The organism is candidate division KSB1 bacterium, from assembly GCA_024655945.1.
In the GTDB taxonomy this organism is placed as follows: Bacteria; Zhuqueibacterota; Zhuqueibacteria; order JANLFK01; family Oleimicrobiaceae; genus Oleimicrobium.
This window is the reverse complement of record JANLFK010000012.1, coordinates 1-115,343: the sequence shown is the minus strand read 5'-3', so window position 1 is coordinate 115,343 and position 115,343 is coordinate 1. Positions and strand designations below refer to the sequence as shown.

74 protein-coding genes and 1 pseudogene (1 of these 75 running past the window's edge) are annotated in these 115,343 nt (G+C 61.0%); 46 read left to right on the top strand and 29 right to left on the bottom strand.

Annotated features, from left to right (window positions below):
* The 15 genes from NUW13_13470 to phoU all read left to right on the top strand — a co-directional run.
* On the top strand, positions 1-1,566 hold the 3' portion of the coding sequence (locus NUW13_13470) for an alpha-xylosidase (protein ID MCR4440026.1). The gene continues 786 nt to the left of window position 1, outside the view; 1,566 of the gene's 2,352 nt are visible here — the last part of the coding sequence; its start codon lies off the left edge, out of view; it ends in the stop codon at positions 1,564-1,566.
* Positions 1,553-2,548 carry a threonine/serine dehydratase gene (locus tag NUW13_13465; GenBank protein MCR4440025.1) on the top strand — a complete coding sequence of 332 codons (996 nt, stop codon included), beginning with the start codon at positions 1,553-1,555 and terminating at the stop codon, positions 2,546-2,548. Before NUW13_13470 ends, NUW13_13465 begins: the two co-directional genes overlap by 14 nt.
* Positions 2,545-4,380 (top strand): PQQ-binding-like beta-propeller repeat protein, encoded by a 1,836-nt coding sequence (locus tag NUW13_13460; protein MCR4440024.1) that lies wholly within the window; start codon positions 2,545-2,547, stop codon positions 4,378-4,380. The genes NUW13_13465 and NUW13_13460 overlap by 4 nt, the downstream gene beginning before the upstream one ends.
* Positions 4,381-4,479: 99 nt before the next feature.
* Positions 4,480-5,799, top strand: a complete 1,320-nt coding sequence (locus NUW13_13455) for an MFS transporter (protein ID MCR4440023.1) — start codon at positions 4,480-4,482, stop codon at positions 5,797-5,799.
* A gap of 33 nt (positions 5,800-5,832) precedes the next feature.
* The gene (locus NUW13_13450) at positions 5,833-6,207 is read left to right on the top strand and encodes a CoA-binding protein (GenBank protein MCR4440022.1); all 375 of its coding nucleotides are present in this window, start codon (positions 5,833-5,835) and stop codon (positions 6,205-6,207) included.
* Between the two features lie 312 nt (positions 6,208-6,519).
* Positions 6,520-6,888, top strand: a complete 369-nt coding sequence (locus tag NUW13_13445; protein ID MCR4440021.1) for a YccF domain-containing protein — start codon at positions 6,520-6,522, stop codon at positions 6,886-6,888.
* A 13-nt stretch (positions 6,889-6,901) separates the two neighbouring features.
* A complete protein-coding gene (locus NUW13_13440; protein MCR4440020.1) occupies positions 6,902-8,053 on the top strand; it encodes a PHP domain-containing protein in 1,152 nt (383 codons plus the stop codon).
* A gap of 22 nt (positions 8,054-8,075) precedes the next feature.
* Positions 8,076-8,756 carry a response regulator gene (locus tag NUW13_13435; protein ID MCR4440019.1) on the top strand — a complete coding sequence of 227 codons (681 nt, stop codon included), beginning with the start codon at positions 8,076-8,078 and terminating at the stop codon, positions 8,754-8,756.
* 6 nt (positions 8,757-8,762) lie between these two features.
* The gene (locus NUW13_13430; GenBank protein ID MCR4440018.1) at positions 8,763-10,544 is read left to right on the top strand and encodes an ATP-binding protein; all 1,782 of its coding nucleotides are present in this window, start codon (positions 8,763-8,765) and stop codon (positions 10,542-10,544) included.
* A gap of 291 nt (positions 10,545-10,835) precedes the next feature.
* A complete protein-coding gene (locus NUW13_13425; GenBank protein MCR4440017.1) occupies positions 10,836-11,984 on the top strand; it encodes a hypothetical protein in 1,149 nt (382 codons plus the stop codon).
* 28 nt (positions 11,985-12,012) lie between these two features.
* A complete protein-coding gene (locus NUW13_13420; protein ID MCR4440016.1) occupies positions 12,013-12,897 on the top strand; it encodes a PstS family phosphate ABC transporter substrate-binding protein in 885 nt (294 codons plus the stop codon).
* A gap of 224 nt (positions 12,898-13,121) precedes the next feature.
* Complete coding sequence (gene pstC / locus NUW13_13415) at positions 13,122-13,991, top strand: phosphate ABC transporter permease subunit PstC (GenBank protein ID MCR4440015.1); 870 nt, start codon at positions 13,122-13,124, stop codon at positions 13,989-13,991.
* On the top strand, positions 13,988-14,860 hold the full coding sequence (pstA, locus tag NUW13_13410; protein ID MCR4440014.1) for a phosphate ABC transporter permease PstA: 873 nt from the start codon (positions 13,988-13,990) through the stop codon (positions 14,858-14,860). The genes pstC and pstA overlap by 4 nt, the downstream gene beginning before the upstream one ends.
* Before the next feature lie 24 nt (positions 14,861-14,884).
* Positions 14,885-15,643: a phosphate ABC transporter ATP-binding protein PstB gene (gene pstB / locus NUW13_13405; protein MCR4440013.1), complete on the top strand. Its 759-nt coding sequence runs from the start codon at positions 14,885-14,887 to the stop codon at positions 15,641-15,643.
* A gap of 32 nt (positions 15,644-15,675) precedes the next feature.
* Positions 15,676-16,359, top strand: a complete 684-nt coding sequence (phoU, locus tag NUW13_13400) for a phosphate signaling complex protein PhoU (GenBank protein ID MCR4440012.1) — start codon at positions 15,676-15,678, stop codon at positions 16,357-16,359.
* 13 nt (positions 16,360-16,372) lie between these two features.
* Here the strand turns inward: phoU and NUW13_13395 are convergent, their stop codons facing one another.
* Positions 16,373-17,443, bottom strand: a complete 1,071-nt coding sequence (locus NUW13_13395; GenBank protein ID MCR4440011.1) for a 4Fe-4S binding protein — start codon at positions 17,441-17,443, stop codon at positions 16,373-16,375.
* Positions 17,444-18,369: 926 nt separating this feature from the next.
* Here NUW13_13395 and NUW13_13390 point away from each other — a divergent pair.
* Positions 18,370-18,978 carry an outer membrane beta-barrel protein gene (locus NUW13_13390; protein ID MCR4440010.1) on the top strand — a complete coding sequence of 203 codons (609 nt, stop codon included), beginning with the start codon at positions 18,370-18,372 and terminating at the stop codon, positions 18,976-18,978.
* Between the two features lie 77 nt (positions 18,979-19,055).
* Here NUW13_13390 and NUW13_13385 read toward each other — a convergent pair whose 3' ends face one another.
* The 6 genes from NUW13_13385 to lexA all read right to left on the bottom strand — a co-directional run bounded on the left by NUW13_13385 (position 19,056) and on the right by lexA (position 28,456).
* Complete coding sequence (locus NUW13_13385) at positions 19,056-19,964, bottom strand: DUF72 domain-containing protein (protein ID MCR4440009.1); 909 nt, start codon at positions 19,962-19,964, stop codon at positions 19,056-19,058.
* A gap of 40 nt (positions 19,965-20,004) precedes the next feature.
* Entirely contained in the window at positions 20,005-22,278 is a 2,274-nt protein-coding gene (locus tag NUW13_13380) for a DEAD/DEAH box helicase (protein MCR4440008.1), read from the bottom strand.
* Complete coding sequence (locus tag NUW13_13375) at positions 22,275-23,522, bottom strand: ribonuclease H-like domain-containing protein (GenBank protein ID MCR4440007.1); 1,248 nt, start codon at positions 23,520-23,522, stop codon at positions 22,275-22,277. Before NUW13_13375 ends, NUW13_13380 begins: the two co-directional genes overlap by 4 nt.
* A 102-nt stretch (positions 23,523-23,624) precedes the next feature.
* Complete coding sequence (locus NUW13_13370; protein ID MCR4440006.1) at positions 23,625-26,594, bottom strand: DNA polymerase III subunit alpha; 2,970 nt, start codon at positions 26,592-26,594, stop codon at positions 23,625-23,627.
* Positions 26,591-27,754, bottom strand: a complete 1,164-nt coding sequence (locus NUW13_13365) for a hypothetical protein (protein MCR4440005.1) — start codon at positions 27,752-27,754, stop codon at positions 26,591-26,593. Before NUW13_13365 ends, NUW13_13370 begins: the two co-directional genes overlap by 4 nt.
* Positions 27,755-27,844: 90 nt before the next feature.
* Positions 27,845-28,456, bottom strand: a complete 612-nt coding sequence (gene lexA, locus NUW13_13360; protein ID MCR4440004.1) for a transcriptional repressor LexA — start codon at positions 28,454-28,456, stop codon at positions 27,845-27,847.
* Positions 28,457-28,930: 474 nt separating this feature from the next.
* Between lexA and NUW13_13355 the strand changes: the two genes are divergently transcribed.
* The 3 genes from NUW13_13355 to NUW13_13345 all read left to right on the top strand — a co-directional run bounded on the left by NUW13_13355 (position 28,931) and on the right by NUW13_13345 (position 33,108).
* A complete protein-coding gene (locus NUW13_13355) occupies positions 28,931-29,503 on the top strand; it encodes a hypothetical protein (GenBank protein ID MCR4440003.1) in 573 nt (190 codons plus the stop codon).
* Positions 29,504-29,566: 63 nt separating this feature from the next.
* Positions 29,567-31,828, top strand: a complete 2,262-nt coding sequence (locus tag NUW13_13350; GenBank protein MCR4440002.1) for a TonB-dependent receptor — start codon at positions 29,567-29,569, stop codon at positions 31,826-31,828.
* A gap of 86 nt (positions 31,829-31,914) precedes the next feature.
* On the top strand, positions 31,915-33,108 hold the full coding sequence (locus tag NUW13_13345) for a glycerol-3-phosphate acyltransferase (protein ID MCR4440001.1): 1,194 nt from the start codon (positions 31,915-31,917) through the stop codon (positions 33,106-33,108).
* Between the two features lie 126 nt (positions 33,109-33,234).
* On the opposite strand, the gene NUW13_13340 is transcribed toward NUW13_13345, so the two are convergent.
* Positions 33,235-33,480: a hypothetical protein gene (locus NUW13_13340; GenBank protein MCR4440000.1), complete on the bottom strand. Its 246-nt coding sequence runs from the start codon at positions 33,478-33,480 to the stop codon at positions 33,235-33,237.
* Between the two features lie 103 nt (positions 33,481-33,583).
* Between NUW13_13340 and NUW13_13335 the strand changes: the two genes are divergently transcribed.
* On the top strand, positions 33,584-33,880 hold the full coding sequence (locus NUW13_13335; protein ID MCR4439999.1) for a hypothetical protein: 297 nt from the start codon (positions 33,584-33,586) through the stop codon (positions 33,878-33,880).
* Between the two features lie 603 nt (positions 33,881-34,483).
* On the opposite strand, the gene NUW13_13330 is transcribed toward NUW13_13335, so the two are convergent.
* The 9 genes from NUW13_13330 to NUW13_13290 form a co-directional block, all read right to left on the bottom strand.
* Entirely contained in the window at positions 34,484-35,902 is a 1,419-nt protein-coding gene (locus NUW13_13330) for an alpha-L-fucosidase (GenBank protein MCR4439998.1), read from the bottom strand.
* A gap of 39 nt (positions 35,903-35,941) precedes the next feature.
* Entirely contained in the window at positions 35,942-36,757 is an 816-nt protein-coding gene (locus NUW13_13325) for a hypothetical protein (protein ID MCR4439997.1), read from the bottom strand.
* A 161-nt stretch (positions 36,758-36,918) separates the two neighbouring features.
* Positions 36,919-38,568, bottom strand: coding sequence for a DUF6055 domain-containing protein (locus NUW13_13320; protein ID MCR4439996.1), 1,650 nt, complete (start codon positions 38,566-38,568; stop codon positions 36,919-36,921).
* A gap of 1,116 nt (positions 38,569-39,684) precedes the next feature.
* Positions 39,685-40,218: a hypothetical protein gene (locus NUW13_13315; protein ID MCR4439995.1), complete on the bottom strand. Its 534-nt coding sequence runs from the start codon at positions 40,216-40,218 to the stop codon at positions 39,685-39,687.
* 45 nt (positions 40,219-40,263) lie between these two features.
* The gene (locus NUW13_13310) at positions 40,264-40,647 is read right to left on the bottom strand and encodes a nuclear transport factor 2 family protein (GenBank protein ID MCR4439994.1); all 384 of its coding nucleotides are present in this window, start codon (positions 40,645-40,647) and stop codon (positions 40,264-40,266) included.
* Positions 40,648-40,720: 73 nt separating this feature from the next.
* On the bottom strand, positions 40,721-42,631 hold the full coding sequence (locus NUW13_13305) for a T9SS type A sorting domain-containing protein (GenBank protein MCR4439993.1): 1,911 nt from the start codon (positions 42,629-42,631) through the stop codon (positions 40,721-40,723).
* Between the two features lie 108 nt (positions 42,632-42,739).
* Entirely contained in the window at positions 42,740-46,135 is a 3,396-nt protein-coding gene (locus tag NUW13_13300; GenBank protein ID MCR4439992.1) for a cohesin domain-containing protein, read from the bottom strand.
* A 129-nt stretch (positions 46,136-46,264) separates the two neighbouring features.
* Positions 46,265-46,942: a hypothetical protein gene (locus NUW13_13295; protein MCR4439991.1), complete on the bottom strand. Its 678-nt coding sequence runs from the start codon at positions 46,940-46,942 to the stop codon at positions 46,265-46,267.
* A gap of 131 nt (positions 46,943-47,073) precedes the next feature.
* Positions 47,074-48,096, bottom strand: coding sequence for a phosphoribosylaminoimidazolesuccinocarboxamide synthase (locus tag NUW13_13290; GenBank protein MCR4439990.1), 1,023 nt, complete (start codon positions 48,094-48,096; stop codon positions 47,074-47,076).
* A gap of 288 nt (positions 48,097-48,384) precedes the next feature.
* Here NUW13_13290 and NUW13_13285 point away from each other — a divergent pair, with 288 nt between their 5' ends.
* The 6 genes from NUW13_13285 to NUW13_13260 all read left to right on the top strand — a co-directional run bounded on the left by NUW13_13285 (position 48,385) and on the right by NUW13_13260 (position 52,378).
* On the top strand, positions 48,385-49,632 hold the full coding sequence (locus tag NUW13_13285) for a spore maturation protein (GenBank protein ID MCR4439989.1): 1,248 nt from the start codon (positions 48,385-48,387) through the stop codon (positions 49,630-49,632).
* A 170-nt stretch (positions 49,633-49,802) separates the two neighbouring features.
* Positions 49,803-50,171 (top strand): hypothetical protein, encoded by a 369-nt coding sequence (locus tag NUW13_13280; GenBank protein ID MCR4439988.1) that lies wholly within the window; start codon positions 49,803-49,805, stop codon positions 50,169-50,171.
* The gene (locus NUW13_13275) at positions 50,168-50,419 is read left to right on the top strand and encodes a DUF4258 domain-containing protein (GenBank protein ID MCR4439987.1); all 252 of its coding nucleotides are present in this window, start codon (positions 50,168-50,170) and stop codon (positions 50,417-50,419) included. The genes NUW13_13280 and NUW13_13275 overlap by 4 nt, the downstream gene beginning before the upstream one ends.
* Positions 50,416-50,628, top strand: a complete 213-nt coding sequence (locus tag NUW13_13270) for a DUF2283 domain-containing protein (protein MCR4439986.1) — start codon at positions 50,416-50,418, stop codon at positions 50,626-50,628. The genes NUW13_13275 and NUW13_13270 overlap by 4 nt, the downstream gene beginning before the upstream one ends.
* Positions 50,629-50,667: 39 nt before the next feature.
* Positions 50,668-51,189, top strand: a complete 522-nt coding sequence (locus tag NUW13_13265; GenBank protein MCR4439985.1) for a hypothetical protein — start codon at positions 50,668-50,670, stop codon at positions 51,187-51,189.
* A 103-nt stretch (positions 51,190-51,292) separates the two neighbouring features.
* The gene (locus NUW13_13260; GenBank protein ID MCR4439984.1) at positions 51,293-52,378 is read left to right on the top strand and encodes an alcohol dehydrogenase catalytic domain-containing protein; all 1,086 of its coding nucleotides are present in this window, start codon (positions 51,293-51,295) and stop codon (positions 52,376-52,378) included.
* 5 nt (positions 52,379-52,383) lie between these two features.
* Here the strand turns inward: NUW13_13260 and NUW13_13255 are convergent, their stop codons facing one another.
* Complete coding sequence (locus NUW13_13255; protein ID MCR4439983.1) at positions 52,384-54,375, bottom strand: alpha-amylase family glycosyl hydrolase; 1,992 nt, start codon at positions 54,373-54,375, stop codon at positions 52,384-52,386.
* 155 nt (positions 54,376-54,530) lie between these two features.
* Between NUW13_13255 and NUW13_13250 the strand changes: the two genes are divergently transcribed.
* The 3 genes from NUW13_13250 to NUW13_13240 are packed head-to-tail and all read left to right on the top strand — an operon-like array spanning position 54,531 to position 58,627.
* On the top strand, positions 54,531-55,502 hold the full coding sequence (locus NUW13_13250) for an aldo/keto reductase (protein ID MCR4439982.1): 972 nt from the start codon (positions 54,531-54,533) through the stop codon (positions 55,500-55,502).
* Positions 55,503-55,533: 31 nt separating this feature from the next.
* The gene (locus NUW13_13245; protein ID MCR4439981.1) at positions 55,534-56,505 is read left to right on the top strand and encodes a pyridoxal-phosphate dependent enzyme; all 972 of its coding nucleotides are present in this window, start codon (positions 55,534-55,536) and stop codon (positions 56,503-56,505) included.
* 52 nt (positions 56,506-56,557) lie between these two features.
* A complete protein-coding gene (locus tag NUW13_13240; protein ID MCR4439980.1) occupies positions 56,558-58,627 on the top strand; it encodes a serine hydrolase in 2,070 nt (689 codons plus the stop codon).
* Positions 58,628-59,201: 574 nt separating this feature from the next.
* On the opposite strand, the gene NUW13_13235 is transcribed toward NUW13_13240, so the two are convergent.
* The 9 genes from NUW13_13235 to NUW13_13195 form a co-directional block, all read right to left on the bottom strand.
* Entirely contained in the window at positions 59,202-61,001 is a 1,800-nt protein-coding gene (locus NUW13_13235) for a BamA/TamA family outer membrane protein (protein ID MCR4439979.1), read from the bottom strand.
* Positions 60,998-65,083: a translocation/assembly module TamB domain-containing protein gene (locus NUW13_13230; GenBank protein MCR4439978.1), complete on the bottom strand. Its 4,086-nt coding sequence runs from the start codon at positions 65,081-65,083 to the stop codon at positions 60,998-61,000. The genes NUW13_13235 and NUW13_13230 overlap by 4 nt, the downstream gene beginning before the upstream one ends.
* Before the next feature lie 1,699 nt (positions 65,084-66,782).
* Positions 66,783-68,879 carry an MBL fold metallo-hydrolase gene (locus NUW13_13225; protein ID MCR4439977.1) on the bottom strand — a complete coding sequence of 699 codons (2,097 nt, stop codon included), beginning with the start codon at positions 68,877-68,879 and terminating at the stop codon, positions 66,783-66,785.
* A 169-nt stretch (positions 68,880-69,048) separates the two neighbouring features.
* Complete coding sequence (locus NUW13_13220) at positions 69,049-69,786, bottom strand: AraC family transcriptional regulator (GenBank protein ID MCR4439976.1); 738 nt, start codon at positions 69,784-69,786, stop codon at positions 69,049-69,051.
* A gap of 78 nt (positions 69,787-69,864) precedes the next feature.
* Positions 69,865-70,230 (bottom strand): hypothetical protein, encoded by a 366-nt coding sequence (locus NUW13_13215; GenBank protein ID MCR4439975.1) that lies wholly within the window; start codon positions 70,228-70,230, stop codon positions 69,865-69,867.
* A gap of 620 nt (positions 70,231-70,850) precedes the next feature.
* The gene (locus NUW13_13210) at positions 70,851-71,249 is read right to left on the bottom strand and encodes a T9SS type A sorting domain-containing protein (GenBank protein ID MCR4439974.1); all 399 of its coding nucleotides are present in this window, start codon (positions 71,247-71,249) and stop codon (positions 70,851-70,853) included.
* Positions 71,246-73,150, bottom strand: a complete 1,905-nt coding sequence (locus tag NUW13_13205; protein MCR4439973.1) for an Ig-like domain-containing protein — start codon at positions 73,148-73,150, stop codon at positions 71,246-71,248. Before NUW13_13205 ends, NUW13_13210 begins: the two co-directional genes overlap by 4 nt.
* Positions 73,151-73,616: 466 nt before the next feature.
* The gene (locus tag NUW13_13200) at positions 73,617-75,227 is read right to left on the bottom strand and encodes a glycoside hydrolase family 43 protein (GenBank protein ID MCR4439972.1); all 1,611 of its coding nucleotides are present in this window, start codon (positions 75,225-75,227) and stop codon (positions 73,617-73,619) included.
* A gap of 336 nt (positions 75,228-75,563) precedes the next feature.
* Complete coding sequence (locus NUW13_13195; protein MCR4439971.1) at positions 75,564-76,595, bottom strand: LacI family transcriptional regulator; 1,032 nt, start codon at positions 76,593-76,595, stop codon at positions 75,564-75,566.
* Positions 76,596-76,904: 309 nt separating this feature from the next.
* Between NUW13_13195 and NUW13_13190 the strand changes: the two genes are divergently transcribed.
* The 14 genes from NUW13_13190 to NUW13_13125 all read left to right on the top strand — a co-directional run bounded on the left by NUW13_13190 (position 76,905) and on the right by NUW13_13125 (position 105,229).
* On the top strand, positions 76,905-78,206 hold the full coding sequence (locus NUW13_13190) for a glycosyl hydrolase family 8 (protein MCR4439970.1): 1,302 nt from the start codon (positions 76,905-76,907) through the stop codon (positions 78,204-78,206).
* 312 nt (positions 78,207-78,518) lie between these two features.
* Entirely contained in the window at positions 78,519-81,212 is a 2,694-nt protein-coding gene (locus NUW13_13185; GenBank protein MCR4439969.1) for a glycosyl hydrolase 115 family protein, read from the top strand.
* Between the two features lie 143 nt (positions 81,213-81,355).
* Positions 81,356-82,387 carry a uroporphyrinogen decarboxylase gene (locus NUW13_13180; GenBank protein MCR4439968.1) on the top strand — a complete coding sequence of 344 codons (1,032 nt, stop codon included), beginning with the start codon at positions 81,356-81,358 and terminating at the stop codon, positions 82,385-82,387.
* Positions 82,388-82,712: 325 nt separating this feature from the next.
* Positions 82,713-85,049, top strand: a complete 2,337-nt coding sequence (locus tag NUW13_13175) for a glycoside hydrolase family 3 C-terminal domain-containing protein (protein MCR4439967.1) — start codon at positions 82,713-82,715, stop codon at positions 85,047-85,049.
* Between the two features lie 50 nt (positions 85,050-85,099).
* Positions 85,100-86,497 (top strand): glycoside-pentoside-hexuronide (GPH):cation symporter, encoded by a 1,398-nt coding sequence (locus NUW13_13170; GenBank protein ID MCR4439966.1) that lies wholly within the window; start codon positions 85,100-85,102, stop codon positions 86,495-86,497.
* Between the two features lie 490 nt (positions 86,498-86,987).
* Entirely contained in the window at positions 86,988-90,119 is a 3,132-nt protein-coding gene (locus tag NUW13_13165; GenBank protein ID MCR4439965.1) for a carboxypeptidase-like regulatory domain-containing protein, read from the top strand.
* Between the two features lie 99 nt (positions 90,120-90,218).
* Positions 90,219-92,033: a T9SS type A sorting domain-containing protein gene (locus NUW13_13160; protein ID MCR4439964.1), complete on the top strand. Its 1,815-nt coding sequence runs from the start codon at positions 90,219-90,221 to the stop codon at positions 92,031-92,033.
* Between the two features lie 156 nt (positions 92,034-92,189).
* The gene (locus NUW13_13155) at positions 92,190-95,624 is read left to right on the top strand and encodes a T9SS type A sorting domain-containing protein (GenBank protein MCR4439963.1); all 3,435 of its coding nucleotides are present in this window, start codon (positions 92,190-92,192) and stop codon (positions 95,622-95,624) included.
* 112 nt (positions 95,625-95,736) lie between these two features.
* Complete coding sequence (locus NUW13_13150; GenBank protein ID MCR4439962.1) at positions 95,737-97,461, top strand: endo-1,4-beta-xylanase; 1,725 nt, start codon at positions 95,737-95,739, stop codon at positions 97,459-97,461.
* A gap of 544 nt (positions 97,462-98,005) precedes the next feature.
* Complete coding sequence (locus tag NUW13_13145) at positions 98,006-99,883, top strand: right-handed parallel beta-helix repeat-containing protein (GenBank protein MCR4439961.1); 1,878 nt, start codon at positions 98,006-98,008, stop codon at positions 99,881-99,883.
* Positions 99,884-99,954: 71 nt separating this feature from the next.
* On the top strand, positions 99,955-100,602 hold the full coding sequence (locus NUW13_13140) for a hypothetical protein (GenBank protein MCR4439960.1): 648 nt from the start codon (positions 99,955-99,957) through the stop codon (positions 100,600-100,602).
* 133 nt (positions 100,603-100,735) lie between these two features.
* Positions 100,736-102,334, top strand: coding sequence for an endo-1,4-beta-xylanase (locus NUW13_13135; protein MCR4439959.1), 1,599 nt, complete (start codon positions 100,736-100,738; stop codon positions 102,332-102,334).
* Between the two features lie 113 nt (positions 102,335-102,447).
* Positions 102,448-103,383 carry an alpha/beta hydrolase gene (locus NUW13_13130; protein ID MCR4439958.1) on the top strand — a complete coding sequence of 312 codons (936 nt, stop codon included), beginning with the start codon at positions 102,448-102,450 and terminating at the stop codon, positions 103,381-103,383.
* 214 nt (positions 103,384-103,597) lie between these two features.
* Positions 103,598-105,229 carry a DUF5597 domain-containing protein gene (locus tag NUW13_13125; protein ID MCR4439957.1) on the top strand — a complete coding sequence of 544 codons (1,632 nt, stop codon included), beginning with the start codon at positions 103,598-103,600 and terminating at the stop codon, positions 105,227-105,229.
* Between the two features lie 568 nt (positions 105,230-105,797).
* On the opposite strand, the gene NUW13_13120 is transcribed toward NUW13_13125, so the two are convergent.
* Together NUW13_13120 and NUW13_13115 are read right to left on the bottom strand one after the other, a co-directional pair.
* Positions 105,798-107,345 carry an alpha-N-arabinofuranosidase gene (locus NUW13_13120; protein ID MCR4439956.1) on the bottom strand — a complete coding sequence of 516 codons (1,548 nt, stop codon included), beginning with the start codon at positions 107,343-107,345 and terminating at the stop codon, positions 105,798-105,800.
* A gap of 665 nt (positions 107,346-108,010) precedes the next feature.
* Positions 108,011-110,383, bottom strand: coding sequence for a glycosyltransferase family 4 protein (locus NUW13_13115; GenBank protein MCR4439955.1), 2,373 nt, complete (start codon positions 110,381-110,383; stop codon positions 108,011-108,013).
* Positions 110,384-110,587: 204 nt separating this feature from the next.
* Between NUW13_13115 and NUW13_13110 the strand changes: the two genes are divergently transcribed.
* From NUW13_13110 to NUW13_13100, 3 genes and pseudogenes are all read left to right on the top strand, one after another.
* Positions 110,588-113,284, top strand: coding sequence for a glycoside hydrolase family 78 protein (locus tag NUW13_13110; protein MCR4439954.1), 2,697 nt, complete (start codon positions 110,588-110,590; stop codon positions 113,282-113,284).
* A gap of 389 nt (positions 113,285-113,673) precedes the next feature.
* Positions 113,674-113,841 (top strand): annotated as a pseudogene (locus NUW13_13105) (GHMP kinase).
* Between the two features lie 507 nt (positions 113,842-114,348).
* On the top strand, positions 114,349-115,260 hold the full coding sequence (locus NUW13_13100) for a UTP--glucose-1-phosphate uridylyltransferase (GenBank protein MCR4439953.1): 912 nt from the start codon (positions 114,349-114,351) through the stop codon (positions 115,258-115,260).
* The last annotated feature ends 83 nt before the right edge of the window (positions 115,261-115,343 follow it).

The following is a 115,343-nucleotide window of genomic DNA, read 5'->3' as shown; positions in this document are numbered from 1 at the left end:
ATCGGCACGATGGAGGCTTTCACCTTAGGCTTCGGTGTGGAGGAGGAATGGCTGGACTATTTTGTGATTCACGGCCCGGCTCCGGCAGAGATTTTGCGCCGCTATTGCGAGCTGACGGGCTTTGCGCCTACCCCGCCGGTGTGGAGCTTTGGTTTGTGGATGAGCCGCAACAGCTACATTTCCTGGCATGTGGTACACGAGGTGGCCCAGGGCATGCGCCAGCGGCATATCCCGGCCGACGTGCTCCATTTGGATTCGTACTGGTTCGAGGAGGATTTTAACTGCGACCTGCGCTTTTCGCCTACCCGTTTTCCGGAGCCGGCCAAGCACATGGCGGAGCTCCGCAAGCAAGGCTATCGCCTCAGCCTTTGGCAGTACAACTTTGTGCCGCCCCGTGCCAACAACCCGAACTACTTGGAAGGAGTGAAACGCGGCTACTTTGCCAAGGACCGCAAGGGGGATGTGTTCCGGCACCCTGCGCGCTTGGAGGGGATGTGGCTCGACGACGCGATAATCGATTTTTCCAACCCGAAGGCGGCGGCCTGGTACACCGAGCAGATCAAGGGGCTGTTGCGCATGGGGGCGGCCACCATCAAGGTGGACTTTGGCGAAGGGATTCCTGAGGAGGCGGTCTATGCGCGCATCGCCGGTCATCGTTTTCACAACCTCTATTCGCTGGTGTATGCGGCTGCCATTGCCAATGCCGTGCACGAGGTGACCGGCGAATGGATCATCTGGGCACGGAGCGGCACAGCCGGCAGCCAACGCTATCCTGTCCACTGGGGAGGCGACAGCCAGTGCAGCTTCTTTGGGCTTGCGGGCACCGTGCGGGCAGCGCTGAGCATGGGTTTGTCGGGCTTTCCGTTCTTTTCGCACGACATCGGCGGCTTCATCGGGCGGCCAAGTCCGGAGCTGTACGTGCGCTGGGCGCAGTTCGGCCTCTTCTCCAGCCACGCGCGCTGCCATGGGGCAGGCAACGATAACCCGCGCGAACCGTGGACCTTCGGCCAAGAAGCTGAGGAGATATTCCGCCGGTACGCGCGGCTCCGCTACCGTCTGCTGCCGTACATTTACGACCAGGCGCGCAAGTGTGCTGCCACCGGCAAGCCGATGGTGCGGGCCCTTCTTATTGAGTACCCGGGAGATTGCAACGTCTGGCACATCGAGGACCAGTACCTGTTCGGCGATGCATTTCTCATCGCGCCCATCCTGCAGCCGCTTGCCGAGTGCAGCACGCGCACGCTCTATTTGCCCGCCGGCCTCTGGTGGGATTATTGGACCAAGAAGCGGATACGCTCTCGGGGTGAGTGGGTCACCCGGCCTGTGGACCTGCGCACCATGCCCATCTACGTCAAAGGCGGCAGCATCGTCCCCTATGGCGAGGAGCGCGAGTGCACGGACAACAGGGTGGGGCCAGTGGTGGAGGTGGAAGTCTACGGTGGCGCGGACGGCCGACTGGACTATGACGACGGCGAGAAGCAGGGAACGATACGATTCAGCCAGGGGCGCGTGCAGCTGAGCGGTCTCCGCCCCAGGCCGCGGGTGGTTATCTATGGCCAAAAGTGACTACCAGGATGAGCACGTGCCTCTGCGAGTCGCGGTCGCGGAGGCAAGCCAGCGGATCCGCCCTTTAGTCCGGGTGACGCCTTTGGAATATTCGGCGGCCCTCAGCGAACAGGTAGGCTGTCGTGTCTTCCTCAAGATGGAAAACGTGCAGGTGACCGCCTCATTCAAGGCGCGCGGGGCGGTGAACAAGCTGCTTTGCCTGCGGCAGGAGGAGAGGGAGGCCGGCATAATCACTGCCTCAACGGGCAATCATGCGCTGGCGGTGGCTTACGCCGCCGAGAAGCTTAGGCTGCACGGGACGCTTTTCCTGACGGAGAATGCCTCCCCGCAAAAAGTGGCCGCGCTGCGGCGCTCAAGCTTGAAGTTGCGTTTCTTTGGCCACGATTGCGCAGTCACCGAGCAGGAGGCGCGGCGCACGGCAAGGCGGACCGGTGCGGTCTACATCTCGCCCTACAACGACCTGGACGTGGTGGTCGGGCAGGGCACTATTGCGGTTGAGCTCGAAGGAGAGCTTGGGCGCATCGACTACCTGTTTGCGGCAGTGGGAGGCGGAGGCCTCATTGCCGGCTGCGCAGGCTACCTGAAAGGGGGTGGCCAAGAGACGCGGACGGTGGGCTGTTTGCCCGCCAATTCTCCCACCATGTACGAATCCATCAAGGCGGGGCGGATCGTCGAGGCCACGGTGCGGCCGACCCTGTCGGACGGCACTGCCGGGGGAATTGAACCCGGTGCCATCACTTTCCCGTTGTGCCAGAAGCTGGTGGACGACTGGGTGCTGGTAACCGAGGAGGAGATTCGAGCCGCCTTGCGGCAGGTTTTCGAGGAGCACAGGCTGGTCATCGAAGGGGCCGCGGGTGTCGCGGTTGCAGGCGCGTGCAAGTTTCTGCGCCAGACGCGGCCGGACAGGCACGCCAATGCCGCAGTCATCCTTTGCGGCGGCAACATTGCCATCGACCGCTTCAAGGAGGTGGTGTGTCCATGAGCTGGCGCAAAGTGCTGATGGCAGCCTTGCTTCTGGGCTCCTGCCAGTGGGTCGCCAGTCAGGACTCTTTTCAGTTCGCCTGGTTGAGCGACCTGCACGTGGGCGGGGGTACGGGTGCCGAGGACCTGAGGGCCGTGGTGCAGGATGTGAACCGCCGCGGCACTTGCCGCTTTGTAGTCATCTCCGGCGACATCACCGAAATGGGCGCCACCGCAGAGCTCGTGCAGGCCAAGCAGATTCTGGACAGCCTGCAAGTTGACTACTACATCATCCCTGGCAACCATGACACCAAGTGGTCGGAGTCGGGGTGCACGGCCTTCCCCTTGCTCTGGGGGAAGGAGAATTTTTGCTTTGCCTACGGCGGCTATCAGTTTGTCGGCCTGCACCAGGGGCCGATCATGCGCATGGGGGATGGCCACTTGAGCCCGGAGACGCGGCGCTGGCTGGATTCCGTACTGGTGGCGTTGCCGCCGCGTAGGCCGCTCATCGTGGTCACCCACTATCCCCTGGATGACTCCGTCGACAACTGGTTTGAGCTCCTCGACCGGCTCAAGAGGCATAACCCCCAAGTCATTCTCTGCGGCCACGGCCATGGCAACCAGGCTCTGGACTTTGAAGGTATTCCTGGTGTCATGGGGCGCGCGACGCTGCGCGGCAAAGACGGTGCTGGCTGCACGGTCGTCACTGTGGGGCCGGATGGTCTGCGCTTCGCCGAGGCAGTGGTGGGCAAAGATGAGCTGTCGCAGTGGCACGCAGTCCCCGTCACGGGGCGGGTGCGTCCGCACAGGCAGGAGACCCATGCGCGTCCGGACTTTAGTGTCAACGCCGCCTCCCAGGTGCGCACTTCCTGGCATTGGGAGGCTGGGTGGACCATCGCCGCACCGCCGGTTGTGGGTGAGGAGGTCGTGGTGGTCGGCGACGGCAGCGGGCGCATCAACTGCCTGGAACTGGAAAGCGGCCAGGTGCGCTGGCAATACCAGACCGCAGGGCCCGTCTACGGCCGGGCGGACATCGCCGAGGGGCTGGTGGTCTGCGGCTCCGCGGATAGCAATGTGTACTGCCTTGGCGTGGAGGACGGCCGCTTGCGCTGGAAGCTGCACGTGGGGGCACCGGTGGTGGCGGCGGTTCGCGCCGCAGGCGGCACAGCCTATGTCGGTGACGGGCATGGGGTGATGCACGCAATTGAGCTGCACTCTGGCGCCCTGCGCTGGCAGCACCGGGAGGCACAGGGCTTCATCGAGACGCTTCCCCTGCTCTATCGCGGCATGGTCATCTTCGGGGCGTGGGACGGCCATCTCTTTGCAGTGCGAGGCGAAGAGGGCGCCGAGGCCTGGCGATGGCGCGGTGGCCGGGAGGGCCGCCTCTACTCGCCAGCCGCCTGTTGGCCTGTAGCTGCCAAAGGGAAGGTGTTCATCGTCGCGCCGGATCGCCACATGACCGCCTTGGATGTGTGCACCGGACAAGTGGTCTGGCGAACGGCAAGATACCAGGTGCGCGAAGCAATCGGCTTGTCCGAGGACAGCTCCCGGGTGTACGTGCGCTGCATGACCGACACCTTGGTGGCCATGACCAGCGCCGCGCAGTCCCCGCAGGCAGTCTGGAGCTGTGCCTGCGGTTACGGGTACGACATCGACCCCTCCATGCCGGTGGAAAAAGAGGGGTTGGTCTTTTTTGGCACCAAGAACGGGTATGTGTACGCGGTGGAGGCCTCCGGGCAGGTGCGCTGGAGGTATCGGTTCGGCGTGGCGCTGGTCAATACCGTGGCGCCGGCTGGCGGAGGTCGCTTGGTGGTCAGCGATGCGGACGGCAAGGTGGGCATGCTCACCTGGTAGGTGGCGCTGTGGAGCACAATCGGGCAAGGTCGCAGAGCGAGAATTGGAGACTATCCCGAAGAAGCTGGTAGCTGTGGAACAGGACGAGGGTACGGTGCGATGACGAATGCGGCAAAGACGGTAGGCATCTTTCACCCTTCGCGGGCACTCTATCGGTTCACGATTTTGGTGTTTGTGGCCTCGCTGTCATTTGGCAGCTACTTTGCCTATGACATCGTTGGGGCCATTGCCCCTTCGCTGGTGGAAGACCTGGGTGCAGCACGAGGAACAGTCGGCACCATGTACACGATGTACAGCATTGCCGCGGTGCTGGCCGTGCTCGTCGGTGGTATGCTGGTGGATCGGCTGGGGACGCGCAGGGCGAGCATCATGTTCTCCACGTTGGTCTTTCTCGGCGCGGCTATCGTGTGGCAGGCGCGCAGTCTGCCCCTTGTCTTTCTGGGGCGCTTCGTGTTCGGCGCCGGCTCCGAGCCGCTCATCGTGGCTCAGAGTGCCATTTTGGCACGCTGGTTCAAGAACAAAGAGCTCGCCCTGTCCTTCGGCATCACGCTCACGGTGAGCCGATTGGGCACCCTGTTTGCTTTCAACACCGGCGAGCTGATCACCGGCTACTTTGGCAGCTACCGCTATGCCTTGCTGGTGGCGGTCATCGCCTGTGGCGTGTCGCTGCTGGGCAACCTCTTCTACGTGGTCATGGACAAGAGGGGCGAGCGCATCTTGCGGCTGAAGGACGAAGGCGCGGGCGAGCGCATTGTGCTCAGCGACATCAAGGAGTTTGGGCCTTCCTTCTGGTACGTGACGCTCCTCTGCGTCACCTTCTACTCGGCCATCTTCCCGTTCACGGCCCTCTCCACGGATTTTTTCGTGGATAAATGGGGGATTGCGCGCTATGCCGAAGCCGGCGGTGGTTTTCTCCACCAGGTCTTCAACAACTTTCTGCACATGTTCAGCACCGCCGGTGGCATTTCCTCCATCATCATCTTCGCCTCCATGGTTCTTGCGCCCTTTGCCGGGCAGTTGGTGGACAAGGTGGGCAGACGAGCCACTCTGATGATCATCGGCTCGCTGCTCATGATCCCTGCCCATCTCCTTATGGGCCTGACGCATATCTATCCTGCCTACCCCATGATTGCCCTGGGCGCGGCGTTTGTCCTTGTGCCGGCGGCCATGTGGCCATCGGTGCCGCTCATTGTGCGCCAGGAGCGCGTCGGCACGGCCTTTGGTCTGATGACGGCCATCCAGAACATTGGCCTTGCGCTCTTTCCGCTGCTCAACGGCCTGCTCCGCGACCTGACCAAGACCTACACCGCCAGCCTTCTCATGTTCGCAAGCTTAGGTGGTGTCGGATTGCTCTTTGCCATCCTGCTCAAAAAGGCGGATGCCCGCGAAGGGGCTGGCTTGGAGCGCTCGCGACGGTGAGCACGCAAGGTCCTTGCGAGCTGGATCAGGCAAATGAGTGAGGCAACAAAGACAGTGGTTGTCGTGGGGGCAAGCCCAAAGCGCGAGCGCTACTCGAATCGTGCGGTGCGCCTGCTGCTCGAGCATGGCTATCGCGTTGTTCCGGTCCATCCGGTGCAGCGCGAGATCGAAGGGCTGCGCGCGGTAGCCGACCTTACGCAGGTCGAGCCGCCAGTGCACACGGTGACCATGTACGTGGCATGCGAAAAGAGTCGCCAGTCGGGCCCGGCCATCATCGCCCTGCAGCCGGCGCGGGTCATCTTCAACCCTGGTGCCGAATGCCCAGAGCTGGAGCAGGAGTTAGCCGACCACGGCATTTTGTGTGTCCGCGCCTGCACTCTGCTGTTGTTGCGCTGCGGGGAGTTTTGAGCGAAGACGGGGGAGTGCCCTCGGGCACCGCGAATCGAGCGAACGCGGAATTGAGCCCTCCAACGCATTTGGTCGTGTCTCCGGCCGAGGGTACCACGGGTTCTTGGTAAGTGAAGGCGGGCGACAAGCTGTGCGTCGCTCGGCAAAAAGTTCCCCTCTTTTCTCCCGGCAGGACGAAGAGTCCGAGCACGCAGAAGAAATTGCTGGACATTCGTCCTGGAAGTGCGTATATTGCCGCAAAATGGCGGCGACAAACTCCCTGGGCTCTGCTGAGGAAGTTGCTGCGGTGGCAACCGGGTGACGGAGGTACCCATGAGCGTGCTCGGCAACATCCTGTGGATCGTGCTCGGTGGTTTCTTGTTGTTCCTCTGGTATCTGCTTGGGGGAATAGTCCTCTGCCTGACCATCATCGGTATTCCCTTTGGGGTTCAATGTTTCAAATTATCGCCCCTGGCGCTGTTGCCTTTTGGCAGGCGGGTGGTGAGCACTGAGCGGTCCACCGGCTGCCTGGCCACCATCATGAACGTCATCTGGCTGCTTGTGGCAGGGCTGGAAATAGCCCTTCTGCACTTGCTCCTGGCAGCCCTTTTTGCCATCACCATAGTCGGCCTGCCATTTGCAAAACAGCACCTGAAATTAGTGAACCTTGCGCTGGTGCCTTTTGGGAGACGCATCGAGTAGGAGGGAGAGGACAATGCGACACCATCCTTGGTCAAGACGACACCGGATTCTTGTTGCGTTCCTTGCTTTGCTGGCAGTGCCTGCACTGGGTGACGGGCGCAAGCCGCTGCGCTTTCCAGACCTTCCTGGCTATGTGACCCTGGTGTGCGATTTTCACCTGCACACGGTGTTCTCCGATGGCACGGTGTGGCCGACGGCGCGGGTGGAAGAGGCGTGGCGGCAGGGGTTGGACGCCATCGCCCTCACCGAGCACCTCGAAGGTCGCCATCACCGGGCGGAGGTCACGGGCAGCAGCAACACTTCCTTCGACAAGGCCAAGGCGCGGGCACAGGAGCTGGGACTGATCTTGATCAGAGGAGGGGAGATCAGCCGCTCAATGCCTCCTGGCCATTTCAATGCTATTTTTCTCAGCGACGCGGATGCGCTGGCGGTGGACGACTGGCGTCAGGCGATCAAGGCGGCAATTGACCAGGGCGCCTTTGTCTTCTGGAATCACCCCGGATGGCGGCAGCCGGGCACCATCCCTGTCTGGTACGACGAGCACACCGAGCTCTTGCAGAAGGGATGGCTGCATGGCATCGAAGTGGTCAATTCGCACGAGTACTATCCGGACGTGCAGACCTGGTGCGCCGAGAAGAACCTCACCCTGTTGGGCAACTCGGACGCCCACGACCCCGTGGCGATGGAATACGACCTCGCCGCCGGTGAACACCGGCCGCTGACCTTGGTCTTCGCCCGGCAACGAAGTGCCGAGGCCATCAAGGAGGCGCTGCGCGCCCGGCGCACGGTCGTCTACTGGGAAAGCCTCCTCATCGGCGAGGGCAAGTTCTTGCAGGCCCTCTTTGAACAAGGCGTGTCAGCGGTGAACCAGGGTCTGGAGGTGGTCGCTGGCCGGTCGGCGGAACTGCAGGTGCACAACAGCCTGCCCGTGGCTCTTGAACTGACTGCCGAGGGCGAGGGCGACTACCTGATGCCGCCGGAGAAGGTCACACTGCCTGCAGAGAGGATTAGTCTGGTGCGCTTGCGTGCTGCCCAGACCGCACGCAAGGGAAGCGGAAGGGTTCTTCTGCACTTCCGCGTTGAGAACATGCGCGAGGGGCCTGGGCAGGGACTCCGCGTTTCGCTGCCTGTCAAGGTGAACGTGCCTGAGGCTGGGCAACCCTGAGGCAACTGGGCGCAGAGGGTGTATGGAGGCAACCGTCTACATCCTTGAGGACGATCCTGACATCGCCGAAATCCTGCGGCACAATCTTGCGCAGGAGTGGTTTGATGTCGAGGTGTTTGCCAACGGCGATGACGGCCTGGCGGCCATCGAGGAGCGGCCGCCCGACCTGGTTTTGCTGGACCTGATGCTACCCGGCCGCAGCGGCTGGGAGATTGCGCGCTACCTGCGCCGCGGTGAAGAGACCGCGACGCTGCCGATCATCATGATCACCGCGCGCTCGGAAGAGGCGGACATCCTGCAGGGCCTTGAGCAGGGCGCCGATGACTACATCACCAAGCCGTTTCGGCCGCGCGAGGTGGTGGCGCGCGTTAAGGCGGTGTTGCGCCGCCATCGCCAGGGCGAAGATGAGCTATTCATGTGGCAGGGCCTCGAGGTGAACTTCTCCCGCCACCGCGTTACTGGTGCAGGCAAGGAGATCGTGCTCACGGCAAAGGAGTTCCTCCTGCTCCGGGCGCTGATCGCGGCAAAAGGTCGGGTGCTGTCGCGACAGCAGCTGTTGGATCAGGTTTGGGGGTACGACTACTACGGCGGCCAGCGCACTGTGGACGTGCACATCAGGCGCTTGCGCGAAAAGCTCGGCCCCTGGGCCAAGCTCGTGGTCACCGTCAAGGGATTCGGCTATCGAGCCGACATAGAGGAGTAGCAGGCCATGTTCAGGTCGCTGCGTGGCAAGTTTACCTTGACCATCGCGCTGGTTGCCCTGTGCGGGTTTGTGGTCTTCGATCTCGTCCTCTACCGCACTATCCGCAACTACTGGCACGAGCAGACGATAGGCGACCTGGACAGGAGTGCGCAACTGGCACTCGCCCTGCTCGAGCAAGCCAGCGCAGCGGGCATGGACCAAAGCGACGACCTCTGGGCGCTGACCTATCGCCTCCGCGACGCAGTGGGAGCACGAATCACGCTCATCGATGCCAGCGGTGCTGTGCTCACCGACTCGGACGTGGGGCCTGCCGGTGTGGGGCACATGGACAACCATCTGCAGCGCCCCGAGGTACAACAGGCGGCCCAAAGCGGCTTTGGGCGCAGCCACCGGCGCAGCCCCACCATGGGGCGGACCATCTACTACTCTGCAGCTAAGGTGGATGTACCCTCTGCGCCGGTCCGCTTCGTGCGTTTAGCTCATTATGCCGAGCACGTGGACGCAGCCCTGCACGACATCGTTCTCCTCATGGTCGGGGCGAATTGTGTCGGCCTGCTTGTCATCATTGGTTTGGCAACACTTCTCAGCGCCGTGGTCACCCGCCCAGTGCGGGAGATGGTTTCGGCCTGCCACAGACTGGCCATCGGGGCGGAAGTCCGTTTTCCCATCCACCGCCAGGATGAGGTGGGCGAATTGGCCCTGGTGCTCCATCATCTAACAGGCCAGTTGCACCAGCGCGCCAAGCAGGCAGAGGAGGCACAGGCAGAGCTCCAGCACCTCCTCGACCTCCTGGACTGCGGTATTCTCGTCGTGGATGCCCACCGCCACGTTCTGCAGGCAAATCGCGCGGTATTCCGCATTTTTGGCGGGGAGCCTCTGGCAGCAAGGGGACAGGACCTCGTGGAACTGGTACGCTCGTCAGAGCTGGTGGCGGCGGTTGATCGCGTCCTGGCAACAGGGGTGCGGGAAAGCGGCGAGTTGGAGGCCTTTACGCAGGAACGTAAGCTCTCGATCGGCTACAGCATTGCCGCGCTTGGCTTCGAACAGGGATCTCCCCTTGGTGCCTTGGTCCAATTGTACGACATTTCTGAGCGGAAGCGGCTGGAGACCATTAGGCGCGATTTTGTCGCCAACGCCTCCCATGAGCTCAAGACCCCACTGACCGCCATCGTCGGCTACACGGAGACCCTGCTGGCCGATGGGGGAAAGATGCCGGCAGAGCAGTGGTTGCGTTATCTGCGGCGCATCCGCGAACAGGCGCAGCGGCTCGAATTCCTCACCTCCGACCTCCTGACGCTGGCCGAGAGCGAAGAAAAGGGGGCGCTCAAGCTCGTGCCCCAACCGGTGCAGAAGCTCCTCCGGACCGTGGCCAAAGAGTTCGCGGGCAGGGCAACCGAGAAAGGGGTTACGCTGACGGTGAAGGCCGCCCCAGGACTGAAGGCGTTGGTCGACCCAGATGCCATGCACATCGTCCTCGCCAACCTGGTGGATAACGCTCTCAAGTACACTGGGGCGGGTGGGTCAGTGACCCTGCGCGGCCACAGCGATGCGTCGGGCCAACTAGTCGTAGAGGTGTCTGATACCGGCATGGGCATCGACCCCAAGTACCACGAGCGCATTTTTGAGCGCTTCTACCGGGTAGACAAGACGCGTTCCCGCGCCATGGGGGGCACAGGTTTGGGGCTGGCCATTGTCAAACACCTCGTCGAAAAGCACGGCAGTACCATCCACGTGGAGAGCGAGCTCGGTAAGGGCAGTCGCTTCTGGTTCACCCTTCCCGCCGCCTGAAAGCCCTTTTCCCACCTGCTCCAGGCCTTCCCCAGAAAACCCCCTCTCCGTGTCGATTTAACACCATCTCAATGTGCGCGTAATCTCCGCGTAACATGCCGTTTCTAAATTTGCCCTCGAAAAATGAGTGGTGGAGCCCTTGGCGTCGGCAGCTCGGCAGCACCAGACGCAGGGAGCAACGAGAAGCAAAGGAGGAAGCGGCCATGAAAAACTGTTGAACATCGTCCCAAGGACAAAAGTACTCGTACCCACCGTGTGGGCAACCGAACTGAACAGTGAGGAGGAAAAGCAATGAGGTTCAAGGCAATGGCGGTAGTAGTAGCGTTGGGGCTGTGCGTGGCTGGCATAGCGCATGCCCAAACCACCTCAAAGGTCGACGGGGTCATTTTCGGCGACTACTACTACAACCTGTCCAACCATTCTCCGGCTGAGCAAGACCGCAACGCATTTACCTTCCGGCGCATCTACTTCACCTTCGAGAATAACATCACCGAGGCGATCAAAGTGCGCTTCCGGCTAGAGTCAGAGAGCGAGAAATACGGCGAGAGCAAGGAGATCAACCCCTTCGTCAAACACGCTTTCCTGCAGTGGTCAGGCCTTCTGCCTCGCCAGGACTTTTACGTGGGCATGATCGAAACCAATGCCTTCAAGAACAGCGAGGAGCTTTGGGGCTACCGCTCCATCGAGAAGACGATCATGGACCTGAACAAGATCTCTTCCTCGGCGGACATGGGTATGGCCATCAAGGGCGATCTCTTGGGGAGCACTGTCCACCATTGGCTGGCGGTGTTCAACGGCACCGGTTACGGCTCCTCGGAGATTGACCGTTTCAAGAAGGTGGGATATGCCTTGTGGCTGACGCCGCTGCGTGGGCTCGTTATCGAGGGGTATGCCGACTTTGAGAATCTGGCCAAACGTGAGCCGCAGACGGTCGCGGAGCTGAGTTCCGCAAAGGACTATCGGTTGGCCAGCAGCTACCATACCCTTAAGGCATTCGTGGGGTATGACCACCGCAGGTTCTCCCTTGGGGCGGAGGTCTTTCACCGGACCAACAAGGAATCAGGCATCAGCGACGTCATCATCGAGGCGAACGCGGTGAAAACCTTTGCGCCGGCAGATGTGCAGCGATTCGGGTATTCGGTGTTCGCCTCCGTCATCACCCCGGTCCCGAAACTCAAGGCCTTTGCGCGCTACGACTTTTTCGACCCCAACACCAAGGCTGACGTGTTTACTTCTTTCAAGAACGGGGTTCTCATCGGCGGAGAGAAAAACGAGGAAAAGACCATCTTTGCCGGTCTGGATTACATCCCCGTGGCCGGTATTCACGTCATGCCGAATGTGATTGTCAAGAAGTACGCGGCGCCAAAGGTCGACAGCGATGTCACTGCTCGATTGACCGTATCGTACAACTACAGCTCCGGCAAGATAGTTGTCGAGTAGCTCCAACCAACCGAAGGGAGGTTTCGAGATGAGAAGAATCATGGCAATCGTGCTCGCAGGGGTGTTTGTCCCCACCTTGCTCTTTTCGCAAGAGCTGTTGCAGATTAGGGGCTCCGACACCATGGTCAACCTGGTGCAGCGGTTGGCCGAGGTGTACATGGAAAAGAACCCGCAGGTGGCGTGTGCGGTGTCCGGGGGTGGATCGGGTGTGGGCATCGCTGCACTCATTGCCAATCGCGTGCACATCGCCAACGCGTCGCGGGAGATGAAGGAGAAGGAATACGCTGCTGCTAAGGAAAACGGGGTCATCCCGGTGGAGATTGCCATCGCCATCGATGCCCTTTCGATCGCGGTCAACAGCAGCAACCCCATCACCAAGCTCACCAAGGAGCAGATTGGCGCCATCTTCCGCGGCGAGATTACCAACTGGAGCGAGGTAGGCGGGCCGAATCTGCCGATCTCCCTGTACGGGCGCCAGCCGAACTCGGGCACCTACGTCTTCTTCCAGGAGTTCGTCTTGGGCAACAAGAACTACTCGCCCAGGATGAAGCAGATGAACGGCAACGCGCAGATCGTCGAAGCCCTGCGCACCGACAGGGGCGGCATTGGCTATGTAGGTGTCGGCTACGTGCGTGATGAACATGGGCAAGTCATACCGGGCCTGAAAGTGGTCGATGTCGCCAAGGAGGCAAAGTCGCCAGGGGTGTCGCCGCTGGTCACCGAGAACATCACCAGTGGGCGTTATCCCATAGCGCGAGCCCTCTACCAGTACAGCAAGGGTACCCCAAAGGGCGCGGTCAGGAGTTTCATCGCCTTCGAGCTCGGACCGGAGGGGCAGAAGATTGTGGAAGAGATGGGCTTCTACCCGGTTTCCGGAAAGTACCTGGAGGCGAACAAGAAGCTCGGTTTCTAACGGCTGGGCCAGAGGCCCTGGGCAGGCTCCTCCAGGAGAAGGCGCCTCCGGAAAGAAATTCTGCCGGAGGCGCCTTTTCTGTAACATGGATGTAATATGGGCACGCTATATTTGCCCGGTTGCAAAGAGCAAGAACCGGACTTGGGCAGGACTTGGTTTGAGGAGGGCATTTGTCAAGACAGCCAAGGAATAACCTACGCAGGCGTTTTTCTTCGTGGCGCGACCTGAAGGAGAACGCGCTGCGGTTCTTCTTCGCCGCAAACGGGGTGTTGGCCATCGTCATCCTCCTTGGCATCTTCTCCCTTCTGTTCACCGAAAGCTTGCCGGCACTCAAGGAGCTTGGGGTGGGTGAGTTTCTCTTCCACTTGTGCTGGGATCCCACCTCGCCGGAACGGGCTTCCTATGGGATACTGGCCATGGTGCTCAGCACGTTCATGGTGAGCTTCGGGGCTTTGGCCATCGCCGTGCCGGTGGGGGTGGCCTGTGCCGCCTTCCTTGCCGATGTGGCACCGCCGCAGGTGCGGGAGTTTCTCAAGCCCGTCGTGGAAATCCTTGCCAGCATCCCGTCGGTGGTAGTTGGCTTCCTCGGCGTGGTGCTTGTCGGTCCTTTCATAGCGCGGCTCTTTCACATGCCCAGCGGCCTGTGTGCTTTGAACGGCGCCCTCTTGTTGGCGGTCATGGCCCTGCCGACCATCGTCAGCATCTGCGAAGACGCCATCGTCTCAGTACCCCAGGAGTTCAAGAGCGCCTCCTTGGCGCTTGGCGCCACCAAGTGGCAGACGCTGGTGCACGTGACGCTTCCCTCTGCCTCCTCTGGCATCATTGCGGCGGTGATGCTGGGCATGGGACGAGCCATTGGCGAGACCATGACCGTGCTCATGGCCACGGGCAACGCGGCAGCCGTGCCCAGAAGCTTTCTCGACCCGGTGCGCACGATGACGGCAACCATTGCCATCGAGATGGGTGAAACGGTGCAGGGGAGCCTGCACTATCAGTCGCTGTTTGTCATCGGGCTGCTGCTCTTCTGCATGACCTTTGCCGTCAACGTGGTTTCGGACCTCGTTTTGGAACGCTTCCAGCGGGTGCGGCGATGAGAAAGTGGTGGAGGAAGCTCAGCGAAGCCTTAGGTTTTGCGCTCCTTGGGTTGGCTGCGCTGCTTGTCGTGGCGGTGCTGGTCCTCATCATGTACGACATCGTGGCCAAGGGCGGCAAGGCGGTCACCTGGGAGTTCATCACCCAGAAGCCGACGAAAGGGATGACCGCCGGAGGCATCTGGCCGGCCATTGTCGGCACGTTCTGGGTGAGTTTGGTCACCGTGACCGTCTCCGTGCCCCTGGGCATGTGCGCAGCCATCTATCTGAACGAGTACGCCCGGCAAGGGCGGCTTGTCCGACTCATCCGGGTGGCCATTCGCAATCTTTCCGGCGTGCCGTCGATCGTGTATGGACTTTTCGGCCTCGGTTTGTTCGTACTTACGCTCAATCTTGGGCTGTCGGTCCTTGCGGCAGGATTCACCCTGGGGCTGCTCACCTTGCCCTGGACTATCACCGCCAGCGAAGAGGCACTCAAGACCGTGGCCTTCTCCTACCGCGAGGGGGCCCTTGCCCTGGGTGCCACCAAATGGCAGACCATCCGCACCAACGTCCTGCCTTACGCAGTGCCGGGGATGCTCACCGGTACCATTCTGGGACTGGCGCGGGCAGCTGGCGAGACGGCCCCCATCCTTTTCACCGGAGCGGCATTCTTCTGGCCCTTTCTCGCACCCTTCCCCAAGGTCTTGACCACGCAGTTCATGGCCCTGCCCTACCACTTGTTCATCATGTCCACCCAGCACCACGAGATTGGCAAAGTGCGGCCCCTGGCCTACGGCACGGCCCTGGTGCTGGTCATGCTCATCTTCCTCCTGAATCTCGGGGCGGTGCTCATTCGCTACCGGTTCCGCAGGAAATTCCGCCGCGCATAGAAAGGTCAAGGACAAGGCGCAGAGATGGAAAATACGAAGATCCAAACTAAGAAGTTTAGCTTCTACTATGGGAGCGTGAGGGCCCTGTGCGACGTCACCATGGACATCGCGGCGAACAAGGTCACTGCCCTTATCGGCCCGTCCGGATGCGGCAAATCCACCTTCTTGCGCTCCCTGAACCGCATGAATGACATCATTCCTGGGACGCGCGTGGAGGGCACCATTCTCCTTGACGGCGTCGACATCTATGACCGGGGCGTGGATGTGGTGGAACTACGGCGTAAGGTGGGGATGGTGTTTCAAAAGTCCAACCCTTTTCCCAAGTCGATTTTCGACAATGTGGCCTATGGGTTGCGCATTCACGGCGTGCGCGACCCGGCAGTGTTAGCGCAGCGGGTGGAGGAAAGCCTCCGGGACGCTGCCTTGTGGGACGAGGTGAAGGACCGTCTGAACAAATCGGCTATGGACCTTTCCGGTGGGCAACAGCAACGGCTGTGCATCGCGCGGGCCTTGGCCGTGCGGCCGGAAGTGATTTTGATGGACGAACCGGCCTCGGCGCTCGACCCCATCGCCACGCAGAAGATCGAGGAGCTCATCTTTCAGCTCAAGCAACACTACACCATCGTCATCGTCACGCACAACATGCAGCAGGCGGCGCGGGTGTCGGACTACACCGGTTTCTTCTACCTTGGTGAGTTGGTCGAGTTCGGCGAGACGGATCAGATCTTCACGCGGCCACGCCAGAAGAGGACCGAGGACTATGTGACCGGGCGCTTCGGATGATCCCGCCCGTTCACCAGCAGAGGAAAAATCCCATGGAACGACACTTTCATGAGCAGCTCCAAGAGCTCAAGGCCACCTTGACGCACATGGCCGCGTTGGTGGAGGGCGCCATCAACAAGGCGGTGGCGTCGCTGGTGGACCGCGACAAGTCTCTCGCCGAGCAAGTAATCGCCGGCGACGACGCCATCAACAGCTTGGAGATCGCCATCGACGAGCAGTGCCTCAAGCTTCTGGCGTTGCATCAGCCGATGGCCGGCGACCTGCGCTTTGTCACCTCGGCCATCAAGATCAACAACGACCTGGAGCGCATGGGCGACCACGCCGTCAACATTGCCGAGCGGGCGATTGTGCTGTGCGAGCAGGAGCAACTTAAGCCGCTCATCGACATCCCCCGCATGGCCGTGCTGGCGCAGGAGATGGTCAAGGACAGCATCCAGAGCTTTGTCACCGGCGACGTGCAGCGGGCCAAGGACATTTGCGTGCGCGATGACCAGGTGGATAACCTCGACGACCAGGTATTTCGCGAGCTCCTCACCTACATGGTGGAGGACCCCCGCACCATCTCACGGGCCCTCCACTTGATCATCATCAGCAAGAATTTGGAGCGTATCGCCGACCTTTCCACCAACATCGCCGAGGAGGTGATCTTCATCTATCAGGCGCACACCATCAAGCACCACTTCGAGGAGAAACAAGGCGACGTGCGCGGGCGATAGGGGTAAGGTCCCTTCACGGCGCGCTCTCCTTCCGCGCAGCTGAGCGGGCGCTCCGCCACTCTTCCTCTGTGCGCGGTGGCGGCTGGTGTTCTGCCGTTGCGCGAAGTTCCAGGCGAATGGCGCCGGTGGGGCAGGTGCTCACACACAAGCCACAACCCACACAGCGGTGGACCTCCACGGTGCAGGAGTCACCGTCGAGCGACAACGCGCTGAATTGGCAGCGCTCGATGCAGGTCCCGCAGGCGCTGCACAAGGTCGAATCCACAGACGCCTGATAGGACGAGGGAGCGACGGCACCGAGCGCGCCCAGCTCCGCAATGCCGCGCAGCACGCCGCAGGAACAGATGCAGCAGTTGCAGATGTAGCTCACCCCTTCCTGCACGTTCGAAGTGGAGTGGACAAACCCTTCCTGTTCGGCAGCAGCCAGCACCGCCAAAGCTTCTTCCTTGCTCAGCGCCCGGATGGCAGTGGCATGGTCAAATGCACCAGGGCGCGGCGAAAGCACGAGGCAGTTCTCGACTGAGTGTCGGCACCCTTGCCCGATGAGGCGCTTTTGCACGCGGCAGATGCAGTTCAGCACACCCCATGCGCGCGCCTGCTCGATGTAGTGGCTGGCACGCTCGTAAGGCAGCACTTCAACCTGCCAGGGGATGGCCCGCTCCACGGGAATCACCCGGTGCACGGACGGCCGCGCAGTCATGACGCGATGAAAGGCCTGGTGGTAGTACTCCTCGAAAAGGCGGGCGAACTCTTCGTCGATCTGCGCGTTCTGGTGCTCGTAGATGCCCACCACGAACGGGAGCAGCTTGTAGGCGAATCCACCTTTGCCCGGCTCCGCGTCGATCAGCCCCTTCTTCAGCATCTCTTTGAGCATCTGGCGGAGTTGATGGCGGTCGCGGTGCAAGCGCAAGGCGAGCTCCTCTGCCGTCTCATCAGGCTGGAGCGTTAACTCCGCTGCCAATGCGGCCTCTTCGGGGGTGAAGAGCTTGGCCAAGAGGCGGAGCTCCACGCCGCTCTCGGTGCGCGGGAAGCCGTTCGGGATCTGGTCTAAACGCTGCGCCAGCTTCTTGTACGGATCTTCCATACGTGGCTCACAAGATGAGGTTGTTCTTGCCGGAGCTTACCGGCGGCGGGCCGAGGTTCTGGCCTCGCGCCCGGCCTCGAGTCCTCATGCGGGGAATTCCCCTTCGGTTGTCCCTATCCCAGAGATGTGGTTCTACAAGCGAACTGCGCTGCCCCAACTGCCATGCGGGCCCGTGGCGCTTTGAGATGGGCGAACGCTCCTCTCTTGCTGGCATCGTAGAGAGCCGTGCAGCGAGTCAGGCCGGCGGCCGACTGCCGCATGACGTCTGCTTTCCGCCTGGTCTCTTCAATCCTTGGCACAGGCGTTCTGTTCTTGCGACGGCTGCCGAATTTGCTTGTCCCGTGACGCCTATTCGAAGCAGATTTATGCAGACGCGCCCGCCGTCCGCAAACCAACAGGGGCTCGACTTGTGCCGCCATTATACGAATTGTCCGCGACGAAGGCAAGGGAATTGTGCGGCAGAAGCGACGGGACAAAGGCTCGCTGTTGGCCATTCCAGGCGATGTTCTGTCCGCGCCGCGCGTCATGCAAAGGGCCAAAAACACATTGACTTTTTCTCGGGGTGAATGTATATTATGTATGATGTCCCTTCCGGGGAGGGCCCTAACTTTCCTGGAAGAGTTGACTGGCGAGATTGTTCTCCGGAGTAGGAGGGGCTGGGGGAGTGCAATGCCTTTATGCATTGCGGGGTGGGGCCCACCCGCCCCCCTACGCGGCCTTTGGCCGCGTTGCATCGCATAAAGGCGATGCACTCCGGGACCCCGCTCGAAGCAAAGGAGAAGGCTTGGCGTCCGGCGGAGTGGCAGTTCCGCCGCCTCTTACGCGGCCTGCGGCGGCGTGGCGCCGCATAAAGGCGGCGCATGCCGGGCCCCCCGGGAAGCAAGCGGGTGAGGGGGTGGCGCGTACGAATACGAAGGGAAGAGCCAATGAGAAACGTTCTGCTTATCATCCTGGCCATCTGTTTTGCACTGGCCGGCAGGGCTGGGGCGCAGTTCGCAGTCGGGCCGCGCGTGGTGGTTTCCGTGCCCACCGGCTCAATGGCCGACGAGCTGAAAAGCGGCGAGGGGATCGGAGTAAAGGCCTTCTACACGCTGCCACAGGCGCAGGTGCTGGCCCTGCGCGGCGACTTTGACTACCTTTCCTACAGCTCGCGGCCGGTGGGGGACTTTTACTACTACGCGGGCTCAGCACGCCAGGAGGCCTTCCGCCTCACCCTCGGGCCGCAACTCGCGGTGGACATCGCCCGGTTCCGTATCTACGGCGCAGCGCTGGGCGGGCTCTACGTCTTTCAGGACCTGTACGCCGTCACGGATGTCTGGGGTTTTGGGTACTCGGAAACCAAGACGAAGACCAAGTGGGAGTGGAACGCCGGCGGCGGCGCCATGGTCGACATCGGCCTCGGCCCGTGGGTGGACGTCGAGGTCCGCTACCACAGCGTCACCGATATGGTCAGCATGCGCCAGGACAACGTGACGACCGAGTCCGATGGTCAGGACATCAGCGTGCACGTGGGGGTGGTCTTCTTCTTGCGATGAAACGGGCGTCCCGCCACCCGTGCGGGGAAAGCGAGAGCGCGGATGATCGAGGCTCGCTCCCCAGCGAGGCCGTCCATCTACGAGAGCAGATTCTGCCGCAGGAGTTGGTCTAACTCGGTGATGGTAAGCGGCGCCGAGCCCTCTGCCCGGTTATTGATGAGAATGTAGGCCGGTACCTTCCGCTCCATGGCCATTGCCGCCAGGCGCAGCACATCCTGGCGCATGCGCGGCTGCCTGTCCACAATCTTGCCGTACGGTTGAAAGCGCTTGACCGCCTCCTCGTAGCGCATGCCCAAGGGCGTGAGCACCCGGCACACGATAAAATCCGCAGTCACGGCGTCGTAGCGAAGCTGCTCGCTGATCGGCGGCATGAAGCTCCAGTGGTTGAATACGTGCGCCACCCCGTGCTTGCGCAGCACGGCAAAATAGGCCGGAGCGAGAAAGTGGCGATTGCGAATCTCGACGCTGTATTGAAAGTCCTTTGGTACCTGCGCAAAGAAGCCGTCCAGTCGCTCGGCGAAGGCGTGTACGGAGGGCATATCCTCCCGCGACAGGTAGCCGAACTCAAAGATGAACGGCCCGGCAAAGTTGGCAAAGGCCTTGCGATAGGGTTCCAGGACCTTGGTGACGAACTGCTCGACGCTGAGGAAGTTGGGATTCTCCTTGCCCTTGTTGTCGCCGTAGCGGGGATGGTTGGGGTAGCGCTTCACGGTGATCTCTTCCCACACCTTGGAGCACGCCTTGAAGCCTGGAGGCAGTTGCCGGGCATAGGCGGCCAATTCGAAAGGCGAGGGCGGTCGGTAGAAGAACAGGTCCATGCCCACCGTCGAGAACCTGCCGTCGCGCGCGTATTCGGCCAGGCACTCTTTCTTGAAACGCTCGGGGCGGTAGTCCTTGTGGTAGACGATCCCCTTCCAGCCCTCGTAGGTCCAGGTACTGGTGCCCCAGTGGACGTAGGTCTTGTAATCAATCTCAGAGAATGGCATAGGACGCTCCTTGCGCACAAAGGCGCAGCGGTTGGCCCGCTCACTGGCCGATCCCCAGGTCCAGCAAGCGCAGTGCCTCGGTCTTTCCTCCTTGCCCAACTTCCAACGGCGGTCCTACGCACGATGGGCAGCCGCTGGTGCAGGGACATCGGGCGATGAGGTCCCTGGCAGCCGCTAACAGGTCGGCGTGCAGGTGAAAGAGGCGCCTGCTCAGGCCCACACCGCCGGGATGGCTTTCGTAAATGTACACGGTGGGGAGCTCCGAAAATGGCGAGCGCACCATGGGCACGGCGTGGATGTCGCGCGGGTCGCAAAGCGCAAACACTGGTGCCACGTTGGCCAGCACATTGGCCACCGCCTTGAGCGCATCCGCCAAGGTGGCTTGGTTGAGCGCTAGCGGCGCCAACTGCTCCCGAGTGATCTCCCACCAGTAGGCGGTGGTGTGGAGCTCCAGTTCCGGCAAGCTGATCTTGCCCCAGCCGACGTTTTCGTGCGTGCCGAACTTGATCTTCTTGTAGATGGTCGGGATGGTCGTGACGCTCACCTCGCCCAGCGCCTTAGTTCCCCCAGGCACCGCCTCTTGTGCCTCAACGTCGAGCACGCGGATATGGCTCTTTTCCTCCGCGTCGGTGTAATGGTCAACGGCCACTTCATGCACGTAGGCCTTGCGGCGCTGCCAGTCCAAGGTGTCCACGTGGTATTGCTTGCTCTCGTGCATGTAGATGGCCCCCTCGTGCACGAGCATCGGCGCGCTGAATTGGTCTACCTCGCCGATGACCCGCTCCTTGCCCTTTGCGGTGGTGTCGATGATGACGAAATTGCCAGTCGAAGCACTGCGCAGGCTCACCTCTTCGGCCGGATAGATGTCGCTGGCCCAGTGGTACTTGCCCTCGCTGCGGTGCAGCACTTGGTTCTGCTCCAGGTAGTCGAGGATTTTGCCAGTGGTCTCCACGCCAAATCGCTCGCCCTCGTCGAAGGGAAGCTCGAACGCCGCGCATTTGATATGGCTCATGAGGACCAGGAGGTTATTGGGGTCGATGATACCCGCTTCTGGCGGCTGTCCGAAGAAGTACTCGGGATGGTTGACGATGTACTGGTCGAGCGGCGCGCTGGAGGCAACCAGGATCGCCACGGAGGCATCCAGGCGGCGCCCTGCCCGACCGGCCTGTTGCCAGGTGCTGGCGATGGTCCCCGGGTAGCCAGCCATGATGCAGGCATCCAGCTGTCCGATGTCGATGCCCAATTCTAAGGCATTGGTGCTGACCACGCCCAGTATCTCGCCGCTGCGCAGCCCTCTTTCGATCTCGCGCCGCTCGTTGGGTAGGTAGCCGCCACGATAGCCGCGCACGCGGTCTTCGGGCTTGTGCAACTGGCGCATGGTCTCCTTGAGGTAGCTGAGCAGGATTTCTACGCGCAGACGGCTGCGCGCAAAGAGGATGGTTTGCACGTCGCCGGCTAAGAAGTAGCGGGCAATCTTCTGCGCCTCCCGCACCGATGAGCGGCGAATGCCCAGCTCTCTGTTCACCACCGGCGGATTGTACAGGATGAAGTGCTTCTCGCCGCGCGGTGCCCCGTTGTTGTCTATGAGCTCCACGTGCTCTTCCACCAGCCGCTCGGCAAGCTCTTTGGGATTAGCCACGGTGGCAGAGCAGCAGATGAACTGCGGGTTGGAGCCGTAGAAGCGGCAGACGCGCTTCAGGCGGCGCACGACGTTGGCCAAATGGCTGCCAAAGACGCCCCGGTAGTTGTGAATTTCGTCAATGACCACGTAGCGCAGATTTTCGAACAGGCGCAGCCACTTGGTGTGGTGGGGCAGGATGCCCTGGTGAAGCATGTCGGGATTGGTGACGACGATGTGTCCCGAGGTGCGGATGGCCTGCCGCGCCGAAGAGGGGGTGTCGCCGTCAAAGGTGAAGGTCTTGATGTCCTGTCCCAGCAGAGTGACGAGGTCGTGCAGCTCGGCCACTTGGTCCTGGGAAAGGGCCTTGGTGGGGAAGAGGTACAAGGCGCGCGCCTCCGGCTCGCCGAGGATTGTGTTCAACACCGGCAGGTTGTAGCACAGGGTCTTGCCCGAGGCAGTGGGCGTGACCACCACCACATGTCGGCCAGCGGCCAAAGCGTGCAGGGCCGCCCCTTGGTGGCTGTAAAGTTGGCGGATGCCCATTTCCTTGACCGCCGCCACCAGCCGTTGGTTCAAATGCGCCGGAAAGTCCACGTACTGTGCAGGCCGCGCCGGCAGAAGCTGCCAGTGGGTGACGTTGTCCCGAAACTCCGGGGTCTGCTGCAGCCTGTCCAAGATCTGAGCGACGGTCATCGGCGGCTGTCCTCGAGGGGGGAGTTTTGTCCAATTGATGCGTTCCTCATCTTGGCAAGCAGGCGCCGGCGCCGGTGCAGAAGCTGGGCGCGCTGCTCTTCCGCGTGCCACCTGGCGCCGCAGGACTCCTCCACCTCTAAAGCGTGCAGGGCACGATCGACCAGTTCCATGGCCCGCTGGTACTGGCGGGCGCGGTGCTCGTAGTATTTGGCCAGCTCCACGTAGGGGAACACGCCAGCGGCTCCTTGTGCGGCCATCTCCTCCCAGAGGGCAATGGCTCGGTCCCAATGGCCGAGGCGTTTGTAACAAAGGCTGAGGCGCAGCAAAGCCGGGGTGGAGGCTCGTGCGTCCAGGCCCTTGGCGCGGGCAAGTTCGTAGAGCGCAGCGCTGCGTTGGAACAGGCGCAAGTCCTCGTACACGCGGCCCAGGGCGAATAGGTCGTCGCCTTGCCTGGCGAAGGCGTCCGGCTGCGCATGCAGCTGGAGCAGTCTTGCAGCAAGGTGCATGAGGGAGAGGATATCCTGGCGATTGTGCTCGAAGACCAACGGCATCTGCGCGGCGTCCCGGGAGCGGAGATAGGCGAAGTAGAGGCTGGGGATGAGATGGCCTGGGATGTCCTGCGCCCGCCTGATGCCCAGGAGTTGCGTTTCCATAGCGTTCAGCGTCATCGCCTCGATGCGGTCGCGCCACAGGCGGCGGGCCGCGTGCAGCAAGTCGAGGTGCAGCAAGGGCTGTGGCGCGGGCATGCGCCGCAGGGCAAAACGCGTGAGCAGGAGGGGGTAGTCGTAGGCCTTGCCGTTGTAAGTCACCAGGCCTTGGCAGCCACTGAGCTCCTCGCGCACGGCATGAAGCAGGGCAGGCTCCTCGCTGAAGTTGCGCAGGAAGAACTGTTTTATGACCACGTCGCCCTGCACGAGGGTGCCGATGCCAACCAGGAAGCAGTAGGTGCCGGAACCGCCGGCCAGCCCGGTGGTCTCGCAGTCCACAAAGGCCGCACAACGCAGGTCGAGGGTCTGCAAGGACTCGTCTTTGCCAACCAGATGGAGCAGTCCGGATGAGCGGGCCAGGACATCGGCCACCGCGAGCTGTTGTCGGAAGGTGGTAGTGAAGCAGCTCCCCACCGGCGTGTGCTGGAGCTGTCCGGGAAAATGAGCCTCAATGTCCCTGCCACCGAGCTTCGTCTGGGTTGGTGGCGTGGAGAGGCTTATGGAGTCGATCCAGCGTAGTTTGTCGACAATGTCCATGGCGCGCCGCGTCGTTGTCTGCCAGCTTGGGGCCCTGGGCTTCCCTCCCAGAGCTGGGCTATGACAAGATGCAAAATTCCTGGCAATTAATCAACAGGAATCTCACAGAAAGCGGACGTCGAACACGTTGAGGGTCACTGCCCCGTATTCCTCCTGGACGCGCCCGCGCAGCACGTACGGCCGCGTGTCGCTGATCATCCGCGCGAACTTGGCGTAGGCCTGGGGGAAAAAGACCGTCTCATAGAGCGCGGTAATGTCCTCAAAACTCATAAACTCCATCGGTTCGTCGCGCTTGGTGGAGACCACCTTGCCGGTCACCCACCAGCCGATAGTCGTCACCGTGCGCCCGGCGTAACGGGGGAGCTTTTTGGCCGGCACATAGTCCAGCCCTTTGAGGCGTTCCTGGTACAGGGTCAGTGGGTGGCGACTGATGAGGAACCCCAATATCTCCATTTCGTGACGCAGGACGGTGCGCTCGTCATAGTCCGGGATGTCGGGGAAGTCAAGGGGTTCGTCCGGGAACAGAGAGAGCACCGGTGCGGCACTGCGGTGCCTTTTGGCAGCCCAGTACTGCAGGTGCCACATGAGCTCGGGGCGCGAGGCGTGCGGCTCCACGCAGTCGAATGCTCCGGCTTTAATGAGCAGGCGCACCTGCGCCGGGTCGATGCGCACGCGCTGCAGAAAGTCGTCGAACGAGCGGAATGGCCCGTGGGCGCGCGCTGCCAAAATGGCCGCGATGCTTGCCTCGGACAGGCCTTTAATCTGCAGCAGGCCGACGCGCAACTCTCGCCCCCTGCCGGTGTAGTGGCGTTCGCTGCGGTTGACGTCCGGCAGCAGCACCTTCAGCCCCATGCGCCGCGCTTCCGAAAGATAGGCGAAGGTGGAGTAGTAGCCTCCCTGGTTGGAAATGACCGCGGCCATAAACTCCGCCGGGTAGTGCGCGCGCAGGTAGGCCGATTTGAACGACACCAGCGCGTAGCTGGCACTGTGGGGCTTGCAGAAGGAGTAGCCCTCGAAGCTCATAATCATCTGCCAGATTGCATCGATGGTCTGCCGTGCGACACCCTTGGCCAAAGCACCGCGGTAGAACTTGGCCTTCAGGTCCGCCAGGCGCTTGTGGCGATGCTTCTTGGACAAAATCTTGCGCAACTCGTCTGCCTCGGCCGGGTCAAAGTCGGCCAGAGCCATGGCGGTCTTGGCAACGTCTTCCTGGTAGACCATGATGCCGTAGGTCTCCTTGAGGATGTCGGCCAGCAAAGGATGGAGGGGCGTGTAGGGGGCCCCTTTGAGACGCGCCAAATAGGCCTGGATAAAGAGATTGGCTGCCGGCCGGATGATGCTGGAATGAATCACCAGGTGTTCAAAGTCGCCGGTCTGTGCCTTTTTCTGCAGCTGGCGCATGGCAGGCGATTCCACGTAAAAGACGCCCACGGTGTCGCCGTTTCTGATCAACTCCTGCGTCTTGGGGTCGTCGATGGGGTTCCAGTCCTGGTAAGTGATTTCCACGCCATGGTTGGTGCGGATCGCCTGCAAGGCATCGCGGATGACTGCTAAGGAGCGGTTGCCGAGAAGGTCGATTTTGACCAGGCCCGCCTCTTCGGTCTGATCCTTCTCCCACTGGATGATGGTGACCCCTTTGGCGGCACGTTGGCGTGGCACATAGTTGTCGATGCAATCCGGGACGATGACCACCCCACCGCAGTGCACGGAGAGCTGCTTAGGCACGCCATGCAGTCGCTTGGCCAGCGCGATAATCTCTGGCCACGGTGGGGGGAGCTCCTGGCCGCGAAAGAGCGGATGGGAGCCCATGAGCTCGACAAAATCGCCGGCGAACCAGAGGCGGGAGAACCTCTTGGTGACCCTGGTGATTTCCTCCTCGGTGAGGCCGTAGACCTTGGCGATTTCGTGCAGGGCAGCCCGTGCTTTGAAGCAGACGTGGTTGGCCACCATGGCGGCGCGCGCCTCGCCATAGGTGCGCAACACATAGTCCAGCACCTCGTCGCGCTCGTCCCAGGCAAAATCCACGTCGATGTCCGGCGGGTCTTTTCGCCCGGCGTTGAGAAAGCGCTCAAAAAACAGATTGTGCCGCAGGGGGTCCACGTGGGTAATGCCCAGACAGTAGGCCACCAAGCTGGCCGCTGCAGAGCCTCGCCCGCAGGTGCGCGGCGACTGGCGGACGATATCGTACACGACGAGAAAATAGTCCGCAAACCCCTTCTGCTGGATGATCGCCAACTCGTGCTCCAGGCGCTCCCGCACCGGCGGGGTGATTGCCCCATAACGCCACAGAGCGCCCTGATAGCTCAACTCCCGCAGGCGTTGGTAGCCGGCTGCGCCATTGGGATTGGGGAAGATGCAGCCAGTATGCTCCGGCACGAAGGTGCACTGCTCGGCGATGCGCCAGGTGTTGGCAAGGGCCTCTGGACAATGGGGGAAAAGCGCCGCCATCTGCGCAGGGCTCTTGAACCAACTCTGCGGATGAGCGCACACCACCGGCGGCAGACGGGAGAGCGTGGTGTTGAGGTCGATGGCCCGCAGCAGCCGATGAATGCCGTACCCCTGGGGTTCCACAAAATGAACGTCGTTGGTGGCCACCGGTGGCAGGCGATGGCGCGCGGCACACGCGAGCAGCGGGGCCTGCACAGAACCGGGCGCTAACTCCACGTAGACGTCGGCGGCACCACTCTGGCGCACCACTGCCTCCAGCAGGGGGAGCGCGTGGCTGATGACGACAAGCCCCTGGCGGTCCTGAATCAGCTCCTCGGCTAAGGAAAAGTCCTCGCGCAAATGGCGAGCCGAGAGGATGTGGCAGAGCCGGCGGTAGCCTTGGGCACTTTTCACCAGCAGCACGGCCCGCGCCTGGTCCGTAACGACCTCCGCGCCCACGATGGGTTGCACTCCGCACTCCTGCGCCTCCCGCACAAACCAGATCAAGCCGTACAGGCCATTGGTGTCGGTGAGCGCTAGCGCAGGCATCTCATGCCGGGCAGCAGCGGCACACAGGGCCTCGATGCTGTCTGCGCCCTCCAGAAAGGAGTAGTGCGAGTGGGTGTGTAGATGGACAAAGTTCATGGGCAGACCATGCTCCGGGCAAAGCGAATGGCCTCCTCGCCGAAACGGGTGCGGATACGATCGATCGCCTGGGTCAGCGCTGCGCTCTTGGTCGTGGAACTTTCCGCAAAAAGAGGCAGCTGGCGTGGCTGCGATTTTAGGTCAAACAGCACAAGCGAGAGGGCCCGCACACGCGTGCGGCGGGCGAGAATTGTTTCCAAAAGGGCCGCCACTGCCGGATAGAGCTCGATCTCCATGTTGGAAGGCACCGGCAGGCGACATTGGCCCGCCGCCTCGCGATAGTCGGCATAAAAGATGTGGATACGGGCCGCGTGGGCGAAGAGGCGGCTGGTGCGCAAGCTGCGCGCTGCCTTTTCCAACAGGACAAACAACGCCGCACGCAGCACCTCCAGGTCGTTGCTCTCCTCCGGGAGCGTGCGACTGACGCAAACTCGCGGCGCCTGATCCGGCGGCTGCACCGGACGAGGGTCAACACCGCGCGCGTTCTGATACAGAGCTACCGCATCCTGGCCAAAGGCGACCGCCAGTTGCGGCAGGGAGAGTTGCTGCAGGTGCCGCACGAGCCGAATGTTCAAGTCCAACAGGTGCTCCTGGATGGGCTTGGTCACCGCCGGCAGCAGGCCCACGAGGAAGGGAGCGATAAACTTGCCCTCCTCCCCTTGCGGGACCCGGCGCAGGCCGCTCGGCTTGATGACCGCAGCCGCAAACTTGCTGACCATTTTGTTGCTGGCCAGTCCCACCGCTACCTCCAACTGCAGGCGGCTCTTGAGCTCTTTTTGGGCGCGCCAGGCGGTGTCGGTTGCCCCGCCGAAGAGGCGCTGCGTGCTGGTGATGTCCAGGTAGGTGTGGCCGTAGCGCTCGGGCTCGAACACGGGCGACAGGGAGCTGAGGACCTTGTTCATCGCCTGCGTGGCCCGGGCGTAGATGCGCTCGTCCGGGGGCAGCACGACCACATCCCGGCACTGCTTCAGCGCATCCTTCAGGCGCATCCCTTTGCGCAGGCCGGCCTGGCGGGCTTCGAACGACAGCGCCAGCACCTGCGCCCGTGCCCCAGGCGGCGCGATGACTACCGGATAGCCCCGGAGCCGCGGGTGGCGCAAGCGCTCCACCTGCACCGGAAAGGCGGTGGCGTCGGCGTATATGATGGCACGCGGTTGCATATGGTGTACATTAGTTCACCTTATCGGGCAAAAAAAGAGACGCCCTGCATAACTTTCAGCAGGTCACCAGAACCTCTCTTCTTGCGGCTCTTAGCCAAAATGGCGGATGAGCCCCACTACTTTTCCCTGAATGCTCCATGCTTCCTCAGGATAGATGTCACTAAACGCCGGGTTCTCCGCCTTCAGGTAGCGCTTTGCGCCCTTGATGACCAGCCGCTTGATGGTCACTTCCTCGCCGATGAGGGCGGCCACGACGTCGCCGTTATCCGCCTCTTTTGTGGATTTGACGATGACGATGTCGCCGTCCAGGATCCCGGCGTCCTTCATGCTATCGCCGCGCACGCGCAGCGCAAAATGCGCCCCTTTGGAGCGCAGAAACGTGCCTGGCAGGTGGAGATAATCTTCGACGTTTTGCTGTGCCAGTACCGGGCGGCCTGCGGTAATGGTCCCCAACAGGGGCACGCGCACCTCGCGGTCGCGGGTCTGCTCGGCGCGCGACCTGAGCAGCCTGATGCCCCGGGCCAGACTGGAGCGGGAGATGTAGCCCTTCTTGACCAACGCATCCAGGTGCTTGGTGACCGCGGTCTTGGAAGTCACGCCCAGCTCGTCGGCCAGCTCCTGCAGCGTCGGAGGGGCGCCCTCGTTGACCCGCCGGGTGATAAGGCTCAGCACCAGAGCTTGTTTCGGCGTCAATTCGTCCATGCCTTTCCCCTGAAATCCTCTCGTGGTGTACATTTGTGCACCATAAATATACAGTCCTCCTGGCGAAAAGTCAAGAGGAATTTTTGTTTGCAGGAAAATTTTTTCGCGCCACACCGCCGAGCTCGACGCGCCCAAGGAGGCAACCCCGGCTCTCCTCACCTGCCGCAGCGACACTTCAGCAGTCCACCGTCTTCCCAGCACGATGCCGGGGGTAATTTGCGGCGAGGGGCCTTCCAGAGAAACTCCTCCGCGCCGTCGAGGCGGGCCACAGCACGCTGCCACCTCTTTACGGTAGGACTGTCGCCCCTGGCCCTTGAGGCAAGAAATAGCTTGACAAAATCAGCCGAGTTCGTTATACTTTAAGGTGAAAGAGTGTGCGTGGCCCGCTCTCCCCGTATGGCAAGCGGGCCGCGGAGCGATAAGGGGTCGGAGTGGATGACGGGCGGGGCAACATCAACCAAGTGGAGGAGAGCTATGCGCAAAGCTACGCCTGTTGTCGTGTTCTTTGGGGTGGTTGCACTCTGTGCCGGGCTTTACGTCGCCTGCGACAAGGGTGAACCCACCAAGCCTGAGCCCAAGTTGGAGTTTCCGGTCAAGATGCTCGGCGGGGACCCCGTGGGCCAGTGGCGAGCGGACTCGGCAACTATCCATCTGGTGGACTCCTCGCTCCTGGCCTTGATGCACAGCTTTGGCGTGTACGCCTTTACCCATGAGGAGAAGCTGCGCGGTAGGCTCACCATTGGCCAGGACAACAGCTACAGCGCCGCCTGCACCTTGGGTGTGCAGGCCACGGTCTGGTTTGGCACCAAGCCCGATTCGCTTACGCCGATGCTCTACACCGGCGGCGACACTTTGGTGAAGAACGGCGTGGTGGGCAGGCAACTCCCCAATGCTCTCATCTTTGACTTTGGCCATACCAACTTCCGCCTGGATACCCTGGGCTACACGGCCACGGCCAACCAACTCAAGTTGGTGACGTTGCCCTCGGCGCTGCCTTTCATGGGCACCAGCATTGCCATCTACTTCATGCTCTACTTCTCGAAATGAGCCAGAGTTGCTAGCAGCGTGCGGCGTGCATCCGGGCAGTGTAAGTGTCTTGGAGGCCTTGCCATGATACTACGTGTCACTGCACTGGCCCTGCTCTTCGCCTCGGTGGCCACACCGCTCTTTGGGATGGCGGGCGATGCGGGCAGCGTGCGCGGCAGTGTGGTGGAGGCGGGCTCGGGCCGGCCCATTGAGGGGGCTAATGTTATCGTCACGGGCACCATCCTGGGGGCCGCCACCGACGCGAAGGGGCGGTTCATCATTCCCAAGATTGCCCCGGGATGGTACACGGTGGTCATTTCCTGCATGGGCTACAGGGAGGTGACCTTGGAAGTGCGGGTGTTGCCGGGAATGCCCACGGAGGTCAACGTCTCCTTAGAACAGACGGTGATCGAGTTAGGAGGCCTGGTGGTCACCGCCAGCAGGTACCAGCAGGCGCTGCGCGATGTGCCTGCGTCCATGGCAGTGCTCCAGGCCGAGGATATTGCCCGGCGCAGCCCGATGGAGGTGAATCAGGCGCTCAAGTACGTGCCCGGCGTGACCACCATGGGCAGCAACATCAACATTCGCGGCGCCAGCGGCTACTCCTCGGGCATCGGCACCAGGGTGCTTGTGCTTCTGGATGGGGTGCCCTTCATCCGTGGCGACGATAGCGACGTGGACTGGGACGCGGTCGTGCCCACGCAGGTGCAGCAGGTGGAGGTGATGAAGGGAGCGGGTTCGGCCCTGTACGGCTCTTCGGCACTGGGTGGTGTGGTCAACGTGGTGCTCAAGGAGCCAGAGGGAGGCTCGCGCTTCTTTGCCCGCACCTACACGGGATTCTACGACCGGCCGAACCGCGAGTCTTGGATCTGGACAAACGAGCGGCGCCACTTTGAGGGCACTACCCTGAGCTACACCACCAACTTCCAGGGCATCGGCGCGTGGCTTTCCTCGTCCTGGCGGAACAACACGGGGTTCCGGGAAAACGACGATAACAAGACGTACAACTTCATGGGCAAGTTCATTGCGCGGCCAAAGCCTGACATGAGAGTTGAAGTGCTGGCCGGCTACTCGAAGAAGCGCACCGGCGCGTTCCTGTTTTGGAAGAGCTACTACTACGCCACCCGCAACGGTGGCGATCCAGACGGCACTGCCACTCGCTCGCAGATGAGGGAGACTTATCTCTACCCCTCGCTGCGGCACACGCTGGGGCGCAAGGTCGCCTATGCGGTGAAGGGCCGCTTTTTGTCCACTTCCAGCCAGGACAACTTGGAAGTCTACAAGCCGAACCTACCGTACCAGGCTGGGGTGTATCGGCGCTCGTCGGCGACGAGCATGGGGGGCGAAGTGCAGGTCAACTACCAGTACAGCCCGCAGACCATTCTGGTGGCGGGCATCGACGGCCAGCGCGATGTGGTGGACGCCATCCAATACGGGACTCCTTCGGCTTTAAAGTACGCCGCCTATTTGCAGAACGAATACCGGCCCTGGCAGAAACTGCTGGCCACGATCGGCGCGCGCTACGATGCTCAGGTCTACAACGATTCTACCCGCGTTGGCGAGCTCAATCCCAAGGTGGGCCTGACCTATACCGTCTCGCCGCTGACCGTGATTCGCACTTCCGTGGCCAAAGGGTTCCGCGCCCCTTCGACCGCAGAAAGATACGTCTCCACCTTTGCCAACCAGGTGAAGGTCTCGCCAAACCCGGACTTGCTCCCGGAGCGCAGCTTGAGCGCCGAGCTGGGACTGAACCACACGATGCTGGGCTGCATCAACCTGGACGTGGTGGCGTACCACTCGGACTTCTGGAACTTGATCGAGGCGCGGCCGCAGCCAGGACTGGTGAAGTACAACGGGATGTTTCTGCCCGAGGTGAAGTTCGTCAACGTGACGCGGGCGCGGATCCGCGGCCTGGAGAGCGCCCTCAAGCTGGAACTCATCAGGGATGCGCTGACGACCAACCTCGGCTATTGCTACGTGCACAGCGCGGACCTCTCCAAGAACCCCGACGGCTCGCCAACTGCGGACTATGGCAAGGTCCTCAAGTACCGGCCCCGCCACATGCTCACGCTCAGCTCGGACCTTCACTACGGGAGGGCTTCGGCAGGAGCGGATTTTCGCTATGTGAGCCGTATCGAGCGGGTGGACAAGCTGCAGCAGCTCGCCATCAAGGACCTGGATGTGACGCCTGCCACGTACGTGACCGACCTGCGCTTCGGGATCAAGGTGGGCAGTTTCAAGGTGAGCTTTTTCATCAACAACGTCTTCCAGTACTACTACATCGAGCGGCCGGCGGCCCTTGGCCCGTTCCGCGACTATGCTCTGCAGATCGACTTTGCCTCGTGAGGTTCGCCTCCTCCGCACGTGAGGTCATCTGCGCTGCGGCAGGGGTTCGAGTTAGCAGAGAATAAACAAGCGGAGGTGCTAAGGCCATGTGGCTAACCGCAATGTGCGGCGTGGGCGGCTATCTCCTGGGTTCCGTGTCGCCCAGCTACTTCTTGGGCCGTTTGCTGCGCGGCATAGACATCCGAGAGCACGGCGACGGCAACGCAGGAACGGTGAACACCTTCGCCGTGCTTGGCCCCTTGCCCAGCGCGGTCACTGCGCTGTTCGACACGGGTAAAGGCTTGGCGGCGATGTGGCTGACCCTTGCGCTGGGCGGTGCCCCGGCGCAGGCGTATTTGGCCGGCTACGCTGCGGTGATAGGGCACGTGTTTCCGTTCTACTTAGGATTCCGCGGTGGACAGGGGGTGGCGACTGCCGTGGGGCTCATGCTCTTCCTGCTGGGGACGGCCATAGTGCGCGGCTGGTTGGCGTGGTGGCACATGGCTGTGCTGGCCGGCTGGGTGGCGGTGTTTGCCTTCATCTCCCGGCGCGGCGAAATGGTGGGGGTGGTGGTCCTGCCGCTCCTCCTGCTGATGGTCGATACCCACGCCTCGTGGTGCTGGGAGCTGGCCTTCTTCAACCTGGTGGTGGCCCACGTCCTTTTCGTCAATGTCTACAACATCGTGGTTAAGAAGGTGGTGCGGCTGCGACCTGAGCTCAGGGAGAGGGTCGAGTGGTGGCGGGTGTTGTTGCGTCCTGGGGCGCTCGCCTTTCCGCTGGTGAATCTCAGCTTTGGGCAGCAGAGCGCGCTGCTCTTGACCGGTGCGGTCTTGGCGATTTCGGTGGTGGCGGACCTGCTCCGCGCGCACCGCGAGGCGCCCGCGGCGTCGACGCACCGCAATTCCTACCTGGTGCACCCGGCGTTTCTTGGGGGATACCACCTGTCGCGCATCACCGCCTTCTTGGCGGCCTGCTTTCTTTCCATCTTGCTCTTTGCGCCCCCGGTAGCCCTGGCCGCGATCGTTTTTGTCGTGTTCGGTGATGTGTTCGCCAAACTGTTTGGCCTGCAATGGGGGAGAACCCCGCTGCTGGGCAAGACGGTGGAGGGGACGCTGGCCTGTCTGGCGGTATGCCTGGTGGCGGGCCTGTTCATGGCCGAGGTGCTCCCTCTTAGCCCTTGGCTTTTGCTGGCCGGGGCGCTTGTGGCCACCGCCGGCGAGCTGGTGCCTTTGGGGCTCAACGACAATCTGGTGGTGCCGCTCTGCAGCGGGCTGGTGATGCAGTTGCTGAGGCGGGGGTGAGAAGGGAGCGAGAGCCTTCCCACGCATGGCCCCCTGAGGCCCATCGGCGACGCGCTTGAGAGACGCGCCTCGGCACCAGAGAAGTGACAGGGAAGAGCTCGGTGAGTGCCGGCAACGCAGTGGCGCCTAGCCGGCAGTGAAGGCAAGATGGATGAGATAGCGGCGCAACCTTGGAGCCTCGCACCCGCCGAGCTGCAAGAAATCCGCGCTGGCTTGCAGGAGCCGAAAGGAGAGCAGAGCGTGGAAGCGGGAGAGGGGGTCGACGAGGATTAGGCATGCCTGTTCCACCGGTGAAGCCGATTCGTCTGTCCGGGCACGCGCGCCAGCAGATGCAGCGTTGGGGGCCACCGGGGAGGAAATCGTGCAGGCCATCCGCTCTGCCTCGTGGCTTCCGGCTACACTCGGCAAGCATGAGTGCCAGATGACTTTTCCTTTCGGCGCCTCATAGCACGGCAGAATGTACGCCAGGAGGCAGGTGCAACCAGCCTTTGTGGGAGAGGAGAGCGACACCGTCCCGGTCACGTTGCACACCTACTACGCTGGTGAGGAGGTGGCCCTGCGGGTTGGCAATGACCCAGAAGTGGGCGCGTCGTGTATCCAGTGTCTGGAAGCTGTTGTCTCCACAGGGCACCTGGCTGAGGGCATTGCCTCAGAGTACGACCAGGAAACCCGCCCGGCTGGCACCGATATTATGGATGCAGCCAAGCGATTCGGCGCCCCAAACATTCTCCGAAGGATCGCATTGGAAGATATCGACCTCGTGCGTGCGTAGAGAGGCATCTGGGGAGCGGAGCAATTTGCCCGTCTCCCCTCTGGACCGTTCCCTGTCTTTCGTGACTGCGAAGGCCCACCCCCACACTGGCGCCAGCCATTGTCCTTGCGAAGCTCCATTAGATCAGCCGAAGCCTGTGCCTATCCCGCTTGCCGGCCGCAAGCGATGAACCTCCTTGCAGAGGGCCCGTTCGCGACGAGCGAGAACGGGGAAGCAACTGTTCGGTGTCGTTCCCTGGAGTTCGCGCCTGTTCGGCCCCTCTCCAAAACACCCGACCGACGGGTAAATCTGCACCGCTGCAGCATCCTCATGTTCGGGCGACGTTCGAAGAATAGTGCTGCTCGCCTTGGCTCACTGGCCAGGGCTGAATGCACTCAAGGGGCTGCCAGACGTGGGAGCACTGTTCGTCCTCCGCTGGCGGCCGCGTCGGGGCTGGTCTTGGCCTGTTACCCAGGCGGTGAACCGAGGTCGGGGACGGAGGCCCCCTCCTCCATACTCGTAGAGGAGTTCGTCGGCCTGGACCCGGCGTATGTTTCCGGCTCCACCTCGCACCAGGGCGCGCCGTCCGTCGTGAAGGATTATCGCCCCACAACTACCCAGTCCCTAAGGCCTCCCCGCGCGATAGAGTGCAAAGGTGGCAATGGTCGGGCAGGCCCTGGCCTTGGTGATGCACAGACGAAGCCGGCGAGCACGCACCTCAGGCAGGCGCAAAATCCGCTTGTAGCCGATGGTCGTGCCCTCCGCAACCCTCTGCCATTTGCCGTCCACCTCCGCCTCGACGTGCAACTCCTCCACCCTCTGGCCCAAGGCGATGTACTCCTGTAGCACGAGGCGGTTCACCAAGGTCGGCCTGCGCAGGTCCAGCTCCAGCCAGGCCGCAGTGACGGTGTCGTCGGTGGCCCAGTAGGTGGCGTTGTCGCCATCGATGGCCCGCTGCGGCGCAAAGCGGCGATGGTTGCCACGCACCTGAGACGCCGTGGCGTGGGCCCGCCGTGCCACGTCCTCGGGGAACTCTGCCTCCAGCGCGCGCCGGAACTCCAGCAGGCGGAGCGAATCCGCACGCGGGATGAGCCCGTGGCGGTCCACAGGGACGTTGAGAAGCAGCGCTGCATTGCGCCCCACCGAGGCGTAGTAAATCTCCAGGAGCTCGGCAACGGACTTGACCCGTGCGTCTTCGGGGGTATGGTAGAACCAGCCCGGTCGTATGGAAACATCGGCCTCGGCCGGCACCCAATGCGTGCCGTCGGCGTGGCCACTGGTGAGCTCCTGGTAGCGGGGGTAACCCGGCCACACCTCGGCGCGGCGGAGAAGCGACCAATTGGTCACGTCGGCGAATCCGCGCTCGTTTCCCACCCAGCGGACGTCCGGGCCCCCGTCGCTAAAGATGACTGCCTGCGGCTGACATTCCCTCACCACCGCGAAGAAGGCCGGCCAATCGTACACCTGCCGCCTGCCATGGGGACCTTCGCCACATGCCCCGTCGAACCACACCTCAAAGAGCTCGCCGTAGCCGGTGAGCACTTCGCGCAACTGGTTCTTGTAGAATTCATTGTAGCGCGGCGTATCGCCGTAGCTGGGCTCGTGGCGGTCCCACGGCGACAGGTAGATGCCCATCTTCAGGCCATATTGCCGGCAGGCGGTGGCCAATTCGGCCAGCACATCGCCATGACCGTCGCGCCAGGGGCTGTTCTTGACGGAGTGCTCAGTATAGCGCGAGGGCCACAGGCAAAAGCCGTCGTGATGCTTGGCCGTGATGATGATGCCCTTCATCCCTGCCTCTTTGCACACCCGCGCCCATTGGCGGCAGTCCAAGGCATCCGGGTTAAACAGCGACGGGTCCTCCTGGCCGTCGCCCCATTCCCGGTCGGTGAAGGTGTTCATGCCAAAGTGGATGAAGGCATAGTACTCCAACTCGTGCCAGGCCAGCTGGCGCGCACTGGGGATCGGGCCGGAGGGCGCAGGAGGTCGCGGTGCAGAATTGCAGCAGAAGAGCATGGCAGTTACCACGAGTAAGGTCCGCATCTTCCTTTCCTTCGAACCCTGTGCGATGAGAGCGAAGACTCAGAGGTAGAACCGGTACTTCTCGAATGCCTCGCAGATGGCGCGTATCGTGGGCAAAGGGAGCTCGGGCCCGATAGAAGCCTGGAGCAGCAGCCCGCCCTCGGGGAGATAGAGGGCCTCCACCGCCTCGCGCGCGTGTTGCTCGGTGTCGCGCGGCGACCAAAACGGGAAACGCTGCCGGTCCAGGTCAAGGCAAATGGCCACCTTCCCTTTGGCCAAGCGGGCGATGTTGGGCAAGCCATTGGCGCCCACCTGCGGGTTCAATACGTCGATGCCGCAGTCGATGAGGGCGTCGATGATCTCCACGATGTGGCCGTCCGTGTGGAAGTAGACAATGACGCCGGCCTCCCGGCAGCGCCCAAAGATGCGCTGGGAGCAGGGCTTGAGGTAGCGGATCCATTTTTCCGGGTGAATGGGCAGGCGATGCTGGTCGCCGAGGTCGTCGCCGAAGTAATAGATGGCCGGCTTGGTGGCAATGAGGGCTTCCAATTCCTGGAGGTTGTAGGCCAGCACTTTGTCGATGAGCATTTGCAGTTCCGGTGCTTCCTCGGCGAAATCGATCATCAGCTCCTCGTAGCCGCGCAGGTAGTAGAGGCGCATGTACATGAAGCCGTGGGGCAGGCCGGCGCCCGGAGGTGGTGGCTGGAAGGTGCGCACGTCTGCGCGGCGCGGCAACGGGTGGCCCACCACCAGAACCTCCAAGCCTGGAGCGACGTTCTCCCACACGCATCCCCAAGGGTCCACGTGGCGACCGGCATTGTAGGTGCCCTCGTAGGCGTCATATAGTCCACGCCTCCGGGTTGATGCCCACCGCACAGCGCAGGAAACTCTGCTACCAGGTCCTCCAGTGCCTCGCGGTGCCGCGTCCAGGTGGCCGGCAGAAGGTAGACGTCTACCGGAATGGTCCCTGGGTTGGCAAAGCGCACCGCCCGGAAAAAGTTGTCGTCGAGCTCCCAGATGGCAGAATCGCCCTCGCGCTATGGGCGGAGAAAGGTCACCTTCACCGTCTGCACGTGGCTTGGGCAGGAGAAGCGAAAGAAGTGGACGCCTGAGGAAGTCATGGGCCCTTGGTCTGCCGGCCACGTCAACTGAAACATGCCGCTCCGCTGCGCCGGGAAAGCCTGGTGCGCCACTGTGCGGCCCAGGACATCGACCACATCCAGGACCATGGGCAACATCACCCGGCGCTGGATGGTGAACGTGACGCCGTGTGCGGCCGGATTGGGATGGGCGCTGACCACCTCGAACGGCGCCCCATCATGTGCTTGGTCGCCGTCGAGCTTTTGCACCGTGAGGAGGTACTCCTCAGGCTTTTCCTTGAAATAGAGCATGCGCATCTCCACTGAGCGGTCGACGTTGCAGACGAGCAGCATGACCGCCTGCGGAGCAGAGGCAATGTCGAGGGTAATGCTTTGTCCGGGGCCGACTTGATGGATGCGCGCTCCTGCCGGCTCTTCCACCACTGCTGCCAATGTCCAGTGGGAGGGCACGGTTCCCTCCAGAGCGACACGGTAGGTGCCAGATTGGCTGAGCCGGAACGACAGATAGGTCGCCGTCAGCCAGTAGGTCTGCCCGGCTCGCGTCGCATAGACGCCGACGGCGGTGTCCTTTGCGGTGGCCACTTCCGGAAAAGTTGCGGCCTCCCAATAGCCGTACCCCGGCTGATGCCTGCTGCCGGTGAAGTAGTTCCAGAGGGAGAAGCGGGTGAACTCTTCCTCGAAGCTGCTGCCATGGGCGCCGCACACCTGATGGATGGCCTCCAAGGCTGGTTCGTTGACCATCTGCTCCCACACTTGGCGGATCACCTGGCGGCCAAAGCGCTCGGCCAGATAGAAGGCAAACACCGAGGCGCCGTACATGTGGTTGATGATGCGCGGCACAGTCAGCGAGACGGCGTTCAGCGGAATGTCCGGCGCAGAGAAAAAGCTGCCCAGGTAGTGCCGGTAGTCCTCAATGCCTGGAAAGACCTGCTCTTCCATCCAAATGGCGCTGAGTTCGGCAAAGAAGCCATCCACGGTGATGAGGCGGGAGACGTAGCCGAGCTGAATGGCATGAAAGAACTCGTGGGCAGCAGTCGCGCGGAGGGCAGCCTCCGGGGATAGATGCTCCTGGGGGCTCACAAAGTCGTTATCCACCTCGATATGGCTGGCAAGACGATGCTGTACTGGCGCGTTGGGGTCGCGCCCTTTTTCCACGGTGATGCCCCTGGTTGTGCCGAGCTCGCGCATGTAGACTCGGTACGGCTGGCTCCAAGCGGCCATGTTCGGCGGTGGCAGAAAACCGAGCTCTTCGACCTCCACTCTGTAGCTGCGCTCGAACGCGCCCGCGACGGCCTCCACGAAATCCGGCCTGCCGTCCCCATCGACGTCCGTCGGCGAAACCGCAGCGGTGCCTTCTCTGGTGTAGAAAATCAGAAAGTGGCCGTCCTGGGTGAGCAGGCTATCGGTGAACTGGGAGCAAGCCCTTGCGGGGCCCTGCTGGCGTTCGGCAGAAAAAGCAGCCGGTTCTGCGCATGGCTCGCCTGGCGGAGCAATGGCAGGTGTCCCGGTAGCCAGCAACGAAACGGCACTGCCAGCGTGCACCTGGAGGCTTACCAGGCAGAGGGAGGCGACCACAAGGTTGCTCATCGCTGCAGTCCTCTGCGGGGCGGCCAAGGCCCCCCGTGCCTTGGTGGTGGCAGGGCGAGGCCCACTTGATCGAGAAGCCATTTCGCAGAGAGTGTCACCGGGCCCCTCGTGGGAGGAGACGTCAGCACGGGCATAGCCTGCAGAGGACTCGCCTGGCAGAGGTCGGTCGCGTTGCTCCTCAAAGCAAGCCTCCTGGGTCGAAATCCCTCCAGGTTTGGGGACAAGGTCGGGAGGGCAAAGCGCCCCAGGCACTGGGACTCACGCCTTTTCGCCCTCCAGACGAGCGTCAGCCTCTCCGGCAAGAGAAAATACTTCCTTCCCGAACGCGTGTTTGAGAACATAAAGGAGCAAGTCTTGCTCCTTCTGGGCCACTTCGGGAAGTACTTCTGCCACAGTGGCCAGACCACCTTGACGAGGCCCTTGGGCTTCAGCGTACCCGATCTGGCGAGCTCCACGAGGAGGTCGGTGGCTGCCTTGTTGAGATCCTCTGGGGGGTCGGAGTCCTTTTTCGTCGGCTTGAGCTCGGTGAGCGTTCCAAGTGCCGTCCCTTGGAGCTTCTTGCGCGTCTGCTGGATGTCGCGAAGGAGGCGAATGGAGTAGTAGAGAATGCCAAGCAGGTAAGGCATGCAGTGCAGGGGCCCGTTGGCGAGCAGGAGCAGTCCTCCACCGCCGGTCCTTACTCCTCCCGCCCCCGTCTTCTCGCCTCGAAGCTGCTCCTGGTAGGCGGCAATCCATTTGTCCGCGGCTTGGAGAAAGTCTTCAGCGCTCTTGTATTCCATGGTTCCCCTCCCTATGGCGTACAAGGCTGCCTGTTTCCGTTGTCCAGGCTCGGTAGCAATCACACCGCATTCTCGGCACAATGTCGAGCGTGCCCGGCAACGGACCACCCCCAGCTGCCTCAGCAAATACCAGAGGGCCGGACACGCTCCTGGCAGAAGTCCGTGCCAACCTGTCGGCTGCCCCTGGCGATCCGTCGCCTTCAGCCATCCCTTTGGCGGCTAATCGGCCGCGGACCGCCTCTCCGCCTTGTCATCGGGCCGTGTCGTTGCATCCCGGGTTGGCCAAATCCCGCGCGCGGCCGTGCTCTGGCTCACCCGTTACTCGCTGATGGTCGTGTCAGGATGGGTCTATCTCGTCTTCCGAAAAGCCTTTCACGTAGAGGTTCCTCAGCTCGTTCTTTTCGAATTCCTCTGCGTACTTGTCAGCGAGTTCTATCAAGCGGGTAAAGTGCTCTTGAAGTCCTAGCGCCCGCAGGGCCTCCATCCCATATTCCCGCTCGAGGTGTTCCTCTGCCAGCCGTGAGGTCAGCTCCTTCCAGAAGCAATGCTCATCGTAGTCTTCGATCCACCCTTGCCATCTCTCACCCCCTTTCATTCCCATGGTCAACAGGGGTAACTGGGTCGGGTCAAGGTACGCCGCCAGCTCGCGCTCTCCCTCTGGGTTCCCGCAGCTGAACACCTTGTGCAGCAGCTTGGCAGAGCGGTAGACGGCCCTTCCCGGTTCACGGTGGATAGACATGAGCACCCAGTGGGCCAGGGCTAACATGTTTGCCAGAAAGTGGTACTTCCCGTTGGTCACCTCGATCTGCATTGTCTTTGCCTTTCCCTGTTGTGAGTTCGCCTGCAGGCCAAACGGGCTGTTGGCCACCATGCAGGTTCTGCCGCGTTTTTTGTCGATGCCTCCCCGGTGTGCTGGCTACTCTGCCTCCCCCTTCACGTACGAAAGCTGCTCGCGGATGCTGCCGCCTGCCACCGTGAAGATGTCCACACCGCGCACGTAGGAGGCCGTGCCCGAGGTGCCGCTCGGGTGCATTCGCCAGCGCAGCACGGAGCGAGTGCCGAGGCCGGAGACTTCCTCCACCGCAAGCCGGACGTCTGGCCTCTGGTGAAAAAAGCGCTCCCAGAAAGCAACAACCGCCTCTTTTCCGCGAAAGGCACTCCCCTCAGGTGGGGGACCGGCGGTTTCCAGCACGCAGTCCGCATCCAGGAGCTCGGCGATCGACGCAAGGTCATGGCGATTGAAGGCCTCGCTGAACCCCAGGGCGAGGCGTGCCGCTGCTTCCACGCGGGACATGCGCATGAGCGAATCCTCTGGCGGCGAAAAAAACGATGTAGCGCTGCGCTTGCCTGGGTCCCAGCACCGTCCCCCAACCTCAGCGCACCACGGCTATCTTCCTGGTCGTCGCAAAGCCAACAGCTCTGAAGCGGCAGAAGTAAATGCCGTTGGGCACGAGTTCCGCATTGTGGTTCGCGCCGTCCCAGGAGAGGGAATGAAGCCCGGCCGATTGGTACTGGTTGGCCAATGTCCGCACCCGCTGCCCAGCAGCGTTGTAAATTGCCAGCACGACCTGCGCAGGGTGCGGGAGCTCATAGCGGATCAACGTCGTCGTTTGCAAAGGGTTTGGCTGCACAGGATGCAGGAAAAATGAAGTGGGCAGGGGACCTGTGCAGGCCGGGCCCACGCCTGTGGCCACCGGGGCAGAAAACTCGGACGTGTTGCCGTTGGGATCGGTGGCCGTGGCGGTGAGATACGGGCCCACAAATCCCCCAGGCTTGCTCAGTACCCAATTGCCTGCCCCATCTGCTACGGTGGTGCCCTCGAAGACGGCGCCCTGGCCATCGGCATCAGAAAAGACCTCAACCGTCGCCAGAGACACGCACGTGCCCGATGCCTGCGTGGGAGACACAGACGTAATCACCGGCGCCGGGAGTTGCTGATTTCCGCCACTTTGCAATGAGATTCCCTTTACTGCGTTGCCGTGGATGAGGTTACGAGAGATGGTGTTATAGTACGCCTCCCCGTACGAGCCGTCGATGATGATGCCCGTCTGATTGAAGGCGATCAGGTTCTGCTGGCCATCCTCGGGGCCGCCGATGAGATTCCGCTGGGACACGTTGACGATGCGCACGCCGATGGTGTTGCCGAGCGGAGAAAGCCCGGTCGCATCGGTGCCGGTGTAGTTGCCTTGGATCACGTTTTGCCCCGATAGGCCGATTGCCACCGCCCAGGAGTTGCCGGAAATGAGGTTGCGCGCCGCCGGTGAGGCTCCGCCGATGATGTTCATGCTCGCATAAGTGCCGATGGAGACTCCTGCGGTGCGATTGCGCCGCGCCAGGCTGCCTGTGGCGTCCGTGCCGATGAAGTTACCTTCGATGCGATTGCCGCGGGCAGCTTCGCCAAGGAATTCTATGCCGCGGTCAAGTCGCGAGAGGACCAAGCCGCGGACCAGGTTGTTGGCACCGAAAATGAGGATGCCCGAGGTTTCCGAAAGAGCCCCGTCCACTACCACCTTCAGCGACGCGTTGATCGGCTGACCAAAGGGGTTGCTGTTCGGAAAAGCGCCGGGTTGGGTGTAGCCGTCGATGACGGTGCCGCTGTCGGAGAGCTGAAGGCTTTGCCTCAGGTAGATGGTGCAGACGCCAGTGCTATCGCAGCCCGGGTCGGTGGGCGGGATAGCGAAGCGGACCGTGTCCGGTCCCGGATGCGCATTGGCATAGGCAAGGGCGAAGCGAAGCGAGCCGATGCCGGAGTCGGCAGTAGTGGTCACCAGGCATGGCGAGCCGACGATGATGCGGCCGCCAACCACGGTGGCGATGGACAGGACGCGACCGTAGATGTCGGCCAGTTGCACGTTCTCCAGCAGCAACGCCGTCTGTCCTATCGCTTGGGGGGCAAAGACTACGGTAGCGAGGACTCCTGTTCCGTCCGGCCCCTGATTTACCCCAAAGGTGGCAGCCCCAAAGGTCAGTCTTCCAGGCTGGCTGGCATTGTCGATCTGGGGGCCCACGGGGATCACCGTCCTACCGGTGCTGCCGAGAAAGGATCCCACCGTTGCTGAAGTGGCGTGTACCACGTCCGAGGCGTAAAGGAGGTCAAACTGGAACGCGCCGAGGTTCTGCGCGTTATCAACCACAACGTTGAGCGAGCAGGGTTGCCCGGAGAGCGCCGTGAGGCTCTCCGGCACGATCTTAAGCGTGCTCTGTGCCCACGAACTGGCGGCGAGTGCCGCGATGAACACGGCGATCGCCAGCAGTGTGACCAATTTGTTCAAGGGGCCTTTCATGGGTCGTCCTCGCGTTTGTCCGTTCCCTTCCTCCCGGCTTGATGGGCAAGGCAAATGCCGAGGGCGGCGTCCAGATGGTCGGTGGACGCCGCCCTCAGATTGGGGGATTCAGCGCATCAGGATCATTTTCGTCGTCAGCGTGCGCTGGAGAGCGACGAGCTTGCAGAAGTAGAGCCCAGAGGGCAGCGGGCGGCCTGCTTCATCGCATCCGTCCCACGCCACCGTGTGCACCCCTGGGGTGCGCTCTCCGTCGATAAGCGTGCGAATCAATTGTCCTTTCACGTCGTACACCCGCAGCGTCACCGGCTGGCTCCTGCCTTGCTCGCCAGGGAGCTCGAAACGGATGCTCGTCGCCGGATTGAAGGGGTTGGGGTAATTCTGTTGGAGGACCAACTCCCCAGGCATGAGGGGGCTCAGTGCCACGGCATAGGTGATGGCTGACACCGGCACTGGCTGGCCGTGCACATCAACAAGCTGCACGTTCTCCAGCCGCAACGCCTCGTGCCGGTCGAGCCGGATGCGCACCAAGGTGCCCGAACCGGTGGCACCCGAAGATGAGCCGTAACTGAACGCGCCCACCGTCACCCGTCGGCCTTCCTCAGCTACTTGTGGGCCCAGGGGAGTGACGACATTCTTGTCGCTGTCCAGGAACCTGCCGACCTCAAAGGAGCGCAGTTGCAAGGCTTGCGAGGCGACCAGGTCGAACTGGAATCCGGCGAGGTCAGTGGCACCCTCGGCTTCGACCTCGCAGAAATGGCCGGAAGCGTCGTCGCCCTCGCGCACTGTCAGGCGCACGGGCGGAGGCGAGCCCCCCACTTCCGCACGGGCAAGCCCGGCGCCAGGGAGCGGCCTGTTCCACCAAGAGGCCACCAGCTGGATGTCGATGATGTCGATGTCCCCATCGCCCTGGCCCTCGTTGTCCACGTCGTATTGCGGGTCGTAGTTGGGGTCGCCGGCGCGGGTGTTCCAGTGCGCGCACACCAGCTGAATGTCGATGATGTCGATGCGATTGTCGTTATTGACGTCCGCCCAGAAACCTCTTTTCACGGTGATTTCGCCGTCGATCTCGCTCGCCGGGATAACCACGCCGTTGATGTCGCTCACCTGGACGTTTCTGAGGTCCAGGCTGCTGGTTCCCTCGCCTACAGCCGTCCAGCTGATGGTAGCCAAAACGCCGGAGCCGGTCGGTCCGGCCTGGGTGCCAAAGGTGGCGGCGCCGAATACGATCGTACCGGCGGTGGTATCAATTGCCGGGCCGACCGGGATGACAGTACGACCTGTGCTGGCCAGGAATGAGCCGAGCTGCACAGGGGAGCTACCCCGCAACTGCACCACGGCCGGGTCGTAGCCTATTTCGAACTGGAAGCTACCCAGGTTTGTGGCATCGTCGATGACCACATCCGTCGTACCGGTTCGGTTCAGGTAGAGCTGCTTCTTGGCCGGCTCCATCCGTACCGTGACGCCAGGTTCTGTCGCCCCGTTCTGATTGACCGTCACCTGGCAGGGACTGCCGCTTGCCCCGGGTGCAGTGACGGTGATGGTGCCGCTGCGTGGTGTGGTGGATGGGTTCGCGGTGTGAGCCACGGCGATGGTCCCCTTGTTCGTGCCGCTGGCGCCTGAGGTGATGGTCAGCCACGCGGCCCCCTCGGTCACTGTAGCCGTCCAGTTCATTGTGCCGCCGCCGGTGTTGTCTACCTCAAACCCGGTCGTCCCGGCCCTGGCCGGAACGTCGCGTGAAGAAGGCGTTACTACCAGAACCGGCCCCTGCTCTGCAGTAATGGTGAAGGGATGGTCGGTGAGGTCGTAGATATTGTGGGATGTCAGTCGCACCTTTACGATGCAGTTGGTGGACGGCGTGTTGGGGATGGTCCACTGATAGGAACTACAGGGCAACAGCAAATCCACAACACTTTGCCAATGGCTCCCCCCGTCGATGGAATAGTCGATGGCATAGTTGGAGAGTGGGATGAGATAGCCGGTCCAGGAAATGGTCTGCGTGGAGCCCACTGGCCACTCCTCGCCACCGTTTGGGCTGTCCACCCGGAGAAAGCCGAACACATACCTGTACGTGAGTGTATCCAGGTTGGAGTAGGAGGACATGAGCCCGTCCCGCACCGCGGCAACCCGGAAAACATAGGTGTGCCCGACTGCGACATTATCCATCTGATAGGAGATGACATTGGGGCCGAGCAGCGCCAAGGTGTCCCACGGCGCACCGAGACCGTCCTTGTACTCAAGCTGGAACCCAGTTTCGTCGTCCGAGTTGTCCTGCCATGTGATATGGATCTGCGGAACGGTCTGATAAGCCTGAAGGTTTGATGGCGCGCTCAGTGGTTGTGGCCCGCCTCCGCCTAACGGCGTCACTTCGTCGATGTAAATGCCGCCCTCGTAGTACACGCCGCTCATCCTTCCCCAGATGTACACCGCTACCTGTTGGATGGTGTAGTTCGTGGGAAATGTGGGGATGGATGACCAGTCGAACTCCCGGTGATTCCAGACGGCGTTGCCGTCACCATAGACGTCGTGGGTCAGCGCCTGCGCGGTGCCGCTGTAGAACGCTCTTGTCCGCGCCTGGTCGTGGTCGTACACGATGACCCAGAGATTGGCATAGGCCTGGCCGAAGTTGGCCATGCATTCGGCAATCTCCACGGAAAAGCCAGTAGCCTCCTGCCAGGTGGGAGAGCCGGCTAGGTCAGGCGACAGCAGCTTCATGATCCACCAGTTTGCCCCAGGATTGGTGATGCCATGGCCTGCCAACGTGGCCAGTCGTAGCGAACCACGCTGGTCGCCCATCGGGTCGAGCCCTGGTGGGTTCGGGAAGCTCACCGCGTCCTGCCACCCGTCGAAGAAGTTGGAGGAGTAGCGCGTGCTGCCGGTTTCGTCCCATGCGCCATCCAGCGTCCAGCCTTGCACCGTGCCGTCATTGAAGTCGAACTTGCCGTAGGTCGATGCAGCGCCTGAGTGCAGCGCGCCGATGTCTTGGATATCGGCGCTCAATTCGGCCCCGCCACTGCCAGGCGAGAACGGGTTTGGCTGAATGCGGAGGAGGCAGACCTTAGCGCCGGCCGCGATGCCAAAGTCGCTCAAGTCAATGGCCTGGGTGCCCTTGTACTGGCGGAAGGCGGTGAGGTTGTTCGTGGTGCCGTCCCGGCTTACCGCGACCCGGTAGGTCTCGGCCATATCGGCCTCGAACACCACAAAGTCGGCGCCGTCTTCGTTGACGATGACGTTGTCGGTGAAACGGACATCGGCCATGCCGGCACTGCCGCCCGCCACCACCCAGGTGTTGAGGTTGATGTCGGTGAGCGCGGTATTGATGCTGGTGGTGCCATGCGGGAGCAACCCGGCGCCGGGTGGGGGAGAGCCTACTTCAGCAGCTTCGTCTGCAAATGCTGCCCAGGACTGGAAGGTGTAACCGCCAAAGTTTACCTGAGCAAGAAGCAGCGCGGGGAGGAGGAACATCGCCACCGTAACGGTGGCCCGCAACGCATTCGCCCATTTCATGACGCCCTCCTGTTATGATGGTGAGACAGCAGTACCACATCATTCCCACTCCGCACCTCCCCTCGCGACTAATATACCGTTAGCGCATGCAAAAGTCAAGCGGGAAGTGGAGAAAAATTGAGCAGGTTATCAGCCTTCTTGATGCGTGCCTGCGACCTCCTGGTCTCGCAGAATGCCCAGGCGCACATCTAACGGCAATGGGGCCAGGGGCAGGCCCTCGCCTTCCCACACGAAGCGGCGCAGGCATTCAGGATCTTGAGGGAAACGTATGAGCGGGGGGTGATTCTCGTCATGGAGGGGGAGGGGGTCGCCAGGCTCTGCTGCAGCCAAAAGCCGGAGGAAGCTTGGTACTTTGTGCGTCTGGCGCACCTGTCGCTGGAGCGACGAGCGTCGCCGACCAAGGTTCCCGCAAAAGGGTTCCCGCCGGTGGGAGCCAGCCAGCCCTTTCACACCGTGGTTTGCTAAGCCGTTGTTGACTTGCCGGCAGGCGGTACCACTGATGGGTGAGGCGAATACGCCGCTCCCGAAGGCCGCGGCAAAGTTCCTTGTGTCCAAGGTGGCAAGGAAACGGTAGACGCTGTCGGTCATGCCGGTGCTGGCCTCCGACCAGCTGGCCCCATTGTCGGCAGAGCGAAAGATCTCGTCGCTGCTCGTCCCTGCGGAGAGAATGGTGCTGCCTGTGGGCTGGGGAAAGGGGACGGCCGCGGGACTCGGCATAGCCAGCGGCAGGTAGATCGAAACGGGGAATGTCGCTGCGGCTGGTAAGCGACGACCGTTTGGCCCGGCATGGGTACATCGCGGGGACATACTTAGCTCCCTCGCCTTCCGAAGGAAAGGACTCTTTCCCCCCACTGCCTCCGGCCAAAGGCGGCCAGCTTAGGCCTCTCGGTGTTGCAATTTCCCCGATAGAAAAAGCAAATCGCTTCCGCGGAAATTCCCTAGCCAAGCATGCTGCGAATCTCCGCCACGGTCTTCGCCAGCGGCGGGCAGTCGAACCACCGGCGCCCGGTCAACTCGCTGCAGAAGCCCTGGTAGACGAAGGAGATGAGCTCAGCCAAACGTGGAGGAAGTGGCGGAGGGTCCGCGTGGACTGCCGCCTCCCAGCCAATGGGATCGTGCTTCTTTGCCGCATCCACCTCTTCAAACCAGGCGGTTTTCCTGTAGAAGACGCGCGCTACTTCCTTGCTCACCGGCACGCCGTCCATGGTGAAGCGGCATTCGTCAGGGGTGCCGATCACGTCCACCACTATGAGGCGGCGCTGGTCATCAAGACCGAATTCCACCTTGCCATCCTCGTGCACCAGTCCCATGCGTTGTGCTTCGGCAGTGATCATTTCGTCTAGGCGCGAGGCGGCGGTGCGCAGCTCCGCAAGCTCCTGGTCGCTCAGCCCCGCTATTCGTTGTGCCTCGGCCCAGGAGAGGTAGCGGTCGGTTCTTTCCAGCTTGGTGGACACATCGAGAATGGGCGCGTCCAGGACCTGCCCCGGCTGCGGTGGGTGAGTCAAGCCGAGCTCAGCCAGGGTGAGGCTGCCCTGCTGCAGTCGCTTGAAGACGCTCGACCCCGGCGGGAGAGTATTGCGAAAGATGACCTCAAGAGGGAGGAGGATATTGCACAGGTGGGGGCCGTACGCGGAATAGTCGTAGACATTGCCCGTGAGCGTTGGCTGGACGACGTTGAGGAGGGCCACCTCCATGGCCTTCGCGGGAGCGGACAGCTCGGCCAGACGAAACGTGCGCCCATTCTGCACCAGGCCCCGATAGTGGGTGGCCATTCCCATTGCCTCGGCCTTTTCGAAGAAATAGGCACCGATCAGACACAGGGCCTCGCCCTTGTGCGCAATGTGGTCCGGCATCTCCCCCCAGTCGAACACTGAATAGCGGTCGGAAAAGACAAAGATCCCCGTTCCAGGTTGGCGCTCCTTCGGTGGGGCCACAACCTTCAAGTCCTTCACGCTTCCCACGGTGCACCTCCATTCTCTGTTCTGGCACGACAAGTGGATAGAACAGCCTGCAGGGAACTCGGCTTCGGCTGCCCTCCGGTGTCCGAGGTGCCCAAAGATAACACAAAGGGCCGTTTAAGTCAAGTCATAATTGCCTGGGCCGCGCAAAAAAGGCTTGCACTTGTCCGAAAAAAACTTACCTTTTATCCATGTATGAAAGGCGCGGGGTCTCTCACGGCTCTGAACTGGCGGTTCCCTGAGAGCGAGTACGAAGGGCGGTCCTTGGAGCTCGGCAAGAGGAGGACTGGGATGCTCAACTACATCTGGCTGGCGTTAGTGGTCATCGCTCTGGTGGTGGGTGCGGTCACTGGCAAGATCGAGGCCGTCACGCAAAAGGCCTTTGAGATGGCCAACACCGGGGTCGACATCGCTTTGGGCCTGATCGGCATCATGGCGTTGTGGCTCGGCATCATGAAGCTTGCGGAGGAGGCAGGGGTGGTGCGCATGCTCGCCCGGGCCATCCGCCCGATCAGCACGCGCCTTTTTCCGGATGTGCCGCCTGACCATCCCGCCATGGGGGCGATGGTGCTCAACCTTGCTGCCAACTGGCTCGGGCTGAGCAATGCAGCCACGCCCCTGGGCCTCAAGGCCATGGAGCACTTGCAGACGCTCAACCCGAAGAAGGACACCGCCACCAATGCCATGATCATGTTCTTAGCCCTGAACACGGGCAGCATCTCGTTGATTCCCGCCACCATGATTGCCGTGCGGGCCAAGACCGGCGCCGCTAATCCCTGGGACATCATCGGCAGCACGGTCTTTTCCTCCACCTTCGCCTGCATCACTGCCGTCACGGTTACCAAAGTCGTGCAGAGCATGGAAGGAGGCGTGGGGCAGTTCGTCGCCAGCCTCCGGCAGCATGCTAAGGGGATCGCCCTCTTTGCGCTGGTGGTCGTGACCTTGGCCATTCTGGGCGGGCTGGGCCTGCTCAGCGCCGGGCTTGCCCTCCTGCCCCCGGGGTTTTTCAAGAACGCACTGCTCCTTCTTTCCCAGTGGGCAATTCCCGTGCTTCTGTTTATCATTCCGGTGCTCGCCTTCGTGAAAAAGGTCAAGGTCTACGAAACCTTCATTAGCGGTGCCAAGGAGGGCTTTGAGGTCGCCGTCAAGATCATCCCCTACCTGGTGGGCATCCTTGTGGCCATCGGCATGCTGCGGGCGTCGGGGGCGCTGGACGTCTTTGTCCGGCTGCTGGCGCCGGTGACCAACCTCATCGGCATGCCGGCCGAGGTACTTCCGGCAGCTCTCATGCGACCTCTGTCCGGCAGCGGCACATTGGGCATCATCACCGAGCTCATCAACACGCACGGAGTGGACTCTTTCATCGGCAGGTTAGCCTCGACCATCTACGGATGCAGTGAGACGACCTTTTACGTCGTGGCGGTGTACTTTGGGTGTGTGCAAGTGACCAAGACGCGGTATGCGGTGCCAGTGGGGCTGGTGGCGGACGCCGCAGGCGTGATTGCCGCCGTGTTCATCTGCCGGGTAATGTTTCTCTAAAGGGATGGGCATGGCCAAGCGCACGCTCATAGGGTGCAGCTCCGGGGTGTTTGTATTGGCCTCCCATCATGAGTTAGCCTCCAGGAGGAGGCGGAGCTAACATCGGGAGGAGGGGTTTGATGGCAAGAAAGAAGAGTACAGGAGCCAACCAAACCGAGCGCCCGACCTCTCTGCCGGGACGCGAGGAATCGCGGCGCAGGCAGGTTGCGTCCTACGAGCATCGGGACAAGCAGCGTGTCAACAATCCGCCCGTGGGGCTGGTGACGCCGGACACCGACCCCGACGCCGGCCAGCAAAAGAAGACCTACGCCTACGACCCGCACCCTGACCCGCAACTGGTTTGGGCCGGCGAGGACGAAGGCTGGGCAAGACTTGCACGTAATCTTAGGGCCGAGATCGACGAGGAGCGGATCGAGGCCTACCGCAGCACGGTCTCGCTGCCGTTTGAGCCGGGCGAGCACCGGCGCGTCACCGTCAAGATGGTGGACGACCGAGGGATTGAAAGCTTGAAGACTCTCGACTTGAACGGGGCCGGATGATGGACTATGTGCTGACGGAACACGCCCAGGACGTCTTGAGAAAGCGGCAGATTCCGCTCGCCTGGATGGAAAGGGCGTTGGGATCGCCAGAAGCAATCGAGGCTGATCGCGAGGACCCAAACTTGGAACACCGGCTGGCCCGGATTCCTGAGCATGGCAACCGGGTTTTGCGCGTGATCATCAATGGCAAGAGAACACCGCCCCTGGTCGTGACCGTATTCTTTGACCGCAGGAGGACTATCCCATGAAGATTAAGGTGGACCAACAGGCTGATGCGCTCTACTTGAGCCTGAGCGATAGACCTGCGAGCCGCACCGACGAAGTCTCGCCCGGTGTTCTTGTGGATTACGACGAGCAGGACCGCGTGGTCGGCATCGAGATGTTGTACCTGTCCAAACGAGCACCGGACGTTGATCTGCGGCGCTTGCTGTTCGAAACGGTTCCCCAGGCAGAATAGGGCGGCAAAGGTCACTGCTGTGCCTTTGGTGAATCAGGTTTGTCGCAAGTCAAAGCGTGGCGGCAGGCGGTGCGGAAAGAGAACACAGAACTACTTACACGGGTCTTTGACCGCGACTATTCCATTCGCTCAACGGGCGATATGAGGGCCTGGTACACCGGCAAGCCCTGCGCGCGCACGAACAAATCGCACATCAACGTCTGTGCCTATGACAGCACCTGGGAGGCCTCCGACGCCTTTATCCTGGACACCAGCGACGCCGTTGCCGCCTGGGCCAAGAATGACCATCGCGGCCTTGAGATTGCCTATCCCTACCAGGGCGTGAAGCACAAATATCGCCCCGACTTCCTCGTGCGGCTGGCCAATGGCGCAATGCTCATCCTGGAAACCAAAGGCGAAGAGGATGAGAAGGACCGCGTCAAACACCGCTATCTCGACGAGTGGGTGCAGGGGGTCAATGGCCACGGCGGCTTCGGCCGCTGGCGCTGGGCGGTTGCACAACACCCTGGCGAGATTCGGGATGTGCTCCTGAAAGAGGACAAGACGAGGGCGGGAGGCTGACACGCGATTGCAGCGGATGGCGCTATGCGCTGCGGTCGAACCCGGTCGGTCGGCGAACACAGGCTCGTGAACCGCTTCGGCGCAGCTTGGCTGGCGGAGGCCTATGAACGCGCGTGGTAAGAGTTCATCCCCTTTGCCGCTACCAGACGCACCCCACATGCACGCGGTGCTCTTGACGGGGCAGCGCACCGTGGAAGTGGGCAGCGTTCCTCGGCCGTGGCTCCGCGAGCCTGGCCAGGTGCTCTTGCGCATGGCCTACGGCGGCATCTGTGGCTCGGACCTCCACTATTATCGGGATGGCCGAATCGGCGACCAGAAGGTGCATTTCCCGATGATTGTGGGCCGTGAGGGTACGGCGGAGGTGGTGGAGGTGAGCGACGGGGTGCGCAGACTGCGACCCGGACAGAACGTCGTGCTGGACCCCGCCTTGGTCTGCGGTAGTTGCGACCAGTGCCGCGCCGGGCGGGCCAACACCTGTCGGGCGCTGCGCTTTCTGGGAAGTCCGGGAGGCCCTCCCGGCTGCATGGCCGAGTACCTGGTGATGCCGGAGAGCTGCTGTTATCCGCTCCCACCTCAGGTGAACCTGCGCCAGGGCGTGTTGGCAGAGCCCCTTGCCATTGCCCTGCATACCCTCCGCCTGCTGGGTGGCAATCCCCCGCACACGATGGCCATCCTGGGTGCGGGCGCCATTGGCCTTTGTCTCTTGGCCGTGGCCTCGGTCAAAGGCGTGAGAAGCATCTGCGTCACAGACCCCTTGCAGTGGCGGTGCGAGGCTGCCATGCGCCTGGGTGCCGAATGGACGGGAAGCCCAGCCACGGACGTGGTCAGAGAAATTCTGGGAGCGGTGCCGGGAGGCGTGGAAGTGGCGGCCGAATGCTGCGGTGAACAAGCGGCTCTTGACCAGGCCCTTCGGCTGCTGGCGCCGGGCGGCAAGCTGGCCATCGTTGGCATTCCCCGCACCAACAAGGTGAGCTTTGACATCAACCTTCTCCGCCGCAAGGACTTCAGCATCATGAATGTGCGGCGGCAGAACGCTTGCCTGCCCGAAGCGATAGCGTTGCTCGCCGGGCAGCTCCACGACCTCGCCTTGGTCACTCATGAGTACCCCCTTGGCGAAGCGGCCGGCGCCTTCGCCGCCGCTGCCGCCTACGAGCCGGGCATCATCAAGTCGGTTATTTACCTGCAGTAGCGCGCCTACCGCACGACCACCACGGAATTCAGCCCGCCGTAGGGGTCCAGCTCCTGGGACTGGGCAGCCGGATCGTGGATCCACACGGAGCCGTCAATCACGAACTTGTACCGGTAGCGCCCCTCGCGCAAGGGCATGACCAGGCTCCACGCAGTCCGAGAACTGTCCTCGGCTTCCATAGGGTGAGCAACGGGATTCCACCCGTTAAAGTCGCCAGCCACTGCCACGGATCTTGCGGGGCTCGCTGTTCGGCAGGAAAAGCGCACGGCTCGAAAGTCCTTGGTCAAACGTTCGGTGAACGGGCAGTGCGGGAGCAGGTGAACTGGTGCGGCTCTGCCGGCAGGGGCAACAGCGCGAAAGAGGTACGAGCTGCGCGGCGCCATCGTGAGACGGAGGGAGTCGTCGCTCACCGGCCAGCTCCGGCCCGAGAGCTCGTCCACCAACTCCCGGTGTCCGGAAAAAAGAGTGCCTGCTAAAGGAATGGACCTGACTTCTTCGTAGCTCGAGGTGTTCAGCACCACCATTGCCTCCTCCTCGGGGAGGGCGCGCAGGTAGCAGTACACGCCATGGTCCACGTACAGGTCCACGGTCACACCTTGCCGCAGGGCAAGAGAGGCGCGGCGCAACTGCAGTAGCCGGCGGCAGTGCGCCACCAGATCCGCGTCCCTTCCTGTGACTCGTTCCCACGGCATCATCAGACGATTCAAGTAGTCCTGGCTCTCGCCGGTGGAGGGGTTGACCGGCGCCGCCCCTTCCAAGGCCACCTCGGTGCCGTAGTAGAGCATGGGCAGGCCCTCGTGGGTCAGAAGAAAGGTGAGGGCCAGGGAAAGCTTCCGCTTGGCATCGTCCCCTGCCCAATGGCTGAAGCGGGCAACGTCGTGATTATCGATGAGCGGAGAGAGCAGCATCTTCCCGGATCGTGCCTGGTTGGTCCGCACGTGGGAGCTTAGGAGGCCCACAGAGGCGCCCTGAGCAAAGACGCGGTTGAGGGTGTAGTAGAGGGGAATGTCGAACAGGGCGTTGAACCCCAGGTCCGCGTATTCCGCAAGGTAATCGACGCTGCCCTCGAAAACCTCGCCTAAGAGCAAAAAGTCGGGCCCCGCAAAGCGATGGATGTCGTCGCAGTATTTGCGCCAGAAGGCCTTTGGCGCATGCTTCACCGCATCCAGGCGAAAGCCGTCGCAGTCGGTCTGCTCGATCCAGTACTTGGACATGTCCAGGAGAAACTCGTACACGTGGGGATTCTCTTGGGCAAGGTCCGGCATGCCGTGCAACTCGCGCGTCTCCAATTGCGCCTGGTCCTGCCAGTCGTTGATGCTGGTGGAGGCGTCCTTGCCGCTGTGGGGATGGAACCAATGCCGGAAGCCGCGTCGCTGCCAGTTATCCGGATTGGCGACCCAGGGGTGGTCGGGCGCGACGTGATTGCAGACAATGTCCAAGATGACCTTCATCCCTCGGCGGTGTGCCTTGTTGACCAGCTCGCGCAAGAGCTCCAGCGTGCCAAAATGCTCCTCCACGGAAAAGAAGTCGACGGGCTGGTAGCCGTGGTAAGCCCACCAGCCCATGAAAGACGAGTCGCTGTTGTCGTATACGGGTGACAGCCATATGGCGGTCACACCCAGTTGCTGAAGATAGTCGAGCTTGTTGATCACCCCTTGCAGGTCGCCCCCTTGGTAAGTCTTGAGCCAGGCAAGGTGTGTTGGATCGCCATCCCATAGGCGGTGGCTGGCCAGGACGCGACCGCGGTTATTGCTCGTGTCCCCGTCGCAGAAGCGGTCGATGAGCAGAAAGTAAGTCACTTCATCTCTCCAGTCGATGCCTTCGTGCCAGTGGGAGGCACGCTCCGCCTGCACCAGTGGGGCATGCCGTGGACCGTGCTGCGGGCCGCATCCCATGGAGAGCACGAGCAGCACGGCGGCAACGGTGGCCCGCAGGTGCGTCTGAAGATGTCGAGCTGACCTGTGCGCCAATGGCTTGGCTCGGCGCGGAGCGTTCATCGCATCGTCCTCCTGGGTTGTAGGGTCTCGGCACCGCTTGCTCAAGGCAAACTATACATTTTGTGGCAGAGATGCAAGCGTTTTGTTCTTGACTTTTACCCACGAATTTCCTAATCTATGCGCAGACCGGTCAGCGAAACAAGAGGAGGAGGGTTATGGAGTACGTCAAGCTGGGTCGCAGTGGACTGAAGGTCAGCAGGATTTGCCTTGGCACCATGAACTTTGGGCCGTACGCCCACGAGCGCGAGAGCTTTGCCATCATGGACAAGGCTTTTGAGCTGGGGATAAACTTCTTCGACACGGCCAACGTGTACGGGTGGAAACTTGGCGAGGGTGTCACGGAGCAGATGATTGGTTCGTGGTGCGCGCAGCGCCCTGGTCGCCGCGACCAGATAGTGCTCGCCACCAAGGTCTTTGGCAAGATGGGGGAAGGCCCGAACGACGGCCGCCTTTCTGCCTACCACATCTGCCGCGCCTGTGAGGATAGCCTGCGACGGCTGCGCACCGACCGCATTGACCTCTATCAGATGCACCACGTCGACCCGGAGACGCCGTGGGAGGAGATATGGCAGGCCATGGAACAGCTCCTTCAGGCCGGCAAGGTCCTGTACGTGGGGAGCAGCAACTTTGCCGCCTGGCACATCGTGTACGCGAACGCCGTGGCCGCGCAGCGCCATCTGTTCGGCATCGTTTCTGAGCAGAGCAAGTACAACTTGACGGTGCGCGCCATCGAGTTGGAGATGATCCCCATGTGTCGCGCCTTAGGCGTAGGCCTCCTTCCGTGGAGTCCGCTGGCTGGGGGGCTGTTAGCCGGCGTTCTCAACGAATCGGTGGAGGGGCGCCGCGCCAAGGACGATATCAAGAAGGCGCTGGGCAAGTACAGGGTGCGGGTGGAGAGGTACGAGGCCTTTTGCGCTCAGCGTGGGGAACCGCCTGCTGCCGTGGCGTTGGCCTGGTTGCTGCACAACCCGGCCGTGACCTCGCCCATCATCGGGCCGAGAACCGTGGACCAGCTGGCCTCTGCCATGCGTGCCTTGGAGATTGAACTTTCCGCCGCAGACCTCGCCCAGTTAGACGAGATCTGGCCGGGTCCCGGTGGCCCAGCGCCCGAGGCGTACGCGTGGTGAGGCCCTCAACGCACAAGCGCGGAGCGACAAGGTGAGCGAACGACCTTCCCTTGCAGATATCAGAGAGGCGCACGCGCGGATTGCGCCTCACATCCATCGCACCCCGGTGGTCAGGAGCCGCAGCTTAGACAAACTGGTGGGTGCCGAGCTGTTTTTCAAGTGCGAAAACCTGCAGCGCAGTGGCTCGTTCAAGATTCGCGGTGCCACCAACGCGGTGCTGGCCTTGGGGGCCGAGGAGGCTTCTCCTGGCGTGGTGACCCATTCCTCCGGAAATCATGCGGCAGCACTGGCCCTGGCCGCCAGTCTCAGGGGAATCGTCGCGCACATCGTCATGCCGGAGAATGCGCCCACGGTCAAGGTGGCGGCAGTCAAGGCCTACGGTGGCCGCATTACCTTCTGCTCGCCCAGCATGGAGGCGCGCCAGGAGGCTGCAGCCCGCATCATTGCAGAAACAGGTGCAACCCTCATTCATCCCTACAACGACCACCGCATCATCGCCGGTCAGGGGACGGCAGCGCTGGAGCTCCTGGAGGGAGTCGAGCATCTGGACATGGTGCTGGCGCCGGTGAGCGGGGGTGGTTTGCTGAGCGGCACGGCCCTCGCGGCGAGAGGCTTGCGGCGGCAGGTGCAGGTCCTGGGCTGCGAACCGCGCAATGCCGATGATGCCTTCCGATCGCTACGGGAAGGGCGCATCGTCACGAATCAGCATCCTGCCACCATCGCCGACGGCCTGCGTGCGAACCTGGGGGATAAGACCTTTCCCATCATTCGCGAGTTGGTGGACGACATCGTGCTGGTCAGCGAGGAGGAAATTGTGCAGGCCATGCGCTTGCTCTTCGAGAGGATGAAGCTGGTGGTGGAGCCCTCAGGGGCAGTTGCCTTGGCCGCGGCGCTTTCCGGGAGCGCCAAGGTGGCAGGCAAGAGGGTTGGCATTATCCTCTCGGGAGGCAATGTAGACATGAGTGCCTTCTGTGCCTCGCTGCTGCCTCAGGCGGACTCGTAGAGATAGGCCCTTTAGGCTCGCGGTTACTATTGCAGTGAAAGAGGGAGGAAGTATGCGCCGAGCATGGTGCACGCTCCTGGTGATGCTCACGATTGGTGCAGCAGTCGCTGCAAAGGGCCAGGGGCAGTATGAACAGGCCTTACGCGCCTACCGTGAGTTTGTCCAACAGCAGATGGCTGCGGACGGCATCCCGGGTCTCTCGGTAGGTTTCTACAAGGACGACTTCACATGGGCGGACGGCTTTGGTTACGCGGATGTGGAGAACCGCACACCTGCGACGCCGCAGACCTCCTACCGTCTGGCCTCAGTCACCAAGTCCATGACCGCAGTGGCCATCTTGCAACTTGCAGAAAGTGGGCTGGTCGATTTGGATGCTGAGGTTCAGCGCTATGTCCCCTACTTTCCGCGCAAGCCATGGCCGATTACCGTGCGCCAACTCCTGGGCCACCTGGGTGGCATCAGTCACTACAAGAACTACGAGGTGGAAGGAAGAATCAAGGAGCACAAGGATACCCGTGAGGCCATTGAGATCTTCGCACAGTTTGACCTGGTGGCGGAACCGGGCACAAGCTACCACTACAGCAGTTACGGGTACAACCTTCTTGGCGGCGTGATCGAGGGTGCGGCGAAGCAAAGGTATGGTGACTATCTGCGCACGCATCTTTGGCAGCCACTGGGCATGGTCGATACGCGCATGGACGATCCGGAGGAGATAATCCCCAACCGTGCGCGAGGTTATCGCCTCGTCGATGGTCAGCTGCGTAACTCAGAATTCGTGGACGTCAGCAGTCGGTTTGCCGCCGGCGGCACACGCTCCACCATCCTGGACCTTCTCAAGTACGCCCGTGGTCTTGACAGCGGAAAAATGCTCAGTCCGGAGAGCCTCGCAGCCATGTACACCTGCATGGTGACGCGCGGAGGGCGCTATACGGACTATGGCATGGGGTGGGTGGTGCGGCCGTTCAACGGGCACTTTTGCGTGTACCACACCGGGGGGCAACCAGAGACGCGCACGCTGCTGTTCCGTCTGCCGCGGCTGAACTTCGCCTTGGCGCTTGCCTACAACTTTGAGGGCGGTGACCCTTTGGCCTATGCGGAGCGACTGATCCAACTGCTCCTCGACGAGCGGCGTGCCCGCGCCTACCTCGCTTCACCCGTCGAGAGGGCGTTGTACAGCGCTTTGCAGGAGATCTTTGACTACGGCTTGGCTTACTGTGAACGCTACGGATGCCCGGTAACTGCCGACCCTGCCTCTCTGGTGCAGGCATTTGACTACGTGCGTCGCTGGGTCTGTCTCGATTCTTTGCGCCGAAACTACGAAGGGACCAGGCGCAAACTCCAGGAGGGACGGCACCCGGTGGTTGGGGAACCTTTTGTGGTCGTCGGGTCGCACATGGCGCAGGTGCTGGCAACGCGCTGTGGAGACAAGGCACTATCGCGATACCACCGAGAGGGGCCATTGCTCTTTTTCGCTGACTATGCCCGGGCCGGCGAGGATCGGCCTGGCTGCTGCAACTTGCCTCCTGAGCTGGTGCAGCTCGTGCGCGCCTGGGCAGAAGAGTGGGCAAAGACTTGGACTCCTATGGTGAGGCAAATGGTCACCGCCCCCTCTGTTGACCTGAATTACCTCGAAGCCAATCTGCGAAGGTGCTTTGCGGGAGCGAGAGTCTACCCCGACTTTGCCGCAGAAATCGGCAAGCTCGTGGAACACTATGCCCTTCGGGGACAGGCTCGCGAGGCGGCGCGTGCGGCGCAACTGGGCGTGGAGTTTTACCCTGGGGTAGCACGGCCGTGGCTGATGAAATGTTTGGCAGAAGTTTGTTCTACCGAAAATGCGAAGGCTCAGGAGAGCCTGCGCAAAGCAAAGGAAAGGGACAGAGAGCGAGAGCGCCTGGTGCCTTCCGCCGTGGGCGAAATGGCGGCGCGGTTGGCAGAAGCCGGCAAGCTGGCGGAGGCGTTGACGCTCCTTGAGATTGCCATCGCCGAGTACCCAGGAGAGGCCACACTTTATGACGGCCTGGCAGAGCTTCACCTGCGCCGTGCGCGTGGCTATCTGCGCCAGGCCATCGAGCTGGACCCGACCTATGAGAGCGCGTGGGAAAGGCTGCAAAGGCTCCGGTGAGCAAAGGTACCCTTTGGGGCCGCCGCAGGGGCGGTGGGAGCGCTGGCGATCCAGTTGCCCGGCAGGGATGCGGAGTGCGAAGTTTCCTCGTCCCCGATGGTGGGAGTTAGCAAGGAGGGCCTGGTCGTGGTGCCACGAAGATTTTTCTCCTGCCTCGAAGAACGAAGATAGGGCCTGAGTGGACATGTGTCAGAAGGCGAGAGGTCTGAGGGAACTCCCCGGGCGAAGTCGGCATCTGTTGGCCAGCTTCACACCCGCGCGGCAGCAGAGTAAGGCTTCCTGGCGGGGAGGGCTGCGAAGGCCGAAAGCGCCACGTTCGCCCCGGGGCCGGTTGCCCAGGTGCTGACCAGCGGGTCGTCGACCACGCCATTGCCATCACCGTCGTAGACAGGCGACAAGAGCCGTTGCCGGATTGGGGTCGGAATCGCCGCTGCCGCCGTCGTCCTTGAGCGCCAGTGCCCACTACCTGCGGCGGCGCACATAGCCCAGCACGAGGGGCGGTGGTACCACAGCCCACCAACATGGCTGCCGCATCTCCGACAGAAGACCGGAAAAAGGAGGCGCCAGCGGATGATCAAAAGGCATGGCCCATGCTGAAATAGAGCATCCCTCTCCGCTCTCCAGCGTGGCGGTCCATGTTGACCCCGTAGTCAAGTCGCGCCAGACCGATTGGGGTGTTCAGCCGCAGCCCCACCCCCACCGTAGGCCGCAGGTCGGAGAGCTTGAACTCTTGCGGGGCAGACCAGACGTTTCCGGCCTCGGCGAAGACCACCGCACCTACAGACTTGTACAGCGCCTGACGCACTTCCAGAGCGTTGACGAGGAGCTTCAACCTGCCACCCAAGGGCAATCCTCTTGCATCCAATGGGCCGGCCTTCCGGTAGGCCAGACCGCGGAGAGAGTTGGGTCCTCCGGTGTAGAAGCGCTCGTGCAGCGGTATCTTTTGCATGCCACCTGGCGTGTCCATCCAGCCGAGTTCTGCGCCAGTGGCAATGACGGTCGAAGCGCCCACTGCGTGGAACCACTTCATGCGACCTGTTGAGCGCACGAAGCTATCCGTCCCCCGCAGAAACAGCCCGGCAAACTCATTGCTCCATTCGAGTAGGATGCCAGAGGTAGGGTTGAACATGTTGTCGCGGGTGTCGTGCACCGCCGTGAGCTTCAAGCCCCTGATGACGGTTCGCCTTCTTTCCGGGGCCAGCGTGACGCGAATGTGGGATAGCTCGGCTATTTCGTTCTTGAAGGTCAAGACAAGCGAAGACCGGGCAGCGAAAGGGCGACCAAGTCTGATTGTATTGGCAACCCGGCGGATATCGAAGCCTGGTTCCTGCAGCTGCTCGGCGAGGAGGTTCACGTCGGTGCGCAGCGGTGTGCCAAAGGTCCTCGGTTCAGTGAATGACATCTCCAGGCCGCGATTGACAAAGCTCGCGCGCGAGGCCAGAGCGAATTTGCGCGCCGTGCCGCGCCAGTTGCTGTTGGCTATTTCTACTCGGCCCCGCCACCTCTCTACCGATTCGTAGCCGAAGGCTACGGTGAATTCCCCCGAGTCATTCTCCTTAAGGTCGACCAGGATGTCACGTCTTGTTGAGTCGCCACTGGCGGCCGGTTGCGGGCGAACGAACACTCCTCGGAACAGACCGGTGAGGTACAGCTTGCGCTGTGATGAGAGCAGACGCGAGTACTCCACCACATCGCCAGGTTTGAACTCCAATTCTCTGAGCACAACCCTGGGCCGAGTCTTTTCTAAACCCACAAGGCGGACTTGGTCGATGGTACATCTTGCCTTGGCCCGTACGCGGAAATCGATCAGGGCACGGTGGGTCTCATGGTCGAGGCGCACCTCCGGAGTGACTTCTGCGTCCAGGTAGCCGTTATTGGCGTAGAAGGTCAGCAACGAGAGCGTTGCCGCCTCCACCTTGTTGGCCTGGAACGGCTCCCCTGCTCGGATGTCGATCTTTGCAAGCAGCACTTCGTCGCTGAACACCTGGTTTTCGAAGACGCTCACTCCTTCTACGCGGGTCAGTTGGCCCTCGTCCACGTGGATTTCCAGATGGACCACGCCCCGGGCAGAGTCCACCCGCGCCAGCTGGCCGGTTACCTGTGCCTGGAGATAGGCATGTTGACGGTAGAAAAGCTCGACGGTTTTCACGTCTTCTTGGAAAACCTCTGGGAAGAAGTACGAACGTCGGAGAAAGGATGTGGGGCGAGAAACCACTATGCGGCGCAGTTGCGCAGCGCTGAATGCGTGGGTGCCTTCGAACCGAAGCGAGCCGATCCCCAACCTCCGAGCGTCCTTCGTCGCCCCCAAGCAGATAGCCGCTCCTGAAAGGAGCCAGCTCAGCAAGACAAGTTGTGATACGACGAAGCGCCTCATCTGAACCCTAAGCTGTACTTCAATTCGAGCGCTGAGCGCCCGCCCTGGTCTGTCTGGCCTTGGACAGACAGGTGCCTGGAGAGGCGATAGTCCAAACGGATGCTCTGGTCATTGAGATGACCCACGGTTGTTCTGTATGTAATGCTCATACGGCCTGTTACCTTCTTGGAGGCGACTAATTGCGGGCCCCACTCGCGCCCAAACCTGAACAGATTGCCTTCAATGCTCATTTCCTGTAGACCGAAGAGAGTGCTTACCTTGCTGGTCGCGTAACCGGAAAGGCGTTGACTGGACAGAGTTGCCAGTCGTTGTTGCAGGACGTCACTTAGGCCTGTGTCTGGGCCCTTGGCCGTCAGCTGCTGGCGTCTGGCGCCCAAGGTCAGCAGGGCAAGTATGTCAGCTCTGTCCAAAGGAGGGTCAGAGGAGAGATCGATAACGGTCTGGTCCAAAGGCCCCTTGACGGAAAGGGTGATCGTGTAGTCTTTGCGCTCCAGCGTCTGATGGCTCTTCAGCAATGCCTGGGCCTCCAGATCGACGAGGGGGTTCGTACGAACCGGATCGACAAAGTCCAGCACCCCTCTCTTGACCTCGAACTTGCGGTCGAGGTAGAGGATGTATCCCTCGCGCGCCTGCAGTCGCCCGGATATGTTGGGTTGCGTTGCACTGCCCTGCAGGCTCAACTCGGAGAGCAGCCGCAAGCGCGCCAGGTTGTTGTCGATCCAAAGCTTTTCGCTCTCGCGTAGCCGCACATTCAGACGCGTCTGCCGCAGGAGGGTCGGCAGCTCCGGCCTGGGCCGTGGTGTGGAGCGCGCGAGTGCCACCAAGGACTGGGGTGTGAATCGATAGCGAAGCCGAGATTCGCCCAGCACTACATCACCGTCAAGCAGGTAGTAGCCGCTTTCCTTTCTGTAGTTCAAGCGGGCAGCGCTCACCGTCACGTCGGCCACGTTCGCGCGCGCGATTCTTAGATTGTCGAGCCTGACTTGCACATTGATGTCGTCGAGCGTGCCTGCAGTGTGCCGCAGGAAGCCCGACCCGCAGAGGGTGCCACCGTCAATCCTGGCGAACAGAGTGTCCAGGTGCACGGCGTCTTGGTGAAACTCCAGCCGCACTAGGCCCTGGTCCACCTGTTCCTGGAGCTGCGGCAGGCGCAAAGAGACCCCGCCCACTGCCACGGTGCCCTCAATTTCGGGGGTGCGCATTGGGCCTCGCGCGGCAAGCTCCGCAGAGCAGACGCCGCGCAGGCCTTCCGTTGTCCCCACAAAGGGCTGCAGCAGAGAGAGATTGAGCCGCTCCGCTTGGAGGCGACCCCACAATGAGTCGTGCCGGGCGGTGCCCTCGGCACGAATCTGCCCGGAGTCTGCTATGGTCCCACGAAGGTCAAAGTCATATGCCTTCCCCCACCTGCTGGTAACTCGCCCGTGGAAATGAGCAGGCGCCCCGAAAACCCGGGCCTTCACCAGTTCGACAAGCAGCGTGGAATCTTGCAAGACCGCGAGGAGGTCAACCCCGGTGGCCAGAACTCTGTCGGTTGCTCTGGTCACGCCGCCCTCAGTCAGGCGCAGAGAGCCGCGAAAGCGCGGATGCGCTACCGAGCCCTCGCAGCGCAGGTCGCCGGCAGCCTGGCCTGACAACGATATGGTGGCCGGGAGCAACGGATTTAGTGAAGCCACGTTGAATCCCTCTCCCTGCACGTGGGCAGAAATCCTGCTGGCGGATGTCCACCAGCGGCCCCGCACTCCCGGGTGTACGGGTGCAATCGTCACTGTGGCGCGGGTCGACTGCCCCCCGACTGCAAGCTCCAACATCGGGGCAGTCAATCTGTTCCCGGTCAGCACTACCTCGCCGCGCAGGGAATCCAGTCGGCTGGCTGCGTACCTTGGTTCGCGGACCAAGAACCGAAGCTCCCCTGTCGGGACATCGCGGTTTTGTCCGACTTTCAAGTCAAGGTCCAGCAGACCGCCGAGATCGAGGTTCCTGGGTGCGAGCACCAGGAGGTCGCCGATGCTCACGCCCTTGGCGTGCACGGACGCTGACCACTGGTGGCTGCTCGGCGCAGAGAAATTCGCATCGATCGTGCCCACGGAGCGGCCTTCTGTCAGCGACTGCATTGATTCCAGAACGGACTCGGGCTCAGGACTCGGTTGCGTGGCCTGCAGTGGCACGATGCAGAGGTTGATCGTCGCGTCTCCTTTGCGTGCGGTCATTTGGTAGGTGGCGCGCCCATCCACCGAGAGGGAATCCGTCCGCAGGCGCAACCGGTCCAGCCGCAGCTCCCCTTCCGCTGTTGAGAGCGCGATCTCTGCATGGTCGAACCGGTAGCCTGTGAACGCCGTGTCCTGCAGTCTTATGAGCACATTCCCGCGAGGGCTGGTGAGCGGCCCCCGGGCGCCGGCCTGGTAGAAAAGGTTCCCGGTCAGACCGGAAAGATGGAGCGGCGGCCGGTCCGCATCGATGGGGGACAGCGCTCCCCTGATGAACAGGGCAAGCAACTCCACCCCGTGGCCGGTGACGGCGATTTCGGCGCCCAGGGTGTCCATGGGGAGGTTGCGAAAGGTGAGTTGTCGTCCGGCGAGGCTGGCATGCAGCTTCGGTGAGGTGATGGTGCCGTCCACGGTACCAGCAATGGCGAGTTCACCGGAAAGCTCCCCCACATTGCCGAGTCTGGTCAGCAAGCCGACGTCGCTAACAGAGCCAGAAAAAGTACCCTGCAGACGAGAACCGCGCAGCGTGGTCTGTGCCGCTATCTCTGTCTCCCCTTGTTTGAGCAGAAACTGCCCGATCCCTCGGTTCAGCCTTAGCTGCAGAGAGAGCCCTGGCATTGGCTCGGGGCCGAAGCGAAGGAGAGCGGCCAGGAGGCTTCCCGTGGCGCGCACGCTATCAAGGGCGGTACCGACTCCTCGCCACTGCAGTTGCGCGCCCAGCTTGCCGCTCAGCTTGGCACCTTCGCCGTACAGCCATCGAGCCAATAGCGCCAAGTCGAGGTCTTCGGCCTGGAGGACAAACTGGTGTCGTAACGCCGGATGTCGGGTCATGACACCAGAGCAGGATACATAGCCGCCCAGCAGATCCATGTGCATTTGTTGCAGGTTCAGAGTGTCTTCTTGCCAGGTTGCGTTGAGCCTCAGGTCTACATCCTTGAGATTGCCTATTGAGGCAGAGCGGATGTCTATGCAAGCCTGGAGCGCGGGTATTCGCAGGGTTCCCCCGAGGTCAAAGGTACTGCGCAGCTCTCCGGCGAGCTGGCTGCAGCCGCTTCCTGTCGCCTTGGCCAGAGCCTGCGCCAAAGGCCCGAGCTCGCCGCCTAACTCGAACTTGCCGTTGAGCTTGGCCCCCTGTCCCAAGACCGCCTGGGCTTTGCCAGCGAGTGTCAGGCCGGGAAGGTGCAGCGTCAATCCAGAGAGGAAGGCACGCTCCGGGCTCCATTCTCCCTCCAGCTTCAAGTCGCCAGTGAGGAGGGGCTCTTCGCGGTAGAGCGCGCCGAGGGAATCAATTTCCATCGTGCACAGATAGCGGTTCTCTTCCAGCCTGGTCAGATGCGTGGCAAGGTTCGTGGCGGCCAGTCGGCCCGACGTGCGCAGGTCTTCGAGGCACAGGGCTGAATTGGTTAGGTCGAGGCGCTCCACTTTGACCTTGATGCCGCCGCCGGCAACGCCGCGCCGTGGTTGCTCCGGCTGGACTCTCAGTGGTAGGTCGAAGGTCCCGAGGCTGTCCCGCCTCAGGCGGACCATTAGGCCATCGAGCTCGACTCTCTTCAGCAGGAGCTGCCCCTTGCACAGCGCCAGAACCTTGTAGTCAGTTCTGGCATAGCGCAATCTGAGGAGAGTTCCCGCGTCTGGGGCGCTTTCAGGCCGGATGGCCACATTGCCAAGCTGGAGCCGAGAGACGAGGTTGGTTTCCAGTTCTCCCACCGCGACTGGAAGGCCCAGAGCGCTGGAAATGCGGGCTTCCACCACCTTGCGGAGAACAGCTTCGCCTGGGGGGCAGCTCAGGAGGACCAAACACAGGCCGAGCACGCCGGCGAGCAGGCCGAGTGCAGCCAGGACCCGACGGACAAGAAGTCTTCTTCTAGGTAATCTCACGCGCTTGTGCTTCCTCGATGAAAGGGGGCCGGTAACGTCACCTCGGGCTGCGCAGGGCGAAGCCACTGCGCGGGCAGCGTTGGCCGCGGCTTTGAGGAGAATAGGAGGAGGAGGACGCTTCAGACACCCGGGACAGGAATGTCGTCCTGAGAAGGACAGGTCCGGTTTGTGTCATGTGCGACCTCATGCATCCAGGGACATGCCACAGCTCCGCGGCCTCCTCAATCCGCGCGCGATACCCAGACTTCCGCGTCCCAATCCCCGGCCTCGGCAGCGACTCCTGAGAAGATGAGCGGCTCCCAAAGCACTTGCTTCTTCGGCGGGCTACCCAGCCGGACGGACCGGATGAGGGACACAAGTGCCGGGCGGGCTCTTGCCGGCTTCGATCTTTGCACCGCCCGCCTGCAAGCCGACGCGTCTGTGGAACTTGACCCAAGTCGCTCGGCGGGCCCTTCACCATATGTCTCACGTCCTGAGGCTAACGTCCCGTGGCCAGTGTTCTTTGCCAAATGTATAACAAAATCGAGCTACTGGCAATCATTTTTTGGTGGACGCTGCCAACGTCCTTTCTTCGCGCTCCGCCAACGCCGGTGTTCACCCGGCGATGGATCCCTGCCGGCCAGAGCCGATTACCGTGGGGAGCGCCAGCTCAGGCCTGCGCAGCCCCCCGAGAAGGCACAAGTTCTTCCGACCAGCGGTCTTCGCCGACAGGGGCGGTCATGCGCATGTCGGCCACGTCTCCTGGTGCAACCAACTGCAGGAACGGCAGGATATCGGCCGGCGGTGTAGTGACCTCCCAGGGGACTTTCCGTTGTGGCAGAAGCAGAGCGCACGTGGGCGGCGTTCCTGCAGACCAGAAGGATCCCCCTTTGATACGGGGGTCATGCAAGGGGAGAACCAAGCCCTGCCGGCACGGCAGCATTGGCAAAGGATTGGCAAAAACCTTGCTCCTTCTGCACTGGATCTCTCCCGCCAAGAGGCAGGCAAGCATGCGCAAGACATGGCCCTTTCACTTTGGCGCGGGGGCGCAAACCTCCGCGTGATGGTGGCATCTGAGCCCAGGCGGGCGGGGCGAGCGAGGAACTCTTCGGCGGGGCAGTCATAGGGTTTCCAGAGAGTCGCCTCAGTCCGTCGTCGGCGTTTAGGAACCGGCGTCTGGCCCCACGGCGAGAGAGGGCGCATTTTCTGGTCCTGAAGGAGTCTGATCAGGGGTTTGGTGCAACGCTCGAGGCGCGGCAAGTGCGGTGCCGGGCGTCAGTGGACCTGGCAATCCATGGCGTCGTCCTCGCGCCACGCAGGACCCATGTTGAAGTCCTGCTTGGGACGGCCGTGTGAGCGGGATCTTGTTGCACTTGATTGCTACACAGGCCACCGAACCCGAGCGTTGATGAGCTGTCCAGACGATTTTGTCAGGCCCTGCCGTACCGGGATAAGGGCCCGCTAAGAGGCTGCGGCTGCTTCGCCCCAGGACCGTGGCCTCACCGTAGTGCGTCGCCATGTGGTCTTGCCTTCCCCACACTGCTCTTCCCGCGGCCTGCCGCCGATGGCAGAACCGGGCGACAAGCAGGTGCTCAGGCAGAAAAACGGCGCACGTGCACCCGGAGCTCTGTTCCCCCTTCAGGTAGCCCAAAGCTTTGCCGGAACGGCTGAGGGGAGAAGAGGGGCGACATGGGCCGGCCCCCTACAGATGCGCGCGGCGTCATCTGAGCAAGAGGCACTTGTTGGTGACCTCCAAGGTGCCGGCCCGCAGCCGGTATACGTAGACACCGCTGGGGAGCTCCCTGCCATCGAGAATAGCAGCATGTTGCCCCGCAGCCTGTGAGCCTTCGACCAGGGTCAGCGGCTCTTCGCCCAGCACGTTGTAGAGCTTCAGCGTCACGAACGCTGGGTGAGGAAGCGAATAGCCAATGGTCGTCGTTGGGTTGAAAGGGTTTGGGTAGTTCTGTCCCAGGAAGAAGAGCCTCGGCAGGTCATCCATGCCCTCTGCCGGCTCCACGGATGTGCTGCCCGTAAGCCAACGGAGAATCCTTTCCACCAGCTCGGACGCCACAGTGGGTTTGGGGCCGGTGACCTTTTCTACGCCAAATGCCAGATAGACCAGACGGGCGCCGGTGTTAGGCTTCTCGTATCTCAGGCCGGCAGGCGCGTTCCCCGGTACGTACTTGAGAGTGGGCGTCGCAGGGGGCAGGGCCTGGATGACGTCAGGTGCCGTGCGGTGTCCTTCACCCGCCGGCGTCTTGGCTAAGCCAACGACCATGCCGCCGCCGATCGGGTCCCCCACGACCCCGACAGCCGCCGTGGCGTTGCAGCTATCAGCGGCGAACACCGTGCACAGGTAGTCAGCAAGAAAGAGCGAGTCCGCTGTTGAGCCGTCCCCACCCAGGTCGTACGCGATGTTCTGTCCGCAGAGCAACAGCCTTCCGCCCTGCTCTAAGAAGGCAGCAAGAACTGATTGCTCCTCGGCGGTGAGGCTGTTTTTCCGATCATCGCCGGTGAGCCAGACGACTGCCTCATGCGCCTTGAGCAGCTCCAGTGCCGGGCAGCCGTTGGCGGCAACTTCCCAAACATCCGGGATGAAGATGTTGGCGTAGACCTCCTGGTAGGCCTGTCCATCATCATCGTCAACCAGGAGCACAGTCGGCGTGCCAATGACCAGACGGAAGCTGTCGACCTTCGCATAGCCGCGGTTGGCGCCTATGTCCAAGTAGAACGTGCCGTAGTGCGGGCTGGCGTTGGCGTGCGCCGAAAGGGAGAACGGATTGGCGTCGTTAGATGTCCTTTCTTCAGGGGCTATGTTGCCAAAGAAGGAGGTGATGTTGCCGAGCTGGACGTCCGCACCGGCGGTGCTGAGGCTTGCAGTGACGTTCGTGGCGTCGACCCAAAGGTTGCGGAGGGTTACCACCAACTGCACCGTTTCTCCCGCGTCGGCGCGACCATTGTTGTTGCCGGCCTGGTCAGCCACCGTCACCTGATCGACACGGATGTCGGGCAGAGTAAAGTCAGAAAAGGGGAAGGGGCTCAGACTGATGACGGTGGTCGGCAAGATGCCCATGTCTGAGGTCGCCACGCTGTACTTGGCTCCGGCGTGACGTTCGATCTGATACTCCTTTCCGGCAGAGAGACATTGCTCTTCCAAATAGGCCAAGAACTCTGACTCGTATTGCTTGCTCCAATAGTGCATCGGGATCACCTTCCTTGGGCGGAGAGAGTCAATGAACGCCTCCGCCTCCGGGATGAACGTGTTCACGCCCTCGATGGGCATGAGAAGCAAGTCGATGCGCGCGGGCAAGACCTGCCGGAGGTAGTTGCGGTTTGCCGGGTTTGCGATGTTCATGATATTCGCCTGCGCATCGCCAAGATGCACGAGGGTGAATCCCTTCCAGGTGAAGATGAAAGCGCTGTTGTCCTTCTGTGCCACGGAACTCTCCGCCACCCGCACAGGTCCAATGCAGAGCTCGCCAAGGCGCAGCGTGTTAAAGTCCGTCAGGACATAGCTGACGCTATCCGGTTGACGGCGGGGGTCCCAATGGTCCTCGTGTCGATGCGAATAGGTGACCATGTCCGGGCGAAGGGTCGCAATGCTGTAAATGGGGCTGGGATAGCCGTACGCGTTGGAGGTACCGTAGTCGGTCAACACGTGTATTCCGTTGTCGAAGGCGATGACGAAAGAGCTGTGTCCCAGATAGTGCAGAAAGATATGGGATTCCTGCGCCCCGACGGGCGACACGGTGACCACGGGCCCACTTGCGCTGACCAATACGCCTAGCAATAGCAAGAAGGTGCGATGGACTTTCATCTGACTACCTCCTCTCCGCGATGATAAGGATGCGCAGGCCGCCGAGGCCTCGGGATCGTGCCATTTGGCAGCACAAATGTAGAAAGAAAAAGCCCGCTCGTCGCCCGACTTTAGAAAGTCGGACTATTTTTCTGCGCGGAGAAAGGGTTTCTATGCGGGGACAGGAGTTCTATGCAGTTTCTGCACGGGGAAGGTGGCTCGCGGAGCCGGGGTGTGTGGAATTGCGCAGGCTGTGCACACGCCTGTACTGGGTGGGTGTGAGTCCCGTGTGCCTCCTGAACACCTCGTTGAACACTGACTTGGAATTGAAGCCCACCTCATACAGCACTTCCGACACCGTCTTCGGCCGAGGGTTGGCGCCCACCAGATGTCGCTTGGCCTCCTCGACTCGATAGGAATTGACAAAGGTGAAAAAGTTCTGGCAGAACACCTCGTTGATTACCTGCGAAAGATGCCAGCGCGGGATCGACAACATTTGGGAGAGCTTGTCGATGGTCAGGGACGGACACAAGTACGGCTTCTCTGCTTCCATGTACCGCCTGAGCCGCTCTGCATACCGTTCCATTTGCGCCTTGGTCAACCTGTACGCGGAGCACTTTGGTTTTTCTTCTACGCTCGCAAAAAGCTTCAATTGCGCCGTGCCCTTGAAAACAAGAAGGGTGGTGAAGACCAAGAAGATGGCTATCGAGTACAAGTCGATTATCCCAGTCAGGTTGCCTTCAGGAACACCAAGGGCAGTCAAGGTTGCGCGAGAGGCCACGAAGAGCCAATGCAAGGAAATGAGCGCGAGCAGTGAGAGGAGCCAGCTCAGGTCTATTTGGTGAACGGTGGAGTAGACACTCCGTATCCTTTGACGATAACCGCGCACGGTGTAGAGCATGGCGGTGATGTAGCCGAGAATCTGCACGAGGTTCAGGCCCCAGAACGCCTCGCCAAACCGGGAGACAAAGAGCTTGCCGTACCACGTCGCCGCACTGTCTGCATTCTAACACCACATTGCGCCCAAGGTGCAGAGAAGCACGACGAAGAACGGGATGAAATGCAAAGAAGTCTTGGCGGCGACTCTAAAGTCCTTGTAGCACAAAGCCCGCACGTACAGGAAAAGCAGCGGCGCGAGCAGGAAGAACCCCGCCTTGCTGAGTCGAAACAGATAGTCGGGCTCGCTGTGCTGCACAATCCCGAAGCGGAAGACAAACCACCGCGCGATGAGCAAGGCTTTCGTGAGCAGAAAGGCCATGAGGAACAGACGCGGGGTGAGCCGGCCGTTCTTTTGCGCGGCCAGCACCACAGCCAACGAAACCAGCTGGAATCCGGTGACCGTAAGGACAACGTCTGTGAGCACGTTCACCATGGCTTAGTGTTTCCTCCTCGGCCGCAAGCGACTGGCGCTGATGAGATGGAAATGAGCCGCTTCCGCAGCGTGGGCTCTCCGCGAGCAGAAAAGAGCAAACACACGCCCCTTGCCGCGGGGGACGCAGACAGGACCTGACGTCCCCCGCGCGGCGCGAATGGTTCCTGTTTCGCGAACACCGTCGGTTGCCGACAATCTCCTCAAGTCGGGCAGGGCTCTGCCGCGCGCAGCCCTGGCTGCCGGGAGCCAATACTGCCACGCGCGCGAGCCCCCGCATGATCCCTGGCGCCCTGAGCAAGCGGCCAGCCGGCGCCTCATGACGCTTCGGGCTGGCCCTGCGTTTCAGGAGGCGACCCGGTCTACTCTGCCCCTCTCTTTGTGCCTCAGCCCAAGAGCCCCGTTCTCAGCGTCCACTCACGCCCGATGCATGTTTCAGTCGCTAGTGCGGCGAGTCGGCAGAGACCACCGGTTTCCGCGATGCGTGTCAAGCTGCGACCGGCCCCCTTCCCTCGACAGCGTGCGAGTCGTCCAAGCCCGGTTGGCCACCTTCCGCTTGCAACGTGCCGCCTCGCCACCGCAGCTCGCGGGGTGGGAACTGAGCGCACGCGGCCTGTCAATGATCATGGTGGGCTTATCCGACGCTCCAGCCGCCAACTTTTGGCCGACAGGGCATGAGCTCGGCGCGTAATCACCATTTTGCGCACCGCCGCAAATTGTTGCATATGGAGCTTGCAGAGGTAGACGCCTGAAGGCAGATCTCCCCCATGGAAGTGAACGCGGTGCGCGCCCGGCTGCTGCTCCTCGTCAAGGACGGTGGCGATTCTGCGGCCGAGCGGGTCGAGCACCTCCAGTCGGACGCGACACCTCTGCTTGACGTGGTATTCGATCGTTGTGACGGGATTAAAGGGATGGGGATAGTTCGGCAGCAGGGCGAAGGCCCCCACCGTCTGGGTAGCCTGTTCCCCGTCCTCCACGTCGGTGACCAGGTTGCCAGTCTGAGCGTCCACAAACAGGGTCATCTCCTCCGCAGTGGAGGAGAGGTAGTGAATGAACCAGACAGGGAGGTTCGGGGCCCAGGGACAGCCCCGCGCACCAGGCCCGCGTCTACCCACACATCGCTTTGCGTGGCGCGGTAGGCGCTGCCGCCATTGCTCTCGGCCACAAAGGCGGCCACATCGCTATCCACCCAGTTGGCAGGCAGGGGCCCTGTGTAGAACAGGGGCGGCGCCTCGCCCTGCCACACCGGCATACCTGCATAGAAGATGAACGCCCGCAAGGAGTCGCGAGAAGCAGAGTGGTAGGCGTACAACCACATTTCGGCCTCGCCAGAGGGAGTGAGGCTGCCGAGGTGCGTGCCCAAGAACACCAGTTGTGCATCCTGTGCCCACGCTAAGGCCGCCTGCTCAGCAAGGGAGAGGCTAAAGCGTGCGGTAGTGGTGCGCAAGGGCGGTGGCCAGGAGAACAGCAAGCGCCCGCTTTCGGCATCTATGAATGCCATCCAGAGGTCGCCTGTGCTCTCGGACATGTACATGAGCGCCCACACAGGGGCACTGGTCGCCAGCAGGTTGACCTTGCCGCGTTGCAAGGGCCTGTGCGATGCGCTCAATTGCAGGGATGCAGCTCCTGCCTGCCAGAGGCCGCGCCTTTGCGCCGGTTCGCCCCGAACAGCTTGACCAGCTTGGTGCAAGCCTGCGAGCTTGGGTGTGCCCGGGAGCTCAAAGTGGCTCAGGAAGGCAGTGATGTGCGCATCGGGAACCGCTTGCCGGAAAGCTTCGCCACCGTTTGCCTCAGCGGAAGCGGCCGCCACGTCGCTGTCGACCCAGTTTTCCGGCAAGGCAGTGATGTCCGGAGCCTCTTCCTCCCACGAGAAAGGCGCCAAAAAGAAGGAGCTGGCCATGATGCCATGCAGTTTTTGCTCTTGCCTGGAGAAAAACAGGTAGAGCCAGAGGGGCGAGGTGCCGGATGGCGACAGGTCTGCGGCGGCCACCCAAACAAGATGAGCGTCGGCTGACCATTCTCCTACCAGAGCGGCGGCAGCGTCGTAGCGCTGCCTGGCCGTGAGGGGCGTGACGGCCGAAAGCGTCATATCCACGCCAGTGACATTTGCCCCCTCGCCGACCACCAGGCTGTCGACCACGCCGTCGCCATTAGGGTCGTAGACGGCCAGCAAGTCCACTGCGGGATTCGGGTCGAAGTCGCCGCTGTGGTCCACATCCTTGTGAGCCACTGGCCAATACCTCCCAGAGGGCACATTTTGCACCGTACAAGCGCCGTTGGAGGTGGGGACCACCGCCATGGCCTGCGCGTCGCCGGAAAAAAGGTCCGAGAAAAGAGCCACCACGGTCCCGGACGGATCACCTCCGGGGAGCGCGATGGTGCCGCTCACGGTAGCCGTGGGCAAGGTGCTTCCAGTGGTGAAGGTGACCACGACCGGCAACTGCAACGCGGCGCCGGTAGCGCTGCGTGCGCCGAGCACGGCAAGGAAGTAGCGAGTGTCAGGGCACAGGTGTAGATTGTGGATGCGCACGGTCCGCAGGTCTGGGCTGAGCGTGATGGAATCGGGTTCGCCTGGCTCGGGCACCATCCACAGACCGAGATAAAAGTCAGGGGGCCAGGCGAAACGGGCCGAGGTGTCCAGCGGGGCGTTGAACGTAATCAGGAACGTGGCTGCTGTGTCGACGTTGGTGGCGCCGTTGGTCGGCGCTGTGGATACCACGGCAAACTGGGCAAATCCTTGCGATGCGCCAAGTGCGAGGAGCAAGAACAGACCCTGGGAAAACGCTACACCAGGACGGAGGAAGTACGGCTTGCGCGTAATGGCCTCCTTGGGCTTGGGTGCGCAGCTGAGGGCGACCTTGGTGGTAGCGCGAGCATGATAACTGCCCCTCAGGCAAAGGCCACTGCCAGCGTCGCGAGCCATCAGGCTACCATGCGGCCCCAGCGTCCTTTTCGGCCCAGCGCCAGGCGTTTCAGAGGAACGTCCCGCGGGAAGTCACGCATGTGCTGAGCATGTTCGGGCAAGCAGCTTTGGCTCCTCGGCAAGCTGTGCTCTCCTCGCCGGCAGGCTCCCATGTCGCCCAACGGGTGAAACGGAAGACGCCCCCCGCCGCTCGTGCGAAGCAGCCGCAGGCATGTCACATGGTGATGCGCCGCTTGCCATACACTCGTAGCCTTTGCGCCAATGCAGCGAAAAGAGCTGCCAATGTCAAGGAGAAAAACGAGCTCGTCTGGAGAGCTCTCCAGCTCGCCCCCCTCGGAGCAACTCGCGGCAAAGCAAGTGCTCACTGGCCCCCGGGGAAAAGGGCCTTGCGCTCCGCGCTTGGCGAAGCCTGCCTGCCCAGCTTTGCTTTGAACAAGGCTGCCGGGCCAAACGTCGTCCCGAGCTTTCAGTTCTTCGGATCGAAACCCAGATATTCGAACCAATCGAAATCGGCAGGCACAGAACAGGCTCGGCCGTTGCCGGTGGCGTAGAGCCCGAAATAGACGCCCGTGAAGCACATGCCGTCTTTGAATCCGATCCGCTCAACCGAGAGGTCCCGCGTCAATGCCTCGCCGAGGACGGTTCTTTGGCCTTCCACGGACACAGAGGCAAAGCGGTAGCAGAGCGGCTCGGCCTCGATCTGCAGGGCCACCGCTCCCTCTGGCAGGTCGGTGAACGCAATCGGCTCAATGACTTGGCCGTCGAGGACCTTGCGAAAGGCAACTTGCCGCCTGGCGGCCTTGCGGGTGACGAAAAGGTCGTAGTGGTACTTGTCGTTCTGCCGGACCACAAGCCCTGCTTCCTCATTTTCAGAGCGAGGGCTGAATTCCAGCCGCGTGGCGACGCGACAACGCAAGTCTGTTTGACGAATGCCCACGAAGGTCGGGGAAGCGCGGTCGGTCAGGCTGGCCGCAGCGCCGTACAGCCGCAAGAACCCTGGACGCGCGCTGAGGGAGTAGTTCGCCGAGTCGGGGTTGCGGACAAAGTTCCAGCGGAAGTCCAGCGTGGGCTCGTCGAACTCCACGCGCGATGGCGGAACCTCCCACACGTGCGGCTTCAGCTTGGGTGCCACGAACACGGTGTCCACCGTGCCATTGTTGCCCACGGCCGGCCAGCCGTCCTTGGCAAAGGTCACCCGGACAAGATACGTTTCGCGGCCGATGTGGTGGAATCGGCCACCCTGCGGCCTGAACCCCAAACACACCAGCCACCACCCGTCCGGAGTCTCCACCAGGTCGGCATGCCCCACCGCCTGGATGGGGTGGTCGGGGAGGTGGCGATGGGTGAGGATCGGGTTCTGCGGATGAGGCTCGAAAGGTCCCCAAGGGGAATTGCTCCTGGCCATGGTGACGCAATGGTCGTAACTTGTCCCGCCTTCGGAGATCATGAGGTAGTACAGGCCGTGGATGCGGTAGAGATGTGGCCCCTCAGGCCAGATGCCCCCAGTCCCAGCCCAGAGGTTGCGTGGTTCGCCCTCCAGGGTGCCGGTCTGCAGGTCCATGGTTCGCTGCAGGATGTGGCCGTGGCGTCCCCCTTCCTGGCGACAATAGTAGGCCGTGCCATCTTCATCGAAGAAGAGGGAAGGATCAATCCCCTCCTGGTCAAGCCACACAGGATCTGACCAGGGTCCGGCCGGGTCCTTTGCCGTTACGTAGAAGTTGCCGCCGCAGTCCACGCAGGTGGTTACCACGTAGAAAGTCCCGTCATGGTACCGGATGGTCGGAGCATAGATCCCGCCCGAGGCTCTCACACCGTCGAGATTGAGCTGGCTCTTTCTGGTGAGGGCGTAGCCGATGAGGCGCCAGTGGACCAGGTCCTTGCTGTGCTGCACAGGCACACCAGGAAAATACTCGAACGTGCTGTGCACCAGGAAGTAGTCGTCTCCCACTCGACAGATGCTGGGATCGGGATGAAACCCAGGGAGAATGGGATTGTGGGCGGTACGCGCAACGTGTTCCTGGCAGGAAAGCGACAGCGTCAACAGACAGCAGAAGGTGAGGAGATTGGCGATTCTCATCAGTGGCTCCAAGTCGTGCCCTCGGACCGTGGATGGCGCGGCAGACAGGCGACGACCGGTGGGTTGCGCCGTTCGCAAGACAACCCCTGGGTCGCAGGCTGTTGTTCCCGCGGGGAGAGCCGGCAACAAGAAAGCTCCTCCAAGAGCAGAGAAAAGACCCGACAGAGCGGGGTGGAGCCTTAGCTGTTCGCAGCGATCGCACGAGCATTGGGGAGGAATTGCTCCTGCACGAATCCCCGCTAACGCGCCGCCTTCTGCCGGCTCGGGCTTTCCGCTGCACGCTCTGACTCGAACAAAAAGGCGAGGTTTTCCCTGGTCCCTCCCCTTGGCTGCCAGCTACGGTCGAAGCGGCTTTGTTGATTCCCTGACGATGAAATCCGTTTCGAGCACCACTTTCTCGGGTGGCAAGGCCGTTGGAGACTCGATGTTCCGGATGAGGATCTCGGCTGCCTTTCTCCCTATTTCGTACTGCGGGGCCCTGATCGTAGTCAGCGGGACCGGGTAGAGACTGGCGTAGTAGATGTCGTCGTTCCCGACAATTGAGATATCATCTGGCACCCGGATATTCAGCTCCCGCAGGGCGGTCATCACCGCCAGCGCCTGCTGGTCGTTGAAGCACACGATGGCCGTGGGATACTCGTGGGGCTGCCGGCTCTTGAAATAGCGGAGAGTGTTCCCGTAACTCTCTTCATGCCGGGAACCGATGGAAACGACCATGTCATCGCGAAAGACCAATGGGCTCTCGCTAAAGGCTTGGCGGAAGCCGTCGATGCGCTCGTGCGTGTGGGACGACTGTGGGGGGCCGGCAAAGTGGACGATCCTCGTGTGGCCGATCTCGATCAGGTACTTGACTGCCTTCTTGATGGCCTTGATGTTGTCAATGGCCACCACGTTCGCCTGAATGCCCTTGACGTCCTCCAGAAGGACGAATGGGTAGTTGAGCATTTTCAGCTTGAAGAGGTGCTCGATTTCCGCGGTCCCTTCGACCAGCGGCGCAATGATTGCCCCCTTGATGTCCTTTGCCGAGAACAGGTGGGTGTACTTCTTCTCGCATTCGTGGTCGTTCTCTGAGCTGGTGACCACAACTGAGTATCCCCTGCGGTTTGCGTACTCCCTGGCGCCCAGTGCGATGGTGGTGTAGAAAGGATAGCTCAAGTCCTTGATGATGATACCGATGCTCTTGTCCAGTTCACCGTTCTTCAAATTCCTGGCCACACCGCGGGGTCGGAAGTTGAGCTCCTTCATAACCTTGAGGACGTGCTCCCTGGTCTCTGCGCGAACAGTGTTCCTGCCATTGATGACCGCAGAGACGGTTCCCTTCGACACTCCCGCCCGCTTGGCAACGTCCTCAATTGTCACTCTTTCCATCTGGGTCTCCCTGTCAGACTTGCTCAGTTGAAACGTTCCAAAGTTTCGCATAAATATAGTTCTTTCCGCAACAAAAATCAACCGGAATGTGGCCAATGAAGCGCGATGAAGGAGAGGTCATCGAGGCAGGCGGTCTCGGAACCCTTGGGGCCTGAAGTCACTTGGTTGTCAGGGAACATCAGCGTGCCCAGCGGAGAAAAAGCCCCGTGTGAGGCGATTTTCTGCTTGACTTTTTCCGGGTTGTTGATTACATTTGAACCGATTCAAGTGCTACCAAACCCGGCGTAGACCGAACTGGAGGCTGTCCTCGTGGCCCAGAAGGAGAAAATCCTGCGTACGAGCTTGATGGTCATTGCCCTGCTGTCGTTCAGTTGCCTGCCTCGGGGCATTGTGGCGCGCGCGGAAGAGGGGGCATGTGCCCGTTCGGGCGCCTACTTCTCCGGTTTCTATCCCAACCTCTTCGCGACCCTCCTGGGCAAGACCGAAGCAGAAATCGAGGCCAAAATAGCGGCGGCCTTCCAGCAACTTTTCTACGGCCGGGACGACAGCGAACGCATCTACTACCCCGTGGAGCCGGACATGGCGTACATTCTGGACGTCTGGCACCAGGACGTCCGCACAGAAGGCATGTCCTATGGCATGATGGTCAGCGTGCAACTGGACAAGAAGGAGGAATTCGATCGCCTCTGGAAGTGGGCCAAGACCTACATGCAGCACAAGGGAGGCCCTCGCCGCGGCTATTTCGCATGGCACTGTCAGACCACCGGTGCGGTGATCGATTCCAATGCTGCTTCCGACGGCGAGGAGTGGTTTGTGATGGCCCTCTTCTTTGCCGCCGCTCGCTGGGGAAATGGCGACGGCATGTACAACTACGAGGCGGAGGCCCAGGCCATCCTCGATGCGATGTTGAGTAAGGCGGATTCCTCTGACAGGGTCGATGTGGTGACCACCATGTTCAGCAGAAGGCACAAACAGGTGGTCTTTGTGCCGGTGGGCAATGCCGACGATTTCACCGACCCCTCTTACCACGTGCCGCACTTCTACGAGCTGTGGGGCAGGTGGGCAAGGAGGGAGAACCAATTCTGGTGCGAGGTCGCCGAGACGAGCAGGCAGTTCCTGAGGCGCGCTGCGCATCCCGTCACCGGACTGTTCCCCGACTATGCGCTGTTCGACGGTTCTCCCCACGACCCACCTTGGGGCGGCGGCCACAGGGACTTTCGCTATGATGCCTGGCGGGTGGGAATGAATGTCGCCATGGACTATGTGTGGTTTGGCAGGGACGATTGGGCGGTTGCCCAAAGCGACAGGTTACTCAACTTCTTTCTTGCTGAGGGGATCGGCAGGTATGGCAACCTCTATACCTTGGAGGGCAAAAAGCTCTCTGGTGAGCACAGTCCTGGCCTAGTTGCCATGAATGGCGCCGCTGCGCTGGCAGCAACGGGAAGGCAGCGCAAGCAGTTTGTGCAAGAACTCTGGGACATGCCTGTGCCGCGAGGGCCGGGCAGATACTATGACGGTGTGCTCTACCTGTTGGCCATGCTGCAAGTGAGCGGCAACTTTCGCATTTATGACCTGAGAGGCAAGCCCATTCAAGAGTGTTCGGGAAGGTAGTTCCCCTGTGTGCTTGCCCGAAGGGGGCTGAGAATCCAGGAGGGAGAGCCTGTCATGCGCACTTTGAGAGCACTTAGGAGAGCGGGACGTGGTGAGAATGCCGGAAACGCACGAGGGCTTGATGCCAGGTTGCTGGCCGCTTGCTTCGCGGTTGCGATAGTCCTCTTCCCCTTTCAGCAGGGGCTGTGCGGAGCTTGGAAGAGCCCCCCTTATGTCACTATCGAGCAAGGCAAGGGGAGGTTTCCGCTGGTTAAGGAAGGGGAGGCAGCGCCCCTCATAGCGAGTAGGCAGGAGTTCCCGGGAGTCCTCAGGGTGCTCAAGCATTTTCAGGGCGACATCGAGCGGGTGAGCGGGTGTCAGGCAGCAATGGTCTTGGACACTATCCCGCGCACCGCCGCCGTTGTGGTGGTGGGCACTCTGGGAGAGTCACCGCTGGTCGACAGATTGGCTGCTGAAGGAAAGATTGACGCCACCGTGATCAAGGGTCGTTGGGAGGCGTTTCTCCTCAAGGTGGTCGAGGAGCCGCTCCCCGGAGTGGCTCAGGCCCTGGTCATCGCGGGCAGCGACAAGCGGGGGACCATCTTCGGCATTTTTGATCTATCCGCGCAGATGGGCGTTTCGCCATGGTACTGGTGGGCAGACGTTCCCCCGAAGAGGAAGGAGGCCGTCTACGTCCTGCCTGGACCGTTTGTGGAGATGGGTCCGAAAGTGAAGTACCGGGGCATCTTCATCAACGATGAAGCGCCGGCGCTCTCGGGTTGGGCGTACGAAAAGTTCGGAGGCTTTAACCATCGCTTCTACGAGAAGGTCTTCGAATTGATCCTGAGGCTAAAGGGAAATTTCCTTTGGCCGGCAATGTGGGGACGAGCGTTCTACGACGACGATGCCAAGAATCCCGAGCTGGCGGACGAGTACGGGGTGGTGATCAGCACGTCGCATCACGAACCGATGATGCGTGCTCACGATGAGTGGCGCCGGTATGGTTCGGGTCCGTGGAACTATGAGCTCAATGAGGCCAAACTGCAGCAGTTCTGGCGAGAGGGCATCCGCCGCATGGGTTCCTACGAAAGCATCGTGACTATCGGCATGCGGGGCGACGGCGACGAGCCAATGACGGAGGAGGCAAACATCGCGTTGCTCGAGCGCATCGTGCGCGACCAACGGCGGATTCTCGAGGAAGTGACAGGAAAGCCCGCCTCCACTATCCCGCAGGTCTGGGCGCTGTACAAAGAGGTCCAGGAGTACTACGACCGGCGGATGCGCGTGCCGGACGACGTGACGCTCCTCTTGTGCGACGACAATTGGGGAAACATCCGACGGCTTCCGAAGCCCGACGCACCGCCGCGAGCGGGCGGCTACGGCATCTATTACCACTACGACTATGTGGGCGGCCCGCGCAACTACAAATGGCTCAACACGAATCAAGTCGCCCGGGTGTGGGAACAGATGCATCTCGCCTACGAGCACGGTGCCCGACAAATCTGGATCGTGAACGTGGGGGACATCAAGCCAATGGAGTTTCCCGTAAGCTTCTTCCTCAATTACGCCTGGGATCCGGAACGCATTTCCGCCGAGGAGCTGCCTGAATACACCCGGCATTGGGCGGAAGAACAATTTGGGCTGGAGCATGCGGCGGAGATCGGCCAGCTCATCACCAGATACACCACCTACAACTCCCGTCGCAAGCCTGAACTGCTCTCGGTTTCTACCTACAGCCTCGTCAATTTCCGCGAGGCGGAAAGAGTGGTTGCCGACTATGCGGCGTTGGAACAGAAGGCGCGCAGGCTGTATCAGACCCTTCCGGAGGAATACCGTGACGCGTTCTACCAGCTGGTCCTCCATCCCATTGAGGCGTGTGCCAATCTGAACGAGCTCTATGTGACCGTGGGGAAGAACCACCTCTATGCACGCCAGGGGCGAGCAGCGACAAACGCACTGGCGCAAAGGGCTCGAGAGCTGTTCAACAGGGATGCGGAGATTACGCATTACTACAATAAAATCCTGGCCAATGGGAAGTGGAACCACATGATGGATCAGACCCACATTGGCTACACCTCCTGGCAGCAACCGGAGACCAACATCATGCCCGAGGTCCAGGAGATCCGCGTGCAAGAAAGGGGCGAAATGGGGGTGGCCGTCGAAGGCTCAGAGAGCTGGTGGCCAGCAGACAAGGACACAGCGGTGCTGCCGGAGTTCGATCCCTTCCATAAGCAAACATACTACATCGAGGTGTTCAATCGTGGGAAGGAACCGTTTCAGTTCTCGGTTCGTGCTGGCGAGAAGTGGCTGCAGGTCAAGCCACACAAGGGACGGGTTGCAACCGAAGTGCGCGTGTGGGTCAGCGTCGATTGGGACAGGGTACCCGTCGGCAGGCACCGTGCCCGGATAACGGTCTCTGGTCCGGAGGGAAAGGTGGTGGTTCTCGCTCCGGTCCATAATCCGTCTGAGCCGCGCCCAGAGGCGGTACAGGGCTTTGTTGAAAGCAATGGCTATGTTGCCATCGAGGCCGAACACTACACGAAGACCGTGGCGCGTGAAGGGGTGAAGTGGCAGCGGATCCCAGACTTGGGGAGGACGCTCTCTGCAATGACGCCCTTCCCGGTGACTGCGCCGCCGCAAGTCGCGGGAGGCGATAGTCCCAGGCTGGAATATGCCGTGCACTTTTTCTCGAGTGGCCAAGTAAAGGTGAAAACCTATTTGTCGCCGACCCTGGATTTCTACGGTGACGGCGGTCTACGCTATGCAGTGTCCTTCGACGAGCAACCGGTGCAAGTTATCAACATGCATGAAGGGCGGACCTTCCAGGACTGGGAAGCGTCGGTGCGCAACAACCTCACCGTCTGCACCTCTTTGCATGCCATTGACAAGCCGGGCCAGCATGTCCTGAAGCTGTGGATGGTTGACCCAGGAGTGGTGGTTCAGAGGCTTGTGCTGGAGACTGGCGACGTCAAAGCAAGTTACCTGGGGCCCCCGGAGAGCTGCCACCGGAGCGCTGGTCCCGAGTGAGATGACATGGGGGCAGATCAGCTCGAGAAAGAATCCCGGCAAGGACGGGGCTCTCCGCGCTGTGTGGATGAGCGCAGCAACTGCGAATGCCATCCGCTGCGCGGGGGAATGCTGGCGTCCTCTCGGCACCTGATGGAGAAGAAGTGACAGAGCAGCAATGGGAAATGCTCAAGCAGGTGGTGGCAGGGAAAGTATTCACTCCGCTGCCCGTGGGGTTCATTATCGACAGCCCTTGGTTGCCCAACTGGTACGGGATGCGGATCCTTGATTACTTCTCCAACGACGAATTGTGGTTCGCCGCCAACCTCAAGGCAGCGAACGATTTCCCCGATGTATTGTTCCTTCCCGGTTTTTGGGCCGAGTTCGGCATGTGCACCGAGCCCTCTGCTTTTGGCGCCCGGTGTTCCTTTCCCGAAAAGGAGTTCCCTCATGCCCATAAGGTGCTGGCTTCCATTGCGGACCTGGAGGCGCTTCCCCAACCGAACCCCAGGACTGATGGCCTGCTGCCCTTTGTGTTAAATCGCCTCAAGCTGGCAGAACCGAAGTTGCGCGGCCATGGCCATTGCGTCTACTTTTCCGTGGCGCGTGGCCCGTTGAACATCGCTGCGCACCTCATGGGGACCACCGAGTTCCTCACGACCATGATGATCGAGCCGGAGAAAACAGAACAGCTGCTGGACAAGATTACAAGCTTCCTCAAGGACTGGTTGCACCTGCAGCGGGAGACTTTTCCCACCATCGATGGCATATTCCTCCTCGACGACATCGTAGGGCTCATCGGCGAGGAAGAGTTCCGTCGCTTTGCGCTACCGCGCTTCAAGGAGTTGTTCGCCCACGATGTTGCCATTAGGTTCTTCCACAATGACGCGCCGTGCGGGGTTTCGGCCCCCTACCTGGCGGAAATGGGCGTCAACCTGTTCAACATGGGATTTGATGTTTCTCTTTGCGAACTTCAGCGACTCACAGGGGGCAAAGTGACGTTGCTTGGCAACATCCCGCCCAGGGACGTGCTGGCCAATGGCACGCCCCAGCAGGTGGAAGTGGCCACCGCGGGCCTTCTTAATAGCCTCACGGACAAAGCGCGGGTGATCGTCTCTTGTGGTGGTGGCATGCCACCTGGGGTCAAGACGGAGAACATTCTTGCGCTCGTGCGCACCGTTGCAGCTCGTTCCTGAGCCGTGCGCGATCGGGGGTGTTGGGCCGGGAGGACTCTGCTTTCCACCTTGTGGCAAGAACAGATGGCTGCAGACGACGGCAACGCACGGGGAACCTGGGTCCAGGCCACCTGATGCTGCTTTGACCTTGCCACGCAGTGCTGGAGGTGAAAAAGTTAGAGCTCAGGTGATTTTTCTCTTGACTTATTGAAGCATTCTTCTTATGTTCTAACCGGTTCAACGCTGGTTAAGAGCCTGGGTTGTTCGAAGCCGGTAGCAGTCGTCCGTGCGCGTCTCGTGAAACTGTGGTTATTCATCCTGAAGGTGCAGACTACGGAAACGAGAGATGGCAAAGGATAGCCCTTCTTCCCCAAGCGCAGCAGTTAGACACACTCGCCTACCCTACCAGGACGCCGCCTTGTCCGTGGATGAACGCGTCAAAGACCTCCTTGGGCGAATGACCCTCGAAGAAAAGGTCGCGCAGATGCTTTGCATCTGGAGCGCGAAGGCGAGTCACCTCTTTGACGAAAAGGGAAACCTGAGCCCTGAAGGGCTGCGGACACACCTGAGGCATGGCATTGGGCAGATCGCAAGGCTAAGCGATTCACGCGGGGGGCTGACACCGCGTGAGATGATGGAACTGTCCAACGCCATCCAGAAGTTCTTCGTAGAAGAAACGCGCCTGGGGATCCCGGTCGTTTTCCACGAAGAATCGCTGCACGGGTTGGTGGCTCGGGAGGCTACCAGCTACCCACAGGCCATCGCTCTTGCCTCGACCTTCGACCCGGATTTGGTGCAGGAGGTCTTTGCGGCAGTGGCCGAAGACGTGCGCATGCGCGGCGCTCACCAGGTGTTGGCCCCGGTGGTGGATGTGGCGCGCGACCCGCGCTGGGGCCGGGTTGAAGAAACCTTCGGCGAGGATCCGCACTTGGTGGCCCAGATGGGACTTGCGGTTGTGCGCGGCCTACAAGGGGACGGTTCCTTCAAGGACAACCGGCACGTGATGGCCACGCTGAAGCACTTTGCAGCACACGGCCAGCCAGAGTCGGGCATCAACTGTGCGCCGGCCAACCTCTCCGAGAGGCTGTTGCGCGATGTGTTCCTCTACCCATTCAGAGAAGTGGTGCAGAAGGCCAAGGTGGCCAGCGTGATGGCCTCCTACAACGAGATTGACGGCGTTCCCTCCCATGCAAATGGATGGCTGTTGCGCGAGGTACTGCGTGAGGAATGGGGGTTCCAGGGATTTGTTGTCTCTGACTACTACGCCATCACTGAGTTGCATCGTCGTGACCAGGCTCTCGGCCATTTCGTTGCCGGCGACAAGAAAGAGGCCGCCTTGCTGGCAGCCATGGCCGGCGTCAACATCGAACTGCCTGACATGGATTGCTATCCGTTTCTGTTAGATTTGGTGAGGGAGGGACGGCTAAAGGAACAAGTCCTTGACGAGCTGGTCGGCCAGATGCTGCGCTACAAGTTCATCATGGGTTTGTTCGATAACCCCTTCGTGCCTGTCGAGCCAGGGCGTGTCGAACGGAAGTTGGAAAACGACCGGGAGGTGGCGCTGCAGGCCGCGCGGGAGGCCATCATTCTGCTCAAGAATGACGGAAACCTCTTGCCCCTGCAACCAAAGCCGGGCAGTACCATAGCTGTCATCGGGCCTAACGCCGACTGGGTTCTACTCGGCGGCTACAGTGGCACACCCAAGTACTATGCCTCCGTGCTGCAGGGAATCCGGCAGAAGATGGGGGGCAGATGTAGGGTCGTCTACAGTGAAGGCTGCAAGATAACGGTGGGGGGATCGTGGCAGGAGGATGTCGTGAGACTGCCAGACCCTGAGGAGGACCGTCGGGCTATCCGCAAGGCAGTACGAGTGGCCAAGGATGCAGATGTAATCATTTTGGCATTGGGAGGTAATGAGCAGACAGCCAGAGAGGCGTGGAGCAGGAGCCACTTAGGCGATAGAACCAACTTGGACCTGCTGGGTAGGCAGAATGAACTGGCGGCGGCGCTGCTTGCCACCGGGAAGCCCGTGGTGGTAGTGCTGTTCAACGGCCGCCCCAAATCCATCAACTTCATCGCCCAGCATGTGCCAGCGATTCTGGAGTGCTGGTACTTGGGCCAGGAAACAGGGTATGCCGTGGCGGATGTGCTCTTTGGTGACTACAACCCCGGAGGAAAGCTGCCGATTTCTTTCCCACGCTCGGTGGGACACATCCCGTGCTACTACAATTTCAAGCCCTCCGCTCGCCGGGGATACCTTTTCGATGACGTTACCCCGCTGTTTCCGTTCGGGTATGGATTGAGCTACACGAGCTTTAGCTTCACCAACCTGCGCTTGGAAAGGAGCACCATCCGGGTGGGCGAATCGACAAGGGTCTTTGTGGACGTGGCCAATACCGGGCGCCGCGCCGGGGACGAAGTAGTGCAGATGTACGTGCGGGACATGGTGAGTTCGGTAACACGCCCGGTCAAGGAGTTGCGGGGTTTTCGCCGGGTACATCTTGAACCTGGTGGCCGCGTCACCGTGGAATTTCCCGTCGGCTTCGAGCAGTTAGCCTTCACCAATATCGACAAACAATGCACGGTGGAGCCGGGCGATTTTGAGATCATGGTGGGCAACTCTTCACGCGATGAGGACTTGGCAAAGGTGACGTTGCACGTCATTCCGGCCGAGGTGAAATAGCCGCCGCTTAGGCAGAGCAGGACTGCAGGGAACGAGCGCAGGAGTCGACTGTGGAACAGACAAGGCTTTCGGTGCGGGAGAAGATCGGCTACAGCCTGGGAGACACCGCCTCCAACTTGTTCTTCCAAAGCTTCATGCTTTTCCTGATGTATTTCTACACGGACGTGGCGGGCCTGCCGGCGGCTGCGATTGGCACCATGTTCCTGGTCACCCGCATCTGGGATGCCGTCAACGACCCCTTGATGGGCATGATTGCCGACCGCACGCAGACGAGGTGGGGGAAGTTTCGGCCCTACCTGCTATGGTTTGCGATACCATTTGGCGTCATGGGGGTGCTCACCTTCACCGCACCTGGTCTCAGCGCCCCGGGAAAGCTCATTTACGCCTATGCAACCTACACCGTGATGCTGATGATTTACACGGCAATCAACGTTCCTTACTCGGCACTCATGGGCGTCATCAGCCCTAACTCGTTGGAACGGACCGAAATCTCCTCGTACCGGTTTGTGGCGGCGTTCGTAGGGGGGTTCATCGTCCAGGCGGCGACCATGTCGCTGGTGAAATACCTCGGTCACGGCAACGAGGCGGCAGGATGGCAGCGCGCGATGGGGTGTCTGTCGGCATTGGCGGTGGTGCTTTTCATCCTCACCTTTGCCTCGACGAAGGAACGTGTGTATCCGCCGAAGGGGCAAAAGTCTGATTTCTTCCAGGACCTGCGCGACCTGTTCGGTAACAGACCCTGGGTGCTGGTGGCTATAGCGACCGTGTTCCAACTCGTCTATATCGTCATGCGCAACAGTTCTATCCCGTACTTTTTCAAGTACTACATCCAGAACCAGCAGTACATCGTTCTGGGAAAGCCCATTTCTCTTTCTTTTGAGACGCTCACCTCCTCATTCCTGTTGTCGGGTACCATCGTGACCATCATCGGCGCGATACTGACGAAGTGGTTTGCCAAAGTGTTCGACAAGAAGAATGCTTACGCGGGTTTCCTGATTCTCAGCGGGGTGTGCTGCGCCTTGTTCCGCTTGCTCGAGCCGCATCAGCTCCCGCTGGTCTATGGCCTGAATCTTGTGTTGTCGTTCTGTTTGGGACCCGTGTCGGTTCTGCAATGGGCCATGTACACCGACACGGCAGACTATTCGGAGTGGAAAAACAGGCGCCGGGCCACGGGACTGGTGATGTCCGCCTCTCTCTTTGCCCTCAAGCTCGGGCTTACGCTGGGGGGTGCGCTGGTGGGATGGATCCTCGCTCACTATGGGTTCGTGGCGAACCAACCCCAGACGGGCAGGGCACTGGATGGCATCCTCCTATTGATGAGTGTCTATCCCGCCTTAGCGGGCATCCTCGGCGGGGGAGTGATGCTCTTCTACCCGCTGACCAACAAGATGATGCAGAAGATCGAGAGGGACTTGGCGGAGCGGCGCGAAGCGGCACCGGCGGCATAGCAGAGGGGGTCGCACGCCATGCCGGAGAGGCGATCGCGACAGAAAAGGAGTAGGAGGCAAAAATTCTTCTTGACATTTTGAACCGCTTTTGTTATATTGAAACTGGTTCAAGTGAGTCTGTCCTCACTGCTGTGACAATATCCGGCTGTAGCTGTCGAAGACGAGATGCGAGCCTGGGGTGCTTCCAGGGCATCTGCTAACGAGCTAAGGATATTGTGAGCCATGAACCGCATTCTTAGCAATCCTTCCTCTGCGTTTCTCTCCAATGGGGCCGCAGAACAACCTGGCCCGTACAGCCTTTCTCATAGCAGTCCATCAGGAATTCTCAACAGCTTTGGCAGCGCCATGGGAAGACGACCTCCGTGGGAGCACATCGCGAGTCGGCGACGGTGGTATCTGCGTTTCGGCTACTCTGCTTCCAAGGCAACGGAGGCCGAGCCATGGTGCCATGGGTAACAGTCACGACCGGAAAACAGGAGAGGCAATTGCCATGACCAGAAAATCTGCTCGTTTTTCCGGAAAGTACGTTCTCTGGCGATCAGCCCAATTCGAGGGGGGCCGCTTCCTCCTGTGTCTGCTTCTGATTTTGCTCATGCCCCACCTGCTGATGGCTGCCGCGGTAATCAAGGGGAGGGTTTTTGACAAAGACACCAAAGAAGCTCTGCCATCCGCAAACGTCTTCATCAAGGGTACCACCATGGGTGCCGCATCCGACCTCGAAGGTTACTACACAATCTACAACGTCCCCCTTGGCAAGCACACCCTGGTAGTCTCCTACATAGGCTACAGTACTGTGAACATTGACGTCATGGTGACCGGCAGTGGAACCATCCGGCAGGACTTTGCCTTGGAGCGGGTGGTGCTGAGGGGCAAAGAAGTGGTCGTCACTGCACAAGCGCAAGGGCAGATTCAGGCAATCACCCAGCAACTTGCCTCCGACAAGATCGCTAATGTGGTGTCGGAAGCGCGCATTCAGGAGCTGCCCGACTTCAACGCTGCGCAGGCCATCAGCCGCTTGCCTGGGGTCTCCACCCTCCTTAGCTCTGGTGAGGCGAACAAGGTGGTCATCCGCGGTCTTGCTCCGCAATACAACGCAGTCTCTTTGGAAGGCGTGAGGCTCGCCTCCACCGGCAGCACCCAGATCGGCGTCGCCTCTCAGCCAGGGACGACTGCAGGCACTCTTAACACGGACCGCAGCACCGATGTCTCCATGATTTCGCCTTACATGATAAAGACCATAGCTCTCTACAAGTCGCTCACGCCGGACATGGACGCGAACACTATAGGCGGCACCGTCAACATGGAGTTGCGCGAGGCTCCATCGGAGCTCCACCATGACTTGCTCTGGCAATCCGGCTATACGAGGAAGAGCGGCACCTACGACAACTACCGCGCCGTGGCCTCGACCAGCAAGCGTTTCTTCGACGAGAGGCTTGGTGTCTATGTACTGGGCAACTTGGAAAAGTACGATCGAAACTCAGACAACATGAGCGCCGCCTATGCCACGGCCAGCAGCACCATAGACACTACCACCGGATATCGGCCCGTGCGCGTGAACAACGTCGCGCTCAATCGTCACATCGAAACGCGCAAGCGCCTGGGTGCCAACCTGATTCTCGACTACCGCCTCCGGTCGGGTTCGCTCAAGTCCGTCAACGTCTTGGCGCGCCTGCAGTCCGATTTTCATGACCACCGCACCGTACTGAACTACCTGGACAGGCGGATCGACTTTACCTACAGAGGTGGCACAAATACCATCGACATGGCGACCAACTCCCTGGACTTCAGTCAGGACTTTCGACGGTTCTCCCTGCAGCTCAAATTCGCCAGCACCTACTCAAAGAACAGTCTGCCCGACTCCCCCTACTTGATATACCGACAGACCGGTGGCACAGGGGGGGAAGTGGGAATCAACAAGAAACCAGAGGACCTGAAGACACAAGTGGAGTACTATGGGCCAGAAAAGACCTACCTGACCAACCTAAACCTGTTTGCGAGCACGTACAAGGAGAGCAACCAGGAGTACTCAAGCAATTTGCGGGTGCCGATTCGTGTTGGTCCAATATTTCACGGCTACCTGAAGTTCGGCGGGCAGTTCCGGCGTGGTGACCATAACAACGACCAGGAGACCCCGTACGGCGAGCTCAGACGCGGCAGCCAGATCAACAACGCCATGCTGGATACGCTGGTGAGTCGCTTCGGGGTGGACTATGATCCATCCACAGGGATGTTTACTGCAGCAAGGTTCATGGGCGACAGGAAGCTCATGGGAGCTTTCTTGGATAACAAGTTCGGGCAATTCTACTGGGCAGGCGACCCGTCCCTGCCGCTGGCCATGGCGCACTATCTCCGCACCGACACCAACTTTGTCAACAAGTCCACGGGCACCAACGCTGGTGGGTGGTTCGAAGGAATATTCCAGCGGCTGGCGAACGACTATAGCTATGTGGAGCGCTACTCAGCAGGCTACGCGATGGCGGAACTGAACTTGCCGCCAGTGGGGGAAGTCTTTGGGCTCCATCCTTTTGTCGGCGCCCTGACGCTGGTGGGTGGCATTCGCTATGAGAAAGTGACCTCTGACTACACCGCGTACAACATGAGAGATGCCAGGAGTCCGCAAGACCAGGAGCAATACTACGACGAGGTGACGGCCCGCCCCGGCAATGAGTTTTGGCTGCCCATGGCACAGGCAAAGCTGAAACTCTTCCGCTGGCTTGACCTACGCTATGCGTACGCGCAGAGCCTGGCTCGCCCTGATTACCATCAGCTGTCCCCGAAATTCACCATAAGCTATGACGGCGGCGCTGTGTGGGCGGGCAACCCTAAGCTGAAGACTGCCCATGCCTACAACCATGATGCTCAGCTCACTCTCCACGGCAGCAAGTTGGGTCTCCTGTCGGTGGGGGTCTTCCGCAAGAAGGTGGAGAACTTTACCTACTACTCGCAATACAAACTCCACAAGACCGCCCCAGCCGGGTTGGATTCTCTGGGATCCTATAGAATCACCTTTACAGGGGGAGGCTTCTCGGAGCCCAAGGACGGCGCATGGCTCTACACCTACGTCAACGGTCGCTCACCCGCTCATGTGGAGGGCATTGAGTTTGACTTCCAGACCAACTTCTGGTACTTGCCTCAACCCTTGTCAGGCTTGGTTCTTGGCTTGAACTATGCGCATATGAGCTCTGATGCAGTGTATCCCTTGCGCGATGAGAAGACTGCCCCCAATCCTAATTGGAAACCCGGCTCTCGAGAGCCGAGATTCCTCGTTTTCACCACCGACAGCACCCGCGAAGGCCGGCTGATCTACCAGCCCAATGACGTGGCCAACGCCTACCTCGGCTACGACCTGAAAGGTTTTTCGATGCGTCTGTCGTTCGTGTTCCAGGGCAATTCCGTGAGCTATGTCGGTGCGTTCCCCGAGCAGGATGGTTTCACCAACGATTTCTTCCGTGTTGACCTGTCCATGCGGCAGAAACTGCCCTGGTGGGGCTTGGAGGCATTCTTCGATGCGGTGAATCTTAACAGCCGTTCGAACATGTCGGCGCAAAAATCCATTGGCGGATTTACCAGCGTTCAGAACTACGGCTTGGTGGCAAACCTGGGCATTCGCTACCGCATTTGAGGCCGTGGTGCGCGGGGAAGCTGAATCCAGCGCTCATCGCAAATGGGGTGGTGCGCTGGTGCGACAAGAACAGTGGACGCAGCAGAAGGAGGAGAAGTCATGAGGCGCTGGCTAATGATGTTTGTCATCACTCTGGTCCTGGCAACGGTGTCCTACGCGCAACAGAGGGACACAGTGTACGTGGCCAGTGACTTGGCGGGCGAGGGGAATCTGAACGTCGCGGTTCAGGAGAAGATCAACGCCGGAACCCTGTCAAGGACGGTCTTTAAGCTGGAGAGGTTAGGCTACTACATCATCACCGGCACCATCACGGTACCCCAGGGGGAACATCTGGAAATCGTTGGGCCGCCAGTGGGGAGAAAACAGGAAGAGGCACCGCCCCAGATCGTGTGGACCTCAAGCGGCGGGGTCGCCACCAACTTCATGTTCGACTGCTTCGGTGATCTCACCATGAAGAACGTTTGGCTTCGCTATGCCAACACCGCTGGGGCGCAGGTAGGGACAACTATTCAGTTCGAAGACGACCCGGTAGCCAACGCATCTGGCAAGGGGGAAGTGGGCATCTTCGAGAATGTGGTCTTCGAGTACTCTTCTTGTCCCCCCAATGCTGGTGGGGCCGTGACCGTTACCGCGGAACGCTTCAGAGGTACGTTCAAGAACTGCTACTTCCGCAACTGCATCGACACCCACCTGCGGTACTACGGCCGCGCCTTGTCCTTCCCTTATGCCACGACCGGCTGGCACAACGACTATGTCTACTTCGAGAACTGCACCTTCGCCAACATCGGCTACGTGTACATGCAGGAGGGTGGGGAGTACGGTGATGAAGTCTACTTCAACCACTGCACCTTCATGAACGTGGTCATGTTCGTCTTGGAGTCGGGGTGGTGGTGGAAGATGAACGTCACCAACTCGCTCTTTGTCAACACCTACATGTTCGGATACATTCCTGCCCAGCTGGGTGGGGGAGTGCCGTTCGGCGGTACGATTGCGATTGGGAAGGTCGCGGACTTCGGATTCAGCGTGCCCTTCACCGAGCAAGATCGCCGTATCCTGTTCGCCCATAACGCCTACTACCTGGAGGATTGGCTCACCGATTGGATGGTAAACTGCCCGTATAGCAAGGAGAAGAAGAGGAACCGCGAGGTCGACATGGTGCCGGCGCCCATGCCGATGCTCAACGACTCGACCATTGCCTTCTTCAACGACGACAGTCGTTTCCCGTATATGACCATGGACAGTCTTTACAATGGGCTGGAGTTTGTGCGGGAGACCAGCGGAGTCCTGAGGGGAAAGCCCATTTCGGCGCTGAACCCGCGCATTCTGGTGCCACCTACCGACTTGGAGGCCATCAAGGTGTTTCTGAACTACAAGTGGAGCACCAACGCGGACACCAATTGGGCCTACGACCCGGACGCAGGCTATTATCAGACGTGGCCTCTGCCGGAGAACTTGGCTTACCGGAATGATACTCTGAAGACTGCAGCCATGGGTGGCTTCCCGCTGGGAGATCTCTACCACTGGTGGCCTGAGCAGTACGAGCGCTGGAGCGCGCAGGCTGACCAGGAGCGGGCAAGAATCTTGACCTGGCGGGACACGGGCATCGACCCGCAGAGCAGTGTGGAACCGCCCGTCGCGAACCCTCTGCCCACAGGCTTTCGACTCGCCCAAAACTACCCGAACCCGTTCAACCCGAGAACCAAGATCCCCTTCTCCCTGCCCACGGCGGGGCGGATTCGGCTGACGGTGTACAATGGCCTGGGGCAAAAGGTGGCCACGTTGGTGGACGGAGTGACAGCTGCTGGTGAGCATACCGTCACCTTTGACGGCTCAAAGCTCCCAGGCGGTGTGTACCTGTATCGCCTCGAGGGCGAGGGCGTGTCCTTGACGAGGAAGTTCGTTTTGCTTAAGTAGCAGGAGCGTTGGCGGGTCAGTCTGCGGTTGCCCCTCCCGGGCAGCACGCAAAGGGAGGGGCAACCGTGGCGGCGAAGGAGAAGAGCTCTTGCTGCGGCTTCTCGATCGAGACCCGTATGAGGCGCAGCACCACAAACAAAAGAGGAGGGCGGTGAGATGAAAGGAGCTCGCTACTTGTTCGTGGCTCTGGTGATCGCAGCTGTCGCCGTGGGGGAGACGGTGGCGCTCGGCCAGAGCGCGGTGCAAACGTGGGGTTTCATCGGTAACAAGGGGCCGACGCGTACCAGTGGTTGGAAGTTTGTGCCTGGGGAGTTTGCCGGCAATGCGGGGGTAGCTGGCGATCAGGCATTGCTGGATGGCCAGTGGAGCGCGATTCGTGGTGGGTTTGAGGAGGTGGTGACGGCCACTCAGGAGAACGCGATTCGGGTGACGGGGAAGATTCGCTTTGTGGGGGGAGATCCGAAGTGGTGGAATGCGTTGCGCTGGGGGTTGTTCTACCACGACAGTGCGGGGGTGGTGGTGAATGTGGATACTGATTCGGCGTACTGGAATGGGTACGAGAAGTACGCCAATGGGTATTTGTTTGCGCCGCACAATGGGGTAGTGGATCGTCCGAACTGGGCGCATGGGGGAGGGGGTGATCATGGGGTAGTGCGGTACGGGACGTGGTTGAGCACGTATGGGAACAATTTGTCGTTGGGCTTTGTGGATCAGAAGCCGCGGCGTGCGGAGATGACGGAGGGGGTTTACAACTGGGCGGTTTCGGTGCAGCCGTTGGCTGATGGGACCAAGGAGGTGCGGTTTTACCTGATCAAGGAGGACAACAGTTATTGGTGGGGTGCGGTGTCGCGGGACACGACGACGATCGCGCCGAAGTTTAACGGGGTGTGTTTTGCGATCAATGGTGGTCAGGGTGGGAGCACCTCGACGGTGCGGGGGATGTATCTTGAGGATGTGTACGTGGATCGGGGGGCGCCGATAGAGATACCGGAGGCGCCGTTTGTGCCGTTTTACGTGGCGCAGTGGGGTTTCATCGGTAACAAGGGGCCGACGCGTACCAGTGGTTGGAAGTTTGTGCCTGGGGAGTTTGCCGGCAATGCGGGGGTAGCTGGCGATCAGGCATTGCTGGATGGCCAGTGGAGCGCGATTCGTGGTGGGTTTGAGGAGGTGGTGACGGCCACTCAGGAGAACGCGATTCGGGTGACGGGGAAGATTCGCTTTGTGGGGGGAGATCCGAAGTGGTGGAATGCGTTGCGCTGGGGGTTGTTCTACCACGACAGTGCGGGGGTGGTGGTGAATGTGGATACTGATTCGGCGTACTGGAATGGGTACGAGAAGTACGCCAATGGGTATTTGTTTGCGCCGCACAATGGGGTAGTGGATCGTCCGAACTGGGCGCATGGGGGAGGGGGTGATCATGGGGTAGTGCGGTACGGGACGTGGTTGAGCACGTATGGGAACAATTTGTCGTTGGGCTTTGTGGATCAGAAGCCGCGGCGTGCGGAGATGACGGAGGGGGTTTACAACTGGGCGGTTTCGGTGCAGCCGTTGGCTGATGGGACCAAGGAGGTGCGGTTTTACCTGATCAAGGAGGACAACAGTTATTGGTGGGGTGCGGTGTCGCGGGACACGACGACGATCGCGCCGAAGTTTAACGGGGTGTGTTTTGCGATCAATGGTGGTCAGGGTGGGAGCACCTCGACGGTGCGGGGGATGTATCTTGAGGATGTGTACGTGGATCGGGGGGCGCCGATAGAGATACCGGAGGCGCCGTTTGTGCCGTTTTACGTGGCGCAGTGGGGTTTCATCGGTAACAAGGGGCCGACGCGTACTGCCGGTTGGAAGTTCATCCCCGGCGAATATGCGGGGAATGCTGGCATCGGCGGCGATACCGGGCCAATCCCCGGTCAGTGGTCAGCCATTCGCGGTGGGTTTGAGGAGGTGGTGACCGCCACCGCAGAGAATGCGATCCGCGTCACGGGCCAGATTGAGTTTGTGGGCGCAGATCCAAAGTGGTGGGGTGCACTGCGATGGGGTCTATTCTACCACGACAGTGCCGGAGTGCTGGTCAACGTGGATACCGACTCTGCGTTCTGGACGGGGTACGAGAGCCGAGCCTATGGCTACCTATTCCAGCCGCACAGCGGGGTGAACGAGAGCCCGAACTGGGCGGCCGGCGGCGGAGGTGACCACGGCGTGGTCCGCGGGGGTGCGTGGATCAGCACGTACGGCATGAGCCACCTTTCCATGGGTTTTGTGCGCCAGGAGCCGTTCCGCGCGGAGATGACTGCCGGTGTGTACAACTGGGCGATTTCGGTGCGCCCGCTGCCGGATGGGAGCAACGAGGTTCGCTTCTATTTCGTGAAGGAGGACAACAGCTACTGGTGGGCGGCGACCTCCATCGACACCACGGGGATCACCACGCGGTTCAATGGCGTCTGCTTTGCCATGATTGGTGATCCCGGCGAGGAACCGGCCAAGCTGCGCGGCATGTACCTGCGCGATGTGTACGTGGACCGCGGCGAACCCATTGAAATCCCCGAGGCGCCGTTCAGCCCGTTCTACGTCGCGGACTGGGGCTTCATTGGTGGCCGCACCGGTGGCTGGACCTTGACTCCGGGAGAGGTGGACGGCAACGTCACCATCTCCGGCACGAGCGCGCCTACAGGCTGGGCGGCTATTCGTGGTGGATTCGCCAGAGAAGTGAAACTCACCTCCGGCAAGGCCCTCGTTGTGACCGGCTCTATGGAGTTCGAGGGTGGCGGTTTTGAAGGCTGGAGCTCCTTGCGGCTTGGCGTCTTCCATAGCGATAGTGCTGGGGTTGTTGTCGGCGACTCGTGGACGGGCACGGAAGGTCACCACAATGGCTACCTCTTCCTGCCGCACAGTGGCAACAACGAGCTCACCAACTGGCAGGGCATTGGCCAACTGGGTACCGTGGGCGCCGTGGTCGACTATGGGTGGCTTAGCACCAACGGCCCGAATCACTATGTGCTTACGGCACGCACACAGCTGCCGGCCGCTGCAGTGGGTGGACCCGGTCTGTATCACTTTGCTTTCTCGTTGGCTCCTGTGCGCGAGGGGAAGACCGAGATAAGGTATTACATCCATAAGGAAGACGGCACCTACAACTTTGCCGGCATTGTCAGCGATGAGCATGTGCCGCTGGTGACGACCAAGTTCAACAGCATCAACTTTGGGGTCAGCAACCAAGCCACGGCCAAAGCGTTGAAGCTGTACGATGTGCATGTGGACATGGGCGAACCGATCCAGATCCCGGATTCGCTGCTGGTTGCGGTAGCCATGTTGCCGGATCGGATGGTGCCTACCGAGTATGCGTTGCGGCAGAACTATCCGAACCCGTTCAACCCGTCGACCACCATTCAGTTCGCTTTGCCGCGCGACGGCGAGGTGAGCCTGGTGGTCCACGACGCGTTGGGTCGACCAGTGACCACCCTGGTCAATGGCCGGATGACTGCGGGCTACTACTCCGTGAACTTTGACGCCTCCAACCTGCCCTCCGGCGTGTACCTGTGCAGGCTGAAAGCGGGCGAGTACACCGAGACCCGGAAGCTGACTTTGATGAAGTAGACCTCCTCGTTTCTGTCGTTCGCCTCTTTGCAGCCCCGACAAGCAGCCTGTCTGCAGCCTGCAGACAGGCTGCTGTCGGATCGGGCCGGACCTGTTCCCAAGGAAGGAAGTGATGAGCGCGCACCAGACCGCATCAATTCGTTCAAGACAGTGGTTGTGGTCGACGTTGGCCGTACTGCTGCTTTACCTCCATGCGTTCGCGCAAGTGGACACAGTACAGACCAACGTTCCCCGGCTGCGGGGAGTATACGCTCACGACTTTTACATCGGCTGTCTCCTGTCCTATCGGCACATCGGTTTTCCCGATGACCCTTACGTGCCGGGCCAGTCGTCCGTGGTCGCGCGCCATGGCGGGGAGCTGATAGAGTTTCACATGAACAGCATGAGCCCCGGCAACAACATGAAGCCGCAATACACGGTGGACATCGCCGCCAGCGCAGCAGCCTACAACAACGCCACCAGCCAGGCGGCACGCGATTCGATCGATGTGCACCCGATCATTCGCTTCAATGGCGACCTGATTGCGCAACTTAACTGGGCCAAGCGGCAGGGGTTCACTTTCAGAGGCCACACCTTAGTGTGGCACAGTCAGACGCCTGCTGCCTTCTTTCGCTCCGGCTATTCAGAGGCGGGCCCACGCCTGACCAAAGAAAAGATGACCGAGCGGATGGAACACTACATTCGTGAAGTCATCCGCCTCCTCCACGAAGGCTGGCCGGGGTTGCTGTCGGCCATGGATGTGGTCAATGAAGCCGTGTTAGATAACGGCCAGGACAGGACGGACAGTGAGTGGTTCCGCACCTTTGGGGACAATAGCTACATCATGAAGGCATTTGAACTCACGCGCAAATACTGCCTGGCCTATGGCGAAACGCAAATGAAGCTCTACTACAACGACTACAACACCCACCTTGCCGCGAAAGCAAACGGAATCGTGCGCCTGTGCGGCCCGATGTTTGCAGCAGGCTACCTCGACGGCATCGGCATGCAGGAGCATGACGCCTTGACCTCTCCAACTGCCGAACAGTGGATTGCCTCTTACCAGAAGTTCGACCCGATCTGCCACGAAATGGCGGTGACTGAGCTTGATGTCACCACAGGCTACGCCCAGCCACCGATGGAGGTGCTGCGCCAGCAGGCCAATCAGTACGGGCAACTTTTCAAGTGTTTTGTGGAGCGGAGCTACTTCTCTGGCAGGGGGAAGATCATCAGCGTGTCCAAGGATGGCCTCAACGACCAGTACACTTTCAAGACCAATCAGTCTTCGTCGCTGTGGGATGCCAATAACCAATGCAAACCGGCCTTCTTTGCCGTAGTGGCTGTAGGGACCTACTACAACGGGCTTGATTCTCTGGTGGCTCGGGCCGCTGCTCTGAAGGAGGAGGACTTTTCACCTCAAAGCTGGGCGGATTTCGCAGAGGCGCTTTCCAGGGCGCGGAACGCGATGACTCGCAATTACTCCTACACGACCTCCGCTGCCGATACCCTTGAGGCTGCTTTCGTGGCCCTGAAGGCTTCTATGGATGCTCTGCAACCGGCAAGCGCCGTGAGGTTGGCCAGCGAGCGATATCCCCGGCAGTTCTCCCTCAAGCCGAGCTATCCCAATCCATTTAAAGGGGGCACGGCGATTAGTTACCGTCTGCTCCTCACCAGCGAGGTATGTGTCAGGATTTTTGACCTCCGTGGAAAAGAAGTCGCTACGTTGGTTCACGAGCTCCAGGGTCCAGGTGACTATGTGGTGAGATTCGACGGCAGCAGTCTGCCCAGCGGCACGTATCTGTGTCACATGAAAGCGGGCGATCGTGTGGAGACCCAAAAGCTGACAGTCGTCAGATGAGCATACGTGGTTGTGGGTTGTGATTCGTTGGTCGACGAGAGGTTCTGCGCGTATTAGTCGAAGACGAACCGGCAGAGGGCGCTACCCGTCTGGCGGGTGTGGCCGTCGCGGTGCTTGCCGTCTCAGGCTCATGGACCGGAAGGGCGCGCGCGGAGTGGTAGGCTGCATGTGAGGGCGATTGCCTTGATGACCACAGCAGCTTCAATTGGGCCATCGCCACGGCAGCGGCGGGCGGCAAGTGATCGCAGACACTGTTCATGCGCGACCGGAATAGTCGGTACCTTGTCCGACGAGTGATGACCGCTCCGCCGGTGGAGAGATTGACCAGGGTGGCACCGGAGCCGGGAGTGACTCAGGAGACGGCGCCCCCGCAAATTTTCTGGGTGGATGCCGAATTGCGTCGGATTTCCCGAGGGTAGCTGCCCGATGAAGGCTGCAGGTAGGATGGGTGGCCAAGACAAGGAACATGCTGTTGTTGAAATAGACATAGCGACTTGTCATCACCGGCGGTTGGGCTGCAGACGAGAGCCCGGGGAGGCATGACATGATAGGACATGGTGACCACAATTGTTTCAACCTTCGCTTGAGGACTTTCACGTTGTCGCTTCTGGCCATCTTCTGCGGCGTGCCGCTATTGGCTCAGCCCAGTGGCGGGCCGTATGGCCCCTTGCGGCAGTCCTACACCATCCCGCAAGTCAAGGGAAGGATCTACTACGTTGCCCCTGACGGCAAGGCAGATGCCGTCGGCAGTAGTTTGTCCTCACCCACTACTATCGAGTCGGCGATTGTACGTGCCAAGACCGGTGAGGCCATCGTCCTCCGCGGTGGCATCTACCGTACCGGCAGGCTTCTCTTCAACCAGGGGATAATCATTCAGCCCTACCTCGATGAGCAACCGATACTGAAAGGCACGTATGTGGCCACCGACTGGCAAAGCCTCGGTAACGGTCTTTGGGTCACGAAATGGCCCTATCTGTTTCCTTCTCGTCCGGCCGAATGGTGGAACCGTAACCGCGAGGGCAAGGTGACGCCGCTGCACCGCTTCAACAACGACATGGTGTTTGTCGACGGCAGGTTCTTGCAATCGGCGGGCTGGGAAGGAGAGGTCGACGAGAACAGCTTCTACATCGACTACGAGAGCGGGAGACTCTACATCGGCGTCGACCCCACAGGCAGGGAAGTGGAAATCACCGCGTTCGATGTCGCGCTCTTGCGGACGACAGGAGAGGTTCATGGCAAGAAACCAGACCGAAGGGGGCCGAAGATACGAGGCATCACCTTCACGCAATATGCGTTTCGTGCCTTAGAGGTGGAAGGCGCCTTCCCCGAAGGCCCCGCCGATGAAGCGAGCTTCGGCAAAGACGTGGTTGGCACGCTTTTGGAAAACTGCACCATTTCCTACTGTTCCCGCGTGGGTGCCTACCTCAAAGGAGACTCGCTCACGATTCGACACTGCCGCGTCAGCGACACGAGCACCGAAGGCCTGTACATCATGAGTTCCAATGACGTGCTCCTCGAAAGGAACATCTTCACTCGCAACAACATTGAAAGGATAACAGGCTATTACCCTGCGGCTGTCAAGATCTTTAACCAGTGTCATCGCGTCACGTGCCGTGACAATTTGGTTGTCGATCTACCCTATTCCAATGGCATCTGGTATGATGTGGGCAACGTCGATGGGCGGTTTCTGAACAATTGGGTAGAGAATGTCGGAAGCACGAAGGGCCAGTTCCCAATTGAGCGCCCCTGGCCGAGCAACAACGGGTTCTTCTTTGAGATTTCTAAAGGGGCAATATGTGCAGGGAACCTGTTTGTCAATTGCGACCACGGGCTGTGGGTGCTTAACAGCTCCGATGTGCAGATCTACAACAACACCTTTGTAAACAGTACCGCCTGCATCTCGCGCAATGCGCGGCGTGCGGCCGGCGACCCATTCGGCTGGCATCCCAGTACCGGGCCTGACGTGGACAAGCGACATGGGCATGTTCTTGTGAACAACCTGCTTTATGCGAACGAGGGTTTCGAGCGTCCGCTGCTCTACGTGTGGCAGCCGACAGCGTTGTGCGAACGCCTGAAGGACTCGCAGGTGCGCGCCATGGACCACAACGTGTTCGTCACCACCTCGTCGCGCGTGAGGTTGCCACTGGTCGTGTGGGGGCCGGAGAAGACCGACAGTTGCTACCTGGTCTACGACTCATTTGCTTCGTTCCAAGAGGCGCACCCGGAATATGCCGTGCAGACTTGGCATCTGTCTGGATATCGCGGACAGCTTTTCAAGAGCCTTGAATTGGGCGACTACCGGCCCCTGGAGGAGCATCCAGGGGCTCCTCCGGGGCGAAAACTGCCCGCGGAGGTAGTAAAGTTGCTCGGCACAGAGAGGGGCTACATCGGCGCGTTTCCCCCTGTGCGCGCGGAGTTTTGAGCGCACGGGTGGCAACCGTGTCAGCTGCGGGAGGTCGCCCGTTTTGCAGTGGTTCCAACGTCGGGAGGGCAATGAAAAGACGACCCCTGAGGCCCAGTCTGGGGCACAGAAAGCACCTGGGCGGTGCTCTTGGCCTTTTGACCTTAGCGCTGTTCTTTTCGTGTGCGGGCAAGGAGCCCAGTCCCACTGTGGCGTTTTGTAGCTTCGAGTTCAGGGGCGAACACTACCGCATCCGATCTGTGCAGGCGGCCGGCAGGGACCTGTCCTTCAACGAACTGATCAGTAGGCGCTTTGTCGCGGTGGACTATGGCCAAGACGGCTTCATAGACGAAGTAACGCTCGGCGAGGTGACGGTGGCACAGGCGCAGGAGCTCTACGAAGTGGCGCTGGAGACGCTCGCCAGCGAAGGCAAGTTGCGCTTGGTAACGCCGCGCGGCAAGTCGTATGACGACCAAGATGCGAAATACCACTACGAGGTCCGCACTCTCTGCCCGGGTGCGCAGGAGTGTCTCAACCAGTTCAGGATTATGCGCGATCGACGAGCGCCCAACCCGGAGGCTACCGTGGCCATCGACCGACAGGCCGACGGGACCATAGACGTTGTGGTCAAAGGCCCACTCCCGCTGGAAGAAGTACAATCGCTCTATGCGCAAGTTTTGAAGAGGGGTATTGACAAGGGACGATTGGTGGCGCTGGAGCAGAGAATCGTGGTCAGGTAGGATGACGTTCCAGCTCGGGTGCCCGTCTTTGTGGGGTGCTCACAAATTGGGGAACCAGCTCTTGCGCGTGGATTCCTTGTTGTGGGCAGCGCATCCGGTCCATGGGCAAATGTGTTTAGGCAGGGAGGTTGTCATGAAGTTTCTTTTGTGCTCGCGTTTCAGTTGGAAGCGTCACAGTTTCGGGCAGTTCCATTGGCGTCGGGCACTGAGGATGGGGGTGGTTGTCTTCCTTTGCGCGCTGTTCCCCTTGCGGACTATTGCCCAGCCACTTGCCCAAGGGAAAAGTAAATTCCTCGGCGCGGCAAGCGGGCGCGACGTCTACCGCAACTTTGACAAGTACTTCAACCAGATCACCCCTGGCAACGACGGCAAGTGGGGATCGGTCGAGTATACCCGTGGTCAGTACAACTGGAGTAACCTGGATCGCATCTATGAATACGCCATGAGCAAGGGGATCCTGTTCAAAGAACACACCTTGGTCTGGGGGCAGCAGCAGCCTTCATGGATTGCCTCGCTGGACTCGTCAGGGCAGAGGCAGGCAGTGGAGGAATGGATGCGCCGCATAGGCGAACGCTACCCGCAGATGGCATTGGTTGACGTCGTGAACGAGCCCTTTCATGCACCGCCGGTATACAAGAACGCGCTCGGGGGAGACGGGGCGACGGGGTGGGACTGGGTCATTACCGCCTTTGAGCTTGCGCGGCGCTACTGTCCGCCACAAGCGAAGTTGCTCCTGAACGAGTACAACATCCTGCATTCAAACTCAGAGACGACAAGGTACATGAACCTGGTCAGTTTGCTGAAGGCGAGGGGACTGATCGACGGCATCGGCATCCAGGGGCACTACTTTGAGTTTCGCGGCAGTACGTATGTCTACGACATCAACGTCATCAAGGCCAACCTCGACCGCCTTGCGACGTTGGGACTCCCCATCTACATCACCGAGTTCGACATCGATGAGCAGGACAACACCGTCCAGCTCCAGCAGTACAAGATTTACTTCCCGATCTTCTGGAATCATCCTGCGGTGAAGGGAATGACCTTTTGGGGCTACTACGAGTATGATGTGTGGACTGCGCATCCCTATACCTTTCTGATCGACTACAGTGGCAGGGAGCGACCGGCCATGCAGTGGCTAAAGACGTATGTGCGCAGTCCATTCCCGCCGCTGGTCATCTCCCCCAACGGTGTGGTCAACGTTCCTCGCAATCCGCTGCTCACTTGGCACACGTCCGAGACAGCCGGAGAGTATCGGGTTCAGTTGTCGGTGACGAGCACGTTTGGCAGCCTGGTGGCGGACACGGTGGTTTGCGACACGGTTGCCCAGGTCACTGGGCTTGCCGCGAACCAGCGCTACTTCTGGCGCGTGTGCGGTATCAATCAGTACGGCAGCAGCGACTACTCGGCAGTGGCAAGCTTTATGACCGGCGACTACTTTTCACGAATCGATGGCACGGCTACCGGCAAGGCTGATTTTGCACTGTTGCAGAACTACCCCAATCCGTTCAATCCGGAGACAACGATCGAGTTCGCCGTAGCGCGGGAGTGCCCTGTGCAGCTCAAGGTCTACAACCTGTTAGGGCAGGAGGTGGTGACACTGGTGAACAGGACGCTGCCCGCTGGCAGGTACAGGGTTCGGATGTCATCCCAGGAGCTAAAGGCCGGCATCTACTTTTACAAGATGACGGCGGGCAGCTTTTCCAAGACGAGGAGGATGGTGGTTCTTGAATAGGCGGGTTGCAGGCACCCCCCTTTTCGTGACGAGGCGCCAGTACCGAAAGGGCTTGCCTCAAAACTTGCCGAATGCGTTTGATTTGTGTGAACAGCTCGGGAAAAGGAGGCTTGATGAGTCGATCGCGAGTCGCCACGTTGATCGTCGTGCTCCTGTGGAGTGCATTGCTTCTGGCCCAAGGGCAACAGCCACTTGCTGACCCCTGGGTCGACTACGTCGCCGGTGAGTACGACATCGTACCTGATATCACCTACCACACTGCCAACAATGTCGACCTGAAGCTGGACCTGTACGTATCGAAGGACCGGTCAAGGCTGCGGCCGGCGGTGTTGCTGTTTCACGGCGGCGGATGGGTGGCTGGGCAGAAGGAGAGGAATGTGTTGCAGCTGCTGCCCTATTTGCGTTTGGGGTGGGTGGCAGTGAACATCGAATACCGCATTGCCCGGAACTCTTTGGCCCCTGCGGCGGTGGAAGACTGCCGCTGTGCGCTGCGGTGGGTGTGGAGCCACGCCGCAGAGTACGGCATCGACCGCAGCAAGCTTGTGCTGACCGGAGGCTCGGCCGGCGGGCATCTGGCGCTCATCACCGGCATGTTGCCACAGTATTCTCAGTTCGACCGTCAGTGCCCAACCGATGGCAATATGCGCTGGAGCGATGCACAGGAACCGGCAGCGGCGGTGGCCGCCATCGTCAATTGGTACGGCATCACCGACGTGGCGGAGCTGCTCCAAGGGCCTAACGCCAAGCACTATGCGATCGAATGGTTTGGCAGCATGAGGGAACGTGAGCAGTTGGCGCGGGAGGTATCGCCCATTTCCTACGTGCGCAAAGGCCTGCCGCCGATCATCACCATCCATGGCAGTGAAGACAACGTCGTCCCCTACGCACAGGCCACCCGCCTCCATGCTGCGCTGGATGCAGCCGGTGTGCCCAATAAGCTGGTGACCGTCACGGGGGGCAAACACGGCGGCTTTGACCGGAAAACGATGATTGAGTGCTTCACGGAGATTCGTGAGTTCTTGCGCAAGCACGGACTTGTGGCGCAGTGAGCCTCCGGAGCGTGGCCTGTGTTCCATGTTGAGGCTGCAAGGACCGTTGCGTCAGGGGGAAACGAACTCCGTGGGATTACCCGTGACGTCGCCGGCACGGGGTGGGAGTATGGCCGTACGGGCGACGTGCAAGCCACCCGGCGCAGTCGGTGAGTAGAACTCTTTAGGAGGTCGAAGCGGGGTGTCCCGTTTCCAATTCATCAGGTGACAGCGCATGAAGCTCGAGCGAACGGTTGTTGCGGCAGCCTTGTCGATGTGTGTGGTAGCCGCAAGCGTTTGTGGAGCCGGAATCCCGCGCCTGGCCAAACAGGGTGGCGTTGTTCAGCTCCTCGTAGACGATAAACCATTCCTGATCCTCGGCGGCGAATTGGGCAATTCCACGGCCTCCGACCTGCGGGCACTGGAGGCTGTGTGGCCGAAATGCGCACAGCTGGGCATGAACACGGTGCTTGCGCCCGTGTATTGGGAAATGCTCGAGCCGCAGGAGGGGGTCTACGACTCTGTGTTGGTGGATAGTCTCCTTGTCCAGGCGCGTCGGCACGGCTTCCGTCTTGTCCTCCTGTGGTTCGGTTCGTGGAAAAACAGCATGTCTTGCTACGCTCCCCTCTGGGTGAAGGCCGACCCGGATCGCTTCCCGCGTGCCCGGGAGCGGTGCGGCCGGCCCCTGGAGATCCTTTCGCCATTTTATGAGGCGAACCGCGAGGCCGATGCCCGTGCCTTCCGCAACTTGATGGCTCACCTCCGCAAAGTTGACGGCAACGCCCGCACCGTGGTCATGGTCCAGGTAGAAAACGAGGTGGGAATGATACCTGACCCAAGGGACTACGGGGAGAAGGCAACCGCTCTGTTTGCCAGCGAGGTCCCCGCCCCATTGATTCAGTACCTGGTTTCCCATCGTGAAAACCTGCGTCGCGAGCTTATTGACTTATGGAGAGGCAGTGGGTTTCGCACCTCCGGGACGTGGGAAGAGGTGTTCGGCAAGGGAGAGCGGGCCGAGGAGCTTTTTATGGCTTGGCATCTGTGCCGGTACGTGGACGAGGTCGCGGCAGCCGGCAAAGAGGAGTACCCTCTTCCCATGTTCGTCAATGCTGCCCTGAACAGACCAGGATACCGGCCTGGAGAGTATCCAAGCGGCGGGCCTGTGCCGCACCTGTTGGACATTTGGCGAGCCGGTGCTCAGGCGATCGATTTCTTCGCTCCTGATATCTACTTCGCCGACTTTGCTAACTGGTGCGAGAAGTACACCCACGCCGGAAATCCGCTATTTGTGCCCGAGGCAAATCGAGGAGACCAGGCGGCCGTGTACGCACTTTATGCTGTTGGCCAGCACGATGCGCTCGGCTTTTCCCCGTTTGCTGTTGAGTCCATCGCTGATCCAGGCGCGCACCCATTGCGTGAGGCCTACAGGCTCCTGCGCGAGTTGGCTCCGATTTTGCCTGCCCACGCCGGCCGGGGAAAGCGGGTAGGAGTGTTGCTGAGCCAGGACAAACAGACAGTGGTTGTCAATTTCGACCCCTATGCCCTGAGCGTGGCGCATGACTTTACCTTCAAGTGGGCAAGGCGGCCGGAGAACCTGACCTCCTGGCCAGAAGTCGGGGGGCTAATCCTCAGGACAGCTCCTGATGAGTTCATCGTCGCCGGCAGCGGCATCCTCGTCACCTTCTCTTTTGCAGAAGGAACGAGGGAGATTGCGGGGATCGCCCAGATCGATGAAGGGACCTTCGTCGGAGGTCGGTTTGTGCCGCGCCGTCGACTGAACGGGGACGAGAGCCATCAGGGCAGGCACCTGCGCATCCCCTCTGGCCAGTTTGGCATCCAGCGGGTACGCCTGTACCGGTACTGGTGAAGGCCCTCAGCCACACAGCGGTGCTCGGGGAACGTAGCCTACAAGAAGGCCCTGGTGTCCCGACTCCTGCCGAAAGAAAGAAGGGCTTACCCCACGCGACTCAACTCTAACGCGCCGCAGCTTGACCAGTTCGCCCGGAAGTCCCTCGGTACGGTTTTTGGAGCGAAGAGTGCGATTTTCTCCTGCGACAGATTTAACCCGCGGGCGGGAGCGGCGTTCGCTCTGGCTGCTCGGCAAGCCTTGATCAACCGAAAGATCTGGGCGTCGGCGAGCGGTCCGTGGCGCGGGATGGCGCACGACCAGATGACGAACCCTGTTGCAGGTGCGCAGGTCGGATCGACTTGGCAGAACCGGTGCTCAATGGCAAGGGATGCTCACGCCGGGGCATTGCCCGAGACAAGAGTTGCCCAAAGGGCAAGACGCATTCACCCGTCGACTCCCCGCATCCTCGGTTTCGGCTGGAGCGAGGTCCTTTCGGAGCAGTAGAGTATGATAGGCACTCTCTTGCACGTCCTGCCCGGTCACGTGCTCCACGGTGTTGAAGCGTCTTGCTCCTCAACCCAATCTGCTAATCAAGCTCCAATGTCACGACAGACTTGCCTGGCAGGGAAATCGCAAGCGTATTCCCGTCCAATCGCCACCCCGAGAACGGCTTGATGTTGACCCTTTCCGGTTTTCCAAAGTCATTGTAGTCATTCATCGCTGGGGAGGTGATGATTTCTCCTCGCACACGTGCAGGCCGCTGTGGGCCGCGCAAGTCGATCTCAACGTCCAGGGCCCTATTGGGATTGATGTTGGCGAGAGACACGTGGATCCTGCCCCGGCTGTCTCTAGAAGCCGAGGCGGTCAGACTTGGGAGCCCCATGCCCTCGAACACATAATCCTGGCATGTCACGTCAATTGGCAGCAAGGTGGCGTCCTGATGGACTTTGTACATCTTGAACACGTAGAAGGTGGGCGTCTTGACAAGCTGCTCGCCTCTGGTGAGCAACATCGCCTGCAGCACATTGACAGTTTGCGCGATACAGGCCATCTTGACTCTTCGGGCGTGGTTGTTGAAGATGTTCAGGTAGAGTGCCGCTGTCACCGCGTCACGGAGGGTGTTCTGCTGGAAAAGGAACGCAGGGTTGGTGCCAGGCTCCACATCGAACCAGTTTCCCCACTCGTCGGCAATCAGGCCGATTCTGTTTTCCGGGTCATACTGGTCCATCAGGGCAATGTGTCGTTCGAGTCGCTGCTCCATAAGCAGGGTGTTCTTCATGGTGTGAAACCAGTCGTTCTCGGTGAATTCGGTGGCGGAGCCCTTGTGGTCCCATCCATGGCAGAACGTGTAGTAATGAAAGGAGTAGCCCTGGATCAGGTGCGGGTACTTCTGCGTCTTCTGGAGCAGGACTTCAGTCCAGTGGTAATCGGCATCGGTTCCCCCGCTCGCCACGCGATAGAGATTTCCGAAACGCAAGTAGGTTGAGAACTGCTTGAACAGGTCGGCATAGAACTCCGGAGTCATGTTGCCCCCGCATCCCCAGCTCTCATTCCCCACGGCCCAAAACTTGACGTTCCACGGCTCTTGGCGGCCGTTCCTCTTGCGCAGCTCCGTCATGGGACTCTGGGCATTGGAGTTCACATACTCCACCCACTCCGCTGCTTCTCGTACAGTGCCGCTTCCGACGTTAAGGCAGATGTACGGCTCGGCACCGAGCAGCTCACAGAGATCAAGGAATTCGTGGGGGCCGAAGCTGTTGTCCTCCGTCACTCCGCCCCAGGTGGTATTGACGATGCAGGGCCGCTGGTCTCTGGCCCCGATTCCATCTCTCCAGTGGTAAGTATCGGCAAAGCAGCCCCCGGGCCAGCGTATCACCGGAGGGGCAATCTCCCTGAGCGCCGCAATCACATCGTTTCTGATGCCACGCGTATTGGGGATGGGGGAATCTTCGCCAACCCAAAGGCCGCCATAGATGCAGTGGCCCAGATGTTCGGCGAAGTGGCCATAGATGTACTTGCTGATCTTCTCTTTGCCGAGGTCCACGTTGACGACGATCCTATTTGGCCTGCTTGCGGCAATCACCCCGCCGACACCCACTGTGCCGCACACGAGGAGCACTGTCATGAGGCGCATAGGCTTGCTCCTATGAGAATTGTTCTTGGGTTTTGCCCTGCACTGCCGGAGGCTGAAAGAACTCCTGAATGTTGGACTTTGAAGCACAGGTGGCGTTCTTTCCTCGGCAAATTCACGCTGGTGAGCTGACTGGGCCTTGCGCCCATATGACCCGGGCGGTTGCACCCGGAAGGATTGCGCAACTCCGCTGCCGCATCCTTCCGGCGCCAGCCCCTAACCAAGCAGGTGGGCCACGATTGGTTCTCTCGGCTTCGACGTCGCCAAAGAAGCCTGCAGCCCCGCATTCCCTATTGTTGGCCGCATCAACCTCGTTGCGCAGGGATCTGCCCGCTCCTTTGGCTTCGAAGCCCAACACTTTTGGGCCCAGCATCCCTCTGGTCAATAGGCCGAGAAGCCCCCGGGTGCTACTGCTGCCTGCTCCTGAGATACGCCAGCGGTTGCCTCACCCCACCCCTGGCCCTCCAATGGCGTCCCTCCTGGCGCGTATATAGCGAATTGGTTACTAAAACGCAAGCAAAAACTGCCCCGGCACCCCATGGCCCTCCGCCGTGCAAGCCCTTCGCCTGAGCTCGCTGCGCCAAGCCGCGGTCACGCCCCGGCGACCGAGTAGCGGCTTGGAGCGATGTGGCGCGATCACCTCAGGGGGCATTCTCGGGTGCGCCGCGTCAATCAGTCTTTCCTGGCAGAGCCCTAACCCCGTCCGCTACCTTGGCGAGGGCAGACTTGCTACTGCGAGCACGGCGGGCAGCCCGTGGGGCGAGCTCCGCGACAGCGGGCGAGTTGAAGGCCGTCAGCGTGCTCTCGACCAGGCGCATCTGCGTCAGAGCCAGCAGGAAGGACAGAGTGGACTCGGCACCCTGGTTGAGGTTGAGCCTGTCCACGTGCAAGGCGTCGTGACAGCCGCCGGTGTTGGGATCGTACACGGGCAAGCCCAGGTCGTTGCGTCCCAGGAACCACTCGAATGCCTTGCGGGCCTCATCGTACCAGAACAGGTCGTTGGTGGCAAGATACGCCTCCAAGCAGGCGGCGGTCATGGACTGCGCCTCTAGCGGCTGTTGGTCAAATCTGGCCTTCTTGCCGCCACGCGCATAAAAACCATTGGAGCCGATGGGGGCAAAATGGCCCGCTTTGGCCGTCTGGAGTTCCGCCAGCCAGCGCAGGGAGGCAAGGCCGATGTCCAGGGCTTCCTTGTCCCGCAGCCACCGCCCCACCTGGATGAGCGCCTGCGGGAGCTTGCCGTTGTCGTAGGTCACCACCTGCTCGAACCATTGCCAGTGAGGGGCAGCGTTCTCCTTGTAGAGGCGCACAAGACGGGCACTGAGCTCGCAGCGCACCTGGTGGACGCGGCGATCCCCCCGCAAGTGGCGGCAATAATCGTTGATCCCCAACAGCGCCGTTGCCCAGGCGCGGGGCGAGGTGAGCTCGAGCATCGCCGGCAACGCGCGTTCAAAGAGCGGCAAAGCCCACATCTGGAAGGGGCGATGGCGGGACCTGCCTATGCAGGCCCCCAGCGCCCACAACACGCGCCCCTGACAGTCGTCCGAGCCACTCTCTTCTTGCCAATGGCGGTCAAAGCTCATGAAGTTGCGGAAGCGACGAGCGCGTTCGTTGAAGGCGTACTCCACGAAAGCCGCGCAGCGGAAGGCCAGCTCGGTCACCTCGGGGCGCTGCACGCCGGCCTCCTCCAAGAGCACGGCAAGCAGCAGTCCGCGGGCGTTGTCGTCGGTGCAGTAGCCCGTGGCCAAGTGGGGGATCGAGAAGCGGGCATGCTGCAGGATGCCAGTCGAGTCGGTCATCTTCAGCAGATGGTCGAGCTTGGTGGGCAGGCCCACGCGCTCCTCGTCCAGCGTCTTGACCAGAAACGGACGTGGCTTGCGCAGGCGGCTGACCCGCGCCTTTTGCAGGGACTCCACATAGAGATGAGCGATGTTGCTCCACACCATCTCCCGGCCCAGCATGTAGGCCCACTTGCGCATGGCGTGGCGGCGCGGCTCGTCCTGGAGGAGGGCCACAACTTCCCGGGCTATCGCCTTAGGGTCATTGAACGGGACCAGCACGCCCCTCTCGTCGGCCAAAAGTTCCTCCGCATGCCAGTAAGGTGTGGAAATCACCGCCTTGCCGCAACCAAATGCATACGAAAGGGTGCCTGAAGTAATCTGCGCACGGTTGAGGTACGGGGTGATGTAGATGTCGGCGGCGCCCAGGAACTCCTTCAACTCCTCAATGTCCACGAAGCGGTTGTAGAAAATGACATGCCTCTTGATGCCCAGCTCTCGCGCCAGCCTTTCCAAGCTGAGGCGATACGACTCCCCCTCGCGGCGAATGAGGTTCGGATGGGTAGCGCCCAGCACGATGTACACGACGTTGGGGACCGCCACCACGATATCGGGCAGGGCCTTGAGCACGTTCTCGATCCCCTTGTTGGGCGAAATGAGGCCAAAGGTCAGGAGGACACATTTCCCTTCAACGCCGAATTGATCCTTGTAGAAATTCGGGTCGACAAAGGGCATGTCCGGAATGCCATGCGGGATGACGTCGATCTTTTCCGGCGGCACCTGATAAACCGTCTGGAGGAGCTCTCTGCCTTTTTGGCTCATGACGACCAGGCGGGCAGAGAGTGCAGCCAATTCGCGCGTCACCCTGAATTGGTCTTCCTCTGGCTCCTGCAACACAGTGTGTAAAGTGGTGACCACCGGCATGTGCAGAGAGCGCAGCAGGGCAAGGATGTGGGCGCCCGCTTCGCCGCCGAAAATGCCGAACTCATGGTGCAGAGAGACGACATCGCAGTTGCTGAGATTCAGAAAGTCGGCAGCGCGGTGGTAGTCATCGATGTCCTGCTCTTCTACCTCAAAACGCACTTCCGGCGGGTACTGGTAGCCAGTGTCGACGTCGTTGACAGGTACGATCAGCGTTTCGGTCTTTGGGTACTGGGTGGCGATGGCGTGGCAAAGGTCGTAGGTAAAAGTGGCGATGCCGCACTGCCTGGGCACGCACGTCCCGAGAAAAGCAATTTTCTGCAGTCCTTCCCTCTTGTCCATAGCAACCTCCCCTTGTTGGTGTGACAATGGCCATTTTCAGATACTCAGCAGGAGGCCCACAGGTTGCAACAGAGAGGACGAATGGTCAACTCCTGAAGAAGAACGGCCCCGGGACCTTGCTCCGCCGAAAATTGCCATTGACTGAAGACCAACAAGTTCGTATATTCGCGTACACTGTTGCCCACAGACCAGCAGGAGCAAACGATGAAGCCAACGGCCCCGCTTGACCTGCGTTGCGAGTACCTCTGCAATCCCATCGGCATCGACGTGCACCATCCGCGGTTTTCCTGGGTGGTCGAGCCTGTGCGTCGTGGACAGCGCCAGCTTGCCTACCAACTCATCGTGAGCAGCGACGCCGCCCACGTGGAGCGCGGCATAGGAGATGTGTGGGACACCGGGCACGTGGAGAGCGACCAGACGTGCCACGTGGTTTACCAGGGCACGCCGCTGGCTTCGCGCCGACGCTACTTCTGGCGCGTGCGCTATTGGGATGAGCAGGCCCAGGGGAGCCCGTGGAGCGATGCGGCGTACTTCGAGACCGGCTTGCAACCCCACGAATGGCAGGCGAGCTGGATCGGCAAGAGAGATGGGGAGGAATTCCAGACGAAGCTTCCCCTGCTCTTTGGCAAAGAACTGAGCGCCGGTCTCCACGCGCGACCGCTCTTTTTGCGCAAAGAGTTTCGGCTCCCCACGGGCGTGCGCCAGGCGCGTGTCTACGTGTGCGGACTCGGTTACTACGAGCTGCGCCTCAACGGCCAGAAGGTGGGCGACCAGGTGCTCGATCCGCCGCAGACGGACTTTCACAAGATAGCCCTGTATGCCACCTACGATGTCACCGACATGCTTGGCGCCGAGAATGCGCTGGCCGTCATCCTGGGCAACGGACGACACATCAAGGCCTTTGGGTTTGGGCATCCGCGCCTCATCCTGCAGGCGCACATCTGGCTGGAAGACGGCAGCGAAATGGTCATTGCCAGCGACCCTTCCTGGAAGGTCGGGTACGGCCCGCTGCTGGAGGATGGCATCTATCACGGCGAACGGTACGATGGGCGCCTGGAAATGCCCGGCTGGGACGCCCCCGGCTTTGACGACGCTGCCTGGGAGGCGGCCGTGCCGGTGGATGGTCCGCCCCTGGCAGCCCAGATGATGCCGCCAATTCGCGTGACGGCGACGCGTAGTGCCTGTGCGTTGTGGAGCCCGGCGCCCGGTGTCTATGTGTACGATTTCGGGCAAAACTTTACCGGGTGGGCGCGCCTGCGCGTGCGCGGACCGAGGGGCACTGAGGTGCGCATGCGCTATGCAGAGTTGGTAACTCCTGAAGGACAGATCAACACGGCCCCGAACCAAAATGCCGAAGCCACCGACGTGTACGTGCTCAAAGGCGAGGGATTAGAGTGCTACGAGCCTCGCTTCACCTATCACGGCTTTCGCTATGTCGAGCTGACCGGGTTCCCGGGTGTATCGACGCTGGAGGACGTGGAAGGGCGGGTGGTGCACTCTGACGTGCCGCCCGCCGGCCAGTTCCAGTGTTCCAATGAGCTGCTCAACCAGATCCACCGCAACATCCTCTGGGGGCAGCGCTCGAACCTGATGAGCATCCCTACGGACTGTCCGCAGCGTGATGAGCGGCACGGCTGGATGGGCGATGCCCATCTCTCCGCCGAAGAGGCCATCCTCAATTTTCACATGGCTGCCTTCTACACCAACTTTTTGCGCAACATCCAGTTGGCCCAGCAGGAAGACGGCAGCGTGCCGGACATCGTGCCGCCGTACCTGCCGCTGGCATACCCAGCGGACCCGGCGTGGGGCTCGGCCTACAACATCATCGCGTGGTACTTGTTCCGCTACTACGGCGACCAACGGGTGCTGGAAACTCACTACGAGCGGCTGAAGAAATACGTAGAGTTCCTGCGCCGCAATGCCGACGGGCACATCATCCGCTCCTTGGGCAAGTACGGCGACTGGTGTCCGCCGGGGAGCATTTTCCCCAAAAAGACCGGTCTTGACCTCACCTCCACATGGTACTACTACTACGACGTGGTTTTGCTGGCTAGAATGGCAGAGGTCCTGGGGAAAGCACAGGAGGCAGCGCAGTACAACAGGCTGGCGGTGGAGGTGCGCGAGGCGTTCAATCGCGAGTTCTTGGAGGAAGACCAGTACCAGGCCAGGAGGCTCAGCCCCATCGACAAGCTGCCCAATCAGACGTCCAATGTCCTGCCTCTGTTTCTGGACATGGTGCCGGCCGAGAAGAAGGCTGCGGTGGTGGAAAAGCTGGTGCAGAACATCGTCAACGAGCATGACAGTCACGTGGATACCGGAATCCTGGGCACTTGCTACATGCTCGACGTGCTGACCGACAATGGCCATGCCGAGCTTGCCTACACCCTCGCTTCCCAGGAGAGCTACCCAAGTTGGGGCTACATGGTGCGCGCGGGAGCAACGACCTTGTGGGAGCGATGGGAAAACCTCACTAACCGGGGCATGAATTCCCAAAATCACATCATGTTCGGCAGCGTGGATGCCTGGTTCTACCGGGCAATCGCCGGCATCCGCTGTGCCGCCCCTGGGTGGAAGAAGGTCGTGGTCAAGCCTCACCTGTTCGCTGGCCTTTCCTTTGCCACCGGCCGCGTGCGAACCGTTCTGGGCACCGTAGAGGTTGCCTGGGAGCGCCGCGACCAGCGAGTGACCGTGGGTGTGCGCATTCCGGTCGGGGCTGAGGCCGAGGTTCATCTCCCCCTCTTGGGCCAGCAGCCGTCCGTCCTGGAGGGCGGCAAGGCCGTGCTCCGAAAAGGCAAGGTCTCTGCTCGTCTGCCGGAGGGTGTGGCGACGGCGCGGGTGCACAAAGACCGACTGGTGCTGCAGGTGGGGAGCGGCTCATACCGCTTCAATTGTGAATCATAGCCTGCTCATTGGCGACTCGATTCAGGCGAACGGAAAGGAAGGAGCTCACTGCCATGCGCATCTTTGTGCCGGGGCGCATCTGCCTGTTCGGCGAACACAGCGATTGGGCCGGAGGCTATCGCCGCATCAACGCGGCCTTGGAAAAGGGGTACACGCTGATTACCGGCACCAACCAGGGGATCTATGCGGACGTGGAGCCTCATCCCACCAAGCTCATCGTCCGCGCCACCTTGGAAGACGGTACGCGCAAGGGACCTTTCGAAGTGCCGATGGATAAGGAGGCGCTCCTGGAGGAGGCAGAGAAAGGGGGCTTTTTCAGCTATGCTGCCGGCGTTGCCTACCAGGTACTCACTCACTACCAGGTGCGCGGGCTGGTCATCGACAACTACATGACTGACCTGCCCATCAAGAAGGGGCTGTCCTCAAGTGCTGCCATTTGCGTGTTGGTGGCGCGCGCGTTCAACCGCCTCTACGATCTCAAAATGACCATCCGCGGCGAAATGGAGTTCGCCTATCTGGGCGAGATTACCACTCCCTCCCGATGCGGCCGCATGGACCAGGGATGCGCCTTCGGCAGCAGGCCCATTTTGATGACCTTCGACGGGGAGCGCATCGACGTCAGGGAGGTGAAGGTCAAACGCGACCTCTACTACGTCATCGTCGATTTGTGCGCTGGCAAGGACACGAAGGAGATCCTGGCCAAGTTGAACCAGTGCTATCCCTTTGCCGATACCGAGCTGCAGAGGGGCGTGCAGGAGTACCTGGGGCCGATCAACAAGCGCATCGTCCACGAAGCGGTGGCGGCTCTGGAGCAAGGGGACGCTGAGGCTTTGGGGCGACTGATGCAGCAGGCCCAGGAGGAGTTCGACCGGCATCTGCAGCCGGCGTGTCCCTCGCAACTCACTGCCCCGATGCTGCACAAGGTGCTCAGCTATCCGGCCATTCAACCGTACATTCTCGGCGGAAAAGGGGTGGGCTCGCAGGGGGATGGGACGGCACAGCTCTTGGCGCGGGATGAGGAGAGCCAGGGCAAGGTCATCGAGATTTTGGAGCGCGACCTGCGCATGCCCTGTCTGAAGTTGGTGCTCCGCGCCGGGCGTAAGGTGCGCAAGGCGGTGATCCCAGCCGCTGGGTTTGGCACGCGACTCTTCCCTGCCTCCAAGGCCATGAAGAAGGAGCTTTTTCCCATTGTCGATGCGCAGGGGCGGGCTAAGCCCATCATCATGGCCATCGTCGAGGAGGCGGTCAACGCTGGGATCGAGCAAGTGTGCCTGGTGGTGCAAGAGGGCGATCTTCCCCTGTTCGAGGAGTTCTTCCACTCGCCGCCCCGCATTGAGCACTTCAACAAGCTGTCGCGCGAGGATCAACGATACAGCGACTACATCCTGGAACTTGGCCACCGCGTGACGTTTGTCACGCAGCACTCGCAGGAAGGGTTTGGTCATGCGGTGTACTGCGCACGAGAATGGGTCAAAGATGAGCCCTTTTTGCTCCTTCTCGGCGACCACATCTATGCCTCCGACACGGGCACCTCGTGCGCGCGCCAGCTTCTGGATGTCTACGAACGGGTGGGCGGCAACGTCGTGGGCCTGAAGGTGACCCCTGCGGAGGAGTTGCACAAGTTCGGCTGCGTGACCGGGACCTGGCAGGAGCGTGATGTCCTCCTTGCCGTGACCGAGTTTGCAGAGAAGCCGGAGATCGCCTATGCCCGCGAACACCTCCACGTCGATGGCATGGACGAGAACCTTTTCCTGACGGTGTTTGGCCAGTACGTGCTGTCGCCGAAGATATTCGACTATTTGCAAGAAAACCTCAAGCACAACGTGCGCGAGCGCGGTGAGTTCCAACTGACCCCCTGTTTGGATGCGCTGCGCCGGGAGGAGGGCTTCACCGGCTATCTGGTGAGAGGACGACGCTTCGACATCGGCAATCCGGAGGCCTACCGCCAGGCGGTCATCGACTTTCGCACGGCGTAGGCGAAAATCTGACCTGGCCAGGCAAGACCTTCCCAGTGGTGTCGTGGTGGGGCTGGTGGAGGAGTTGGGCGGGGGTGAGGGCA

Bases quoted from the DNA above. Each gene is read 5' to 3' on its own strand.
- NUW13_13390 (MCR4440010.1), top strand. From the start codon at position 18,370: ATGAGAAACGTTCTGCTTATCATCCTGGCCATCTGTTTTGCACTGGCC.
- NUW13_13420 (MCR4440016.1), top strand. From the start codon at position 12,013: ATGAGAAGAATCATGGCAATCGTGCTCGCAGGGGTGTTTGTCCCCACC.
- pstA (MCR4440014.1), top strand. From the start codon at position 13,988: ATGAGAAAGTGGTGGAGGAAGCTCAGCGAAGCCTTAGGTTTTGCGCTC.
- NUW13_13150 (MCR4439962.1), top strand. From the start codon at position 95,737: ATGAGCGCGCACCAGACCGCATCAATTCGTTCAAGACAGTGGTTGTGG.
- phoU (MCR4440012.1), top strand. From the start codon at position 15,676: ATGGAACGACACTTTCATGAGCAGCTCCAAGAGCTCAAGGCCACCTTG.
- NUW13_13205 (MCR4439973.1), bottom strand. From the start codon at position 73,150: ATGGCTCGCGACGCTGGCAGTGGCCTTTGCCTGAGGGGCAGTTATCAT.
- NUW13_13310 (MCR4439994.1), bottom strand. From the start codon at position 40,647: ATGCGCATGTCCCGCGTGGAAGCAGCGGCACGCCTCGCCCTGGGGTTC.
- NUW13_13110 (MCR4439954.1), top strand. From the start codon at position 110,588: ATGAAGCCAACGGCCCCGCTTGACCTGCGTTGCGAGTACCTCTGCAAT.
- NUW13_13270 (MCR4439986.1), top strand. From the start codon at position 50,416: ATGAAGATTAAGGTGGACCAACAGGCTGATGCGCTCTACTTGAGCCTG.
- NUW13_13450 (MCR4440022.1), top strand. From the start codon at position 5,833: ATGAGTGAGGCAACAAAGACAGTGGTTGTCGTGGGGGCAAGCCCAAAG.
- NUW13_13100 (MCR4439953.1), top strand. From the start codon at position 114,349: ATGCCCTGTCTGAAGTTGGTGCTCCGCGCCGGGCGTAAGGTGCGCAAG.
- NUW13_13440 (MCR4440020.1), top strand. From the start codon at position 6,902: ATGCGACACCATCCTTGGTCAAGACGACACCGGATTCTTGTTGCGTTC.
- NUW13_13300 (MCR4439992.1), bottom strand. From the start codon at position 46,135: ATGAAATGGGCGAATGCGTTGCGGGCCACCGTTACGGTGGCGATGTTC.
- NUW13_13465 (MCR4440025.1), top strand. From the start codon at position 1,553: ATGGCCAAAAGTGACTACCAGGATGAGCACGTGCCTCTGCGAGTCGCG.
- NUW13_13455 (MCR4440023.1), top strand. From the start codon at position 4,480: ATGACGAATGCGGCAAAGACGGTAGGCATCTTTCACCCTTCGCGGGCA.
- NUW13_13235 (MCR4439979.1), bottom strand. From the start codon at position 61,001: ATGAGGCGCTTCGTCGTATCACAACTTGTCTTGCTGAGCTGGCTCCTT.
- NUW13_13155 (MCR4439963.1), top strand. From the start codon at position 92,190: ATGAAAGGAGCTCGCTACTTGTTCGTGGCTCTGGTGATCGCAGCTGTC.
- NUW13_13225 (MCR4439977.1), bottom strand. From the start codon at position 68,879: ATGAAAGTCCATCGCACCTTCTTGCTATTGCTAGGCGTATTGGTCAGC.
- NUW13_13285 (MCR4439989.1), top strand. From the start codon at position 48,385: ATGCTCAACTACATCTGGCTGGCGTTAGTGGTCATCGCTCTGGTGGTG.
- NUW13_13145 (MCR4439961.1), top strand. From the start codon at position 98,006: ATGATAGGACATGGTGACCACAATTGTTTCAACCTTCGCTTGAGGACT.
- NUW13_13195 (MCR4439971.1), bottom strand. From the start codon at position 76,595: ATGGAAAGAGTGACAATTGAGGACGTTGCCAAGCGGGCGGGAGTGTCG.
- lexA (MCR4440004.1), bottom strand. From the start codon at position 28,456: ATGGACGAATTGACGCCGAAACAAGCTCTGGTGCTGAGCCTTATCACC.
- NUW13_13210 (MCR4439974.1), bottom strand. From the start codon at position 71,249: ATGACCCTGTTTGTGGACGCTCAGACTGGCAACCTGGTCACCGACGTG.
- NUW13_13130 (MCR4439958.1), top strand. From the start codon at position 102,448: ATGAGTCGATCGCGAGTCGCCACGTTGATCGTCGTGCTCCTGTGGAGT.
- NUW13_13380 (MCR4440008.1), bottom strand. From the start codon at position 22,278: ATGACCGTCGCTCAGATCTTGGACAGGCTGCAGCAGACCCCGGAGTTT.
- NUW13_13435 (MCR4440019.1), top strand. From the start codon at position 8,076: ATGGAGGCAACCGTCTACATCCTTGAGGACGATCCTGACATCGCCGAA.
- NUW13_13160 (MCR4439964.1), top strand. From the start codon at position 90,219: ATGAGGCGCTGGCTAATGATGTTTGTCATCACTCTGGTCCTGGCAACG.
- NUW13_13260 (MCR4439984.1), top strand. From the start codon at position 51,293: ATGAACGCGCGTGGTAAGAGTTCATCCCCTTTGCCGCTACCAGACGCA.
- pstB (MCR4440013.1), top strand. From the start codon at position 14,885: ATGGAAAATACGAAGATCCAAACTAAGAAGTTTAGCTTCTACTATGGG.
- NUW13_13425 (MCR4440017.1), top strand. From the start codon at position 10,836: ATGAGGTTCAAGGCAATGGCGGTAGTAGTAGCGTTGGGGCTGTGCGTG.
- NUW13_13330 (MCR4439998.1), bottom strand. From the start codon at position 35,902: ATGCGGACCTTACTCGTGGTAACTGCCATGCTCTTCTGCTGCAATTCT.
- NUW13_13175 (MCR4439967.1), top strand. From the start codon at position 82,713: ATGGCAAAGGATAGCCCTTCTTCCCCAAGCGCAGCAGTTAGACACACT.
- NUW13_13125 (MCR4439957.1), top strand. From the start codon at position 103,598: ATGAAGCTCGAGCGAACGGTTGTTGCGGCAGCCTTGTCGATGTGTGTG.
- NUW13_13350 (MCR4440002.1), top strand. From the start codon at position 29,567: ATGATACTACGTGTCACTGCACTGGCCCTGCTCTTCGCCTCGGTGGCC.
- NUW13_13275 (MCR4439987.1), top strand. From the start codon at position 50,168: ATGATGGACTATGTGCTGACGGAACACGCCCAGGACGTCTTGAGAAAG.
- NUW13_13430 (MCR4440018.1), top strand. From the start codon at position 8,763: ATGTTCAGGTCGCTGCGTGGCAAGTTTACCTTGACCATCGCGCTGGTT.
- NUW13_13135 (MCR4439959.1), top strand. From the start codon at position 100,736: ATGAAGTTTCTTTTGTGCTCGCGTTTCAGTTGGAAGCGTCACAGTTTC.
- NUW13_13375 (MCR4440007.1), bottom strand. From the start codon at position 23,522: ATGGACATTGTCGACAAACTACGCTGGATCGACTCCATAAGCCTCTCC.
- NUW13_13315 (MCR4439995.1), bottom strand. From the start codon at position 40,218: ATGGTGGCCAACAGCCCGTTTGGCCTGCAGGCGAACTCACAACAGGGA.
- NUW13_13320 (MCR4439996.1), bottom strand. From the start codon at position 38,568: ATGAGCAACCTTGTGGTCGCCTCCCTCTGCCTGGTAAGCCTCCAGGTG.
- NUW13_13115 (MCR4439955.1), bottom strand. From the start codon at position 110,383: ATGGACAAGAGGGAAGGACTGCAGAAAATTGCTTTTCTCGGGACGTGC.
- NUW13_13460 (MCR4440024.1), top strand. From the start codon at position 2,545: ATGAGCTGGCGCAAAGTGCTGATGGCAGCCTTGCTTCTGGGCTCCTGC.
- NUW13_13370 (MCR4440006.1), bottom strand. From the start codon at position 26,594: ATGAACTTTGTCCATCTACACACCCACTCGCACTACTCCTTTCTGGAG.
- NUW13_13355 (MCR4440003.1), top strand. From the start codon at position 28,931: ATGCGCAAAGCTACGCCTGTTGTCGTGTTCTTTGGGGTGGTTGCACTC.
- NUW13_13200 (MCR4439972.1), bottom strand. From the start codon at position 75,227: ATGAGAATCGCCAATCTCCTCACCTTCTGCTGTCTGTTGACGCTGTCG.
- NUW13_13165 (MCR4439965.1), top strand. From the start codon at position 86,988: ATGACCAGAAAATCTGCTCGTTTTTCCGGAAAGTACGTTCTCTGGCGA.
- NUW13_13140 (MCR4439960.1), top strand. From the start codon at position 99,955: ATGAAAAGACGACCCCTGAGGCCCAGTCTGGGGCACAGAAAGCACCTG.
- NUW13_13340 (MCR4440000.1), bottom strand. From the start codon at position 33,480: ATGGCCTGCACGATTTCCTCCCCGGTGGCCCCCAACGCTGCATCTGCT.
- NUW13_13250 (MCR4439982.1), top strand. From the start codon at position 54,531: ATGGAGTACGTCAAGCTGGGTCGCAGTGGACTGAAGGTCAGCAGGATT.
- NUW13_13120 (MCR4439956.1), bottom strand. From the start codon at position 107,345: ATGCGCCTCATGACAGTGCTCCTCGTGTGCGGCACAGTGGGTGTCGGC.
- NUW13_13385 (MCR4440009.1), bottom strand. From the start codon at position 19,964: ATGCCATTCTCTGAGATTGATTACAAGACCTACGTCCACTGGGGCACC.
- NUW13_13240 (MCR4439980.1), top strand. From the start codon at position 56,558: ATGCGCCGAGCATGGTGCACGCTCCTGGTGATGCTCACGATTGGTGCA.
- NUW13_13255 (MCR4439983.1), bottom strand. From the start codon at position 54,375: ATGAACGCTCCGCGCCGAGCCAAGCCATTGGCGCACAGGTCAGCTCGA.
- NUW13_13395 (MCR4440011.1), bottom strand. From the start codon at position 17,443: ATGGAAGATCCGTACAAGAAGCTGGCGCAGCGTTTAGACCAGATCCCG.
- NUW13_13345 (MCR4440001.1), top strand. From the start codon at position 31,915: ATGTGGCTAACCGCAATGTGCGGCGTGGGCGGCTATCTCCTGGGTTCC.
- NUW13_13215 (MCR4439975.1), bottom strand. From the start codon at position 70,230: ATGGTGAACGTGCTCACAGACGTTGTCCTTACGGTCACCGGATTCCAG.
- NUW13_13295 (MCR4439991.1), bottom strand. From the start codon at position 46,942: ATGTCCCCGCGATGTACCCATGCCGGGCCAAACGGTCGTCGCTTACCA.
- NUW13_13365 (MCR4440005.1), bottom strand. From the start codon at position 27,754: ATGCAACCGCGTGCCATCATATACGCCGACGCCACCGCCTTTCCGGTG.
- NUW13_13445 (MCR4440021.1), top strand. From the start codon at position 6,520: ATGAGCGTGCTCGGCAACATCCTGTGGATCGTGCTCGGTGGTTTCTTG.
- NUW13_13305 (MCR4439993.1), bottom strand. From the start codon at position 42,631: ATGAAAGGCCCCTTGAACAAATTGGTCACACTGCTGGCGATCGCCGTG.